Source organism: Halobacillus litoralis, assembly GCF_020524085.2.
GTDB lineage: Bacteria > Bacillota > Bacilli > Bacillales > Halobacillaceae > Halobacillus > Halobacillus litoralis_E.
In genome coordinates, this window is the sequence record NZ_CP129016.1 from 3,314,353 (window position 1) to 3,429,695 (window position 115,343).

The following is a 115,343-nucleotide window of genomic DNA, read 5'->3' on the forward strand; positions in this document are numbered from 1 at the left end:
AAAGCCTATGGATTGTTACTGTTGAGGGAAGGAGAAGGACAATGGTGTCACAAAAGAAAATCCTTTATTTTTGCAGACATTACATGATCTTCATGATTAAAAATAAAAATGAGAACGAAACATCCTGATCTTACCGCGATCGTTCTCCCCCTTCATCCTTTTTCTTTTTTTGCTCTGGTAAAGTTAAGTATTGATATTATTAGCAAAAGTAGAGGAACGGCCAAATTTTATTGTATTTCTTCTTTTTTTATATGAGCTTATTCAACTAACGCTCCCGATTGCTGAAGACTCAGTTTCTAGACTTTTGTTGAGTGGATGGGGGCAGCGGGGAATAGCTCGCTTTTCGTAAGACATTCTCGAATCTACCTTCCAGTAATAAGAGCTTTTGTAGTTAAGAATCTTATACCGATGCAGATTAAGCAGGATTTCACAACACAACTAGGCAGGTTACTACAAGAGGGATTTCGAGAACCTCCTTTGGTAAAGGGGGCGGAGGGAAACGGTGAGACTCCTGTGGGAAGTGCGTGGTAGATGAGACCCCGCAGAGCGTTAGCTCGAGGAGGCTCATCACTCGCCCACGGAAAGCGAACCTTTTCCCGGAGCCCCTAAACTCCAACAAAAGTCTCGAAATCAGCTCTTACACAATCCTGCCAGTTCTTTGAAGACTCAGTTTCTAGATAATAAAATATCAACCAATAACTTTAACAGAGCCTTCTTATTTAAAAAGGATTATATGATTCCTTATTCATCAAGCATAGATGCGGCTTTTTCAAACTCACGTTGGCTTTCTTGAACCTTTTTTTCTTTTGGAGGAAACGATTGATCAAATGCAGTGACTTCCTCATCATCAACTTCCAGTGCATCAGAAAAAACGACATAACCGGAAATGTCCTCAAGCGCCCCTTCGTAGAGCGGCAGGACCAACAAGCCTTTATAAAACTTTCCATCAGGCATGGAGATGTTGTATTGTTTTCCACCTACAAATCCATAGGGTTCATAATGATAGGGAAACCCCAGGGTAAGGATGGCACGATATCCCTTTTCTTTCGCAGCTTGAATAGAATGAGTGATTAACTTTCTTCCAAGCCCTTTTCTATGAAATTCAGGAGAGATGAAAACAGGCCCAAAACTAATCGTTCTATATTCTTTCTGATTTTTTGAGACTATTTTTGAATGTGTATAGAAAATGGCACCGACAACCTCACCATCAACTTCGATCACAAATGAGAGGTCCTTGATAAAATCTTCATGCTCTCTCATCTTGTGTATAATGAAATGTTCATGACATCCAGGGAAATATAAATTCCAAAAGGCTTCTCTCGCCATTTCTTCCACTCTTCTGTAATCTTGTGGATTTTCTTTTCTGATGTTCGTTTGCATACAGATCCTCCTCTTAGAAATTCCCAACCTTCCTATGTCCAGGGATGACAATTCTCCCTTGTCTGCTGTCTTTATCTGGATGAGAACGTTTATACCATATACGTTTCATCACTCTCATCAATATAGTGCCCCTTTGTTTAAGTTAAATTTTTTATTCTAGCGATTTGACCTATATTCATACCGATCCACCCGCCAAGCATAGGAAAGACATCCAATGGAAAGTCCAACCTTGCAGAACCAAAATCAATAGTAAACAAGACTACTGTGATGCCAAGGCATAAAACAATAAGGACGGTGAACTCTATAAATTTCCTTTGTTTCCAACGTTCCTTCCCCATATTATCGATATCAAAAGCCAAGACACGTCGATATGTCTTTGAACCTAGCACTTTCCCTGTTATTATCGTGTACAACGTATTCGCAGCAATGCCCCATAATATGACACAGAAAAAGCCAATCACAACGTTGAGCGTACCTTCATTCAGAGCATAAATAATAAAAAGTGCGAAAAACGCCAGCAATACGAGATTGGAGTGAAGCAACTGTTTCTTTTTCAATCGTTTCACTTCTTCTATATTCCATTGTGTTTCCACTAAACTTCCCCCTTTCCCCGGCGGCCGGAGCCATTAAACGTCTTTATTCATGTATCATCGCTTAGTGAAATCTCTTTCCCAATCAAACCACCGTCCGTGGCCATCCGTTTCACCGATCGTCTCCGTCTTCAAACGGCCACTGACAACAGAATCCACATGAAGCTTTCTATCACTCATGTTGTTGTAGATATGGTAGACCTCTCTTCTCTGTCCGATCCCGGCAACTTGACGAAGAAGCTCATCTTTTACACTTTCCGGCATCTGGTTGGCTACATGGGTATGGAAGATACATAGAGTCGTATCCTCTGGAATTTCACCAGCGATTTCAGGAAGCATGGCGACTCCATCCCCTTCTTTTAAAACGGGCGGATAGGTTCTCAGTTGTTGGACGGCTGTTTCAAAATTCTTTCTCCGCTCCTCATGCTCCGGCCATATAAGTGCCTTCAGCCAATGAACATCCTCTTCCTTTGTTAAATCACTGACATGTATATCGATCCCTACCCGCTTCGTTACGGAAGGCGTGTGTTTCAGTACATCAGGAGAAAGTGATCCTCTTCTTACCTTGGACGTGAGATGAACGTACGAATCCAGGTTTCCGTAAATTTGATCGTCTCCATAGGAATAGCTGTACTGATCCCACAATAATTGCAGTCCGGCACTTGTACCGATTTCAATGAGCGATAGAGGCTTTTTTGTTTGCTGATGAATGGAACAAAATACTGGGTAAAGGTAAGCACATCGGCGAACCTCGTTCGTTTGGACTCGTTTTGTTTTTAGCCGTTCAAGGATAGCCTCCTCATTCTCCCGACAAAACGCCTTAAAGATTGGAAAAGGATTTTCCCTCCTGTCTGGTTTATCCGTTACACTTGGATAGAAATTGGCGAGCTCATGATCCGCGCCTCTCAAGAGTAAATCGTGAACAGATGCGAAGAGAAGGTTGGGAACTGGCTGTCCTTCTCTTACTGAAAGACAAAGTTGTAATAAATACTCGTCATCAGCGATTTGTAAAGACAGCCGTTCATAAAGGTCACTGGACCCTGCACACTCTTCCTTTGCAAAAACATTAAATATTCGAGCCATGTTTTTTGTATCCATACGTTTTCCTCCCGTCCTTAACTTCCATTATGTACACGTGCACATCCTAATTATGGAAAACATTCTCTACCAAAACATAACATACCCCTGCTCCCTCTCAAAGAACTACGAGTATGAGAGTCCAAGACCTTCCAATAGTTCTTAAAAAAAAGCCTTGAGGGGATCCTCCAAGCTTTGCGTTCAGCCATATATACTGACGGGTTTTTGCTGTGTTGATTCGTTTTCCTTCCCGATCAAATCATACGTGATCAACGCCGGTCGATGGGTGCGGGGATCCGTGACAATCGCCGCATCAATGTTAAAAACACGTCTCAGGACAGCAGAAGTCATCACTTCATGTGCCGTTCCTTCCTTAATGATCTTCCCGCCATTCAAGGCTACCAAATGGTCAGCGAAACGGGCGGCATGGTTCAAATCGTGTAACACCATGACGATGGTACGGCCTTCTTCTTTGTTCAACTTTTCCAAAAGGGTGAGGACTTCAAGCTGGTGTGCAAGGTCCAGGTAGGTGGTCGGTTCATCCAGCAGCAGGAGGTCCGTCCCCTGAGCTAAGGCCATTGCAATCCACACTTTTTGACGCTGGCCGCCGGATAAGGCATCAATTTGACGTTCTGAAAATTGCTGAACACCCGTTACTTCAAGTGCCCATCCGATGATGTCACGATCTTCATCCGTCAATTTACCGAATCCGCGTTGATGTGGAAAACGTCCATAAGAAACAAGCTCATAGACCGTCAAGCCGCTCGGTGCCTGTGGGGTTTGGGGAAGAACCGCCATTTTCTTGGCGATTTCTTTCGTCGATTCTTTATGAATCGCTTTTCCATCCAAATAGACGACTCCGGACTTCGGTTCAAGCAAGCGCGACATCGTTTTCAAAATCGTCGATTTACCGCAGCCGTTCGGTCCGATGATCGTCGTGATTTCTCCTTCAGGGATATGCAAGTTCAAATCTTCGACAATCTTCACTTCACCATAGGCAATGCCTAAGTCCTGCATGGACATTCTCACCATTGTTGTGCACCTCACCTTTTCGATTTCCAAACATTATATCCGTTCATATGTAGATAGTAATAATCATTCTCAATTAATCGTATACGGAAAACGTTTTTTCGTCAAGGAAGAGTACGTAAAAAAGAAGCCCTTTGAAGTAGGACTTCTATCGGCATAGCTCTTATAGCTGTGTCTCAATAATTTCTTTGAGACACAGAAAAATATTGAAACCAGAATCGAAATTCATCAAAAAATACTTGGGGTGATAATTCGATGTTGTTGAAGAAATTCTCCAACTGCTCTTCCTCCACTTCATCGAACAGCCCTGTTACGTATAATGGCGTTTTAAAACGGGTGTACATCTCTCCATGTCCATAACTTTCAAAAACATCTCTCATTTGCTCATCCGTCATAAGCGCACACTCCTTTTCACTAGGGTGGCACGATTTCTCCATTCATATTCCATTTCCCTTATAAGCTCTTCACCAATATGGCAGTATTGCGGAAGAATCAGTTTCGAGACGTTTATTGAGTGGATGGGGACTTCGGGGAATAGTTCGCTTTCCGTGGGAGCGCGGTGAGCCTCCTATGGGGTGTGCGGGACAGCTGAGACCCCACAGAGCGAAGCTCGAGGAGGCTCAGCGCCCGCCCCATGGAAAGCGAACCTTTTCCCGTAGCCCCTAATCTTCTACAAACACCTCGAAACTAAGTCTTCTACAAAAGGGAGCTTATTTGGGAGATTGGGACGTTATAATGGTAGAAAAGATAGTGGAAAGGAGTGGTGAGGGTGCCTTTGATTATTCATCGGACATATATAGAAGCACCTACGCATGTGTGCTTCGATCTCGCGAGGAATGTGGATGTCCACACACAAACCACCAGCAAAACTAATGAAAAAGCGGTGGCTGGAGTGACGGAAGGTTGGATGGAAGAAGGAGATGAAGTGACTTGGGAAGCGACACACTTCGGCATCCGGCAACGACTGACAGCCCGGATCACAGAAATGGACCGCCCGCATCGTTTTGTCGATGTCATGGTCAAAGGGGCTTCCCATTCCTTTACCCATACTCATGAGTTTTTCGAAAAAGTAGGGGGCACAGTGATGGTGGATACGTTCGCCTATCAATCACCACTCGGTCCCCTCGGTATTATGGCCGACCGCCTTTTTCTGGAGAAGTACATGAAAGGCTTTATCGAACTTCGTGCCAACGAACTAAAGAAGATGGCGGAAAACGAAAAAGACCCAGAGTTAAACTCTGAGCCTTAAGTCATTATGGCGTGAGGGTCAGAACCTCGCCGTCCACTTCATCTGTGGACGTGCGGTGGTACTCCCCTTCCACCCAATCCTCGAGTTGATCATGGTACCAGTCACTTCTGAAATGACCGGATTGTCCAGGTCCGACGACATGATACGCTTCGGTCGTGTCATCCATGTCGATGACAAAACGCCATGATGCTCCGTGATTGACGAGACCTTTGCTATTGAAACCAGCGGCCCTTACTGTCACTCGGCTGCCACTAACGGGACGAGGATCGCCTGGATTCAGGAATCGTTCCAGGAATCCGATGCTTGAAAGCGGATGGGTGAATTCAACTGCATGCGCATCTCCCCACGCCCATTCAGAAGGATTTTCTCCAAACTCCTCCTTCCCCTCATTCATCGTCGCTTGAAAAGCCTCGGTAATCACCGATTCCATACCTCCCGCTTTTTGCATCCAGCGGGACTCCTCTCCCATCCGCAGCAATTCATCCGTCGTTTGTCCGGAGCCTTCGAAAAATTGTTGTATGTCTCCGGACAGATCAACATTGTAAAGTTCATCCTGAATGTTCGCCATCCAGCGGTGGAAGATCAACGGCTGCGCCAGGGCTCGATCATCCTCCTTGTTCCATTCTTCCATCAGCGCGATGGCTTCTTTTTCCATAGAAGTGACGGGGGCAACATAATCAAGCAATAGAGGCAGGAACTCTTCTGCCTGGAGGTTTTTCACATCCATCTGCATCGCTTGGAATTGCTCCGGAGTCAGCTCATTCTCTCCTTCGAGCATCTCACTGATCCGCGCATAACGATAAGGCTGCGCCCAATTGTGGCTGATATGGTAATGGTAGTCCTCGGTCGTAATTTTGTTGTTCGCTGTTGCAATGAATCCTTCCTCCGGGTTGACCACTCGCGGCAGCTCATCAAACGGAACGAATCCCTGCCACTCATCCTCAGACTCCCAACCCCGCATCGGGAGCAGCGCATCATCCGGCTCATTGTAGATTGGCACCTGACCATTTGCCTTATAAGCAATCGTTCCATCTTTACTTGCAAAAACAAAGTTCTGTGCCGGTGCAAGGAATTTTTCCAATCCTTTTTCAAACGAGTTCCAATTATCCGCGCGGTTCATTTCAAGTACCGCTTCCAGTTCAGTCGTCGCATCCAGGGCGGTCCATCGTAAGGAGAGCAGCGTATCTTTTCCGGACTCTCCTGCATAATCGCTGATGACAGGACCGTGGCGGGTCTCCACGACCTCAAGTTCCACAGGATCCCCGTCTTTCACATCAATGGTTTCTGTGAAAACATCCGCCTCTTCCCATTCGTCTTCGTATAAAAATTGATTCGGATTATCGGGATTCCGTTTTTCTAAGTACAGCTGCTGCACGTCGGGGCCAACGTTCGTCACACCCCAGGCAATGTTGTCGTTATGTCCGAGGATGATGCCAGGGATGCCTGCGAAAATCACACCGGAAACGTTGTAACCAGGCGCTTCCAAATGCATCTGATACCAGATCGACGGAGTGGCCATTCCGAGGTGCGGGTCGTCGGCAAGCATAGGAGACCCTGAAGCCGTCCGATCTCCGCTCACGACCCAGTTGTTGCTGCCATTGAACTCGTTCGGAATGATGACATGGGCAAAGCTTTTTTCAATATCGACGGCGTCTGCTTCTGCAAGAACCGTCGGGGCCTCATCAGGATAGGTTGGAAAAAGTTCATACGCTTCTTCCTCGCTGAAATTCTGCAGCAAGTAATAGTTGAACGCCTGACGCTCCCAGTGGCCGCCAAGGTCGAACGCCATGTATTTTCCGATGGTTAATGAATCGAGCGGTGTCCACGGTTCAGGGTCGATATTCATCATCGCAAACTCCGGAGGCAGCGGTTCGCTTTCCATGAACGCATTGACTCCCTCCGCAAAGGCCTCCAGCCGTTCGGTGGCTTCGTCTGAATAAACCGCCAGTGATTTTTCGGCTGCCCGCCTTAAGCCCAGCGTCCGGAAATACCGGTCCTGATCGACCGTCGCTTCCCCGACCACTTCACTCAACCTTCCTGATGCCTGCCTGCGCGCAAGCTCCATCTGAAAAAGCCGGTCCTGTGCCTGGACATAGCCTTGGGCACGGAAGACATCCAGTTCGTTTTCAGCCTGGATGTGAGGCACCCCCTGTTCATCCCTCGTCACGGTCACGGAAGCTTCCAGTCCAGATAGCGATGCCTCGCCGTCGGTCTCAGGCAGGCTCCGTAACGTGTAAGCGTTTACAAAAATCACAGCACTGACTACCAATAAAACGATGATTCCAAGCGTAAGCCAGGTCGCTTTTTTCCACCGTGACCGCTTCTTTTTTTGTGGATCGATTTGTCTAGCTGTCTCCATTCCCCTACCTCCTGAACTTTTCTCCATTATATCTCATTTTCGAGAAAATAGATTAAAGAATTTCCGAAACGGGTATGGAACGAATGTGCTTGACTTTGGAGGTGTAATAATGGAAAAAATCAAAATTAGTGATACATCCATGGAAGCGAGCCGCATCGGCCTTGGCACATGGGCGATTGGCGGCTGGATGTGGGGAGGGACGGATGAAGAACAATCCGTAAAAACCATCCACTCCGCGCTTGACCAGGGCATCAACTTGATCGATACCGCACCTGCTTATGGGTTCGGACGCTCAGAAGAAATCATCGGAAAAGCGGTTGAACAATATGGCCGACGCGAAGACCTTCTGCTTGCGACGAAAGCTGGCATTGACTGGAACGAAGACTCTGTTTTCCGTAATGACAGCAAAGAGCGCATCCATAAAGAAGTCGAAGATTCACTGAAACGCTTAAAAACCGATTACATCGATATTTATCAGGTTCACTGGCCCGACCCGATCACACCGATCCACGAAACAGCGGAAGCTCTGTCCTATCTGTACAAACAAGGAAAAATTCGCGCGATCGGGGTCAGCAACTTTTCACCAAAACAGATGGATACTTTCCGTGAAGCAGCACCGCTACACACGCTGCAACCCCCTTACAATCTGTTCGAAAGGGAAATCGAGTCGAAAACCCTGCCTTATGTCCAGGACCATAACATTACGACCATCTCTTACGGTTCTTTATGCCGTGGACTATTATCTGGGAAAATGTCTACGAAACGTGAGTTTGAAGGCGATGATTTGAGAAACAATGATCCGAAATTCCAACAGCCACGCTTCAAACAATACTTGAATGCCGTCAACGAATTGGAACAGCTCGCTGAAAACCGTTTTGGCAAGAGCGTGCTTCAGCTCGCCATCCGATGGGTACTTGATCAGCTAGGGTCCGGCATCGCCCTTATGGGAGGCCGTCGTCCGGATCAGCTCAATCCGATCAACGGTGTCGACAGCTTTACGATTGATGAAGAAACGAAACGTGACATTGATGAAATTCTGCTGAAACACGTCAGTGATCCGGTTGGACCGGAGTTCATGGCTCCCCCTGACCGTCAAGAATTAGGATTGAAATAAAAAAGATGGGCGGACCCTCTTGTATGAGGGTCCGTTTTTACGTGAGAGGATATGGATGATCAGTTAAAATAGAAAAAACGTTGACCGAATCCACAAAAGTTTAGAAACTTTTATTCTCGTCAATCGTATTAAAGAAAGAATCAGAAACTCAGGAGGTACATGCTTATGGATATTCTAATATGGGTGATCATCATCGCCTGTTTCATCGCTAGTTTTGCGAGCGTCATTTTTCCAATCATTCCGGCACCGCTCGTATTATGGATCGGCTTTCTTGCTTATGCGTTCTTCATCAATGGCAGCGGACTCTCGGTCTTCTTCTGGGTCGGAGCGGTCGTCTTAACCATACTGCTCATCGTCTCTGACATCATCGCCAATAGCTACTTCGTGAAAAAGTACGGCGGAAGTAAATGGGGTGAGCGTTCGGCGGCAATAGGTGTCATCATTGGATCATTCATCATTCCGCCATTCGGCATCATCGTCATTCCATTCGTGCTTGTCATCATAGTGGAACTGGTCCAGAAACGATCGACGGAAGAGGCGTTCAAAGCTGCCATCGGCTCTCTGTTCGGTTTTCTCAGTGGGACGGTTGCGAAAATCATCATTCAAGCGATTCTCATCATCTGGTTTTTCTTTGACATTTAAACACTAAAAAAACCTCAGAGCTTAGGGCTCTGAGATTTTCTTATTTTCACAGCTTCAATTTTCTCTTTGTTGTTCTTTCATTAACACTTTCAGTAACGATTTGATTTCCTGTACGTCTGCCCGCTCCAACACCTTCTCCATATAGCTCACTTGAAAAAAGAGAATACTTATCGGTAGGTTTTAACCTTTTATCCGTGACTTTCAAGTCTGTATTGGCGACTTTCGGGATTTTATCAGTGGGTTTGACACATTTATCGGTGACTTTACTGAATTTATCAGTAGCTTAGTTAATAAAAAGAGGGTGAAGCCATTATGGCTTCACCCTCTACGTCTGTTACCTTCCCATCCCCTTCAAAAAATGGAGGAGCATCGTGATGCTGCGGTTAATTTCCGGATCTTTCAACGCTTTGGCAAGGTCGAAGAACGATGTCTTGTCTGTCGTCCCTTCCCCTTCCATCGCTTCCAGGCCGTGGTTCAGTCGTGAACTCAAGTCACGGATCCCGGTCACGTTGATCTCGCCCAGCAGGAAGACGAGTTCAGGCAGATTGCGCAGCAATGGTTCGTATTGATCCTTATCGATTTCTTTCACCACGTTCGCAAGGGCTTCATCCTTGGCTTTTACAAAAGCGGTCACGGAGTCCAGGGTACCTCCGTTGTCGAGCGCCTTCAACAATTCGATGCCTTTGAGGATGGAATCTTTGTTGTCAGCAACGGCCTCTTTCACTTCCCGAACGTCCTGTTCAACCTGGTCTTCCCTTGATACTTCATACCTTTTGATTTTCGTAATGGCTTTGGCCATCATCGTCCCCCCTTGCCTGGGAATATATAATCTTCACGCTTCCATTTTTCCTGTACTTTGACACCTTTTTGCGGGACAGGATTTCCGCGGCGGTGGTTGTTGTGCGGAATCGGTGACTTGCCTTTCTTCTTCAGCACTTTCATCTTCACCGCGATTTCTTTATACGCCGGTGTATTCGTATCTTTATCGACCCGGTTATCGGTCAGGAAGTTGATCGCTGACTTGCCGTTGTCGTTGAGCGGCAGGAAGATTTCCTTTCCGCGTACACGGTCGGTGACAGTGACGACGCCTGTCGCTTCCCCTGATTCTGAGATCAGTTTCACTTCTGCACCTTCTTCAATGCCGCGTTCTTTCGCAAGCTCTTTCGACACTTCGATAAAGGCGTTCGGCGTTTTACGGCGGATACCTTCCGACTTATACGTCATGTTCCCTTCGTGGAAGTGCTCAAGCAGGCGACCGTTATTGACATGCAGGTCGTATTCTTCATTCGTATCGTACTTCATCTCGTACGTCAGTGGATACAGCTTCGCTTTCTTATCTTCAAAAGGAAAACCTTCCGCGAATAAGAGCGGCTGATCGGATCCATCTTCAGCAACCGGCCATTGTAGGGACTTGTACCCTTCGAGACGATCGTAATGAACACCTGCGAACAACGGTGCTAGACCTGCCGCTTCGTGCATGATTTCAGATGGATGCTGGTAGTTCCAGTCACGGCCGAGTTCTTTGGCGATCAGTTGAATGATCTGCCAGTCCGGCTTCGTCCCTTCGAGCGGCTCGAAGCTCTGATACAAACGCTGGATGCGGCGCTCGGTATTCGTGAACGTTCCTTCTTTTTCAAGACTAGGAGATGCAGGGAGTACAACATCCGCGTATTCAGCCGTCTTCGTTAGGAAAAGGTCCTGAACGATGAAGAGGTCTAATTTTTCAAACGCATCGGTCACATAGTTGATGTTGGCATCAACAATCCCTGTGTCCTCACCCATGACATACATCATGGAAAGCTCACCATCATGGATCGCCTCGACCATTTCGTGGTTATCCATGCCCGGTTCTTTCGGAATCGTCGCATCCCACGCTTTTTCATAGCGGGCACGAACTTCATCATCTGATGTCGCTTCATACCCAGGGAAGAAGTTCGGCATGCTTCCGAAGTCACTGCACCCTTGGACGTTGTTGTGGCCGCGGAGTGGGTAAGCACCTGTGCCCGGCTTGCCGTAGTTTCCTGTAATGAGAAGCAGGTTACTGATCGCTGTACTCGTATCACTTCCGAGCATATGCTGCGTGACACCCATCGCCCAGCAGACAACGACCGATTCCGAATGGGCGATTTCTTTGGCAACATCCTTCAACTCCTGCTCAGGGATTCCGGTCAACTCGGAAGCATACTCCATCGTGAACGGCTCCAGGCTTTCGCGATAGTCATCAAATCCGTTGACCCACTCATCCAGGAAGCTCTGATCTTCCCAGCCTTGGTCAAGAATATACTTCGCTACAGCGGAAAGCCAGACGAGGTCCGTCCCTGTCTTCGGCTGATAAAAGCGGTCGGCGCGCTTCGCCATTTCGTGCTTTCTCAAATCGAAAACAAACAACTTCTGGCCGAACAGCTTTTGAGAACGCTTGATTCTAGAAGCGAGAACCGGATGGGATTCTGCCGTATTCGAGCCGATCGTCAAGACCAGTTTACTTGCGGCGATATCGTCGATGGAACCGGAGTCCCCTCCATATCCGACGGTACGGAACAAGCCTTTCGTTGCCGGTGCCTGACAGTAGCGGGAACAGTTGTCGACGTTGTTCGTCCCGATCACTTGGCGGGCTAATTTCTGCATCACATACGATTCTTCGTTCGTCGCTTTGGAAGAAGAAATGAACGCGAGGTGGTCCGCGCCTTTTTCTTCCTTGATCTGAGTCATGCGATCCGCGACGTGAGCAATCGCTTCGTCCCATTCGACTTCTTCAAAATGGTCGCCACGTCGGATAAGCGGCTTCTGTAGACGCTCTTCACTATTGACATAATCCCAGCCGAATTTCCCTTTCACACAAGTGGAAATGCCGTTCGCCGGAGATTCGGCACTCGGTTCGACTTTGAGGATTTCTCTTCCCTTCGTCCATACATCGAAGGAACAGCCGACCCCACAGTAGGTGCAGACCGTTTTTTCCTTCTCGATGACTTCTTCGCGCATCGCCGCTTCTGTATCCGATACAGCGAAAAGCGGACCGTACCCTGTCTCCACTTTCTTCGTCAAATTGATCATCGACTTCAGGATTCCAGGCTCTGTGTCCGTCAAAAAGCCGGCATCGCCTTCCATCCCTTTTTCCATCATCGCGTTACAAGGACAAACGGTGGAACACTGCCCGCAGTTGACGCACGAGGATTCATCGATCGGAACATCATTGTCCCAGATGACACGGGGTTCTTTGCGATCCCAGTCGATCGTAAGCGTCTCATTCACCTGTACATCCTGACAGACCTCCACACAGCGGCCGCAGAGGATACACTGGTCCGGGTCGTAGCGGTAAAAAGAGCCGGAATCGTCCTTCTCATAACTGGTCGGCTGAAACGGACGGGACTGGTGCTCCAATCCGAACTCTGCCATCGTATTGTGAATCTCACAAGAACCGTTGTTGTAATCACAAACCGTGCAGTACAATTCGTGTTTTTCCAAAATGCGGTCCAACGACTCCTTCTGTGCCTTATGTACATGAGGAAGTTTCGTTTGGACTTTCATACCGGCTTTCACACTCGTGCCACACGCCCGCGTCAATTCACCATCGACCTGGACGATACACGTATCACACGTCTGGATCGGTCCCAGTGATTCGTTGTAGCAGATTTGCGGTACCTGTTCTTCCGCCTCGTTCATCAGTTGAAGCAGATTCTGACCCGGTTCCGCCAGAAATTCTTTTCCATTGATCGTCACTACTGTGTGTTCATTCAATCGTTACTCCTCCTCCACTAGCTGCAGCGATACGCCTCGGATGAGTGTACACATTCATCCGCTCCCCCCGTAAAAATCCGACAGCCGTTATGTTTAAATCATCCGCAAGCTGAAGGGCCAAGTCTGTCGGTGCCGATTTGGACAGCAGGACACCAAACCCCATTTTCGATATTTTTAAAAGGACTTCCGAAGAAATCCTGCCTGTAAATAAAATGATCTTCCCTTTTCTGCTTACGTTTTCTTTCAATAAGTATCCATACAACTTGTCCAGCGCGTTATGACGGCCGATGTCCGCATACGCTTTCAGAATCCCATCTTTCGTAGCAATGGCTGCCTGGTGCACCCCGCCCGTCCGTTGGAATAGGCCTGCCTGGGACTGGAACTCTTCCATCAGTCTGAAGCAAAGGTCCGGGTCAAAGGTACTCTCATCCATGGCTGTCCGAGCCGTCGCCGCGTCGCTTTGAAAATAAAACGCCCGGCTTTTCCCACAGCACGAGCCGAGCCATCTTTTCTGCCCGCTTTGGATCTGTGGAAGACTTTTCGCCGTTTCCACGTAAGCAAACCCGCGGTCTTCATCGATGGTCATCTCTTTGATCTCCTTAATATTACGAACGAGACCTTCGGATGCGAGGAATCCAATGACCATTTCCTCTTTGTCCATCGGAGTACAGACCATCGTCGCGAATTCCTCCCCGTTGACGGTCACCGTGAGTGGATACTCGATAGCGACTTCATCTTCTTCAGAAGACCATTCTCTCTCTCGGAATCTATGAATCTGCCACGATCTCGTCCCCAATTTTTAACCCCCTTACCAATCGTTCCCTAACTTATTCCCGTTCTTTCGACAAAACAAACACCTGCCCTTAGGAATGTTGGACAGGTGTCTCGGTGAATGTTCTCTATTTCATATTCTTCTCTCTTCAAAGCCGTTTCCCTTTTTTCTGGTGTTTACATTTACAATTTATAGGAAATAAACCTTTACATAATCTGACGGAAAGTGGTGAGGTTCATGAATGTATTCGAAACCATCATTCATTTCATACGAAAAGTACGTAGAATCATTTTGTCAATTGTACTTCTGTTTATCGTTCTGTTCGCGCTCTTTGCTGCGGCCGGATACATCACTTCCCTTTTCCATTAGAAATATAGAAGATTAGCAACAAGACACCTCCTGCGATTCCAATTCCTCCTCCCCACAAGCCAAGGGTACGGGCACTGAAAACATCCAAAAACCACCCGGAGGCGAACATCATGAATCCAAGTTGGACGTTGGTCCATGATTCGATCCAACCGAAGACCCTCCCCTGTTCTTCTATTTTCATATGTTTCATGAGAAAAGCATCCAGCAGGGCTCCCCATACCCCACCGATCAAGGCGATGCATACAAACGTCATCCATAACCCAGGAAAAACAGTCATGCGGCTGGCGAGCAGATGGAACATCCCTTCTACGATGAGGAGAGCAAGACATAAAGGCAGGCCATAGGTTTTAATCTTACTGGAAAAAAAAGAAACTGGCCACCAGTCCTGTGCCAAGAGCTCCATATAAGAAACCGACGCCCAGTTCCCCGAGACGGAAGGTATCGGCCCCATACACACTGATCAAGACATTGAACGCCCCATCCATAGCAGCGCCGACAAGCTGGATCGCAAGAACAAACAGCATCCAACTTTGCCAATGGACGCGTTTTCTACTTGCTACTTTTCCAGAACGACGATTCGATGTGGGCCCCTTCAAAGGAAGTATCACTATCGCCGCGGCGATAAAAGAAAGGCTGTTCAGCCAGAAGGCAAAAGAAGTTCCGAAGATGTAAGCCACCACGCCGCCGGTAATGGAGCCTGCAATCAAAACCACGCCCAGCAGAAGCTGCTCCCAGCCATTCACCTTCACCAAATCCTTTTTTTCCACAAGGGCTGCAAGGAAACTTTTCCGCACCGGTTGATAAACCGCCTCTCCGCAAGCTAAGACGAACATCGACGTGAAGACCAGCCACACCATCTCTTTCGTATCCACGAGCAAAAAACTGAGAGCAAACGGAATCCTGAACACGTCGGTCAGCATGAGCATCCACTTTTTGTTCAAGCGATCGGCAAGCCTTCCCCCGAGTGGGGAGAGCAGCAAGTAGGGAACCACCCTTAACCCAAGAGCCGCTCCTACGGCCATCCCTGATCCGGTCAGTTGTAAAAGGAGCGTCAAAACGGCTACCTGACTGAACCGGTCACCAATTCCATTCACGATCCCTGAATAAAACAGATAACGGTACGGGTGATGGCGAATCATACCACCCACAACCAGTTAGATACACATCTAATTAGATTCTCAAAAAAAGAAGCCATGTCGTCACCTTTGGACGACGACCGGCCACATCTCCACAGGGTTCAGCTCATATTGATTGTTTTCCCTGTACATGAACTGCTGCATGATCCATTCCCGTCTGACGGTCGCAAAATCATCGAAGAACGTTTTGATATATTCATTGACCTCTTTCTCATCATAGGTTTTTCCGTGCTCAAACCATTGGACAAAATAAGAAAGAATCACGTTCTTCTTCTTCAGCTGGCTTGGCATCTGTTTCAGTTTTCCTTCCACCGTGACAAAGTTTTTAACAATTTTCGCCTGATCTTTGGCATCCACTTTCAATTCTTCGGCTACCACTCGTTCATCATCTCCAATCCTTAAAATTGCGGTCGTCATGAATTCCAGGTTCTGTTCATTCAAATAAAAATAAATCGTATTTTTATCCCTTCTCGAGTAGACCGCTCCTGTATCTTTCAACTTCTTCAAATGATGGGTAATCGTCGGCGGACGCAGTCCTAACTTTCCGGCAATCGCCTGCCCGTGCAGCGGCCCCTTCCGGAGAAGTGCGATGATCCGCAGTCGTGTCGGATCTCCCACCGCTTTATGAAACGCGACCATTTTTTCTAATTGCATCTTTCCACCCCACTAATTAAATATGTATCTAATTAAACAATAGTCTAATTACATGATAGTGTCAACGACGATTTCTGATTATTTAGAAGAACTCCTTGTCCCCATAAAAAAAGCACCCCATTTCTGAGATGCTTTTGCCGCTTATAAATCTTCGACCAGTAGATAGGTCGCTTTCACAGGCCCATGAACACCGACGATCAAGTTCATTTCAATATCCGCACTGTTGCTCGGTCCTGTAATAAAGCTGACGCATGACGAAACAGGATTCCCTTGCTGCTCCTGTTCATGAATGACACGCGCCGCTTGCGTCATTCTCGGTACGAGCGTACTTTTTGGGATGATGGCGATAAACGTTTCCGGAAGAAGGCTGATGGATCTGCCGTTATGTGTATCGTTAAAAAGGGTCACCGTTCCGGATTCTGCAAGGGTGATATCACTGAAGACGATCCCGACACCTGCCTGTTCAGCGAATGTGACGTCTCCCTCTTGGTCATTCCAGACACGGAGATCGAAGCCTTCTTTCCCAAGCGCTTCATAAATTCCCCGCATACCGAACTCATCCAACCTCGGACCTCCTGCGCTGATGACTTTTCTAGAACCCTCAAAGGAGGCAAGCACATTCTGTAAGGAATCACCTAAATCGGCCAGCACTGTCCGTTCGAAGGAAGTATGGATGACCTGGCATTGGACTTCCAGCTTTTCGATCAGTTCATCCTGGGTGGCTCCTTGGAAAACACGATCCTGCGGTTTGACAGAATACACAGGAGGTTTCACATCTGTCCGCCGCTCTCTCCCAAGATTATCGGCAACACGGTCCAGAAACGATGTTCGGTTATGAACAGTCATGCTTCTCCCCTCCTTTTTTCTCGTTGTTTGTACCATTCCCAGAAGTTCTTCTTGGCGGGAGCAGGAAAGTCTCTACTCTCTGTCCATCCTTTCAACGGACCCGGACCCTTTTCGATCTGCTCGTCTTTCGTCCATGGCTTCATCGCCGTCCTCGCCATTTTCGTACTTAATTTGTAAGCAGCAGGCGTGGAGGCCCATTTGGCGAATCCTTTCATCATCCATTCTTCTGACTTAGCCCCCATGTGTTCCCGCTCGACGATGATCTCACGGTGGCGGATCAAATGTTCATGGAGTGGAATTTTCACAGGACACGCCTCTGTGCAGGCGGCGCACAACGTGGACGCATAAGGCAGGTCTTTATGGTCTTCGTACCCGTCAAGGAGCGGCGTCAAAACCGCACCGATCGGACCTGGATAAATCGACCCGTAAGAGTGACCTCCTACATGACGGTAAACCGGACAGGCGTTGATACAGGCCGCACAACGAATGCAATGCAGCGCAGACTGGAATTCCGTCCCCAGAATTTTCGAACGGCCGTTATCAACAATGACGAGGTGGAAATCTTCCGGCCCGTCCGTTTCGTCTTCTAAACGAGTACCTGTGAGTGCCGTAATGTAGCTCGTCAGTTTTTGACCAACGGCTGCTCTCGTAAGTAAGCTGACGACGACTTCAAGCTCCTCCCACGTTGGGACGACGCGCTCCATGCCCATGACGGCGATGTGGGTATCAGGAAGGGAAGTGACCATGCGCGCATTTCCTTCATTCGTCACAAGCGTGACCGCACCGGATTCCGCAACAGCGAAATTGCAGCCTGTTACACCAAGGTCTGCTTCCGGGAAATCTTTTCGCAGCTGTTCGCGGGCAAAGGCAGCCAGTTCCTTGGGCTGGTCGGTTTTCGTGTACCCTTTTTTGTTCGCAAACGTTTCGCGGATCTGCTCTTTATTTTTGTGAAGGGCCGGGGTGACGATGTGGGACGGTGGATCTTCATCGAGCTGTAAGATCCATTCGCCTAAGTCTGATTCCACCACTTCACAGCCACTTTGTTGCAACGCTTCATTCAAGCCGATCTCTTCTGTGACCATCGACTTTGATTTCACCACTTTGCGTGCCTGCTTCTTTTTCGCGACTTCCTGGACGTAAGCATTCGCTTCCTCAGCGGTTTCTGCAAAAAACACCGTTCCGCCCCGTTTTTCCACCTGCTCGCTGAGTTGGTGCAAGTAGTAGTCCAGGTTTTCCATCGTGTGATGACGAATCTCTTCGCCAAGCGTCCGCCAGTCTTCCCAATCGCCGAGTTCTTCCGCTGCTTTCAGACGTCCACTTCGGAAGCGGCCCTGAGCGGACGATACGGCCTGTCTCATGAAGCTATTGTCAATCCCTGCCTGGATCCGCTCGGCATAAGGCTTATCCCCGATTTTAATTCCCATGTGCTCTCTCCTTTCTTATTGACTGTTCAACACTTGGGCGATATGCAGCACTTGCACGTCCTGTTTATTCCGGCGCATGCATCCACCCATATTCATCAGGCAGCCCATATCGCCCCCGATGAGATATTCTGCCCCGGTCTCATCGATATGCTGGGCTTTTTCTTCCACCATCTGCCCGGACACGGCGGCATTTTTAACCGCGAACGTCCCTCCGAACCCGCAGCAGTCTTCTTTCATCGGAAGCTCGATCAAATTCAATCCTTCCACATTTTCCAGTAAAATTCTCGGCGCATCCTTCACACCTAAGAGACGTGTCATATGACAGGACGGATGATACGTCGCGGTCCCTTGGAACGTCGACTTCACATCTTCTATTTGTAAAACTTCAACTAAAAACTGCGTCAGTTCATAGGTTTTGTCCGCGACCGCCCGGGCACGTTCGCTCCACTCAAGTTCATCCTTCAACACATGCGGATACTCCTTAATCATCTGTACACAGGAACCGGAAGGACCGACCACGTAGTCGGATGCTTCAAAGGCTGTAATCATCTGCTTCATCGCTTTGATCGACTCTTGCTTGTACCCACTGTTGAATGCCGGTTGACCGCAACAGGTCTGGTTCTCTGGAAAATCCACCTGACATCCGAAACGTTCCAGCAGTTGGACGGTATCTTTCCCCACGTCTGGTGTGAACGTATCGCAAAGACAGGTGATAAATAATGATACTTTCACGGTTATGTCCTCCCTTTACACATAAGGTCATCAGATGACTTAACTTTTAAGAAAGGATACTGACAACAGAATCCTTTTCATGATAAATATTCAGCTAAATGTTCTTCCACACTCTGCAAGTGATGGACCATCGCCTCTTGGGCCAACGCTTCATCCTGAGCTTTGACGGCATCGAAAATTTGTTTATGCTGCTCAAGCAAGCGGCTCGTTCCTTCAGGCGTATGCAAAAGTTTGCGGGTTTCCCTCATGGCCTGCACCATAATTTCAGAAACGCTGTTCATCAGATTGATCAAAATCTGATTCTGCGTTGCCTGAACAAGTGCGATATGGAATTCGAGGTCCGCCTTTTCACCGAGCTCGCCATTTCCTTTCGCTTTTTCCATATCCGCCAGGGCCTGCTCCATCGCTCTGAGGTCATCCTCATGCCTCGTCCTGGATGCTGTCCCAGCTGCGCCAACCTCCAGGATATGCCTTACTTCCATCAAATCTTTCATATCCTCTTTTTTCATCAAAAAGGCGACGGATACGGGTAAAGAAAACCGGGAAGGATCGAAGGCCTTCACATACGTCCCTTCTCCCTGGCGCATTTCAAGAATACCCATGGCTCTCAGTGCGCTTAAAGCCTCACGGATCGCCGACCTTCCCACACTGAAACTGCCGGCCAGACTCTCGACACTGTCCAGTTTGTCTCCTGGCTTCAATTCCCCTTTTTTCAATGAATCCAAAAGAGAATCGGCGACTTGTTCGTATATTTTTTTCGTTCGGATCGGTTTATAATTCATGCTGTTTCCTCCAAAGTTTCGCTTGCCTCTTGCTTCTATTCTAATCGAAAACCATACCCTTTAAAAGAGAAAGCGGTTTTAAGTAAAGAAGAGATAAATGAGAGCAGCCGTTCCAACAAGCAGTCCATACAGCAAAGCAGGGCCAATCGTTTTTCTTATGATATCCCCTTCTTTGCCTGCGAGTCCTACGACCGCACCAGCGGCTACAACATTATGCACACAAATCATATTGCCTGCCGCTGAACCAAGGACCTGCAAGGACAACACCGTATCTTTGGCTAGGGCTGTTTCCTCGGCAATGCTGTACTGAACGGGTGAAAACGTCAGAGTGGATACCGTAGCACTTCCGGTAATGAACGCTCCGAGCTGCCCAAGAAATGGCGCCACCATGACCCACATGGAACCGAATCCCCCGGCAAGAGTCTGGGCAATGTACTGAGGCATGCTCACAAGGTCCTGCGCGTTCATCCCTGAATTCGTAAACACTTGGACAAGAGCGAGTGTCGCAACTAAAGCTAAAGCCGCATCCTTCATGGAAAGAACAGATTCTTTCGCCGCCTTTGTAAAGCGGTCAAAGGATTTCCTTTGCACAACGACCGCCATAAGGGCAGCAAAGACGAGTACAGATCCTGGAGAATAAAGCACTTGCCAGGAGGATGTAATGCCTTCTACACCTAAAATATCCGCCCAGGAAAGATCAACCCAGGTCAAAGCGAATGTTTTGACCGCTGGAACGATCCTTGTCACAAGCAGGAGCAGGACAATGATCACATAAGGTGCCCAGGCCGCCCACAAGCTCATAGAGACAGGTTCATCGGCTCCTTTTTCCTCTTGAAGGGCTTCCTGCCATGGTTCATCAGGAAGCAGAAAACCTTTCTTGGCCGTCAAGGTGGCGACGAGCAGGCCGGTCAAAGAAGCTAAAATGGCAACGAACTCATGACCGAACAAACTGGCATAAAGATAAGCGGACAACGTATAGGTGAAACCGATTAAGAGGGTCCAGGGAATCATTTGCGTCATATCCTTGAGCTTACGCTGTCTGCCAAAAAAGACGGTTAGGATGACCACAAGAATAAGAGGAATGAAGCTTCCTGCAAACAGATCAAAAAAAGCGATATGGACTCCGATATCTTTGTAAAAAGAAAGATCCGCCCCCGGAATATTACTCAACCCGACTTGAATCGGTGTTCCGACAGCTCCATAAGAGACCGCTGAACTATCCGCTATAAGCGCAATGGCTGCGGCAGCCAGCGGGGAAAATCCTAAAGCCACCATCAACGGCCCTGTTACAGCAGCCGGTGTCCCAAACCCTGCGGCCCCTTCGATCAAGGCACCGAACAAGAAGGCCACGATGACAATCTGGACTCTCATGTCTTTGGAAATGCTCCGGAATCCCTGATTGATCCGGTCCACAGCTCCGGTCCTTCGCAGCGTGTTCAAAAGGACAATCGCACCGAATAAGATGAACAGGATGGTCAACGTCTTATGTGCCCCCTCAAGGATAGAGGCAGCGATCACCCTTCCCCCCACACCCCAGACAAGGTATGCAAGGCCGATCACAATCAACGCGCTATACAACATCCCTTTTTTTGCCGGCATCCGTAAAAGGACCAAAAAGATAAAAGGAGCGAGTATCGCACTTAATGCCACGAATAAAATCATATAAATCCTCCCCCATCACACTTAATGTCAACGCTTTCAAAACTTGGATAAAAGTAAGGTCATCAGATGACCTGCTTTAATTATATTTTATACCGGGAAGGTCGTTTTTGCAATCGCTTTTATAGATTTCATCGAGAAAGACCAAGAGCATTTAAAGCCCTAGTCTAATCCTTTTTAGAGAAAGGTGACTCCATCCGGTTTCCTTCTGAAAGAATCGGCGTTTCTTCTTCCCCTTCATAAGAATGTATAATCAAAAAGCCGCACATCTTATGTACGGCTTATCACAATTATTGATTTTTCATGTACTCCAGGACTTTCAAGTCGATTTTTCCACGCTCCTGCTCACGGCTTTCGAAATTTTCCGTGTGCAAGTATGTCGTAAATGTATGGTAAAACTCATCAGGAGTTACGTTCTCTGCAGTGAGGTAACCGAGACGACGGAGGTGATGCTCGACCTCCTTCTTTATATTCCCTTCCACTTCCACCACTTCCTCAGGCTTTGACGCCCCAAAATAGAGTTGATGAAGCTTATAGATACGGTCAAGCTCTTCAATCGGTTCCGGATGATCATCCACACGGAGATCAACAGCGACGTCACTGAGCTCCCCATATCCTGCTTTATCTTTAACGACGAGGATGGCTGCCGATTGCTTCCCACGACTGTCTCCCCCCGCACGCTGAGCCGCTTTGATTGCAGTCATCAAACGGTCCGCAAGAGAACCTTCCGCCTGTTCAAAAGCTTCGCCCATATCGGTGACGGTCGCTTCATTCACAAGGATGTTCCCTTGAGCCACATAATGTTTGCCGACTTTGCCGCCAGCCCACTCGTAGCACTCTTTCCCTGTAAATGTAGCCCCGTTTCCTTTCGCGTCGACGATTCCGACTTGGCGGTCTTCCTTTTGAGGATCGTCGGAAGTTAACCGATCGATCACTTCTTCAGCTGAAAGCCCTAGTTCAAGCAGCTTCAGTCCATCCGGTCCGTACTGCGGGTTGCCAAAGGCCTGCGTAGCGACAGCCCCTACACCTGCTTTTGCCCATGGGACAATCGACCCCACACCTAAAAACTTCGACTGCACAGCAACGCCCCACTCCCCTGTTTCAGGATCGTGTGCACAAATAGAAAACGTAGCGATAATCTTTGCATTCATTTTGTTCCCTCCAATCTTGTATGTAATTCGAGATGGTTGGACAAATTCCTGCAACTTTCCGGCTTGCGTTTGACCAATCAGAAGCTTCATAGATCTCTCTCTCAAGTTTAGTTGTTCTATGAATTTTTAATGGATAGATTTACTTTTTGCTGAAGCAACCTCTGCCCATTCACACGTTTCATCCACATCTAACCGGGTACATTTCATACCGTAGCAGCTATAATACCGACCGCATCGCCAAAAACGTCAACGCCAATACGATTGGCCTTTCTAAACAGTAAGCAGAAGAATACGAAGAAGACTTGGATGAAGGGAAAGTTCTTTTGATTGTAAGGAACCCGTCCAAAGCAGAAACCTTATGATAAAAAGAAGGAGCGCACGGTATGTGCGCTCCCTTTTTATTAGTATGTGGTAAACCATGTCCACTTCTGCAAGTAGTAGGTGGCATAACGGATGAATGTTAAATTGTCCTGGTATTCTTTATAATCTGCCGTATAATGTCCCTCTTCGTTGCTCCATATTCGGGTGAAGTAATCATTGACATCATGGAACACTTGCTCTTCCCCATTCCCTTTGATGACAACATCGGCTTCCAGGTTTAAGTTGGAAAGGTTACGACGCGTATAGTTCGCCGACCCGGCGATGATGACATCTTCCTCAGGATGGTCGATATACAGCATCTTCGTATGGTACTGCTCAATATTGACATCATACCACCGCAAATGAATATTTTCGTTACCTAAATTCTGTAACTCGGCAGCCACAGGTAAATTGGGAATGCCGGTTTTTTCATGACCAAACGCCTTTTTGTTTGGATCCATCACAATGTTCACCGTAGCTCCACGGTTGGCTGCTTCATCGATGGAATTCATGATTTTTTTATCGGCTAAGTAATACATACCAAGCCAGACGGTGTCCCCCTTACCAGCTTTGGAGAATTCTTCAAGAATCGATCTGTAGATCTTTCCTTCTGTGACAAACTGTGTAGTGATCGGCCCTTCCTGCTCCTCCCAATCACGATTTTCATAATCAGGAAAATCAGCCTCACCTGAATAGTTAACCACCGCTTCTTCAGCTTCTAAAATATCTTTGATGATCGGCCCCGTCATCTTGAAGGCGACGTTTTCATGATAACCACTGGCATCGTGGGGATTCGCTGTCGAGACAATCGCATTTTTCTCTGTGACGAGAATTTTCCTATGATTCGCTTTGATGTTCAACAATTTCATATAGGACCTGAGCGTTACATCTGGAGCTTCTTTGGCCATAGGGTTACTGATCCATCCGTTGTCTCCAGTACCCATCCATGAAAACAAAAGCCGCCAAACGCTCGAGTATAAAGGATTCGAATCTCTCAACTTATTCAAATTGGTCAAAACTACATCGACCCCGCCATCCTCGAGGCGTTTGATTGTCTCCGACTCATACGATCCATAAACCGTATTGATCCGGTCCGTTATGAAAACGACCTTCAAATCAGGAACTTCCTCTTTTCTTTTTAGAATGGCGTCCACTAAATTTTCGGATATCTTCGGGAACTCGTTTTTTCCGTTCGTGTAGCCATTGAATAAAAACATATCCGCTACAATAAAGTCCTCAGCTTCCGAGATCGTCTGGTTGATCTCTTCAAAAACCTGTAGGTCATGTACTGTCTTGCCTGCTTCATTTTCGTATGTTAAATCACGGAAAAACTCGATGTTTTCCATCTGGTGCGTTTCTCCTTCATAAGAAATCCCCTCAGGCAGAGCTTTCCATGAAGTATGATAAGCAATCATGACACTTAAAATAGCGATAATGATGACGATGATCCAAAACCACTTGCTTTTTCCAATCCGTTTTAAACGGTTCATTATGTAGCCTCCTCAACTTGAGTGCTTATTTTATTTTCACTATAATGGCCCGTTTCAAACCTTGATCGGAGAAAAAAATAAATTCGTGCAGTGTATTGAGATTCTTGAAGACTCAGTTTCGAGATGTTTGAAGGTGGATAGGCCCTCCGGGAAACAGTTCGCTTTCCATGGGGCGGGCGGTGAGCCTCCTCAGGCTACGCCTTCCGGGGTCTCACCTGTCCCGCACACCCCATAGGAGTCTCACCGTTTCCCTCCGCCCCTTTACCTAATGAGTGTCTCGAAACCACTTCTCGAATAAGCAGTCATTCCGTTTGGTGAGGGTATGAATATACCCCCCCTGCCTAAGTGTTTGAATTCTGAGAGCTTGATACCGAGCTCTTTATGCTTCCAACAGTGGGATAGTGGAAAAAATCCAACTTGGTAAAGGGGTTCGTTTCTCACTTACATCGAATGGGGTGGTTGGGAAGCTGCGAGACTCCCGTGGGAGAAAGGAGATCGGCGAGATCCCGCAGGGCGTTAGCCCGAGGAAGCTCGCCACTCCCCCACAGGAAAGCGAGTTGCTTCCCAACCACCCCCGAATTCCTATACGGCAAACGAGCCCCGGTTATCTCGAAGCTGAGTCTTCCACAATCGGTAGAGTTTATGAATTTTAATTAAAAAACCCCCTCTCGATGTCGGAGCATTGAGAGGGGGGTTTTTTGTTAATGGCTTAATAGTTTTGGTCGTTTTACGAATAGGAGACTGACGACGATACTGCTTAAGATGAACGCGGGCAGCATGTATCCACCATTATAGACGAGGGAATACAACCAGACCGGCTGACCTTCCGGGGCGAACTCGCCGTAAAAAACGATGCCTGCAAAAAAGTGTCCAAAAAAGCGCAGCACACTTCCGATCAGGCAGCCGACAATGATCCATCCGACCAATCGACGGGACTCTTTCGCTTTGATCGCATTCCATAGCGGCTTCGCCACTAAACCAGCCCCTCCAATTACAGCAAAGGCAACGACATAGTCCAGAAACGCCTGGAGAGGGGTCATAATATAGGCGCCAGTCATGATTTGATAGATTCCTAGTAGCAGGCCGGTGGTGACGCCCCCTTTCAAGCCCCAGCGAAAGGCCATGATAAACACAGGGACCATCGAAAACGAAACTGATCCTCCCTGCGCCCACAGTTTAAAAGATAAAAACGGGATGATATCCAACAATAATGCGAGTGCTGAAAAGATCGCAACATCTACGAGAAATAAAACGCGACGATTTCTCATTTCAACATTCCTCCTAAAAAAAGACACAAAAAAAGCAACGCCAAATAGGGAAGCTTCCTGATGGAGGAGTCCCAATTTTGCATTGCACCATCAAAAAAGCCGCCATCCCTACGCCAGTGCTAACTGACAGGTTCGAAGGGTCAGAACGAAATGTTCACTCTCAGCCGGAGGCTCCCCTTGAAGGCTTTATACCGTTTACTTTTCTTGATTTGTCTCTATTATAATAAACTTTTTACTAGATTACAAAACCTTTTCTATTTCCCGGGCAATCATTTCGTGTTCGTGTACATTTGGAAAAATTCCAGCGTGCGCTCGATGATCATATCCTTATCATAATCAAGTGTGGCCACATGGTAACTGTTTTCCAGATGGATGATCTCTTTATGTTCAGAAAACACCGATTCGAATATGACTTCTGAATTGTGAGGTGGAACGACGTGATCCTCATCCGATACGAAAATCATGATCGGGCAGTGGATTTCGTCAAGCCTGTCCTTCACTTTACCCATCAACGTGACGAGCTCCCCGATCGATTTCACCGGCGTGCGGTCATACGCCAGTTCAACGGTTTCCGGATCCTTGATATCGGAACCGATCGCATCTATAAATCGTTCGTCCATTCCCTGACTATTTTCAAGTGCTGGTATATCGATAGCTGCATTGATCGGAATGACGCCTTCAATATCCCGGTGTTCACTCGCCATATACAACGCAAGGGTTCCCCCCATCGATAACCCGACGACAAATATTTTCGAACACCTTTCTTTCAACCAGGTGTAAGCTTCTTCTACGGATTGCACCCAGTCCATATGAGAGGTCGATTCCATGTCCTCTGGGGTCGTTCCGTGCCCTTTCAACCGCGGACAGCAGACGGTATAACCTGACCTTGCATACGCTTCGACTAATGGCTTCATGCTCTGTGTTGTCCCGGTAAACCCGTGAGAGACGAGAATGCCGACTTCATTACCCTCGAAGCGCATCTCCTCCGCTCCATGTATCACTTTTTCCATTCAACCCCACTCCTTTGGCTTTCTCTTTTCCTAGAATTTTTTGTAACACCGTTTTTTCCAGCCACTTCCACGGCAGTAAACGTTTGAACCACACATTCGCCCGCACTCCGGCACCGATGGGATAGCGGAGTTTCACGAGCGTTTCTTTTTCCATCAGTCCGGTCATCAGATCAGAAACGTCCTGAGGGTTGCCGTGTGATTCACTGTTCAAAGCATTCCACAACCCTTTTATGTAATCGGCGTAAGGAGATTCAGGGTCCTGGACTTCTTCCGGCATTTCAAGTCCTGTCGACCAAATATTTGTCTGATAAGAGCCTGGCTCGATCAGCGCGACATCAATCCCGAACGGTTTCACTTCGAAACGGAGACTTTCCGATAATCCCTCCAATGCGTGTTTGGATGAAACATAAGCTGATAAGCCCTGGAAAACCGATCAATCCGCTCACACTGCTGACATTTAAAATCTTCCCACTTCCCTGGGCACGCATCAGTGGCAGAACCGCTTTCGTAACGGCAATCACTCCAAAGACATTCGTATCAAACTGCTTACGGTATGTTTCAAGCGGCACCTGTTCAAGAAATCCACCGACCGCATAGCCCGCGTTATTCACGAGGACATCCAGGCGTTCCAGCGTATTCACTTTCTTTGAAAAACGCGCGATGGACTTTTCATCTGTCACATCCAAAGGCCACACTTCGATGCGGTTGCGTACTTCCTCATCAAGTGTTTGGTAGGCGGCTGCCTTTTGTACATTTCTCATCGTGGCGATGACACGAAATCCTTTTTCGGCACATTTCACTGCTGTATGGAAACCGAATCCACTGGATGCGCCTGTAATGAGTACGGTTTGTTTCATAATCTGACTCCCCCTTGTGCTAATCGTTACCCCATATCATTCGCTGTCACACCCTTATTCTCCTCTTTCCCGGAAACCTAAACAGCTCCGTACAGGCAGATCACGGTATTATTCCGATACATAATGTATGGTTTTAGGCATATTAATGATAGAATGGTAAAGGTTATCGACCGAATAAATTTGAATAGAAAGGAAGTTTCATATTTTATGAGTACGAACATGAAGCTTCAGGCGCTTATCCCATCTTATGACCCGTGGGAAGCGTATATGGACGTGGAAGAACACGGAAAAATGACGTTATCGAATATTGAATTTACGACGACGACGCTCTGCAACATGCGTTGTGAGCACTGTGCGGTCGGATATACGCTCGGAGCAAAGGATCCCGAGGCTCTGCCGATGGACCTGCTCAGGAAGCGTCTCGATGAAATCCCTCACCTCAGGACGCTGAGCATCACGGGCGGAGAACCGATGATGTCTAAGAAATCAGTAGAAAATTATGTGGTTCCTCTGCTGAAATACGCCCATGAACGCGGAGTGCGGACACAAATCAACTCGAACTTGACGCTTCCTTATGAGCGTTACATCCCGATCATTCCTTATTTGGACGTTTTACATATTTCCCACAACTGGGGAACGATCGAAGAATTTATCCATACTGGGTTTGCCCGTATGGAACGAAAACCCTCCGAAGAAAACCGTAAGAAATTCTTTGATCGTATGGTGGAAAATTCGCAGCGGCTTTCTGAAGAAGGCGTGATGGTTTCAGCAGAAACGATGCTCAACCGTCGTACGTTCCCTTACCTTGAATCCATCCATGATCATGTCAAAGAAATGAAGTGTGCGCGCCACGAGATTCACCCGATGTATCCCGTGGATTTTGCCAGCAGCTTAGAGACGTTGAGCCTGGAACAAATGCGGGAAGGCATCAACCGGCTTCTTGACCATCGGGATGACAACATGTGGATGTTGTTTGGAACACTGCCGTACTATCCATGCAGTTCTTCCCCAGACGATCTCGATATGCTGAAGCGCCTGTACAGCGAAAAAAATGTGACGGTAAGAAACGATCCGGACGGGCGCTCCCGCCTGAACGTGAACATCTTCTCAGGTGATATTATCGTGACAGACTTCGGCGACGAGCCCGGCCTCGGAAACATTCAAGACACGAAACTTGGCGATGCCTATGAAAACTGGCTGTCTACCAAAACGGCGCAGAGTCTCAACTGCCACTGCCCTGCTGTGAAGTGCCTCGGTCCGAATGTGCTTGTGAAGAACACGTACTATGAAGGGGTCGATTTCCAAAAACGGAAAACGAACATTACGTTATAAAGTAGAAAGGAGACCGCCATGCCGACCCTTACTTTCGGAAACAAAACCATAGCTTATACGGTAGAGAGGCAAGACGTCTCTTTTATTAAGATCTACCTCGATGATTTGAATGGAGTAAAAGTGACCGTATCCCATCATAAAGAGGAAGCGAAAATCCAAGCTTTTGTTGAGAAGAAAGCGGACTGGATCCTGGAAAAATGGCAGCATACGCACGAAGATTTATACGCCGTTGATGCTCTTACTGCTTCCGAAAACGAAAAGATCGCTTACCTTGGCCGCTCCTATCGGCTGAAGATCGACCATCAGGATGAAGTCCGCTTCGCTTTTCAAAAAGGAACCTTCCTTTTTGCTTATCCTGAAAAATGGACAGAGGAAGAAGCGAACGAACACCTTCGATCAGAGGTGAACGATTGGCTATTCCGTAAGGCCAGTGAAAAATTTGCGACGCTGTCCGATTGGCAAATCCACGCAGAAGAAGACCAGTTGAAGCTTGGAATGAAAGAGGATGACCACGTTCATCTCAACTGGCGTCTGATCCAGAGGTCCAAACAGAAGATCCAAGAAACCATCGAAGATCTTATCCATGAAAAAACGTGTTAACAAAAAATGCCCAACAGGCCAATACCTGTTGGGCATTTTTTTATATGAATAAGAGAAGGCTCAAGGCCATGACAGCCATACCGGCAACGACCCCATAAATCGATAAATGCGCTTCTCCATATCTTCTTGATGCAGGAAGCAGTTCATCCAGGGAAATAAACACCATGATCCCTGCCACCCCTGCAAAGAGTATACCGAACATCATATCGTTCAAGAACGGCATCAACAATAGATAAGCTAAAATGGCACCGACCGGCTCAGATAAACCACTGAGGAAAGAGAGCTTGAACGCTTTTTTCTTATCTCCTGTCGCATAGTACACAGGCACAGAAACGGCAATCCCCTCTGGAATGTTATGAATCGCAATCGCTGCAGCAATGGCTAACCCCAAGGCCGGGTCATTGAGGGCTGCCGTAAACGTCGCGATCCCTTCAGGAAAGTTGTGAATGGCGATGGCTAAAGCTGTGAACGTTCCCATTTTCAATAAATCAGGATCTTTCACGGCTGTTTCCCGGTTCGCCATGTCTTCCACTTTTTTCACTTCGTGAGGATTCCCTGACTTCGGTATGAATTTATCGATAAGTGCGATGACGAGCATTCCTCCGAAGAAGGCGCCGACCGTCGTCCACCGACCTGCTTCATTCCCCATCGCATCGACGAGTGAATCCTGTGCTTTAAAAAAGATTTCCACCATAGATACATAGATCATAACCCCTGCCGAAAAACCGAGCGCAAGAGAAAGGAACTTCGTGTTCGTCGTCTTCGCAAAAAAAGCGATCAAACTCCCTACACCTGTGGCTAATCCGGCAAGCAAGGTAAGCCCGAATGCCAATAACAAGTTTTCCATTGTACCTCTCCTTCAGTTCGAACATTTTCAATAAGCCTATTGTATCGAAGGTTTTTCCTTAGAGCAACTTTTTTAGTTTCAGTTATATTTTATGAGCCCATAAAATAAGTGCTACACATTATTCTCAACTTTTATATTCATATTTAGCGCCTTCCGTGCATAATCTATTCTTTTTTGCCCATAAAAAAACCACCCTCCGTTCAGGAAAGTGGTAACTTACGGAAAATATTGAAATTGGGCTTCTACCCTGGCGACGGTTTCAAGCGTCCCCGGTTCAATTGGAGTGGCGGTCGCTCCGAGTACGTCAGCTTTTTGGAAGCTTTGCATGGGAACCGCGGGCGTGGTGCCTAATTCAATGATTTTGACTGGCGTTTGGTCCAAATTCAATCCCATTGTATTCGCGATGGTCTGCGCATTCGCTAACGCGTTCCCGAGGGCGATTTTTAACGCTGCCTGATAATTTTGATAGGGATCGCTCACTGTAAACGCAATACTTGAGATCCGGTTCGCCCCAGCGGCTACTGCTGTATCAATGACATAACCCGTTTGACTCACATCGTCAATCGTCACTTTCAGGGTATGGGTCACTTGATAGCCGCGGAACTCCTGCTTGCCATCCACATAATCATACTCAGGGAAGATGAAGTAGTCCGCTGTCTGAATATTTTCTTCCGCAATGCCGGCAGCCATTAACTGATTGCGGACGTTTTCCATCGTTTGGGCATTTTCCTGCTGTGCTTTTTCCAAGTTTTTGTCCTTTGTTACGACACCGATGTTTACATTGGCAACATCCGGCCGCACTTGAACTTTACCAACGCCATTAACTTTAAGAAGTCTTCTCTCTCCTTCTCTTCCGATCTGTCTCATACCAGGATAATACATCTCGCATCTCCTCCTTTTTTATTTAATGAATAAAGGCAATGGATTATGTCCTTTCTTCAGATAAGGATTTCTCCCTATACTTTTTTTTCCATTTTTTGAATAGATAGTAAAAGGGAGGTGGCGTCGATGCATCGTGCCTATGAAGAAAGTGTGGAAGAATTTAAATCTTATATTCTCGAGGGGTTACGCAAATCCGGGCATAAAAAACGGATTCTGATTTTAGGTGCGGGTATGTCCGGCCTTGTCGCCGGATCTCTTTTAAAGAACGCCGGCCATGACGTCGTTATTTTGGAAGGGAACGACCGAGTCGGCGGGAGGGTACATACCGTCCGGGAACCTTTTTCAAACGGAAACTACATAGACGTGGGTGCGATGAGAATTCCGAAAAATCACCAATACGTCCAAACGTATATTGATAAGTTCGGGCTGTCGACCAATACCTTTATTAACTCTAAACCCAATGACCTTTTGATGATCAATGGTCAACAGGTGTTCCGTTCGCAATATCAAAAAAATCCTGACCTTTTGCAATACCATCTCCTCCCACACGAACGGGGAAAAACCGCCAAGCAATTGTTTCTTGACGCCGTTCAGCCGTTCCTGGACCTTTACCGTAAAAGTTCAGATCAGGAAAAAAAGAAATTGGAGGATCAATTTTCTAATTTTTCGATGGGGGAATATTTGAGAAACAACCCTTACGGACCTTCAATGTCCAATAACGCTGTCCGTTTGATCAAAGTTGTACTCGGCATTGAAGGTTTTCCTGAGTTTTCTTTTCTCGATATTTTAATTGACATCACGTTCCCCATCTTTAATGGCGATACAGAATTTATAGAAATTCAAGGTGGAAATGACCGGCTTCCCCATGCTTTTCTTCCCGATTTGATCGATAATATTTATTTTGAACAAAAAGTGACGAAGATCGTCCACAACCTTGACCGCGTGACCGTTCATACCGAAGACCAGCGCTTTTCAAAACCATCCTGTTGGAGTGGTGATTTTCTGCTGACGACCATTCCTTTCAGTGCTTTTCAATTCATTGATGTCTTCCCCCATGGCTGTTTATCACAAAAGAAATGGCAGGCTATCCGGGAGGTCATTAACGTACCTGCTGTGAAGATCGGCATCGAGTTTAACACCCGTTTTTGGGAAAGGTATCCGGTCGGCAACCTCATTTCCGATTTGCCGCTCCGCTTTGCTTATCAAGCCAGCCATCATCAGGGCATGTCTGGGCCCGGCATTCTCCTGGCCAGTTACACATGGGGGCAGAACGCTCTTCTTTTCAACAGCCTCAGTCAAAAAGAAGCGACGAAACAAGTCCTTGAGAATCTTGCTCGTGTTTATGGGAACGTCGTGTATGAAGAATACATGCAGAGCGTGGTTTACAATTGGAGCCAAAACCCGTTTTCCGCCGGGTGCTTCACCTTGTTCACTCCAGGGCAGAGCCGGGATATTGAAGAAGTGATGCCGCTTCCAGAAGGACGGATCCACTTTGCCGGAGAACAAACGTCCTCCTACCACGGCTGGATTGAAGGAGCTGTAGAATCCGGCATTCGAGCCGCTAAAGAAATCAATAACCGGTGATGGGGGTGCCAGGCACCCCAAGTAACCTCCAAGGTGCCGGACTTACGGTTCATCCTTTCACATCCACCCACAAAAAAATCCCCTACCACCATTTCATGTGGAAGGGGATTTTTCATTCTTATGATGCTTCTTCCGCTTCGGTACTCAGCTCTTCACCAGAGCCGCTCCAAATTTTGACGGATTGGTTCTCTTTTTTGACAGGATAAACGACTTTGTATTTCTTCATCTGGACTTCGCCATCCACCGTTTCTTCGGCGGTGAGGAAAGCGGTGACTTCGACCTTATCTCCCTGCGGATCTGCAACAAGATTATCCACTTTCACACTGAGCGTATTGTTGTATCCGGAGCGAAAGTCCTCAAATGAAATATCTTCCTGCCAGCTGACACTGAGCAGAGAATAGGCCGTAACGAAATCGCCTTGATTGATGCTGTCATAAAAATACTGCACCATATAGCTCGCCTGCTCGGCATCCGTCCCAGTCACAGGTGAGTATACCTCCCCTGTGAGCTCCGGGAATTCCGGAAGGGAGCGCATCGGAGATTCACTCCAGCGCTTCACCATCGGCAGCACATCGGCAACCGGAATGCTGAACCCGATCGATTCGTCATCCATTTTTGCCGAGTTGATGCCGATCACTTCACCGGTTTCCCTGTCAAGAAGGGGGCCGCCACTGTTTCCTGGTGAGATCGGTGCGGATATTTGGTATAAATTTTTATAATGGAAAGGCTCGATGTCGAGGGTCCGTTCAAGCCCGCTGATTTCCCCGCGCGTGACGGTATTTTGCAACCCGAGCGGACTTCCGAGAGCCAGCACTTCATCGAGAAGTTCTGCTGAATTTTCTTCTCTGATCGGCAGCGGCTCTTTCCCTTTCAAGCCGGGCACGCGTACGACGGCGACATCGATATCGCGGCTGAGGCCGATCACGTCGCCGGGCATTTTTTTCCCATCCGATGTAATGACATTGACACTCTCTGTATTCGCAACGACGTGCGCGTTCGTTATGATATCTCCTTGATCATTGTACAAAAATCCTGACCCGACAGAACCATCTTCGAGCTCTAATTGCACAACTAACTTCTGTGATTCAAAAATGATCTCCTGCGTTTCTTTCGGTACTTCTCCCTCTTCGTCATCCTCAGCTGGGGGTTCATTTAAAACAGCCGAAACCGTTACGTCCTTTTGAACGGTATCCATCACGTAGAAAACGCCTGCGATCCCGCCCCCGAGTATCAGAAGAGTGGCGAGAAGGCTGATGATCCAAGAGCGCTTCATCTTCCATCCCCCTATTCTACGAGCCACTCCATCTCTGTCATCTCGACGGAGTAATCTCCTTTTTCTAATTCATAATGTACTTTTTCAAAGGTACCCTGATCTCCTGGGTTCATATAGTTCGGGAAAACTTTCACAGATTCAGAGCGGACGACCTTCCCATCTTTATCGAGGATGTCATACTTCACTGTCACCGTACTGATAATCTGGGTCGCCACACTTTTCAGAGAACCCTCCACTTTAAAATCGCCGAACTCATCTTTTGTTATGGAAAGATCTTCGACTTCCAGTGCCTGGGTCTGGTTGCGCAGTTCATCCTGGGCAGCCTGCTGCATCGCATTTTCCAGCCTCTGCTGTTCCGCTTGTTCGAAGGCCGTTTTCTCCTGTTGGATCCGATCCTTCAACTGAATTAATTTTTCATCATTGGAAACATACTGCAACCCCCCTGGTCGATGATGGCAATCGCTTCGGCATAGCGCTTTTCCCCTGCTGCCGCTTCTGCTTTTTTCGTCGATTGGTTCACGATCTTTTCAAAAATTTTATCCCGGACTTTGGAGGCCTCCTCCAAATTGAGGCCGGATAATGTGTTTAACTTTCCTGCCAGTTCATCCACATTCGTCACCTTGGAGAGCTCCTGATTGATTTCTTTCAATGTCAGTCTGGAATCCATTTCATTCATTTTCGGAATAAGGGTGACAAGCAGACGGCTGTCTTCCTGACGCAAAGACTCCTGGATGGCCGTGAGCTTCTCACTCGCTTTTTTCAATGAACCTTCTTCAATCCATTGGCCGACCGCTTCCAACTCCTTGTCCCAAGTCAATGCTTCCTGCACAGATCCGAGTTCCTGTTGAAGAGCCTCGATCTGTGGCCGGCGGTCAATAGCTCCGACGAGCAGCTTTTCCGCTTTCCGGTATTCTCCGGCAAGGGCTTCCTGCTCCGCTTCTTTTTTCATCGCGACCACTTCGGTATTCACATCTTTCTGATAGTCATAAACAAAATAAAGGGCTACCCCCATTACGACAAGCATGATGAAAGGCGTAATGATTGGCAACCACGATCGTTTAGCCGTGCTATTCTGTTCAGGTGTCCGCTTCAAGTTCTTACCGCATTGAGAACAAAAACGGGCACCGTCATCCATCACATGATTACAATGAGGACATTCAGTCATGGTCCCGTCCTCCTTTTCTATCACTTTCATAATTCTGGAATCTCTAAGAATCCTTATCTATTATAGCATGCCATACACTGGATGAGTAAACGACATAGGTCCCTTTTTTAAAAAAATTTCCGTAAGCAGGATAAGCGCACGGCCCGTTCTTATTTGTCCGCATAAAATGATATATCTTAAACCCGAGAGGAGGGTCCTCATGTCGAATCGCCCTAATGAAAATAAGCCGAGCAGAAAGCCCTCAAAACCGTGTTGCGGACGTAAACGCAAAGGAACGTCCCGCTGAAAATAACCGGAGCCGCAGGAAATGAGCGGCTCTTTTTCAAAAAGGAGTCATTTGTCACAGGAATGTAATCATTTTGTAGGCATTTTGTCTTTGTCTATCTTCCTAGTGGTTGTTACAATGAGCGCAGTGAAACATTGAAAGGGGACATCCACATATGAACAAACGTCTATTTTCCCTTCTTCTTTTGCCTATGATCATCTTTGGTCTTGCCCTTCCGGTTTCTGCCGATGAATTGGACAAGCCCGCTCAAAATATAGAAACGAAATCCCTCTCTTTAGATAAGAAAACAAAAGATCTCGAACGTTTTCCTGAGAAAGAAAAGAAAGCTGTCACAGCATCCGCTGAGAAAGATGATGTGAAACGTACGGTTGCTGTAGAAGCGACTGCCTACACAGCCTTTTGTGAAGGATGCAGCGGTGTCACGTACACAGGCATCGACCTTCGTGCCAACCCGAACCAAAAAGTGATCGCCGTCGACCCGAATGTCATCCCTCTCGGCTCTACAGTCCGCGTACCGGGATATGGCACAGCCATCGCTGGCGACATTGGCGGAGACATTGAAGGTCACCGCATCGACCTCTTTATGGCACAAGAAAAAGACGCCTTCGATTACGGACGCCGTCAAATAAAAGTTGAGATCTTGAATTAAACTCTTCCTTCATGGAAGAGTTTTTTTTTGCTCTGTTAAAGTTTAATGATTCTATTCATAGAAAACAGAACTTCCATTATTACGGAAGTTCTGTTTGGTTTTATTGTCTTATTGAACGAACGCCCCGTTAGTGTAAGTAGGGTAGATCATAATTTTTTATTTAGAGGCTAAGTATTCAAATGATCTTCTGACTTCTTTTTATGAGTAAGTTTTTTAAGACATCCTTTAAAATACAAGTCATAAACCAGCATTTAGTCTGAAGTTGACCCGCAATCAGGACAACGATAGCCATCCTTTTATTTTTACGCTCCGAGATTTCTTGGAGTACAGTTCCTGTTGACGATGATGCGGTGAGAACATCGATTATATATTCTCGTAAACGATGCTTTTCCGAAACATTAAATTTTGAACGGCTTTAAGGACATCACATTGAACGCTAATCCTTTCCTCCAATATACCAACGGCAAACCCTGCCGGGAGGAAATAAATGCTACATAAAAGAGGTTGTCGGTCTGAAATATTTTTGTCATAATGTGTGCCGGGTGATACAACTATGTTGTTTTATGTTTTATTCGCTATTGGAACTTTAGGGTTCATCGCCCTTTTTTCCGGCCAACCGGGAGAAAGTTTCCTATTCACCATGATGGCGGGAACCGTGTCGGGGTTGGCATGGCTGTCTTTCGGTCTTTTCGTCAAGAAAAACTGGCGGGGATTTCGGGGGAAAAACGGAATGCCCATCCGGATATCCTTGGGTATTCTCGGGACCCTCGCGCTCATCATGAGCCATTTCTTCTGGGTCGACTTTCCCCGTTTCGTGACCCAGGATTACCGCACACTGAAGGGCATTCCATCAGAGGTCGAATATCACTCGGGGTCCGGAGAAACGGATGAACCGTTTTTCGTTACGGTCGAAGGTGTCAGACTTGAGTTGCTGCCCGTCCCGGACATATCCAAGGAAAAAGCCGAAGAGAGATATTTTGAAATCAAATATTTCCCTTATTCGAAATGGATTGTCGATTATGAAATAGGAAGCGCTAGGGATTGATACAAGAAAAAGAGACCCGCGGGGTCTCTTTTTTGTCTATTATAGGGTATTTGCACGTCTCGCGTTCGTGCCGGTTACCGATGATGAGGCAGTGCTTTCCTAAATCATTCACGCTTCCCGAGAAATGGGACCTCGCTTCATCTGATCTCCCATTCATGGTAAAAATGAAGTCATCCATTGGGTTCCATGTTTGAATGGCTTTCAGGATATCAGTTGCTCTCACAGTCGTCACAAGAAGTATTTGATAACTCCATCACAGAACACTCGTTCGAATTATTCACAGTGCCATTTTTTTAAACCGGTGTTGGAGAATTCATCATTTACCTTCTTTCAATTCCCGCCTATGATCTGACTGTCCAGTTGCCAACAAGGGTATAAAAAACGCAGCTCCCTTCTTATAGGAAAGCTGCGCATTTGTTAATCTCTGCTGAACCTTGTTTTCTTCGCACACTTATCTAGATAAAAACTTTCAACCCCACTGGTATGAAGCGCGACGCCATCTTCCAAAAACCACCATGTACCTTTGTCCAGCTGTTTGGTGATGAACTCAGAAGCTTCCCGTTCATTCATATCTTCGCTCAATTCCAGGTCATGCGTCACTACACGCTTACTGTCCAGCAAGAAAATCACGTGCCACTCTTTTTTTGATGCCATGTTAACCACTCCTTTTCCTATATGTAACTTACTATTACTTACCCACCTGCTTTTTAGTTTAATCTTAAAATTAAAACTCATACATTTTTTTCAACAGACATAGGTAAAGGCGTCTGTTTATTCCAGTCTTCCATCGATGTTTTTGATGATAAAGTTCTGTGGCTCGATATGTATTAGCAGCTTTCGCAATTATATTAGCAGGTTCAGTGAATATATTAGCAACTTTCATGGGTTTATTAGCACCTTTAGTGTATATATTAGCGACTTTCCTGCATTTATTAGCCGTTGCACCTCCTCCTTTAATAACCGGTGCAACGGCCTGAAACAACAAAAAAGCCACGCCGGAAGCGTCGCTTTCGATCAGTCTTTATGTAGGGGGAGGTGCGCCAGATGTACGCCAAGAAGTTCTTCGATTTGCTTTCCCACAAACAAAGAAAAACCAGCGAGTGACATATGAGCGAGCGACAGGTATAAGACATCCCTCCAATAAGTGTTTTAGGTCGTCCTGTCTACACATTTATTTTACCACTTGTCCTCATTGAATCCTGTTAATTCTACGTAAAGACTGGTCTTTGTTCTCTTTGTACAACCATTGTATGCAGGATGATTTACAAATAGACGAGTCTTCGTTACAATATCAAAAGTTCATTTAATACTAAGTAAACAAATCGGATTTAGGAGGAATAAAACATGCTACAACAAACTGTCCAGCAGACAGCCGAAGAAAACAACCGTTCGACCGTTGTCGCTCCATTAGATCCGGTACAAAAACCATTCGTATGGATCGGAGCGATCCTATCGCTGCTTTTATTTATAACGATTGTATCTGTCACCACCTTCACGCAGGGCGTATTATTCTTGATCGGCCTTGCATTTGGACTCGTGCTTCTGCATGCAAGGTTCGGCTTCACTTCAGCCTTCAGACGGCTGATTTCCGTCGGGAATGTGCAGGGACTTCAAGCACACATGCTTATGCTAGCTGTTGCGACAACACTTTTTGCCATTATATTAGGAACAGGATTCAGCTTTACAGGTAACGCGCCTCAAGGCTATGTGTTCCCTGTCGGCATCAGTGTCGTCTTCGGTTCCTTTATCTTCGGAATGGGCATGCAGCTCGGATCCGGCTGTGCATCCGGTACGCTTTATACCGTCGGAGGAGGTAAATCTTCCATGATCCTCACGCTGCTCGGTTTCATCGGAGGATCCGTACTCGGTGCTTATCATATCGGATTTTGGCGCGAAACGCCGACACTTCCGGCTATTTCATTAGCGGAATCTACAGGCTTCGGTTATTTCGGTGGCTGGATTTTACAATTGGCGATTTTCTTAGGCATCTATGGCATTACGGTTAAAGTGGCCCGGAAAAAGAACCCGCCGAAAATGGCGCCACTCAAAACGACGACCGGTTTGAAAAAACTGTGGCGCGGGGCGTGGCCGCTGCTTCTTGCTGCTGTGATCCTGGGCGTATTGAATGCCATCACCCTTGCGGTACGCGGCAACCCTTGGGGCATCACTTCCGCCTTCGCGCTTTGGGGATCCAAGTTCATCCAGATGTTCGGCGTCGATGTCGCAAGCTGGACGTACTGGTCCAATGATCCCGCACCATTGAATCAAACCGTTCTTGCCGATTCCACAAGTGTCATGAACTTCGGCATCATCCTTGGTTCGTTCATCGCGGCAAGCTTCCAAGGAAACTTCAAGCCTGGAAAAATCAAACCAGGCATTGGAGCGGCATCCATCATCGGTGGTGTGCTCATGGGCTATGGTGCACGCCTTGCGTTCGGATGTAATATCGGCGCATATTTCGGCGGCATCGCTTCCTTCAGCCTGCACGGCTGGGTTTGGATGATCATGGCACTTGCCGGCACGTACCTCGCTCTGTTCCTGCGTCCGATGTTCGGAATGAAAAACCCGAACCCGAAAGATTCCATCTGCTAAATGAAACCCTCCAGCTTCCGGGCTGGAGGGTTTTTATCATTTGTTGATATATAGAATATTCAGCCGAAATGTACCTGCATTTCATTGATATATTGGCGATTTAACCGATATATTTTAAATTCGGCCGATATAACCGAAATTTAATTGATATTCGTCCGAACCACCCACCTGTTTCTTTTTCAAAAAATGTGGTATGATAAGAGCAGATAAAGGATACACATAAGAAAAGGACCACAGCTGGCACTGCGGTCCTCCCGGATCAGCGCTTCAGCCAAAGGGCGCAGCCTTAAAATAGACTCACCCGCATTCACGTCAGAATAGGGAGTCTATTTTTTTTATGCGTAAAATCGCGACAACTAAGCCGAGAACGGAAACGATGAACGAACTGAAAGCGATCATCACCATCAACGATTCATACATACTCAGAGGCATCACCCCCTTTGCTCCGGGGTTAGCCGACACCCTATTCAATTGGCGTAAAGCGTGATCCACTTTAAATTATACCATGTCCTTCCACGGAAGCAGACAGGCTTTTTGAACTAACTGAAATGGAAGAAAAAGTAAGACCTGGTCACCCAAGAAATGGGTGACCAGGTTTTACATATTATACCAATATAAATCAAGATACCGTCCTTGTTTGCTCTTCGGCCGGCATTTGTTTCAGCTGGCGTTTTTTCCTGTTAGCCAGGAAGTATTGTACAGCCATCACGGCTAAGAGGAACGATTGAGCGGCAACCGTTTCCCAAGTCGGATAAATGCCGAGTGCATCCACGTTACTCATCCCCTCAATCCTGTGGACAGGGATGATGTTCGTGATTTGTAAGGCATGCAGGCTCACTCCTGTAAATTTGAAGGCAATGTAATAAATCAGAAGGCTTGCGGCCATGAAGAACGGCCGAACCGGTATCTTAATGCTCAACTTAATTAGTAACACGCCTAGGACCAACAGCAGGACCAGAGCACTTCCCATTCCCAGCAGCAATTGAGACAGGGAGATGGATGGGGCGAGCCCCAAATAGAAGATGATCGTTTCTGCCCCTTCACGAAAGACCGCGATGAACGTAATCAAAGCAAGCATCCACTTGGCTCTTTTATTCATCGCTTGATTCAACTTACGATGGATAAATTGGTTCCGGGCGAGAATATTCGACTGCTTGTGCAGCCATCCTCCTACGAACAACATCATAACGACAGCTACAAGTCCCGTGACACCTTCGATGATTTCACGGTTGGCACCTGCCTCAAGACCAGCGAAGACCATCGTCAATAACACGGCCATTCCGCCACTCACGATAAGACCGCTTCCAAATCCGCTCCAAACCCAAATGCGTTGGTTTTCATTATCCGTTCGTCTCAGGTAAGCAAGCAATGTCGCAATGATCAAAATCGCCTCAAGCCCTTCACGGAGAAGGATAAAGAACGCATCCCATGCAGAATAGCTGCTTTCTCCGGCAAAAGGTTCCAAATCCGCTTTCAGCTTCTCAATCATCTGATTGGATTTCCCGGCATCCGGCTGAGCAGAGCTCAACTCACTCAACACGTTCGTCATGGTGACCTCTGTTTCGTTATAAACTTTTTGAGACTTCGTCAGAACTTTACCTTCAACGATGGGCCAGGACTGTATGAACTGTTCCATATTTCCAGCCGCTTCGCTCATCTGGTTCTGATCGATGTTTTTTTGCGCTTGTTCAAGCAGGCCGATCAATCCGGCCATCGTGACATCTTCTTGAGCTACGGTCTCTCCTGTCGTTTTCCCGTCTAAATAATCATGGATGGCTTGTTTCAATTGTGCCACAGCTTCTGAAGCTTGTTTGCCATCGACAGGATCTTTATTTAAGGAGACCCGGACCATCGCCATCTTTGTTTCTATGTTTCCATACGCTTTGACGCTCGTTTCGCGTATCGGCTTTTCAAGAGCGGTCCAGGAAGTAACGAACGCACGATTCAATTCTTGAGCCTTTTTATACTCTCCTTCAACAATCGCTGTATCCAGGACATCCAACTCAGCGATCAAATTTTGCAGCCCTTGCCGGTCCACCTGTGCCTCTTGCTTTGAGGAAGAACTCACAAAATCATCGGTAGCACGGGCGAGGCTCACAATTTGATCATACAACTGGTCTTGATCCATGGATGAAGACTCGAGCATCTCCATAGATCCTTCCAACTCTTCAGTAATGGTGGCTGTGGTTTTCTTTGATTCGCTTGCTTTTTCTGTCTCTTCCCAAATGTCCTGATAGGTTTCAAGCGACTGCCGCAGCGCGTCATAATCTTCACTTCTCACTTCCACCAGTGCATTACCTACGGTAGGCAGCAGTTCTTCTTTTCCTTCAGCTGCCTGGACAGGATGCAGGAACGCGGATCCTACTATCAGAAAAACGAACGTGACCCAAGCGATTTTTGTTAGATGTCTCGCATACATGCTGGTCATCCTTTCCTACGTGTATCGAATTTTAAAAAATGGAATCGCCAATATAGCCACCTTTGCTTGTCCCCCCCAGGACAGGCGAAGACAGCAGATCCGATATGTCGGATGTACTCATTCATGCGATCAGAACCGGCCATCCGTTTTTGAATAGGGACAAATTGTTTGAATGGATCCTTCTGGTATGAGATGAACAACAGCCCTGCATCCAGCTGGGCGCGAGTCGGGTCCATTTCACTGGAATAGGAATAAGAACGTCGATGAATTTTTTCTGATCCATCCCCACGCGCCAGACTAATATGTGAATCCTTTGGAACGTAAGGCTTTCCATTTTCATCTCTTTTGTCAAAGTCCACGTCATCAAATTCTTCTTTCTGACCTAAAGGTGCGCCTGAGACTTTATCACGCCCGAATGTTTTCTTCTGTTCACTGAGGTGCGTACGATCCCAGACTTCCAGAAGCATACGGATTCTTCTCATGACCATGTAACTTCCATTTTTCATCCAAGGGGCTTCCTGCCCGTTCGACCAGACGATTTCGTCGTACTCTTCTTTTGTACGAGGGTTGACGGTTCCGTCTTTAAATCCGAACAAGTTGCGTGGAGTCGACTGTTTGACATTGGATCCATTGGTTCGTTGAAACCCGGATTGCATCCACTTCAATGTCACAGCCCCACGGCCGATCCGGATCAGATTACGGATGGCATGGAAAGCCACCTGCTTATCATCCGCACACACTTGGACACACAAGTCTCCCCCTGTCCACTGATCTTCGATTTGATCACCTGGGAAAGCAGGAAGCGCTTGGAGACGTTTCGGCTTCTTACTCGCCAACCCGAAACGGTCCGCCCCCCTCTTTATCGAAAAATGTTGGACCAAATCCATAGGTGATCGTAAGATTGGAGGCGGTCAATCCATCCGCTTCTCCTGTATCAGCGGGAGGAACGTAAAGGTTATCCTCATAAGAATCAATCAATTTCGCCTGGGACATCTTCTCAGAAGCAATCGTCCAGTCTTTGAATAACTGACGGACATCTTTTAATGAGTTGGTCGTAATATCCAAGGAAATTAGGTAAACGTAGGTTTGTGGAGGAGTGACGATCCCAGCCTGATGCTTTCCGTAGAAAGGAATCTGGTCATCTTTCAAAGTCGTCTCTTCCCTGTCACTTTTCGTATTTCCGAGTGCCGTAATGGTTCCGAGACCGCTTGCACCGACAAGGAGACCTAGCCCCCCAGCCCCTGTCCGATAAAGCATTTCCCGGCGGGTGATTTTTTTTGATTCATTGTTGTCATTACTCATCGTTTACATCCTTTCAAGAATGAATTGCATAAAGCCACTAGACAGAAAACCTAGTGGCTCGTTGAAAATTCATTTTACGATTTCTCAAGTACCGTTCCGATTTGTGAAAGGGGTTCTGCTAAAGCATCAATGGCCTTACTCAACTTTTGGGTGTCTTCTTCCGTCAAGTCCGTGTATGAGACATACCCTTCCCCTTTTTCGTAGTCTTCTAAGGCCGTATAGACATCAGCAAAACGCGTCTCCAGCGTAGTACTAAGCTCTTGATTTTTCTCTTTCAACACAGGATTCAGTAACTCTACGATCCGTTTCGCGCCATCGACGTTGGCTGCGAAATCATATAAGTCGGTATGAGAATAGCGTTCTTCTTCGCCTGTAATCTTGGATGAAGATACTTCATTGAGAAGGTCGACGGAACCAGTGACCAGCGTTTGTGGGGCTACTTCAGCAAGTTCCACTTTCGCTCGTAAAGCTTTTACATCATTCAGCAACTGTTCCGCATACGTTTCAGCGCCTTCGGTCGTGTTCTCTTCCCATAGGATTTTCTCGATGCGGTGGTATCCTGTCCATTCTTCCTCAGGGACATCGCCTTCACGGGCATCGATTTTCGGGTCAAGCTCGCCCATAGATTCAGCAATCGGTTCGATCCGCTCGAATGGCATTCTAGCTACAGGATAGAGTGCCTTCGCCTCTTCAAGATTGCCTGCTTGGACGGCTTCGACGAATTTCTGTGTCTGTTGTACAAAAACGTCCGTTTGCTCAAGACCATACTGGCGGTACTCAGCTACCGCCTCTTCCAGCTTTTTCTGTGCTTCTCCATCTACTTGTTCGGTCTGCTTCGTTTCTTCTTCCTTGATCTCTTTTCCTTCTGCTTCTTGATCCGTGCTGCATCCGGTAAATAACAAGGTCGGTACGAGCAGGGATGTATAAATTAAGTTCGACATTTTCATATGTATGTACGCCTCCGTCATTGATAATGATTTTCAATATCTATTAATCTATTATACTGATAATCATTATCATGTAAAGAGTTTGTTCAATATTTTGTCATATTCATACAAAAAGCCCCTGCCTCCTATCAAACAGGGTGTAGATATAGGTATTTCTTTAAGATATTTTGGAGGAAATTTTTTATATTGAAAACACTCCAAATAAAAAAAGGAGGGGAGCCCCTCCTTTTTTATAACAACTTCGCGACATACTTACGGCTTCTCGGTCCATCAAACTCACAGAAATAAAGTCCCTGCCACGTGCCAAGCACAAGCCGTCCATCTTCCACAAGAAGTGTCTGAGCATGTCCGACCGTGCTCGTCTTCATATGGGCAGCTGTGTTTCCTTCCGCGTGGCGATCTTCCGGGTGGTCCCATGGATACACTTCACGGAAGCGGCGCAGCATGTCTGTCTTTACGTCAGGGTCGGCGTTCTCATTCACCGTCAGGCCTGCCGTCGTGTGCATCGACTGTACAACGACAACACCGTCCTTGACGCCCTCTTCTCTAATCCAGTCCTGAACTTGGCTGGTTACATCAATCATTTGATCGTGGTGATCGGTTTTAACATGAAACGTCTTCAACATATCCTCAACCTCCGATTTCTGAAGCGGCGAACGCTTCTAGTTTTTCATAGGTCGCATTTTCTTCTTCAAAAAATTCCTTCTCTGAAACTTCAAAGGTGCGGGCTTCTAAATCGATGTCGACCTCGGCTACATAGACATTGGTTCCATTCCCGCGCAGCTGGATGGAGAAACGTCCGTCGTCCTTTTCTACGACACAGTTGACGAGTCCCCCTTTATTGATGACAACGATCGGTGTATCCAGCTCATTCGGACCTAGAATCGTCGATACGAGCGAAGACGCACTCATCGCGGTTCCACAGGCATTCGTCAAGCCAACCCCGCGCTCGAACGTCCGGACGAAGATTTTGTTTTTCTCTAACACCTGGACGTAGCTCACATTCACGCCGTTTGGAAAAACATCCGGAAGATTGTTCGCCTTTTTCCCAACCGCAAGCAACTCCTCCTGATCGACGGAATCGACGATGCTCACGATATGTGGGTTGGGTACGCTTAAGGCTGTGAATGTGCGTGTATCGGACAACTCTGGAATTTTCACATCCACGGCTTCTTTCCCGACCGCATTCATCGGCAGGGACTCGACCTCGAAACTGACAGGCTCAATCATGACAGAAAACGTATCGATCTCTGGGAAGATTTCCTCCACTTGTGAAACGGGAAGGACCGCTTTTTCTGTTTCAATCGCGATTTCCTTTTTGCCGAGTTTCTCAATCATATGGCGTGCCACACAGCGCAGACCGTTGCCGCACATTTCCGCTTCTGTGCCGTCTGAGTTGAACATCCGCATCCGGCCTTCTGCTTTTTCACTCGGCATCACAAAAAGAATGCCATCCGAACCGATCCCCTTTTTCCGGTCACACAATAATAATGAGAGCTCCTCACGCTCTTTTTCTGAAAAACTCATGTCGTTTTCAATCTCATCGATCAGGATGAAATCGTTCCCCGATCCGTGGCATTTGATGTATGGAATCTTCATAGTCAACCTCTCCCCTGGCGTTCATTTTTTCATTATCATAGCATACATACGCGTAAAAAAAGAAGCGTGTGACCGTTAAGTCGCACGCTTTTTCATCAACCATAAAAAGTAGGGGGCTCCGATCAGGGCGACAAGGATCCCTGATGGAATTTCGTTCGGCGCGAGCAGTGTCCGGCTGAACAAATCAGCGACCACCAACAGCGCACCGCCAATCAGCATCGTAACAGGCAGAAGCTTCTGATTGACGCTCCCTACAAGCAGCCGTGCCAGGTGCGGTGCGATCAGGCCGACGAAGCCGATTGAACCGACAGCAGCGACACTGCAGGCGGCAAGCAGTGTGGCAATCAACGCCATTTGGAACCGGACGTTCACGACACGCAGTCCGAGCCCTTTGGCCGTATCGTCTCCAAGGGACAGGACGTCGAGCGTTTTAATGTAAAACGCAAGGAGCGGGATGAACAACAATACAGGCCAAATCAAATATTGTAAAAGCTCACTCCACCCTTTGGCATACGTCGTTCCGGAAAGCCAGGTCAACGCAGAAGCTACGCTGATGTCGGCCTGAACGACCATGATTTGAATCAATGCCGAACCGAACGCCGACATGCCGATTCCGAGTAAGGCAAGCACGGTGGGCTGAAACTCCGCTTTTGCTCCTAAGGCCATAACGACAATGAAGAACACCAAGGCCCCAGCCATCGCCCCGACCGGAATCCAAACGGCCGACACACTGAACCAGTAAATCGTCATCAATGCACCGACCCCGGCGCCGGAAGTAATCCCGATCACGGATGGGTCAGCAAGCGGGTTTCGTAACACCCCTTGGAAAATGAGCCCACTGACTGCGAGAACCGCTCCGCTGAACAAAGCAACCAGCGCGCGAGGCAGCCTCAAGTCTACGATCAAACCTTGAAGGAAGGTGTTCGCTTCCCCGAAGAACGCGTTGTAGGTAACCAACGGTTCAAATCCGTAGTTTCCAGAAGCAAGGCTGACGAGCAGCGTAATCGTAATAAGCACCAGCAAAACAGGCAGCAGTTTTTTCATGGACAAGGCAGCTGAATTCTTCCCTGCCATAATCGCCCCGCTGTCCTGGCTTCCTGTCCGCTTCATCCGCATCACAAGCCAGATGAGCCACGGCGAACCGACAAGTGCCGTAATGGCTCCGACCGGCAGTTCATTGAAGGAAGGATCAATAACTCGGGCAAGAACGTCCGCTAAAAGAAGCACGTTTCCTCCCCATAAAAACGACCCTAAGATAAGCGGCAAGTGTGCTCTGTACCCGATGAGCTTGATTAAGTGCGGCGCAACAAGTCCGACAAAGCCGATCGGTCCGACGATACTGACCGTAATACTTGTTAAAAGAACCGCAGCGATAATCGTCACTACCTTAACGCTGCGCACATTTTGCCCGAGCGCCGTCGCAACATCGTCACCGAGGGTCAGTGTGTCGAGCTTACTCGAGTAAACCATCGTCACGACTACACCGACGATGATTACCGGCAGCGAAAACGTGACGCCATCCCAGTCATTCTGAATCAGTGTTCCAGATCCCCATAAAAACAGCCCCTGCGTTTCATTTTCATAAAAAATCTGCAGAACGGATGTGAGCGCTGAGAATAGGAAGGTGACAATCATCCCGGCTAGCACCATCCGGACAGGTGAGGCATCAGAACCACCGGAAAGAACGTAAACAAACAGGAACGTCAGAATCCCTCCGATAAAAGCGGTCATGATTCCATTGCCAACCATAGCAGCCGGTAGGAAGATCGTTGTGACAACGACCGCAAAATACGTTCCGGAATGGATGCCGAGTGTACTGGCAGAAGACAACGGATTTTTCGTAACGGTCTGCAATATCACACCGGAAACGGCAAGTGCCCCACCGGCGATGATTCCCATCACCGCCCGCGGCATCCGGAGTGTACGGACCGTATGGTGCTGCAGCGTATCCTGAGGATTGAAGATCGATTCAACCACGACCCCCAGCGGGATCTCTACATTGCCTTGATTGATATGTATAAATGTTAAAAGACACAACAACGCGGTCCCACCTCCGAAGGTGAGAACCGCAATCATTGTGTTCTTAAGTGTAGAATTCATAACATCCACTCACTTTATTTTTCTTCAAGTGCTGCGTTGACCACTTGTTCAGCTAAGACTTCTGCGGATAGTGGGCCACCGAAGGTCCAGGCATCCCCCGGCATTTGATACGTACGGTCTTCTTTTACGAACGCAAGATTTTCCCAAACCGGGTTTCCAGCCAGTTGATTTTCAAAAATGTTGTCTTCTTCCTGAACGATGTAGAAAAAGTTAGAGTCCTGATAGTTTTGCAGCGCTTCGACGGTTGTTTCGGTGTAGCCGTACACTTCAAGCTTTTCAGACTCATAATCATTCTTCATACCCATGCTGTTCATGATCTGTGCGACCATTGAGTTGTCTGTGAACAAACGAAGCGTCGGCGTGTCCTGCATCGTGAACGCTTGAGTGATTACATAGTTCATACCATCTTTCCCTGCCTCTTCAAGGCGGGCTTGCTGCTCTTTGAATGTCTTCTCCATATCAGAAAGGACTTGTTTAGCTTTGTCCTTTTTATCGACGATTTTCGCCATCGTATTGAACTCTTCTTTCATATTCTTGAACTGATCCTGTGCTGCTTCTTCAGAGTATGGTGCAAACATGACAGTTGGTGCGATGCTTTCCAAATCTTCTTTGATCGCATTGTGACGGAAATCAACACCGATGATCAAATCAGGGTTCAAACGGGAGATCGCTTCCAAGTTCGGCTCCTGACGCGTTCCGACGTCTTCCACTTCTTCACTGAACGGAATACCGACGTTGACCCAGTCACCATAGTTTTCAAGACCAGCGACACCGACCGGCTCCATGCCAAGCGCCTGAAGGTTTTCCGCATACGTCCACTCTAAAACAACGACTTTCTTCGGTGTACCTTCAATCGTCTGCTCTCCGTTCGCATCTTCAATCGTGACCGAACGCGTTTCCTCTTCTGTTGTTTCTTCTTCCTGCTTTTCTGTCCCTTCGCTCTCTGATCCTTCCTCAGATCCGCCTCCACAGGCAGCTAAAACGACAAGCCCTAGCATAAGGGCAAATAACCAAACCTTCTTCATGATCGACATCCTTTCACTCGTTTCTATTATGTAGAATCCTTGATCAATTGCTTCATCTTTATACCCTTGTAAGAAAAACACTGATTGATAAAGATTCTCATTATCATTACGATTAATATGCTACCTCAAGCTCAAATTTCTGTCAATGAAAACTTTTCTCAATTAAGAGACTGCGAAATGTTAAGACGCTAGCCGCAGGATTACGAATCCATCTCCTCCAGCCAGTCATAAAAAACCAATCCTTTTCGAGACTCAAAGCCTTCCTTCCGCACCACCTGTTTAAACACTTCCATTAATCCGCCATAAAAATAGCGCAGCAATTCTGTACGCACCATCCCTTTTTTATATGCAAAAACCGCCTGCTTGAACGTCTCGTTGATCTTATCCAAATAATGCTCGACCGGCTGATTCAGCTTCCATTGTTTACACGCACTCTGGACCGTCCGCCAAGCCGGTAACACCTGCTCCACGCCTACGAATGGCTGAGTGGTTTCAATGAAGGAAACTGGTATGAACGATGGAAGAAACGTCGCATCAAACGGTACAACTTTACTAATAGAAGATTTCCACTGTTTTTTCTCTGTTTCGGTTGTGGATTTGAGCGGTTGAGGGTTGTCCTGTTGGGGAATTTCCGTTTCTTGTGGGGTGTCACGATGGATGTCATGAGGGGTGTCATCCGAGGGTAAAAAAAGATCCAGCTGGGGTAAGAACACGAGCAGGTTGCCACCCTGCCGCCCGTTCGGTTTGGTTGTTTTCACTTTTTCAATGAGCTTTTCTTTCACTAAGCATCTTAATGCACGAATCACTGTACTCTCGCTCAATCCAGTCCCTTTCACGATCGTTGCTCTTTTCGGAAAAGCAACACCGGGAAATTTGACGGCATGTCGCCAGATGAACGTGAGTACCTTGAGTGTGCCTTCTGACAGATAAGCCTTTCTTTTGTATAAAAAACTGCGCACATGCAGATCGAGCTCTTTTTTATCTTTGAAGCGCTGATGGTCCTTTAAGCTGTTACAATCCATATCTCTCCACTCCCCATTCATGGTCTCAAACTATAATCGATAGAAGTGAGAGTTTGGTGTCTAAGTAAATGAATGTTTTCATAAAATGTAGAGTTCGGACACTTTGGATTGGCAATCGGTCACTTTCGAACTGTGTTAAGTCACTTTCCCGCGACGTTAAGTCATTTTGACCACCCACCCGGGCACTTTCATACAGTACGAGCCGTGTGAAACTTCCGAAAAACCTGTTTAAACAAGCATCAAAAAGGTAATTCTAAAATTGTCGGCCCAATTTATGAACATTTTGTGTCCAAAGTGCGAATTTTTTGTTACAATAATATCAAAGAAAACGTTTACATTAAGGAAACATCAATAAGGAGATGATTTTCATGGGTGCGATCGTAATGTTCTTGATTTTGGCGACAGTGGCTCCATTTCTATTCTTACAAGCGAAAAAGATGGCTTTCGCCGTCGCGCAATCGATTCTGCTCATCGGCATGTGGTTGTACTTCTTCCAAGTGACGATGTACGCAGATCCAGGAGTATTCTCCATCACATGGTCTATGTTCTACCTCGGTTTGATCGGCGCGCACGTGGCCTGGGTGATGTTTATCGTAGCGACGGTGAAATCAAGCCCTGGATACAAAGAAAGCTTAACCAAAGAAAAAGAAACGCTCCTTTCCTGATTTCAGGAAAGAAGCGTTTCTTTTTTTAATCTCTTGGCTGAAGTTTGTACAGTTGGATCATCGCCTGTACAAAACTGAAACCAGTGAGAATATATAAAACAAATTTAGGGTCATAGGAGGAATAAAGCGCTCCGCCTAAGGAAAATGCCGTCAGCAGTATGCAAAGAACGAATCCCACTAAATCTTTCCACGGCCATCCGGCCTCCATCGGCATGTTTTGTTTTTGTTCCATCCTGATAACCCCCATTTGTTTTAGTGACCGCTATGGTCTTCTGATTGCTGCTCTTCGTGCTGTTGGTTGTCGCCCATATCCCCGTTGTCTCCATGGTCATGCCCGAAGGACATAACGAAAAGGGAGCCTGCGACAAGGATACCAGCGAGTGCGAAGCCGTGGAACATCATGTTCCATGGCACATGCCCATTTCCGCTTGAAGCTTCTGTGACGTGCATGAACATGAACAATTGAACGCCTGCCTGCAAGAGAGCCAAAATCATGATGCCGATGATGACCCATGTGACAGGCAGATTGGATTGAATTGCTGCCCATGCGGCCACCAGCGTCATGACGAGTGACAAGATGAATCCAATGACGTGATTCATCGGTACGCGTTTTTTAGAATCGGCCATATTAAATCACCATCCCAATCAGATAGACACTCGTGAAGATGAAGATCCAAATGACATCAAGGAAGTGCCAGTATAAGCTGATGATAAAGAATTTACGGCTGGTGACGTTCGTCAGTCCGCGCTTCTTGATTTGGATCAAGAGCAGAGTCGCCCAGCCGACACCGAGCGTGACGTGCAGTCCGTGTGTTCCGGCAAGGATGAAGAACGCCGACCAGAAAGCAGCGGACTGGACCGTTGCTCCTTCGTGCGTGTAGTGGACGAATTCAAAAATCTCAAAGCCAAGGAATCCAAGACCAAGAGCTAACGTAATGATCATCCAAAGGATCAGCCCTTTGACCGATCCCCTTCTCATTTCATGAATCGCAAGTCCACATGTAAAACTACTCGTCAATAGCAGGAAGGTCATGACAAGAACGATGCCCGGTTCGAACAATTCACCCGGAGTCGGTGCATCAGCTGTACGTCCAAACAATACCGCATACGTGGCAAAAAGGGTCGCGAAGAGGACGACTTCGGCTCCAAGGAAAATCCAGAAGCCCATGATGGTCATCTGACCTTCTTGGGTGCGATATTCTAGTGGACCTGTTTTCAGTTCTTCCGCAGCCATATCATAACCCCCTCGCTTTTTTCTCTGTACGTTTGATTTCTTCTACCGGTACATAATACCCGTCGTCATAATCGAAGGAACGGCGGATCATCATGAACACGGCACCGATTAATCCGAAGACCGCGACATACATCCATTCGAAGACGAGACCGAAACTCGCAAGTCCAAGGAGTGCCATCATGATGAACGGCTGTCCTGTGTAACTTGGCATGTGGATCGGCTTCACTTTGTCTTCTTCAAACGTCGTCTTGCCTTCTTCTTTCATACGGATATATGGATCGATTTCGTCCACATATGGAACCGTTGCAAAGTTGTAGTAAGGTACTGGTGTCGTTGTCGCCCATTCAAGCGTACGACCGTTTCCGTTCCAAGAGTCGCCTGTTGTTTCGCGCTCACTGTAACGGAAGCTGTAGTACACGTTGTAAACGAACACGATGAAACCAAGTCCCATTCCGAAAGCACCGATGGTTGAGATGACGTTCAATGGAAGCCACTCAGCGACGTTCGTAATGAACAAACGACGCGGCATGCCGTCAAGGCCTAGGAAGTATTGTGGGAAGAAGCACACATGGAAGCCGAAGAAGAACAACCAGAATGCCCATTTACCCAAACGCTCGTTCATCTTGTGACCGAACATTTTCGGATACCAGAACACAAGACCTGCGAAACAGGCGAATACAGTACCTGCGATCAGCACGTAGTGGAAGTGCGCGATCAGGAAGTACGAGTTGTGGAACTGAAAGTCCGCTGCCGCCATACCGAGCATGACACCTGTGACACCACCAAGGATGAAACTTGGGATGAAGGCCAGTGACCAAAGCATCGGTACAGTGAACTCGATTTTCGATTTATACAAGGTCGCAAGCCAGTTGAAGATCTTCACTCCGGTCGGTACGGCGATCAACATCGTCGATACAGAAAAGACGGAGTTGACGAATGCGCCGGCACCCATCGTGAAGAAGTGGTGGACCCAAACTAAGAAACTAAGCAATGCGATGACGATCATGGACCAGACCATCACATGGTAGCCAAACAGACGTTTTTTCGCGAATGTGGCGATGACTTCGGAGAAAATACCGAAGGCAGGAAGAATAACGATGTACACTTCCGGGTGTCCCCACATCCAGAACAGGTTCGCCCACATCATCGGCAGGCCTTCCCCTGTCAAAGTAAAGAATTGTGCACCGAAAACACGGTCAATCGTAAGTAGCGCAAGAGCTACGGTCAAAATCGGGAACGCGAATACGATGATGAAACATGTCACCAATGTCGACCATGTGAAGATCGGCATATGGAAAAGCTTCATGCTAGGAGCACGCATTTTCAAAATCGTGACCATCAAGTTGATCCCTGTAGCAAGGGTACCAATTCCTGATAGCTGCAGTCCCATAAGGTAAAAGTTTTGTCCAGGTCCAGGGCTCATCGCTGCACCGGAAAGCGGCGTGTAACTTGTCCACCCGGCATCCGGAGATCCTCCGATGACGAAGGAAATGTTGAAGAGCGCCATTCCGAAGAAGAAGGACCAGAAACTTAGCGCGTTCAAATATGGAAACGCGAAGTCACGCGCTCCGATCTGAAGGGGAACGATGATGTTCATGAGTCCGATCAAGAACGGCATCGCCATGAAAATGATCATGATCGTTCCGTGTGTTGTGAAAATTTCGTTATAGTGTTGGGAGTTCAAGAATCCCAAATCAGGAAATGCCAGCTGCACCCTCATCATCATGGCGTCCACGCCACCACGGAATAACATGAGAAGGGCGCTTAAAATATACATGACACCGATTTTCTTGTGGTCAACGGTCGTCAACCATTCGCTCCAAAGCCATTTCCATTTTTTGAAATACGTCAGAATGAAAAGGAGGGCGAGCCCAACTAAGGCCATCGATACCATGGCACCATAGATGATCGGTTCACCGGTGACTAGAATATCTGTAATGTGCATGTCTTCACCTGCTTTCTTTACGTTCTATTGGAAGCTTTCTTGTTTGTCGATTTCATATAAATGAAGCTTCTCTTTGAATTGTTCACGGTACTTTTCAACGACGTAACCCATACCTTCTCTCGTATGGTGCTTCACATAATCCAAGTGTGTGTTTGAATAAGATTGTACGTCGGTCATTCCAGGTGCAAGCAGCTCATCGTAACGATCTGCTGTCAGCTCTGGAGCTTCATTTTTAATTTCATCTGCCCATGTATTGAACTCTTCTTCGTTCTCGGCATAGACCTTGAACGTTTGAGCAGCAAAACCTTCCCCATTGAAGTTCGAGTTACGTCCATCGTAGACCCCTTCTTCATCGGCCTGCAGATATAATTTCGTCATCATACCTGCCATGTTGTACTTTTGACCGCCGAGTGCCGGAATCCATAAAGCTGACATCGAATCTGCGGATGACAGTCTGAATTCAATCGGACGATCGGTCGGGATGTGTAAGTAGTTCACGGTTTCAATATCCTGCTCCGGATAACTGAAGAACCATTTCCAATCCGCGGTTGTCGCATAAACAACAAGCGGCTCTTTCACCTCTTCACCGGCAGCGGGCTCCGGAGGCTTTTCCAAATCGAAAAGTGTCGTAACCGTCGGTATGGATAATAGGACAACAATAATAATAGGAATAATCGTCCAGATGACCTCGATGGTCGTATTTCCATGCAGATTCGGGTCATAGTCACTTTCTTTACGTCCCGGTCGGTTCTCTCGGTACTTGATGAGCATGTAGGCAAATAGAGCAAACACGACAACAATGATTCCAAGCATGAACCAAAGGGAGTATACAATCAGGTCATATTGACTTTGAGCGACCGGCCCTTTGGGATCGAGCACAGTCATTTCCAACTGCCCGCACCCGCTTAAGAAAAGAATCAAGCCGAGCGGCAGCAAACCTAACCATCTATTTCGGAGATGTTTAGCTTTCATGAATCTTAACCCTCCTATCAATCTGTTAAATTATAAGTATAAAACTCGGAAACTAGGAGCTGTTATACGTATCAGGGCTTGACTGATTATATCAGATTTTGCGGAATTTGAAGTACATGTTCACAACTTTGTCATACATCGTTCACGAACTTTTAATAAATCCGCCACATGATAGACGCTTTCAAGGAAATTACTAACAATTTAATAAAAAATAGGATGTTTGTTCAGAAAGGGATTGGTATTTTTAAAACGTCGACATAGCAAGAACAACCGGGGATGATGAGCTCTCCCATCTCCGTTCCCTTCCAGCAGGTGAACCAAAACCTTTTCCATACATTCGTGGCTTATAGGAAATTCAACTTTCAGGTAAAAAAATAAGAACCTGATTCACTGTAAAAGTGAAACAGGTTCTCTTTTTTGATGAAACACCTTTTATGGAAGAAGGACGATTTTTCCTTTTTTGCCCGATTCCTTGAAATACTGCTGCGCTTCCTTCGCTTCTTCTAAAGGGAAGGTACGATCGATGACAGGTTGAATTTTTTGTTCAGAGATCGCTTTTAACATCCGTTTGAATTCTTCCCGTGTACCTAAAACAGATCCATACATGGTGATGTGCTTCAAATAAAGGGTACGGAAATCAAGTTCTGTCTTTTGACCGCCGGAAGAACCGGATGTACAGAATTTCCCGCCTTTTTTAAGCACGGTCAAAGCCGTAGAGAACAAGGCATCTCCGACAACGTCAAGCACCGTATCAATCGGACCGCCGTTGGCCTCTAAAATTTCATCCGACAGGTTCTCGGATTTATAAGACAGGACATGTGTCGCTCCGAGTTCCTTCATTCTCTCTTCCATACTCAAATCTCCGACAAGAGCGATGACGTCTGCTCCGAAGACTTTCGATGCGATTTGCACGTTCAGCGAGCCGACACCGCCGTTAGCACCCGTGACCATCACCGTTTCGCCCGGTTTCGGCTGCACTTGTTCTACCATATGCCAGGCTGTCATGCCACTGACGGAAAACACACAGCTTTCTGTGTAATCTTCAAGGGGCATATCAAAGCAAAGCTCTGCCGGCCAAACGACATACTCCGCATACCCTCCATCATACTCGGAGCCGATGAAGGACATGTCTTCCGAAATGTGTTCCTGTCCATCCGGACCACTGGACGTGAATGGAAACAGAACGACGTCTTTCCCCATCATCGTTTCATCCACTTGTTCGCCGATCTGGACCACTTGTCCGGTAATATCAGAACCCGGGGTACGTGGGAATTGAACGCCTTCCGGACGCCAGCCTGATTTGCCGCCTTGTCCATAAGCCCCTTCCCTCATCCAGATTTCTGTATTGTTAATGGCACAGGCTTTCACCTGCACGAGCACTTCGTTTTCTTTCGGTTCCGGAGTCGGGATATCCACCAGCTTTAACTGATCGACATCACCGTATCCAGTCACTTGTACAGCTTTCATCTCAAGGCACCTCTTTCCGATTCGCTTTTCTCAACTAATATGCGACATTTATCATAAGGTTATTCAACGTTTCCATCAAGTAATCGGCTCACAGCATCTATTCAGGAACCCATCACTGGCAGAAACACCTCGACCTCTTCCCCATTTTCCGTCGGGTGATAAGTTTCTACAATATAGGAAAGCCAATTCCGCGTAAGATTTTGATCAGCAGTCCACTGCCCCACTTCCTCATATAGGAGGTCTACGTGTTCGATGGACCCTTTTGCCGACACATAGGTGCCGGAAACCTCCAAATACTCCATCCCTTTGGGAACATGGCTTGGCTTATCTCTTACCAGAATCCCAACATAATAATGACCTTCGAGATGACCTTCCCCCCATTTTGGCTCAAAGAGAGCGATTTCGATATTGGTATGATGTTCGATCTCCCTCGTCCGATGTAACAGCTGTCTCGCAAATTCAGGAACTTCGGTTGCGAAATTTTCAAAAGCACCGTGACCCTTGATACCGACTATTCGAAAGGTGTGAGTGTTTGTTTGCATGGTGAAACTCTCCGTTCTGAAGGAACCGTTTTGTAGTCGCCTAGAGTTCCTTTATTAAATAGTAGTGCTTGAAATCTCTTCCCACGTGTTCCAGTACCCCAAACTCGCGATATCCATGCTTTTTGTAAAAACCATGCGCTTGAAAACTGAGGGTATCGACTTTGATAAAATCGCAGGCCTTTTCCCTCGCGATTCGTTCCGCTTCCATTAATAGCTTTGATCCATGCCCGGACCCGCGAAGCTCTTCATCGATCATGAGGGTATCAATCTCGAGCCAGTTCCAGCAGATTTCACCAAGCAGTCCTCCATGTACATGATCGTCTCTATCCTTTACATAAAGCTGGATTTCCTCATACCTGCCTCTCAAGTCTTCTGGAAAGTGTTTCAGGTTGTATTCGTACAATTTTTGGTCGATCTTGTTTTTGTTATCGCTCTGATGTTCACGCGTTAATTTCAGCTGCATCATTTCTCCATCCCTCGATTCATATTTAGACGAGTTTCTTCTATATTAACGGGAATCCACAAACCGTTCTTCTTCCTTTTTGCTTAACCTTTGTTTAGCTGAAGCTGTATGAGGGAGGACAGGGACATGCTGGTAGGCTTTGGCGAGACCAAACAAGGGCATATTTCCGTATATGACTTCATGCGCCCCGTCCTTCACTTTATACGTTTCATGGTAAATCCCGACGGCCGGGTTATCCTTCACTTTTCGATTGAAGTTTCTCCACGCCTTCAAATGTTTCGGAGCTTTAGCATAAGCATAAAGCTCGTCTTCCGACCGCCAATATTGGATCATCAATGTCGTTCTGAGATTGATGAAGTTTTCTGCGGAGAAGAATCCATTGTCCTTCTGTGAATAGAGTTCCTGAATCATCGGGGGCATCGCAAGCAAAACCGGCAGCCATTTATGGACAGCCCTCCACTTGTTCACCCTCATCCCAATTAAAAACACAATCACTTCGTCATCAGCTTCCGCGGTATATCGTCCCGGAAATACTTTAGCAGCCATCCGCTTCCTCCTTTTATGTAAAACGCGCCATCAATATCGTCGAATAATAATTCCCATCCGAAAGCCGCTTGTCTTTTTTCAGCACCCCTTCCACCTCAAATCCAAAACGCTGATACATCTCCATCGCTTTCTCGTTTGTTTCAAGGACACGGAGGGTTATTTTCAACATTCCATTTCCTTCAGCCCAGCGGATCGACTGCTGCAAAAGCTCTTTACCGACACGGTATCCCCAATAATCTTTTAACACTCCTACACCAAACTCTACTTGGTGGGAGAGCCTAATCAAATCACTACCCGCACATCGGCTGAAGCCGATGATGGCACCTTTTGATTCAGCGACAAGGAATAAACGGTTCGGCTTAGCTCTATCCCTATTGATGAGCTCTTCTAAATCGGCCTCACTTAAGTATCCCTCTCCCGGTTCTCGGTCCAGGTATTCGGTTTCACCGTCAATCTGTAGCCTGACTTGAGAAAGTGCCTGCGCATCCGCTTCTTGAGCGACTCTTACTACATAGGACAGATCACGAACCACACATGTACAGTCTTCCATCTTCTCCACACACCCTACCAACATCATATAATTCTAAATATTCTCTTAATTATAACATGACTCGTAAACAACCATCGGATATAGAAAAAGTAAGACCTGGTCACCCATTTCTTGGGTGACCAGGTCTTACAGATTATCCCATATTCACTTCCTACGAATGCCGATTGTACGGCCGACTTGTTTGGGTGGTTCTTGGTCGGATGTCTTATCATACTCTGCTTTCACATTGGCAGCCACTTCTTCCGGGAATGGCGCCGGGCGGCCTTCATTCTGGTCGATGCCCATCATCATCTCCTCGAGCGTCGCAGCAACTTCCCCTTCAGCATTGTGCATTTCCAAAAACAAATGAATACGCTTCGCATCAAAATCCAAAACGCGGGCTGAGACTTCAAAGGCTTTCCCTTCGTGCATCTCTTTCAAATAACACGTGTGCGTCTCAAGCGTGAACATCGTGTACTGGTACTGCTCACGCCCCTTCTCATCGAGGCCGATCCAATCAATAAACGCATCGGTAGCAAGGCTGAACGCACGATTATATTCAGCATCATTCATATGCCCGTTATAATCGACCCATTCACTTGGAACGCTTTGTTTGTAAGAAAAGGATGACACAAAAACCCCTCCTTTACACGTTGGTTTTTTCTGTTTCCTGTGGCCAGTATTCCTGAACAAGATCATACAAACGGATCAGGAATTCATTACGGTTCTGATCGAGTTCAGACATGCTCATGCCATTCGACTGCTCTTCACATCCGGTCACGACTTTCTCGTAAAGTTCATCGGTTAATTCCGGAGCTTCAAGCTTCGTCCATGGCTTTTTCAAAGCCGGGCCGAACTGTTTCAACATGTGTCGCATGCCGCCTTCTCCACCAGCCAGGTGGAACGTGAGGAACGGTCCGTACTGCGCATAGCGCATGCCTGCCCCGTGGGTGAAAGCTTTGTCGACTTCCTCTGTCGTTGCGATGCCTTCATTGACGATATGCAGGGATTCTCTCCAAATCGCTTCAATGAGACGATCGGCAATGTGGCCTTCAATCTCATGACGCACAAGCAGCACACTCATGTTCAAGCTTTCATAAAAAGCCTTCGCTTTGTCTACGTTCTCCGTCGTTGTCTGTTTTCCTGCCACGACTTCCACGAGCGGCAGAATATACACCGGGTGGAACGGATGCGCGACGACCACGCGTTCCGGATGTTCCAAGTTCGCCTGCAGTTCGGATGGCATGATGCCTGACGTACTGGATCCGATCAAGGCATCAGACTTCGCATGTTGATCGATGTTCTTAAGGACCGTCTGCTTCAACTCTTCCACTTCCGGTACGTTTTCATGGATAAAGTCCGCATCCTTCACGGCATCCGCCAATTCTTTTTCAAACGTCAAGCGGTCTTTGGATGCTCCTTCCGCAAGCCCGAGTGCTTCAACATAAGGCCATGCCTGATCGACCGCACGACGCATGCGCTCTTCTGCTCCTTCTGCTGGATCTGTCGCGACGACGTCATACCCTTGCGCAAGCATACGGGTGATCCAGCCGTTTCCGATGACTCCTGTTCCGACGACGGCTATTTTTTGTACAGTCATGATTACTTCCCTCCGTGTGGATTTCTAAGATTGTAATAGTCACGTGCTTCCTGCGGCGTCATTGGCTCAAGATCAAGGCCACGAAGCATCGTCACCGCTTTGTCGACAAGTTGTTCGTTTCTGGCCACCACACCTTTAGATAGGTAGATGTTATCTTCAAGACCTACACGAACATTTCCGCCAAGCATAGCCGCTTGAGACGCCATCGGCATTTGCATACGGCCGATGCCGAACGCGGACCAGTGCGCATTGTCAGGGATACGGTTCTTCATATAAAGCATCGTTTCCGCATCAGCGGCTGCTCCCCACGGAATGCCAAGACAGAATTGATACATCGGATCGCCATCGATCAATCCTTCTTCCACCAATTGATTAGCAAAACGAATGTGCCCGGTATCAAAGCATTCAAGCTCCGGTTTCACACCACTTTCCTGGATCAATTTCGCCTGATCACGCAGCCAGTCGGTCGGGCTCATGTAAATCATGTTGCCGAAGTTCGTACTTCCACAGTCAAGCGTGCACATTTCTGGTAAAAGTTCTCCAACCGGTTCATGACGCTCCGCCGGCGTTTGGATGTCTGTCCCATCACCACCAGCTGCCGGTGTATTTAAACTTGGAATAAAATCACCGCCGCCTCCGGACGTGATGTTAATGATGACATCCGTTTCTGATTCACGGATGCGATCGACGATTTCACGGTAGTGCTCCAAGTTATGACTGATCCCACCCGTTTTCGGATCACGGGCATGGACGTGAGCAACCGTCGCGCCTGCTTTTGCCGATTCAATCGCAGATTCTGCGATCTCTTTCGGTGTTACAGGTACATGTGGATTTTTCTTCATTGTATCTCCCGCTCCTGTCACGGCAGATGTCAGCAATACTTTATTTTTCATTCCAAAGGTCCTCCTTTGAATTTGTTTGTTTAATCAACCAGCACAAACTATACCATCTGGACTGTTTAGTTTCAAATGCTTTTTATGGATTTTTCATTAAAACCTTTTTTCTTCCCCTGTATGAGGGACATCAACGACTCAGCCATTCAAGCAATTTTTCCTTTTCACAATGGATGAACAATAAACAAAGCACAAAACATACGAAAATCAGTGAAATATAACTTCCCATCCTATCATTCCTTGAATATGGCTTTATATTCTCCCATTTGCACCCTTATACATGTTTTGAAACAAAACCGTCCAGATTGTACAGTTTAAAAAGTCACAGACGAAACAACCGCATTTGAATAAAGGAGGAATAGCCATGAAGAAACAACTCATGGACTGGAAAACGTTCGGAGGCGCACTCGCCTTATTACTATTCGTATCATTGCCTCTGATCATTTTCCCTGAACAAGGAAAAGAGATTGTGCTAGCGGCGAATGAGGTCGTTACACAACGATTAGGATTCTTATTTTTATCTGTCGGATTAATCATGCTGCTCTTCTTACTGTTTGTCGGAGTAAGCCGCTATGGAGATATCAAGCTCGGAGACGCCGAAACGAAAGCGGAATTCAAAACGAGCTCCTGGGCAGCGATGCTGTTCACAAGCGGGATCGGAACGGGGATTCTCTATTGGGGCGTGATTGAGTGGGCCTACTATTACCATAGGGACCTCCCTTCGGCGTCGAAGCAGGTTCCAATGAAGCGATCCAGTGGGCATCCACATATGGGTTCTTCCACTGGGGACCGATCGCGTGGGCGATGTTCGCCATCCCTGCCCTTCCGATCGGCTACATGTTTTTCGTTAAGAAAACCGATGTTTTCAAAATCAGTGAAGCCTGTCGCCCTGTCCTCGGAAAATACACCGATGGCTGGGTCGGACGCCTTGTCGACATTCTGTTCATGTTTGGCCTGTTAGGTGGAGGCGGAACAGGACTTGCGCTTTCCGCACCGATTATTTCAGCTGGTCTGAACAATTTGATTGGCATTCCCGATACGATGACGACGAAATCGATCATTCTGCTTTTCTGTACTATGATTTTCGGGCTAAGTGCTTATTCGGGTCTACAAAAAGGGATCCGCGTCCTCAGTGATATCAACTTGTGGCTCGCGTTCATCCTGTTGATTTTCATTTTCACCGTCGGACCGACGACATTCATTACAGAATCGACGACTTCAGCGCTCGGCCGGATGATGGACAACTTCTTCCTTATGAGTTTATGGTCTGAACCATTCAACGACCTTGCCTCCTTCACCCGGACAGGATTTCCTGAAGGCTGGACGGTCTTCTACTGGGCATGGTGGATTGTCTATGCTCCGTTTGTCGGCCTATTCATCGCCCGGATTTCCAAAGGACGGACGATCCGCCAAGTCGTGTTTGGAACCATCCTATTCGGAAGTTTAGGGACAATCCTTTTCTTCGGAATCTTAGGAAACTACTCCATGTATCTCGAATTGAGTGGTCAATATCCGGTCATCGAAACCTTGAACCAACAAGGAGCACCGGCGGCCATCATCGGCACCTTGACTGAACTGCCGCTCGCAACACTCGCGATCATCGTGTTCATTTTGCTCGCTACGATTTTCTTATCGACGACCTATGATTCCGGATCGTATGTCATTGCATCCGTTGTGCAAAAACACGTCGAAGGTGAACCACTGAAATGGAACCGTCTGTTCTGGGCCTTGGCATTATCTATTCTGCCGATGATTTTCATGAACATGGGCGGACTGACGACCCTGCAGACGATCAGCATCGTGGGCGGTTTTCCATTACTGATCATTCTGCCGATTCTCGGATGGTCGTTCATCAAAATGGTGAACGAAGACCGCGCCAAAGAAGAAAAAGAAAACAGGAAAGCCTCTTAAGAAAGGAAGACACACCATGAAAACACGTTATGAAAAAGGACTGGAAACCCTCCGTTCCTATACAGATGAACAAAAAGGCACCAACCATTTTGAACTTATGAAAGCACTGGAAGATATCGCCCCGGATCTCGGAACGTACATCATTGAGTTTGCCTACGGCGATATCTACAACCGTGATCATTTAAGCAAACAATCCCGAGCACTTACGGTCCTGTCAAGCCTTGTCACCCAGGGCTCCGGAAGCCTGCCGCAGCTTGAGCTTCACATTAACACCGCTCTAAATGCCGGCCTTTCGGAAAAAGAAATCATTGAATCCATGATGCAGCTGATCCCGTATGTTGGTTTCCCATCCGTTATCAATGCGTTAACTCAGGCACGGAAAGTGTTCCAGGAACGCACAGAAAAAGCTTTGGCCTAAATCATCATAAGCTAGACGAAATAAAAATCACCAGCTCTCACAAAGAGCTGGTGATTTTTTATTTCGGTTTATATGTTTGTTCATTCAATCGTTCAAGAACCTGTTTTCTAAGCGTCGGCGGCAGAGTCCCGAGCCCGAAAATCTCAGACAGCCATAACCCATCGACCGCAAGACGCAGGATCGTCGCATCTACTTGATCGAGGCCGTCATGCTCGATATGGTTCTGCCAGTCGGCATATGTATCCTGCAGAGGTTTCAACAACTTAGGATTGATCCCTTGAGCAGCGAGCATCCCGGAACTGAGCGGACGGTTTTCCGTACTTTTATCGTGCATGACGTTAATGAACGACCGTGCCCATTTCCCTGTGTCCTCCTCATCGTTTTCTACTAATTCTTCCACATTCTCCCGGTAGACATCGTTCATGTACTGAACGAGACCTTCTACAAGTGCTTCTTTTGTGGAAAAGTGATACAACAGTCCGCCCTTGCTCACCTCTGCGCGTTTAGCGACAGCGTCCAATGTGAGCGCATCGCTCCCCTGCTCCCGGACGATGAGTGCGGCTGCTTCCAAAATCTTTTGCCGTTTCGACTCTCTTGGCATGTGCTTCCCTCATTTACGTTCATTTTTCTTCATGTTATCAGTATTCAAAAGGGTTTTCAATTTGAGTGAGCCCGATATCGATTCCTTTGCCGCTTCTTTTCGTATGCATTTCCGACGATGTAGCTGACGGTAATCGCCAGGATAAAAGGAACGACGGAACCACCCATGGTAACCCCATTCGCTGTCTCTTCATAAAAGGAGAACATGAACAGTTTGTACTCAAGAGTGTGACCAATCCCTAAAAGAAACGTGCTGCCCCCTACTAAAGTCAAGAAACCAATCATGACCGTTTTCCATATCTACCGTCACTTCCTATACCTTTCCTACAACGACTAAACAGCAGGATTATTGTATCAAACTCTTCTTCATATGAGTATTAGTCCACCCCTCTAATCATGTCGTTAAATTTAGGTCCTTTTTTGGAAAAATGTGAAAAAAACGAGCTTGAAATGATAGGATAAAAGAGCACGCACACAGGGATAGGAGAGGTTTGCATGTTGATGACGTTTAATATCGAAGAAACAGAAGGAGCCAAAAAGAAAATAACCAAAAGCACCGAAGAAATTTCTAAAGTTACATACAAAAAACTGGGATTAACCGAGGAAGCTTTAGAAGACTTCCTTCAAGATCACATCGAAGTGATTACGTTGGAAGAAGATTGGGACTTGAAAGTTATCGGTAAACAAGTCCGTAATGATGCGAACAAGCGGACAGACCTGGTTGGACTCGATAGCAACGGAAGCATTGTCATTATCGAAATCAAGCGGGATGAGCAGGATATGAAAGCCAGAAGAGATAATTTCGAATCACAGGCGATTCGGTATGCTGCTTCTTTTGCCAAAATGGAAACCATCGAAGAACTGGTTGAACAAGTGTATGGCCGTTTTTTACTACAAAATGGGGAGGTTGATGAAAGCAGGATTGTTGAAACGGGAGTAAAAGAAATCACGGATTTTCTTAAAAAGAACGATGCCCTGGACAACTTCAATCAGAACCAGCGGATCATTTTGATTGCGTCCAGTTTCGAACCAAGTGTCCTTTCTGCATCCACCTGGCTTTTGTCCCAGGGCGTGGATATTTCCTGTGTTGAAGTCGCTCCTCATTTAATTGATGGGAGTAACGACAAAGAGTACATCCTGAAGGTGAATAAACTGCTTCCCCTCGGTTCAGAAGATGATTATCTAAGTGAGATTGTGAAAAAAGAGTTCACCTCTGCTCCCGATAAAAAAGCGGGAGGAAAACACCGCAACCTTCCTCGATTACCTCAAATGTTAGAGGACGGGATCGTGGACATTGGTGACGAAATCTACCATGTATCGGATGAAGAAGGGATCGAAACAAAATCCCATATTCACGGCCCTAAAGAAGTCATTTGGAACGGCAAAGTGTACTCCTTGAATGAATGGGGAGCGATGTTCCATCACAAAAAAAAGGTGAATGCCTACACGAGAGCTGTCGTCGTTCGCTATGGAAAAACGTTGGAACAGATTAGAAAAGATTACTACAAGCTTTAATTTTTTTAGGTAAAGCCAAAAAAAAGCCAAAGGTACACATGAGAAGTGTGCACCTTTGGCTTTTAACCCTGAACTCACGCGTGACTCTTCACATTCTCAAGCGCCATAAAATAATTGAGCACAAACTGGCGCACTTCCCATTCTGGCACTTCCTTCACGCCATCCGTAAACACCGACTGATGATAAGAATAATTTCCGAAATGACGGCGTTTGCCTGAAATCAGATCAGCCATCACTTTGTTCGTCTTCTCCATGTATTGCATGCTCATCATCCTTTCTATCACAAGCATAGCCAGAATAAGAGATTCTTATACTAGGAAGATAGAAGACCTTCAACCTTTGCAAGCACGTCGCTGACTTCCCCCTCTTTTTCAATGGTAAAAAAGTGGTCTGCCTCCTCAGCAGACGGGGCTTGGATATGATATGATTCTTCCTGCTGGCGTCGCAGGACCTCACCAAAAGAAGAGGCGGTGCGTAAAACGGATGAATCCCGCTTGCTTTCTCTTATACGTGTTTCAAGGAGGGCGTCCGACACATCAAAATTTACAAGAATCGTAGAAAAGCCTTTCCTTTTAAAGTCTTCCAGCAGCGCTTTCCTTGCCTTTGCACGCCGGTTCGAATTACAGATGATGAGATGCAGATCCGTTTCTACTATCGCATGATCGACAATCATTTTCGTCATGCTGTGTTTGATCGCATTCGGACCATCTCCAGGAACGAGCCGGGAATAATGAGTATTCAAAAATGCCGCATGTTCATCCTGGTCAATTACGACCGTATTCTTCACCGCTTCCTCAAGCAGTCTCGCAAACGTCGACTTTCCGCTGTGCGTCATCCCCACAGTCATCACGACAAATCTATTCATGGCTTCTCCTCCCGACCCATTTTTGGACGAAGGATGTTTTCCACACGAGGAAACCAAGCCAGGCACCGAATAGATTCAGAATAAAATCGTCGATATCAAAACTCCCTCTTTGGGTGAGTAATTGCGCGACTTCAGCCGAGAGGATGATCAAAACAAAGGCGAGCAGGAAGGCACTCATACGCCTCAGTTTTCTAAACAGAGAAGGCAGGAAAATGCCCATCGGGATGAATACCAGCACATTCCCGAGCAGATTCTTCACAGCCGTCCACGTATTCATCGTCCCATTCTCCCAGGCTGTTATATAATTCCCGATTGTTTTGAACGGAACCAGATTGGAACGGTTTTGTATATATTCCACTAGACTCATAGACATCCCCGCCGAACCACGCAATTGAAAAAACATGTAAAACGTGAGAAACAGGAGATAGGCGATAAAACCTATACTCATGATGATGCGTTGAACCTTTGACATAAGAACCTCCACCAACTTTTTTCTTCTGTATATTCCCTATCCATACCCACGAGCGGTAACAAACCAAACCATCCATTATCAAAAACCACGAGCTACACCGCCGCTTCATCCACTTCCTTTTCTTTCCACAGCCGATTAACGAAACCGATCCCTAACGTTACTAAAAGCATCAGCCAGGCTCCTCCTACAACCGCCACTTTGATCGAAACCCATTCAGCAGCCGCTCCAATAGTGATGGTCGCAAGGATGACGAGCACACTTTCGACCAGACCGAACACGCTCGTCACCCTCCCCATCACTTCAACAGGAATATACTCCTGGTAAAAGGTATGAAAGCCCGTATTTGCAAAAGCAAGCGCAAACGATAGCAAAAAGAAGCCGACCGCCGCTCCTGAAAAATTCACGGAAAAGGCATAGATCAAGTAACCGGATGCTACCAACACTCCGCCCCCAGTGAGGAGGGTCTTCGTCGAGAGATGATTTCCGCACCACGTAAGGATTAGAGCCCCTACTGCGATTCCTGCCCCCGCAATACTGACAAGAAAACCATAGGTCGTATCCGTCAGCCCGAGCACTTCTTTTGAAAAAGCCGCTTCCAATGAATCCGGGGCCGCCGCCATCACCATCATCAGACCGAACAGAAAATAAATCGTCATAATCAACATGTGACGCTTTGTAAACCTCCGAACAACGTGCCAATCTTTCTTAAGCAAGGCCACCGACCACGATTCATTCTCCACTCCAACCTCTTTTTCCAAACGGGGAAGCAACAGCGAGATGATCCCTGAAATGAAAAACGTACAGGCATTAAAGTAAATCGCCAACTCCGTCGTTCCGACTATAAAAAGTACGCCCGCAATCGCAGGTCCGATCAGAAACCCTCCCGAATCAATCAAACTTCTCAGTGCATTGAACCGTTTCCGCTGGTCCCTTGGAATCAACTTTGTCACATACGTCATGGATGCAGGTTCGAATACAGACCCAGCCATGTTTACAAACAAAACAAGCACATACATCGCTGAAAGCGAGGTCAAAGCAGGGAGAAAGAAAAGGAAGATGGCCCTGACCACATCAAGGCCAATCATAAGATTCCGCTGATTCACCCTATCCACAAAAGACCCCGCCCATATGTTCGTCAAGAGCGTTGCCGCCGGCTTCAGTAAGTACAAAACAGCGACAGCCAGCGGTGAGCCCGTCATTTCAAGCACGATAAGATTCAACGCAATTAAATAAATCCAGTCTCCGATGTTCGAGAGACCGATCCCTGATAATAATAGAAACGAATACTTCCACGAACGAAACATGTTTCAACCTCCCTACAGACCGTTTTAGAGAAATTAAAAACCCCACCCCCAAGACAGATCAGTCTTGGGGGCGAGGTCTGTTTCATCCGCGGTGCCACCCCAGTTTTATAGATGTGTCGCCACACCCAGCTCATCAGGTACGTTCATACCCTGTCTCTGTAACGGGAGCTCCCGTCCCATGATCCCCATCAGGTTCCCATGAGAAGCTCAGAGGTTTGGTTCAATAAGGGAAGCCCTGCTCCTTTTCAGCACCCGGAGCTCTCTGTGAAGGCTTCTGCTTACCTACTCTTCTCGTCATTGCCGCTTTCATTTCTCTATACTATGCAAGAATCATCCAATTTTGTAAAGGGTTTCTTTTAAACGGCCTCATCTATGTTGATCAATGAGGATAGGATTACCATCTGGATCTTCTATGGTAAAACTATCCGGCCCTTCACCTGATTCATCTGCTTCTGACAGAATGTTTACTCCTTTTTCTTTCAGCTGCTTTTGAAGTTCGCGCACATCGGTAAACGAATCGATATTTTCTGCCTCTTGATTCCAACCCGGATTGAACGTCAACATGTTTTTCTCGAACATTCCTTGAAATAACCCGATGACACAGCTCCCATTCTTCATGATGAGCCACTTTTGCTCAGCATCTCCGCCAAAAGCCTGAAATCCTAAATTTTCATAAAATGTTTTCGATTTGATTATATCTTTCACCGTCAAACTTACGGAAAACGCACCAAGTTCCATAGAAAATCCTCCTCTAATCATTTGCTCTATGGAACATGTTCGCTTTCACAAAGGAAAAACCCTGCTGAAGCAGCAGGGACTTTTACTTTTTAAGGAGAAGCCGATTCTTCTGTTGCACTCTTTGAACTTACCCGCTTCAACATATATTCAAGTAGAAAAAGATAATCCTTCTCATGACCGGTACGTTTAGCGAGCTCGGATAACTGCTCTAACATATACAGGCAGTCATTTTCATACAGACTATCATTGTCAAAACCTAAAATCGTCTGACGGGCAAATTCCCATAAATCATTGTGGTACTTGCCATTCACCGTTTTACTCAGCAGAGCTACCATCGTTAATAGTTCTGTCATGACGGCGGAATTCTGGTTCGCATATTCACGAATGGAGGCAAACCCTTTGTGAAGGTAGTAACGAAAGTCTTTTCGATTCAGAATAATGCGCAGTTCCTCTTCCCCGTCGAACAGATAGGGAGAAAAATTTGTAGACTGACCGATACTCTTCAATAAATCCGCAATCTGGTGCATCGTATTCGTCACCGTAAGCGGGTCATTATGACCTAAAGCTTTAATCGCTACCTCCGCGAGCTTGGTGAGACCATACTCCAGGTCTTGAATCTCCGTCTGCTTCACTCCGATTTCTATAGATTTGTAGTAAATGTCGGGATGGATGGTGTTTCCGTATTCCCAATAGGTAAGCAGCGGTGTTCCTTCCAGGACAAACTCCCCGATTCTAACATCGAAGCGTAGAAGGATGTCGTCACTCTCCGCCTGCTTGATCAATCGCGAAAAGTCCGCGACTTGAAGATACCCGGATTGGCGGGTCTTAATTACCTTCCCGTCTAATTCAGAGGGGAGCGATTCTATCTCCACCTCTTTCTCCAGGTGGTAAGGCTTTAATTCTTTTTCCAAAGATGCCTGCACCTGTTTCGACTTGGCATTCATATTGAAACTGATGTTATGAACCTGCATCCAGGTGGTGGTATGGTTGATGAAATAAATGAACGTCACCGCAGCTGTAATCGCTGTGAGGATGGACAAAACCGGCGTCGCAACAATATACTCCTCTTCTTCATGCGTCACGTACAGGAAGTTCAACAACACATAAATAAAACTTCCGTTAAAAATCCCGAGGACGTGCTGGGTGGCTCGGTCACTGACAAAGTTTACGAGCATCTTTGACGAAAACTGGCCGCTGAACGTCGTCAGTGCAACAAGCAGGGAGTTAATCGTAAAGGCACTCAAGGTCAAGACCCCTCCGACCAGTGCACTCAGAAGCACCTGCAGCGTCTGCCCGCTGAAACCGATCGCCGCAGGTAGATATAAACCGACATCCACCACATAATCAAGGTAAAAGGTGAAGGCGGACAACACGACCGCTCCTACGATATACCAAAAAGGCATAAACCATATCGTTGACTTCAATTCACTTTTCCGCTGGCGTCTCGACATTTTAAAATATTTCTTTATATAGTAGAAGAGCCCCATATGAATCCCCATTCTATTCTTAAGACTTATGAATCCTTCTAATTCCTACCCTGTAAAGAAGGAAGTGAACCTGTTTTTTTGTGTTTCCATCAAAAATAGGGATAAATATCGAAAAAACCTTGGGCTCATCAACCTAGAACTATGAATGCCCGTGATATATGAAGGGAACCCTCAATTTCTCCAGAGTAATCTACCATTGAATATAGACCTCTCCTATTGTCCGTTGCTTACGAACATAGAAAAAAACTTTTTCAATGGAAGCATGGATGTTCGTTTCTGTAAGGGTATTCATCATGATTTCTGACCCTCCAAATCATGATCAACGTTGTTCAACATAATTTTTGAGTAGGGTACCAAGCAAATGGTTCCACCCTTCTTTATGGGACTGCTCCCAATCCTCTTCAATCAAACCAGATGCCGTATGAGTCAACTGGAGAGTCGTCGAGCCGTGTTCCTCTTTAAGACGATACGTATAGGCACTGTTCACTGCTCCTTGCATACCCAAATGACCGATCAGGCGAATTTCTTCTGGTGCATTCACATAATAGACATTTCCCCATACGGCTCCTTCATCATTTCCCCACTTCTCTAAAAACTGCCCTCCAAGTACAGGATCTAAGGAAAGCTTAGATGGTTTCCCTTCAGGAGCTATCCGAAACTCCCACCAATCCTCAACATTTTCAGTCAATGCCTGGAACACTTGTTCACGCGAACCCTCAATCACAACTTCCTGCTCAATTTTAAATACGGTTGCTTGTTCATTAGCCTTCATTCCTTTTTCTCCTCCATTCTGTTCAACTGCCGATTTTACATTCAATAAGGAATGGGCAGTCGAACCCATATATTGTCCTACCCAACGTCTGTGCACTTCCTGTAAAGGAACAGCGTTTAAAAAGTTCAGCCTATATTTTCCTTGCCTTCGTACTAAAACCAAATGGGCTTCCTGTAATGTAGACAGATGTTTCATAATCGCATAACGGGAAACATCAGGAAAGTACTCATCCAAATCCCCAGTGGTTTTGGGGGCATGCTTTAGAAGATCCAGGATCTCCCTTCGAATAGGGTGGCCTAAGGCTTTGAATAAAATTGATAGCTTATCTTCCATAATAAAACCTTTCTATAGAGAAATTGTCGGGAAATCTATCATGTGACCATATGGTAACATGAATAATATATAATAACCAGCGGATTTTCCAAGATCAATGACACCTTAGAGTAAGTGAGTGTCTCAGGATACGTTCGAACGCCTCCACATGTATAAATGGTGCCCCTGACCCATCTATTCTATTCATACTGGCGTAAAGCACAGGCGGTGGTCATGGTTTTGGTTATAAATAAAAGAGGAACTTCCTCTTTTGGAAGTTCCTCTTCTTCTCGTATGACAGCCCCCGACAAATTCGTAGTCAGAAAAAAAACGGTCGGGCTTGGTCCTATTCGTTATTCTTTACATTAGTAATCACCATAGGGATCAGAAGAGTCCTCCGTCTCTATGTTTTCATTATTGGAAAACAAACTTAGTCAGATAGTGTGAATATGTATTCTTCCACTTCTTCCCTACGAGCGTTAGCGAAACCTTTATCCTCCCCCGTCATTTGAAATCCGTTTTTTTCCAAAACGTTGCGGGAAGCAATGTTATCTTTGGCTGTTCTTCCTATAAGCGGTCGAATCGAAACCGTCTGGAGAAATTCGCTTAGGGCGCGGCTCGCGATCCCTTTTCCCCAATACTTCTTATCAATCCAGTAAGTCACTTCCCACTCACCGAACTGTGTAAAGCAGATGACGCTTCCCACTACGTCATGATTTATTGTGATCGTCCTTTTAATAATCCTGTCTTCACGAAGGATTTTGCTCCAATGTTTTATGTAACTCTCCCGATCATATGGATCTTTTGCGGTGAAAGCCGCCATGTGGTTGGCCTCTCGATCCTTTTGAAATTCAAAGAAAAAATCCAGATCATTCCAATGCATTTCTCTTAAACTGATGTCCATGGTTTCATCTCCCTTCGTTAGTAAGACAAAAGAGGCATAAACCTATGAAGTCCTCAAGAACTATACTACTATGTCTTTCAAAATGCCTCCACCTCTGCCTTAACCTGGTTCAACCTTTACATGAATAAAAGAAGCGATTCTCCTGATAAAAGGATCGCTCCTCCTATTTTGGAAGACTTGGAACCCAAACAACGGGAACCAACCTTGTTAAAAGCATGTTTCCTTCTTGCTACGAGATCACCCACCTTAACAACTATAATAACCTTTATTTCGTATTTTCCAGTCCATTCTTTTTCATAAAATCCTTAAAAATATCAACAAGCAGAGGCCCCTCATTAATGATCTCACCTTTTCCAAACCCTGAAAAACCATCTCCACCGTAAGCTAAATAATGACTGACCGCTACCGTGTACTCCTTTTCCGGTTTCAAAAGCTTGCCCTGATCATTTTTGAGATTAGATAAATGAATACCTTCTTTTGTTTCTCTCCAATCATATTCCAGACCGGCTGCCTGCAGGAGGTTGGTCCTCTTATCCGTCCATTGTTCCGCTAACACTTCTTTGATTTCTTCACCTGTCATGGAAAGAGATACCCCGTAATGTTTAAAAGGCAGGACGGTATGAAGGTCGATGGCACGAATCGGTCCCTCCTTAATACTTTTACGAATTCCTCCGTGATGGACAAATGCCACATCTGCGTTCATCTTTTCTTTTAAAGACCGGGCAATGATTTGAGCAAGAGGAGATTCCCCGTTCTTATCTTTCTTTCGAGAGATCCCTTCTTCCGTTTCTGTAAGGACTTCATTGTACCCCTCATGCAGCATCCCTTCATATTTTTTCAACAAGTATTGGGTTTGCGGATCGGGCTCCCTTTCTTCATGATAGGTATGCACGATCTCTGCTTCTTTTTGAATGATGTCTTTCGTCGCCGGGTCGATGGTGAGATCGACTTTGGAGAATGCTTTTCCGTAGGAGTAGGACTGAACGATTAACTTCCCGTCCACGACTTTGTTCGCGTAAGTATGGTTATGACCAGCGAACATCACGTCCACTTCATCATCGATTTCCGAAGCCATGTCTACAAATTCACGATTGGCCTGCGTTCCTTCTTTATTTGATTTCGCCGATACATGGCCAAGGACGACGATCGACTCGACGCCTTTATCTTTCAGTTGTGCGACTGAGTTGTTGATCGCATCGACTTCATCTATGATCTTCACGCCCTGTAAGTTTTCAGGTAAAACGAAGTCGTTCGTATCTGTAGTTACCACACCAATAAAACCTATGTTGACACCATGGACTTTTTTAATAATAAAAGGAGGCAGCAGAGATTTGCCTGTGTTCTCATCGATGACATTAGCGGTTGTATAGGGAGTGGTGGCCCCGGAAAAGTATCCAGTTGCTTCATGGTGGCCCCCATTCAAAAGCCGCTTCATCTCCTGAACGCCTTCATCAAACTCGTGGTTACCGAGCGTACCGATGTCGAAATCCAAATGATTCATGAATTCTACTGTCGGCTCATCTTGAAAAATAGAGGAAACGGGAGGGCTCGCTCCGACCATATCCCCGGCATGGACGAGGAAGGTGTTCGGGTTCTGTTGTTCATAAGACTGCAAATAAGCCGCTAAGTATTCAGCACCCCCGACTTTCTTTCCTTTGTACGTTCCTTCGTAATCCAATTGACCGTGCAGATCATTGACGCCAAGAAGCTGCACTTCGATGTCTTCTTTAGAATAAAGCTTCTCAGACCCCAACATAAAAACAAACGCAATCAAGAGCATGAATGACAAGACCTGCTTTTTATTGAACATTCGGCTATCCCTCCCTATACGTTCACCATAGCAAGGGAAATTGAATGGACCTTTAAGCCTTCATAAATAATTGTTAAGCTCAGACCAATAAATGATAGCGAGTTCTTGTCCATCGAACAAAAAAACACCGCTTCCTTATTTTAGAATAGAAGCGGTGTTTCTCGTTTTCTATTAGGGTTTCCTCAGAATCTTCTCCATCGCTTTCCCCTTGGCCAGCTCATCGATCAGCTTATCCAAATAGCGAACCTCCTGCATCAACGGCTCTTCGATTTCTTCCACCCGTACGCCGCAGATGACACCTTTGATCATCGTCCGTGAAGGGTTCATTTCCGGGGCTTCCGCAAAGAATGTTTCAAAGTCAGTCTTCTTTTCCAATAGCTCCTCTAACTGCCCCTGATCATAGCCTGTCAACCAGCGAATAATTTCATCGACCTCTTCTTTAGTGCGTCCCTTTTTTTCCGCCTTGTTGACATAATGGGGATAGACACTTGCGAAACTCATGGTATAGATTTTATGTTTAGCCACGAGCTCACCTCCTTTTTGAGTTTTTCATCTCTATGATTAAGTATATCACTCCAAGTATCTTTGACTACGCATATAGCTACCTTGTTACAAGAAAAGATCACGCTCACTTTACTGTAGTAAAAATATCTTTCATGATCGGATACGATTTCTTCAACCGTTCCTCATAAAACGGTAAATCCCAGTTGTCCCACTTGTATTGGGCAGGCTTGTCAAAACCGAACGACTCCACGATTTTCCCCTGCTCTGTTACAGCGGCTGTGATATCCAAACCATCTATAGAAATCGATGAATCCAATCCATCCTCGTAAAGATCACCGATAAACTCCTTTTGACTAGGATCCTTTGCATTTAAAAGCATCCACGGGAGGCGGATTTCCAGAATTCCTGTTTCCTCCGAGTAATAATAATCGGCAAGAGAGTCATAGTCTTCCGATTCCGGATCTCCTATCCCATAGCGAAGGACGCCTGTCTCGTAAGAATCGAAAGGAAACTCTTCCCCGGTATCCGGGCGGACAAGTCCTTTGTTGAGTGCCAGTCGGATGGGATGGAAGTCTTCATCCGCATAAGGGTCCTCTGTCATCTTCAATTTTTCAACATAATCATAGTGAAACACATCGTAGTCGCGCGCTACTTCGATCTTCGCGTCTTCTTTCCCTGGAATGGTCACCCGGAAATCTGAAGCGAGTTTTTGATCCTCCAATTGAATCCCTTTGTCAGGTCGCACGCTGATATGGAATTGAACTTCTTTCTCTTTCCAAAAACCTTCCGTGCCGACTTTCGCTTTGAGATAAAGGTACCGTTCATCATGGTCCGCCTCCAAAGACTGTAAATCCCCTTCTCCATCTTCGTAGAGGGTTTCTCCTTCTTCCCAATCGTCCTTCCCATCGACTTTTACTTTCAGACGATCGAAGCTTAAGAGTCCGAACTGCTGTTCATTGGTCTGCGCATTGGACCAGTAAGGTCTGCGGTCAGGATTGTCATAATCCATCGTATTCCACGTCCGTTTGAACCACTCATCCTGCCAGCTGAATACAAGGCCTCCGAGCAGCTCTTCATGTAAGATATCTTCATATAACCGTTTGACGATTCTCCCTTGTTCTTTCTCTGAAATAAAGCCCTGGTTCCAGCCAAACGGATTTTCGTGCGTCTTCCCTCTCGAAGCTGGAATGCCGAATTCCGCAATTAAAATCGGAAGTTCGTGCGAGGCGTGAAGATCCTTCAAATATCCGGCATAGTTGTTCTTTTCCCCTCGGTGATCCTCAAATTCCGTATAGGATTCCTCCATATTGAGAAAATCCGGGTAGTACGGATAAACGTGATAGGAAGCGAACATCCCTACGGCTTCCGCCTTCCCTTTTGGAAAGATATGATTCGGGTCGATACTGGCAAGATCCTCCTGTTCCAACGGCTCCGCCGGCTGATCCAGGTTGTCCGTCGTGACCCAGTTGGTGAAGCTCAACGGACGCATGCTTTGATACTCATCGATTTCATAACTGGTGAGGACATCCATCTGCTCTGCCAGCCAGTATTCCATTGGACTTCCGCCTTCTGTCCTCGTGTAAGTGCCATCATAGTCACCAAGATCTGGGTAATCCTTTTCCATTTGATCGACCATATATGGATACCATTCGATCCCGATGATCCACCCAACCACATAAGGAGAGATGTCCTTTGTGTATAGGCCGGACGCATGCCCGGTTTGTGCCGGGATTTTTGCTTCGCCATGGATGACGTCCACGATCTTTTTCATTTCCTCCTGAAACGCTGCTGTGATGTCTTCATCAAAAGCATCTTCTGTTTCCTCTAAAGGTCCTTCATCGATCCAAACGCCATGAAATACATAAAGCGGCTGTTCCGCCTGTGCATTGTATTCCGCCAAGGCTTCATAAAAGCCGGGCGGGTGAAGCGTGTACACACGGATGGCGTTTGCGTTCATCGCACCGATCTCTTCAAACCAGCGGGCGTATTCTTCTTTCTCAATCGCCGCTTCTCCTGGAAAATACCCAGGCTTACCCATCCCGATATTGACGCCTTTGACTGTCAGTGACTGCCACTCGTTGTCCTGGAAAACTTCGATTTTCTGATCATGGACACGGGACGGATGCTTGGTATCTTCCTTCACCGCTTGAGGGACAGATACAGGAGCCGTCTGCTCTTCCTTTCCAACAGAGGAAAGAATAGTTGCCATCATAGGGTGGTACGTACTCCAAAAGAAACTTTCTTCAGAGTCCGGTTGGAACTTCGCGACCCATTCCCTTACTTTCGCAAAACCTTGGTACTGATAGAAAGATGGGACATCGGCCAAATCAGCGAAATCCCCTGAGAAATAATAACGTTGTGTCCCTTGTTCCTCATAATGAGTGACCGCCGGGAATGTGGAAGGAATTCCGTGAGCCTCAAGCTTTTCTTCCCCCTGTCCACTCGTTTGGATTTCGTACTCTGCCAACACATCCACTCCTTCTCCTGGATCAAGGATATCGAACCAGTAAAGATAAGGGGTACTTTGTTGGAGGTCGAAGTGTTCTTCCCCTTTTTCATTAAAGATGGCGAGGATCTCTGCCTCCAGCAAGTCTCCTTCTTCCACAGACAAGACCACAACCTCCCCTGAGAATTCGTGGATGAGGACCACTCCTTCTCCTTCATACGTCCAAGGCTCTCCCTTTTCTTCAAAACGTGAAACCACCCACTCCGGGACTTCTCCACCTTCGATCAAATCTTGAAAATAACGGCCGATCCAGCCCTGCCAATCCACCTTCAGAAAGTCGGTTACATCGTTCCGTACCGCATCACTTGTGGGAGAGACAAAGCTGTTAAACTCCATGACCAAATCCTTCCCGTTGGACTCGACCTGCTGCTTGATCTGCTGCCATTCATCCATCGCAAGGCCTCCATCAATCAACTCAGGAGGTCCTTCATCAGGTTCCGCCCCCCAGGGCAGATCTTGCTTATAAACTCCGTATGTATCAGCGACATAAATCAGGTCTGTATCCCCGAGATCTTCTGGCAGCGGTTTTTCTTCAATGGTCCGCTCCTCTTCATCGGGAACTAGACCGTAGTATTTCATAGAGTCATAGGTTTTCTTCTCATTGGTCTTGTATTTGTTATAATTCAACAGCCATGTCAGGCTTTTATGTTCACGAGCGCTTTCATCCGGTACCGTTTTATCAAGAATCGTGACATCAAGTGATTTGGATGGTGAAAACAACCAGATGACCGATGGTAAGGCTAAAATAAAAAGTACGCTAACAACAATCCATAGATTTTTTTTCATAAAATACCCCCACTTACAGGAAATTGATGCCAAGTTTATGTTCATTATAATAGATATGTAGAAGGAAGAATATCTTTTACACCTTTTCGTCTGTTTGATTAGGGGATCCTGCCATAAATCTTCCTCGTTCCTTCTAGACGGCTATCTATTTTCATAAAAAAAAAGCCAACATTAACTGTTGACTTTCTCCTCAAGTAATTCCAATGATTCGATGGCCCTGTGAAGGCTGCTGAAAGTGTTGATCCCTTTCATATCAATGCCCAGGCTGACCATTGTCTGTACAATATCCGGACGGATGCCACTCATGATTCCATTCACACCCGTAAGTTTTAACGAATTGATCACTTTAAATAATTGATGAGCCACCATCGTATCAATAATACTCACACCGGATAGATCCAAGATGATCGTCTCAAGCTCGTATTCTTCCCCTTGCTTCAACGCATTCTCCATAAGGAGCTGCGCCCTTTTCGTATCTATTTCTCCAACAATGGGAATGACACCAACCGACTCTGTGACTCGAACGATAGGTACGGAAAGTTCATCCACTGCATAATTAGCCGTTTGTATGGTATTTTCGAAGTCATCCATATACGACTGACTGACGAATTGTACCGCTTGGTCAACCGCATGATTGAACGGAGTAAGGATATCATAAAAATCGTCAAAAGAAAGATTTTGTGTTTTTGCTTCGTCTTTGATAATCGCACCTATGACTTCTCTATATTCACTTATTTCTACCAGGGCTATGTTCAATGGTAATCTTAATTCTACAAGTTCACCTGACACACGATCGCTCCACTTTTCCAGATGCTGAGTTACTTCATTAAAATCCTGGGTTAAAGAAGTGGCATAGGCTTCAATTAATTCCATTCTCCAAGTAATTAATTGTTCTGAGACTCCTTTTCCTATTTCGCTAGGTATAGCAACCGCACGAGCCAACTCCTCTTTCTGTTCAAGTATAGTAGCCGTTACAGGCGTTAATGTTGCTTGTTTTGCAGCCGTCATCTGTTTTCCCCCTCAAAAAATGTCAATAAGTCCTATAAATTTATTTAACTACCGAATGATACCCAATAATATATTACAATAATAAGTGATAAATTTCGAGTGGGAATAAGAATTTTATAGTATAATGATACATCAACGTTTTTATTACTTAGCAATCTTTAATCAAAACTATGGTGTAGAGAGCATAAAACCTATATAGTCTCCGATAGAAAAAGGACGGTCTATTAGGATTTTTATAGTAATCAATCATTTGCTAGTTTGTACCCCTTCCAAAATAGACCGAATCATATGTTTTGAATCATACTCCTTGCTGGAATGATAAACAATCATCGGTACTTTAGGAAATAATTCAACGTTCATTTCATTCACGGTGTAACCTTTTTCATTCAAGTGGTGGACTTGTTCACTCAGCTCTTCTAGATCGTTAAGCTTTTCCCTCATGGCCCGTTTTCCGTCTTTTATGTAACCCGCATGTTGGCAGAACATGTCTTGAAAATCCAATTGAAGTACTTTTCTAAGCGATTGAATCATAACCGGGACAGATTCATCATCCATCATGACCTTAGGCTTTGGATGTAAAAACAGATCCCCTGAAAACAGTCTCCCGTGCTCCTCATCAAATAAACACACATGATTCTTCTCATGTCCTGGAGTATGTATGAGTTTATATAAGTGTTGATTGGACTCAACCGTTTCACCAAATGGGAAAGGTGAGAACGGCAGGCGTTTTCCCCATAATTTCTCCCTGTATAAAGGTAAATTCGCTTCAACCCTACATTCAGGTATCGCTTCTTTCTTAATATATACAGGAAGGTCCCATTCATTTTGCAGCCACTTTGCTGTTCCTGTGTGATCTTCATGAGGATGGGTGAGGCTGACCAATTCAATGGGCGTTTTCTTAAAGAAAGGCTTGAAATCTTCAAGCATCCGTGAAGCCCCCGTATCGATCAACATTCCATCGATGTAAAACATATAAACGGACATGGCAAAGTCTCCATATCTCACTTCTCCTAACACGGAGGTTACTTCTCCATGCTGGTCGATCTTCATTTTAAAGCCCTCCTATAAGTGAAACGTATTCTGTAATAATCCTAAAGCTTTTCCTCTTATTCTCTTTCCCCGTCCTTTTTCTTCAATGTAAATTTCATGCCGGCCTCGCCAGAGAAATCCACAAACAGCTTGGTCGCTCCTCCAGAATCAATGGCCCCTGCGATGTGTAATTCAATCGTATCCAGCTCAAACCCATGAAAAGAATTGACCAGTTCCGTCAGTTCATCCGGGAGAAATTCTAAATACTTGTCGCTTGAGGTATTAGAAATCGACGCCTCTTTTTGTTGATCAGGCAGCATAAACGTTATCTTTTTTTCTTCACTCATCTGCACACCTCCGATTTTTCCCTATCATTAATACAACACAGCGTTACTGTTTGAAATCCCCAAGTGATCCTTGTATGTAGATCTTAAATAAACCTTATGATGATTTCATTTTCTCGTGAGCGCATTCCTCACATATAAAGGTCCCTTCATTTCTTAAATAGGCCTTTATTTCTGTAAAACCTTTTCTCCTAGGGTAGCGCATCTTCACAAAAACCTCTTCATCTTCTTTTATTTCTTTCTCGCAATACTTGCATTGAGGTTTATCCCAGATCATAACCATACATCCTCCTCTTAAATTATTTCTATAGTCTTTACGAAAATCCTTTATAAACAGTTACTGGTTCATCACAAAGAACCCCAGACAACGATCTTTGCCTGGGGTCTTAATAGTAAGCTTTACTAACCAAACGTGTACCCATCAAAAACCTTCAGACCTTCGTCATTTAATACTTGTTCTACTACTATAGGCTTGAGAGGGCTTTTAGCAAATACCTCTTTACAGGAAATCATAATGTTGTCCCCTGCGATCCTTGCTAATTGATCGTGTGTCACACTATATACCATTTTACCAAGATTAGACCAAACCATGGCACCTGAACACATCACACAAGGCTCGCAGCTGGTGTACAGGGTGTATTCATTCAAATCGAACAGCTGGTTCTCTGAACAGAAATCTCGGATCAGCCCTATTTCTGCATGATAGGTAGGGTCTGAGTGGGTATGTACTTTGTTCTCAGCAACTTTTACAATATCCTTGCCTTTAACCAGGATGGCGCCAAACGGTTCGTTTCCTTCTGCTCTCGACTTTGATGCTTGTTCAATCGCTATTTTCATGAAATATTCATCGTTATACGTCATAGAAGCACTCCATTTCCTGTTGCATTCTTCTTCATTATAAGAGATCCTCTTCTCCCTTTCCACCTGGTTTCCACGAGCACAGAACATACGAACCCCTATTTCCATCAGGATTTGTCCTATGTAAAACCAAGATTATCCTATAGTCGGAATGGTCTTCTGTATGTACATTTTGCTGAAAAGAATTTGTATGGTCCTATGAACATATAATGGGACAATATGAACACATTTTGAGATAAAGAGGTGTGACAATGGATCATTTCAAAGGAACGCCCTCTCTTTGTCATGCATTTGCATCAATGATTGGCGGCTACACCATCCTGCCTATTACACCCCAATCCCCCTTCTGCACCGTTGGTCTAGCCCAATGTATTGAAGTAAATATGTTAGGGAGATCGGCAGCTGATTCCACCATGGTAACGGATGCTTATTTTGACTTTGGGAATTTCGATACGCTAGGAAAAGCACTGATTATCGGACGGATCCCTGTTGAGGAGCGGAACATTGCATCCGTCACTGACATTCTGGTAAAGCAGGGGATTGTACACCTTGTTGTCCATGGTTATTCCTATAGTGAACCAAATCTTCCTATTGTTTATGTAGCCAGTATTGAAAACCCAATCGTTTTTGCCTATCGATTGTTACCTGTTTTGAATATATTGCCCGTTGGATCCGCTCATCGGTTTAATAAGCCTTCTGCTGTAAATTTAAAAAATACATGCAAGCAGACGAGCGACATTCTGGGAGGTTTTTTAATTCCCTACCCTCCTCAACAGTCTTTCTGTAGTATCGCAGTTCCTCAACACCATCGATTAAAGATATTAGGAAGGTGTGCCACCCAGTCTCCGACGGTGACAGATGGAATCTTTAGTTTTGTCAGTATGGACTCCCAAGGCTACGCTCTCAACATTGGGCGCATCCCTGTCCCATTTAAAGATGCAGATATTGTCATAGCGAAATTAACACAACTTGGGATCTATTGTGATTTAGTCACCGGATTTCCTTGCAGTACACCTATGCTCCCTTATGTTTATGTTCAACAAATTGAGGAGCCTGCTGTATTTGCTAAGAAAATTCGTCACGTCCTTTATGGCGGATAAATCATCTCCCAGAAATTAAATCTATTATAGGGACGTGATATCGAAACGGTTCCACACAAAAACTCGCCTGTTCCGTGAGCTAGAATACAAGACAACCTCAAAATTAAAGTTTTTGCTCTCTGTCTCCATGGGTCCATTTCAAGTCACTTACAAAATAAAAAACAGCCTCCTTAAAAAGAAGGCTGTCCAATCATCCTTACAATTCCGAACGTACAGGCGGACCATATTCTTTTAACGTGCCATTTTCTAGATCATCGACATGGTTGTAAAGGATGTCATCTATATCACGCAGCTCATCGCTGGTTAACTGGAATCCATCCGTTTCGGTGACACCTTCCAATTGCGAAGGTTTGCGTGCCCCCCATAAAGCAACGTCTGCTCCTGGTTTATGGTCGAGCAGCCATCGGATCGATAGTTGAATAATGTTACGGTCTCGTTTTTCAGCGAAACGCTGAAGTTCCTCCACCGCGTCAATCAAACTAGGGAATCGATCACCTTGGAACAATTCGATATTGCTCCTGAGGTCATCATCCGGGAACGATGCATCTTTGGAATACTTTCCTGTCAGCATGCCGTGCGCAAGGGACCCCCATGACAATGTGGAAATCTCATGGTTTTGACAATATTCAAACCACTCGATTAAGTAACGCTGCAGCATATTCAAATGCATCTGCGAAGTATGAATTGGTGCGTATTTCTGCCACTCATCCATTTGTTCAGGGCTGAAATTACTTACGCCTATCGCACGGATCTTTCCTTGTTCATAAAACTCTTTCATCTTTTTTGCCGTCTTTTCAATGGATTCATCGGTGTCCGGCCAATGAATTTGATATAAGTCAATATAGTGGGTCTGCAGGCGATCCAGGCTTGCCTGCAGTTCTTCTTCCAAATGAGCAGGTCTACTATCACGATAGTTTCCGTCATCCGTGAAATCGATCCCTGCTTTCGTTGCAAGGACAAGATCCTCTCGCTTTACATCTGCCTGTGCAATAGCTCTGCCAATCAATTCTTCCGATAGTCCCTGCCCATAGGCGGGTGCGGTATCGATCGTGGTCACACCTTTATCTATCGCTGTTTTTATCGTTTGAATCGATTGCTCTTCATCTGTACCGCCCCACCCGGTACCGCCGATGGCCCATGTACCGAGGGCAATGCGTGTGGCTTCGACGTCACTGCGTCCTAATTTTACTTTTTTCATGAAAAGTCCCTCCTTGTAATGGACTTTTATCCTTTATGGAAAACAACGAAACTTTTGGATCGTCCCATTACTTTAAAAGCTTCTTTACTGTTTTTCTAAGCTTCATAGAAACAAAAAACAGACGCCCTGACAAAAGGACGCCTGTTCTATCATTAATATAGTTTCTGCAGCGCTTCTTTATCAAAGGCTAACAGATCATCCGCTCTACCTTCACGGACTTTCTTCACCCACTCAGGATCCATCAATAAAGAACGGCCGATGGCAACCAGATCGAACTCCTCACGATCCAGTTTGTCCACTAAACCATCAAGACTTGTTGTCCCTGCACCAGAAAAGTCCGTGAAGACACCATCCAGCCCGACAGATCCTACAGAAATGACCGGTTTGCCTGAAAGTTTCTTCGTCCAGCCGGCAAGGTTCAAGTCGGAACCTTCAAACTCAGGCTCCCAGAACCTGCGGGTCGAGCAGTGGAAAATGTCCACGCCTGCTTCAACAAGCGGCTGAAGAAAACGTTCAAGCTCATCTGGTGTGTTGACCAGTTTCGCTTGGAAGTCGTTCATTTTCCACTGGGAAAAACGGAAAATGATCGGGAAATCTTCTCCAACTTCACGACGGCAAGCTTCTACGATCTCTACGGCAAACTGCGTGCGCTCAACGAAATCGCCGCCATAACGGTCGGTACGTTTGTTGGTGTTTTCCCAGAAGAACTGGTCGATCAAGTACCCATGAGCTCCATGAATTTCAATCGCATCAAAACCGAGGCGCTTCGCATCCGCTGCCGCTTTGGCATAGGATTCCACCAACGCTTCTACTTCTTCCGTGGATAATGGTTCGTTCACTTGCTCTCCATCCAGGCTCAGGCCTGATGGACCCACCGGCATTGCCTCTTCATTTGGAAGGTCGCCTTTGCTGCGAGTCATTCCTACATGCCATAGCTGCGGAGCAATTTTACCGCCGGCCTCATGTACTTCTTTCACTACATTCGTCCAGCCGCTCAACGCCTTCTCTCCATGAAACACAGGAATACTCGAACCAGATACGGAAGCCGGATGGTCGATCCCTGTTCCTTCTGTAATAATCAAACCGACTTCATTTTCAGCACGTCGGCGGTAATACGCAGTCACTTCCTCATTAGGAACGTTCCCAGGGGAGAACCCGCGTGTCATCGGTGCCATCACAGTCCGGTTCGGAAGGTTTAATTTATCACTCGTAAACGTATTAAATAAAGGTTTCGTTGTTGTTTGGTTTGTCATTGATCTGCCTCCTTTTGTAACGGTATCTTTCATTATTACAGATAAAAAAAGGCAGCGAAAGAAATCTGCTTCTATAAAACTTTCATAAGCTTATGATCCCTTCATTACATAAAAGGAATGTCATTCAACCCTACCTTGAGAGTGCCCGCCACCGGAGGGCAGCCCCAAGGAAATCAAGCACTAACAAGATAGGAAAAAATAAACTATAGGGGTGGGGCAACAAACTCTACTTTTATCCTGTCCGGATCCTCAATATAAACGGCATAATATTCATCGCCACCCGCAAAAGGATGCTGGTTTTCATATAAGATGTTGATCCCTCTTTCCTTAAGCATCCTCGTCATTTCATCTACTCTTTCACGTGAAGAAGCGTGAAAAGCTAAATGATTCAAGCCCGTTCTTTTCCTATGGTAAGGAACGTCTACATACTTATTTTCCACTTGGACGAACACCAAGTAAGTTTCTCCCAGCTTCCAACTTTGACCTTCCTCCCATTTTTGATAAGACTGGTAACCGATCTATTCCAGGAACCATCCCCAAAAGGATTCAGACTGCTTTAAATTCGTTACATAGATTTCCACATGATGAAGTAAGCCCTTACGCACACCCATTTCCCCTTTCTCTATTCTCTTTTCAGAAAAATCACAGCTTACTTTTAACTTCTTCTCCACCACATGTTCCCAATCACTACACAGAGTAAAGTGGTAACAACCACCGCCATCGATATGCCTAAACGCTCGATGTGAGTGGAGGATATCCCATCGCTTAAAGTAAGCCCGACGAATATGGAACTGATCATCAAGGAAAAAGCTAACATAATGACACTAAGAACGACACGGTTCACCAATTTTTCCATTCTCTTCAGATGTTTTTCTTCGGGCTTCAAACCAAACTTCAATTGTAAAGAACCTTCATCAACCTTATTTATGATTGAATGAAAATGTTGAGGGGAACGTAAAAACATGCGCCGCACGTCAAACCCCCAGCTCATCACATCTTTTTGTAAGGAAGAATTTCTCATTTCACCTGCCACTAGTTTTTCCCCGATCGGTTGAATTACTTCTTCGAGGTTGAGATCAGGATCTAAGATTTGAATCGTGTATTCAAGTTTTAATAAGGATTGTCCGACCCCAAACATCGCTGAAGGGATCTCAAATTGATAAGTGGCCACCAGTTCAAATAATTCATAAAACATTTCACCTAGGGACAGTTGTTGGACAGGAAGATCGATATAACGCTTTAACCACCGGTCCATATCGTTATGGAGACGGGAGAAGTTCAAATCGCCCTCTCGAGGAAAGTCACTGATCACCTTAGCCAATTGATAGGAATCCTGATGGTATAGACTCAATAAGATCCTTTTTAAGGTGGAATGGACAGATGGTGACAGATCCCCTATACTCCCAAAGTCTATGATGTTCACTTGGTCGTTTTTAGGGTGATACAGTAAATTCCCAGGATGTAAGTCCGCATGGAAGTGCCCGTGAATAAAGATCTGCTGAAAATGATACGTAGATAGAGCATGAGCCATTTCTTTTTTCGTTTCTTGATCTAAATGATTAATATAAGCAGTCGTTAACTTGTTTCCCTCGATATACTCCATGGTAAGGCAATGTTCCGTTGTCCATTCCATAAAAGGATGTGGGATGGTTAAGGTTTCGCCGGTGAGATTTCTTCTTAACCTCCCCATCTCCTCGCCTTCTTTTTTGTAATCCAATTCTTGTCTCAAACTCTCGGAAAACTCTTGAATCACTTCCACCAGGCGAAATTTCGCAGCCATTTGGGAACGTTTCTCTGCTTGTTTGGACAAAAACAATAACACTTCTAAATCCTTCTCCATGGATTCTTTTTTTACATTCTTCACTTTGATGGCTACTTTATGTCCAGTGGCAAGGGTCGCTTGATGCACTTGCCCCAAGGAAGCTGCGCCAAGAGGAATGGGGTCTAAATCACTCAGCCATTGCTGGTGCGGCCTGTTAAATTCCTGTTGCAGCGTTTTTATGACCTCTCCAAATGGTTGAGGTTTGGATTGATCTTGAAGATCCATTAAAGGAATGCGCCAGGACTCGGATAACAAATCTTTCCTCAAACTTAGAAACTGACCTAATTTAATAAATACCGGTCCTAATTCTTCCAAAGCTTCTTTCAACAGGCGTCCCTCTCTGAAATCTTCCAGCGTCCCGGTATGTGTTCTTTTAGAAACACGAAAGCCGAAATTGTTCAAAATATGGGTTAAACCAAATTTAGCAAAGGTGTTGAAAATCTCTCGTAAACGACTCCACATCTCTTTTTCCCCTTTATTCATAACGTTGTACTATTACTCGTCCATGTGGCTGATTACTTCAATTGCCCACTCACACCAGTCCACATACATTTTCGCATAACGAATACCAAACTCCGCTGTAATGAATTCCCCTGTCTTTTCATGAGACGGCGTGTTGGGAAATGTTTCTGCTTTCCATTTTTCAGTCTGGACGTACACTTCCCATTCCCGCTGCTTCACTTCTTGCAATAAATGAATCGCTTCATCTTTAGAAATGATGGAAAAGGAAGAAGCTTTGATTAGAAATTGATCTTTCATTTTAAGCGGTTGATTCTTCTCATGCACAATCCATTCCACCAGCTTTTTTTCTCCTTCATGTGTAATCGTGTACTGCTTTTTATTTGGACTTCCTTCCTGATAAATCCATTGAAAAGCAATCCACCCTTCCTCTTCCATGCGATTCAATTCTTTATAAATTTGTGAGTGGGTGGAACTCCACACATAAATAAGCTGCTGTTTGAATGTCTGGTACAATTCGTAACCGGTCTGCGGTTTTCGGGTCAATAATCCTAACAAGGCATATCGTAAGGTCATCCAATCATCTCCTCATAATGTTCACATTTTGAGCTTTTTCCCTATTGTCAACAGATTCATAACCTATTAGTATTGTATATGTTCAAAGTGACATATGTTCATTTTAACATTCAGGAGGTGATTTGAATATGAAAAAAACCATTGGCTTGCTCACCCTCATCCAATTTTTCGTGTACATCGGTTTTGGGATCATCATTCCCGTCATTCCAGAATTGATTGCCAATATGAATGGAAGTGCCATACACATCGGCTGGCTGCTTGCGGTGTATTCATTAGCATCCTTTCTAACCGCACGTTTGTGGGGAGGGATTGCAGATCGAATAGGAAGAAGGAAAGTCATTTTAATTGGACTTTTAGGATTTACCGTCAGTTTTCTCATGTTCGCCCTATTCATTAACCATTTGGCTGCTCTCTATGTATCAAGAATGATAGGCGGGCTGTTCGCAGGAGCCTTGTATACAGGAAGCATGTCGTATGTTGCAGACATCACATCAAATGAAAACCGAAACAAATATATGGGTTTTGTAGGAATGGCCATCGGATTAGGTTTTATTCTAGGCCCTGCTATAGGTGGACTGCTGAGCGAAGTAAGTATAGCCTTTCCCCTTTTATATCTCTGCAGGTTTCATGGCATTTACCTTTCTTCTAACATTCTTTGTTCTCAAAGAGTCTAAGCCCAAGCAAGCGGCGAGAAGACAGTCAATATCAATCAAATACCAACTTACAGGAAATCTCGTTCCTTTATTTCTATTCACTTTTGTAACGACTCTTCTTTTAGCTGGCCTTGAAGGCACCTTTCAAATCTATCAAATACAGAAAATCGACATTACTCCCTTTGAGGTAGGCTTATTATTTATGGTAAGCGGACTGATCGATGCAGGTATTCAAGGCGGGGTTATGCAAAAGATCAAGGATGGAACAGAGACCCATTGGATCATCATGGGACAGGTGGTGAGTGCCGGAGGATTGCTGCTTATGCCCCTGTCCTATAATCTTTGGTTCGCAGGAATATTTCTTGCGATCTTCACAGCTGGCAATGCTCTGGTCCGAACATGCACCCTTTCTCTCATTACAAAGAAAAGCGATCAGCAAGGAGCGGCTACAGGAGCAATTTATTCTCTCGACAGTCTAGGAAGGGTCCTTGGGCCCGTCGCGTTTACATGGATTTTTGAAATGCATGCACTGGCTACTTTTTTGACGGCGAGTCTACTAGGAGTCTTGAGTATCACTTTAATTATCGCTTATGAAAAAAAGAAACCCATACAGATGAACTCTATATAAAAAGGAGATCCCATATGTTTTACTCTATACATGCCAGTACATGGCTCATTGTCGTTTTACTTTTCGCTTTGTCTATGACATTAAAAAAGAATACGCTTTCAAAAATGTTGTTAAGATTGACGTATCTCGTCATGATTACTACAGGGATCGTGATGCTCGTACAATTCCAATTTCCCGTTATTTATATTGTTAAAGGCTTGTTAGCTCTAGCGATGATCGGAACCATGGAAGCCCTGCTTGCTAGAAAGAGAAAAGGTGAATCTTCTCCTTTCATTTGGGTCTTCTTCGTTCTTTTGCTTCTATTCGTTCTGCTCATCGGTTTTAATTTGATTACATTTTAAGATTTGTTGTGAAATTTAAGATCCTTCCCAAACAAATCTCTCTTTCATATAATAAGAACCCCTGATTCCTTTCATTAGGAATCAGGGGTTCTTTAGATTTGACTTTTACAATGAGCAGGAATGATCTTTAAGTCTTTCAGGCTCAGAATGTTAAGAACCAGCCCAGACATCTTTCGCCAGTCGTCCAGACTTTTCAAGCTCATCCAGCCACGAAACAGCTTCCTGTTCACTGACTTGATTGAGATCACGGTAACACTCCACAAGCGTATCCGTTACTTCAGGAGCCATTTTGCTTCCATCCCCACAAATATAGAGACGGCCCCCTTGATCTAATAGAGAAAGGATCGCTTCTGCATTTTTCTTCATCACATGCTGGACATACACCTTTTCTCCATCCTTTTGTCGTGAAAAAGCCGTGTGCAGGTCAATCAAACCGAGACGTTCCGCTTCTTTCAGTTCCTCTTCGTACAAGAAATCCTGTTCCGGGTGACGGCACCCGAAATAAAGATGGGCTTCACCAAGCGCTGTTCCTTCCTGCTGCATCACTTTACGCGCCTGAACGAACCCTCGGAAGGGAGCGATTCCAGTCCCCGGCCCGACAAGGATCATCGGAGTTTCAGGATCTTCCGGCAGTTGGAAGTCGGATTGAGGGGTACGGACGAAACAGGCGATTTTGTCTCCGATTTCTCTTGATGCCAAATAATTCGAAGCTACACCTTCGTACTCCCCCTTGCCGCTCCACGCCTCTCCTCGAACGACACTGACCGTCACACTCGGTTGATGGGCATCCACACGAGGGGAACTGGAAATCGAATAATAACGGACTTTCAAAGCTGGAAGCAGGGAAATGAATTGTTCGAACTCCATTTCACAGGACGCGAACGCTTCTAACAGCTCCAGCATTGTCTGGCGTTTCTCGAGAATTTCTCTCTTATAATTTTCATCCTCGACGAGTTGTTCGAGTTCGATTTTGTGAGGCGGGCAGGGGTTACTCGCTGCAAGCGCGCGGATTTGTGCCCGCGTCGCAGGCTCCTGCAATTCCACGTAAGACGATAACAATTGCAGCAGTTGAACCGGTTGACCTGTAGGCAGATGGGACGCGCGTCCTGTCCCCTCGCTCAACATCACATACTCTTCTCCTTTGAGCCCAAACCGGTCCAGCACCCTGTTGATTAGGACTTGTGTATTTTCCGGAACGACACCTAAATGATCCCCTTCCTGGAAAGTCACGTCTGAAGGAAGTTCAACCTCCACGTGACGAGTGCTGCGCTCATCAGACTCTAGCAGCTCTTTGTTTTCAAGCACAACAGCAGTGAAAGCATCATACGTGCGGGCCACAGGCGTGTAGCTCGTTCCGCTGACGAATTCCATGGAAACGGGGCTGGAGGCCGTTTGACCTTCTTCCAAGTCCAAGTTGAAATGATCAGCTAACGCCGGCCAAAGCTTTTCTTCCCATTTTTCCAGATCGCCATCAAAATCCTCGTTGGCATCTCCTTCTCCTCGTTCAAGTAGACGGAAGGCTCCTTTCGCATCGAGCTTGCGATCGATCGTTGCCGGAACTCGTTGATACGTGCTCGCCCAATTTCGGTCTCCACAGCCGAAAACAGCGTAGGTCACCCCATCGAGATCCGCTTCCTCATCAGAAGTCAGCCACTGGACAAAAGAGGTCGCGTTGTCTGGCGGATTGCCATTATAGGATGCCGATACAACCAAAGTGGCACCTTCTTTCGGAAGATTCCCCGTCCATTCATCAAGCAGGGCCGTCGTTACGGCGAACCCTTGATGACGGGCGGTGTCAGCAAGCTCGCGGGCCACTCCTTCTGAGGTTCCCATATTCGATCCGTACAAGACAAGGAATGGTGTGCCATGAGACTCGCGCGCAGGCATTTCCTTCGTTTCTTTCTTTTCATCCACATCTGGCGTTTGGATCCCCTGGAATTCTCTTCTCGATTTCACTTTCATCGTCAAACCATCGGGCTTGAACGTCAACGTTTCTTTGATATCCAATTCATAATCCGAATGATCCTCAAGGTCGAAATGCTGTAAAACCATGCCGAGAACGAGCGTCGCTTCATGAAGCGCAAACTGCTGTCCGATACATGCCCTTTGTCCATTTCCAAATGGCTTATAAGCGTGATACGGAATGCTCGCTGGATTTTCAAAACGCTCTGGATTGAATTCCTCTGCATCGTCTCCCCAGACAGTGGTGTCACGGTGAAGCTCCGGGATTAGCAGTGTAAACGTATCCCCTTTTTCCACCTCGTATTCACCATCCAGCGTTGTATCTTCCTTTGCATAAACGGAAAACGCCGGGGCTGTCGGCCATAGGCGTAACGCTTCGTTTAAAATCATCCGCACGTATTTCAGTTGCTTCACCTGTTTAAAGGATGGGGTGTCATCACCGAGCACTTCATCCACTTCCTCATACGCCTTCTGTAACTTATCCGGATGTTTCAATAGATAATACATGGCAAACGAGAGGAGCCCACTCGTCGTTTCGTGTCCCGCAATGAGAAAGGTGATGATTTGAAAACGGATATTTTTATCATCCAGAGATTCTCCTGTTTCAGGATCTTTCCCTTTCAGCATATGCCCAAGCAGGTCATCCTCCCCCTGGTCGCCTGCTTGTTTCCGTTCCTCGATGAGTTGATCGACAAGATTGAACATGTAATCGATATCTTCTTTAAATTGTCTTTTGGAGCGCACCATCAACTTGTCCTGAATACCCAGTCGCTGCGTCTGGCTCATCGATTCATCAAGCGCTCGCACCATTTTTTCGATGAAAGGATGCGCATCTTCCCGGTAGAAACTATTAAAACGATAGTTGAACCCACACAAACCGATCGTGTCGAGCGTCAGGCGTGTCATATCATCAGGTACATCAACTTCTTCATTCGGATTCAGTCTCGCCCATTTTTGGATCAGCTGAGAAGCAAGGTCGAGCATTTTATCATGATAGCCTTTCATCGCCTGCTGACTGAAACTTGGCAGCAGAATGTTATGAGCTTTCTTCCAATTCGGTTCTTCCGTCCCACTTGTGAACAAACCATCTCCACCAAAGGCACGAACCTTTTGGAGGGCTGGCCCTACTTTTTTATCAAAACGCGTCTCGTCACAGATTTCAGCGGCAAAACGGGCACTTGAAATAAATGTACTGACCCGGCCCGGGAATTGGATTTGATAGATCGGACCGAGATCCCGGGCATGCTTCATAAATGACTGGACGGGTTTTTCCTTATCAATGCTCGGTAAATTTCCGAGCGGTCCGTAGGATTTCGGTTGTGGCAGATTTTCTGTATGATTCATGGACAAACACCTCTTTGATCATAATTGAAGATACCGGAATGAATATTCATTCCGCACATAGGAGAAGGAAAAGCTGCCTCATCATCATTCATGATGACGCACAGCATCCCAGCAACTTTCTTCGATACCAGCTAATAATTCATCCGTCGCTTCGATCTCACCTGCACGGATCAATTTAAACAGCTCAAGAAACCCTCCGAAGATAATCGCAATCAACGCTTTCGACGGCAGATCCCTGATTTGTTCTTTTTCTTTCCCTTCATCAAAGAATTCATGGAGAATCATCAGCAAATGATTGAATTGTCCCCGACTTGTTTCATCAAGAAAGTAGGCGGCGTTATGAGTCTTGATAAAATATAGCGCATGCTCATGCTCATTTGTAAAACGCACCATCCCTTGAAACAAATGGTGGAACTGATTACGGATCCCTGCATTCTTCGGGTACCCTTCTTCAAGGGTCTTTGTGAACAAGGCCGTATAGTATTGAAACAATGTATTGACTAGAACTTCTTTGTTCTCAAAATAGCGGTAGATCGTCCCCGCCCCTACTTTTGCATCACTTGCGATCATTGGAATCGTCGTGGCATCGAAGCCGCGTTCTGCGAATAGTGAAAGCGCACTATGGAAGATATGATCCCTCTTACTTGTGGATGTTGGCATATAAACAACCTCCCTCCTATGCGGAATGAACATTCATTCCTGTTTAGCTTAGTATATTTTACTATTCCCTTCAATCAATCGAAGGACTCATAATTTTACTGAATCAACCAAATGGCCCAAGGGGAGTACCGTTTAAAAATAAAACGCTCCCCATACAACCACACCGATGATAAGTGCGGTGACTAAAGACGTACAATCATCCGCTTCATAAAAAAACCCCCTTCCCTCTTTTACGAAGGAAGGGGGTGAAAGTTTCATCAGTAATCACGCCGATGCATGCAGTTTTTTCGTCGTCAATGTGAAAAAGATCACCGCACCAATCGAAGCGGTCGTAAACAAGATCGCCCCCATCGGTACAGCCGTCGTTTCATCAAGGCCGACTAGTGGAGATACGGTCGCGCCAAACAGCAACGGCAGCATTCCAAGTACCGCACTCGCACTTCCTGCCCGGTGGCCTTGATGTTCCATCGCCAACGTGAACGTACTGGTCAACACCATCCCCATCGCTGTCATATAAATGAAGATCGGAACGACAATGGAATACAGAGGCCCCTCTATAATCGTCATGACTAAAAGGAAGCCGGTCGCACTGACCGCAACGAGGACAGCAGTCCGAAGCAGACTTCTCTCATGGAAGATTCCACCGAGACGTCCGACTAAAAAGCTTCCTGTTATGATCGCTAGGCCGTTGATTCCGAATAAGACACTAAAGACCTGAGGCGATACGTTGTAAATGCCCTGGTAAACGAACGGCGTCCCGGAAACATAGGCGAAACTTCCCCCATGGACAAAACCGATCGTCAGGGCGTAACCGATGAACGAGCGGTCCTTCAGCAGTCGCCCGATCGTCAGGATCGATTCTTTCACAGAACTCGGAATCCTTTTTTCTACCGGAAGGGTCTCCGGCAATTTTCCCGCGACTGTCAAAACGATTGCGACCCCTACGATACTTAAAAAGAAGAAGATCGTCTCCCAGGTAGCGAATGGTAATAGCAGAATCGCTCCCCCGGTCATCGGTGCAATCATCGGAGCCGTCGCATTGATCACCATGAGTAAGGCGAAGAATTTCGTCAACTCTCTCCCTGAAAAGACGTCACGCACGACGGCCCGTGAAAGGACGACACCGGCTGAAGCCGTGAAGCCCTGAAGGAATCGGGCGATGACGAGCACAAGAATATTCGGTGCAAGCGCACAAAGTAAGGACGCCAGTGCGAAGAGGGACAGGAAGACGATGAGTGGCTTCTTCCTCCCTTGTGAGTCACTGACCGGGCCGACGACAATCTGCCCGACAGCAAGACCGATCAAACAGGTGGTCAGGCTGAGCTGAACAAGGGATGCGTTTGTCCCTAAATCCGATGCGATTCCCGGGAAGCTTGGCAGATACATATCAATGTTCAATGGACCTAGAATCCCAAGCATTCCGAGTAGGAACGCAAGACCTATTCTTTCTTTCCCTTTTGGATTATGTAACATCGTTAAACACCTTCTTCTATTCAATCTACTATTTAAAAACTCCTTGAATCTAATCCCCTGGTTTTCCAGGCGGTTAAACTTTGATTTTATCTTCATTCACCGTGGAAGTCTATTCATAAGCACAGAAAAACCGTTCCATCATGCATGAATGGAACGATTGGGATCTTATCTTATCCTTTTCCTTCATAATACTCTTTAACAAGCTCCCCCATCACCCTATTGGTTCGAAGCGCGGTTTTCCCTGTGCTTGGACACGTTCCTTTTCCGAGGAGCTCATCCACGATCGTTTGAATATGAGCCTGTTGAATATGTTTCGGACGCTCCATGTAGAAAGATTCCTCCCCAGAATCGGTGATCAGGATAACCGGCTTGTCATCGAAGGTGGAAAACTGTATCTCTCCTTTTGTTCCAACAATACGGTTGTCATCCTCATTCTTATAAGAAGAGAAATTCCATACTCCTGTTCCAACCGCACCGTTCCCAAATTTCCATACCCCGCTCACCGTGTCTTCCGCTGGATAGGAATCAGCAAGGTTTAGCCCAAATCCTCTCACATCTGTCAAAGGCCCAAGTAGGTAATCGAAGAGATCTAACGTATGAGAACCGACATCGTAGAATAACCCTGCCCCGCTTTCTTCCGGAATCACCCTCCATGGCCAATTTCCATTCTCATCTTTGGAAACGATTTTCTGGGTCTGCTGCATAGAAGCGAACCGTACTTCCCCGATGGCCCCTTCTTCGATCAGTTCTTTTACTTTCAAAAACCTCGGCAGGGACCTCCGGTAATAGGCCACAAATAATGGCACACCATGCTCTTCACATACACGGACCATTTCTTCACACTCTTCCACGCTGTTGGACATCGGTTTTTCCACATACACGGGCTTGCCCGCTTTGGCTGCCATGAGCGTATATTCTTTATGAGAAGAAGGTGGCGTAGCAATATACACCGCGTCCACATCGTCATCATGAATTAAATCCTCGGCCTGGTCATACCATTTGGGCACGCCATGACGTTCCGCATAGTCTTTCGCTTTCACGCCATTTCTTCGCATCACCGCTTGAAGAGAACTTTGTTCAATCTTTTGAAAAGCAGGACCACTTTTTACTTCTGTCACGTTCCCGCACCCTATGATTCCCCACCTTATGTTTTTCACTGAATTTCCTCCCCTGATATCTTTTCTTAAAAATTCATTGCCTGACTGCTATTTCGTTACCACCTTAGCACATTAAGGAACATGCACCAAAAAATACAAAATAATCCCGCTTTACTGAATGGATCATAAAAAAACAGTAGAATATCGAAGCCCTTGGGATGAAAGGGAAAACGTTCTTTTCCACCCATCATTTTTCGATTTTTTTCGACATTTTCTATAAAAAGCGTTTTCAAACTTGAAAAGTTGTACTACACTACTTGTATACAAGTATACAGTGAAGAATGAATGAGGTGAATAAATGAAGGATTCTAATGAATTTTTATACCCACGCCAATGGTTATCCAAAGCATCCGCTGGTGAACGCGTCGCCTGCGAACTCCGAATGCGGATCATTTCGGGCACGGTTGAAAGCGGTTCAATCCTATCGGAGAATCAGCTAGCTTCCGAATTTTCCGTAAGCCGTTCCCCTGTACGGGATGCTTTGAAAGCCCTTGCTTCCGAAAATCTCATCCGCCTGGAAAGGATGGGCGCTCGCGTTCTCGATATAACGGAAAAAGAAATCCAGGAAATGTACGATGTCCGGTTACTCGTTGAGAGCTTTGTTTTTGAGCGGCTCGTCCATATGGATACCGAAGAACTGGTCAAAGATCTCAGCAAGATTTTTGAAATGATGAAAATAGCCATTCAATACAAGGATGCCGATGAATTTTCCAAGCAGGACCTGGAATTTCACGATACGATTATCCGTTCGATCGGTCATTCTCATATTCAGATGATTTGGAACAACCTGAAACCTACACTCGAAAGTCTTGTCCTCCTTTCTATGAGGTATAGGTTTGAAGAGATGTACGAGGACTTTGAACGAATCATTGAGAACCACGGATTATACATTGAAGCCATCCAAAAGAAGGATCGCGACCTTATGGTGCAATCCCTCCACCAGAATTTCGATGATGTGGCAAAAGGCCGCGTCGAAGAACTATGGATGGCACAGGAAACCTTTACTAAAGGAGTCGAAAAAGAAGATGACTAACTTCATGCTCGGTATCGACATCGGTACCACCAGTACAAAAGCTGTATTATTCAGTGAAAAAGGCGATGTCATTCAAAAGGAAAGCAAGGGCTATCCCCTGCATACCCCGGACATCTCAACGGCCGAACAGGATCCAGATGAAATTTTCCAGGCGGTTGTCTCGGTCATGACCGCGATTATGGATGATCATAAACACAAGAACATTTCGTTCGTGTCATTCAGTAGTGCAATGCACAGTCTGATAGCTGTCGACAAAGACGGCCATCCTCTGACCTCCTGTATCACCTGGGCAGATAACAGAAGTGAAGCATGGACACAGAAAATCAAAGACGAATGGAACGGTCATGAGATTTACAGACGTACCGGCACACCGATCCATCCCATGTCTCCTTTGAGTAAAGTGACATGGCTGGTTCAGGAGCATCCTGAAATCGATTCCATCACGAACAAGTACATTGGCATCAAAGAATACATTTTCCACAAGTTTTTCAACGAGTATGTCCTTGATCATTCTCTTGCTTCCGCTACTGGAATGATGAATTTAGAAAAAATGGACTGGGATGAAGAAGCGCTTCACATTGCAGGGATTTCCCGGGATAAGTTATCAAGGCTCGTACCAACGACGGAAGCTTTTACTTCCTGCAACCGTTCACTGGCTCAGCAAATCGGATTGGATCCGGAAACTCCCTTTATTATCGGTGCGAGTGATGGGGTTTTATCGAACCTTGGTGTAAACGCTATCGGAAAAGGAGAAATCGCGGTCACGATTGGGACAAGCGGAGCGATTCGGACGATCATCGATCAGCCCAAGACCGATGAAAAAGGAAGAATTTTCTGTTATGCACTGACAGAGGATCACTGGGTCATCGGAGGTCCTGTCAACAATGGCGGGATGATTCTGCGCTGGATCAGAGATGAATTCGCGGCAGCAGAAATTGAAACGGCGAAGCGTCTCGGCATAGATCCTTATGAAGTCCTGACAAAAATCGCCGATGGTGTGAGACCAGGAGCAGAAGGGTTGATTTTCCATCCTTATTTAGCCGGGGAGCGGGCTCCGCTTTGGAACCCGGATGTACGTGGATCATTCTTTGGACTGACCATGTCTCATAAAAAAGAGCATATGATCCGCGCGGCACTCGAAGGAATCATTTACAACTTGTACACCGTCTACCTCGCCCTTGTGGAATGTATGGACACCCCTGTCACACGGATACAGGCGACAGGAGGTTTTGCCCGTTCCGACGTATGGCGTCAGATGATGGCGGATATTTTCGAATCAGAAGTCGCTGTGCCGGAAAGCTATGAAAGCTCTTGTCTCGGCGCTTGTATTCTAGGACTCTATGCCACAGGAAAAGTAGATTCGTTTGAAGTCGTTTCCGAGATGATCGGAAGTACCCATCAACACACACCGGTGGAGGAAGCCTCTCACGAATACCGCCAACTGCTCCCGATCTTCATCGATTTATCCAGGAGACTGAGTAGTGATTATACAAGAATTGCCGAATACCAGAGAGGTTTAATTCACAAGTAAAAAACACAACATGGAGGGATCATCATGCCATTAGTCATGGTTGCTATAGGAATTGTCGCCCTGCTGATCTTAATTATGGGGCTTAAACTGAATACATTTGTTTCCTTGATCATTGTTTCGTTTGGAGTAGCGATCCTGCTCGGAATGCCGCTTGAAGATATTGTCGGAACGATTGAAACTGGATTAGGCGGTACCCTTGGACACCTGGCCCTGATCTTCGGACTTGGTGCCATGCTCGGTAAACTGATTACAGATGCTGGCGGTGCCCAGCGCATTGCCATGACGTTTGTCAACAAATTCGGCGAGAAAAACATTCAATGGGCCGTCGTTTCCGCGTCTTTCGTCATCGGAATTGCCCTGTTCTTTGAAGTAGGACTTGTCCTCCTCATCCCAATCGTCTTTGCGATTTCAAGAGAGTTAAAGGTTTCTATTCTTTATTTAGGCATCCCGATGGCGGCTGCTTTGTCTGTCACCCACGGATTCCTGCCGCCTCACCCGGGTCCAACGGTAATCGCCGGTGAATATGGGGCAGATCTGGGCGAAGTATTGCTTTACGGAATCATCATTTCCATCCCGATCGTTATTGTAGCGGGCCCTATTTTTACGAAGATGGCTCAAAAACTCGTTCCTGATTCGTTTACAAAACAAGGGGACATCACTTCCTTAGGGGAACAGAAGAAATTCGACCTTGAAGATACACCAAAATTCGGTGTCAGTGTTTTCACAGCGATGCTTCCGGTTATTCTTATCGCTATTTCCACGATCATTACATTGATCCAGGAGATGGCAGGGTTTGAAACAAACTTGTTCTTATCAATTATCAATTTAATCGGTAACGCTTCAACGGCCATGATCATTTCCTTGCTTGTAGCGATGTACACCATGGGAATCGCACGGAATATCCCTGTGAAAACCGTCATGGAATCCTGCTCGACGGCGATCTCCCAGATCGGTATGATGCTCCTGATCATCGGGGGTGGCGGTGCGTTTAAACAAGTATTGATCGACGGAGGTGTCGGTGATTACGTCGCAGAACTATTCGAAGGTTCTACCATGTCACCGATCGTCCTCGCATGGTTGATCGCCGCCATTCTACGGATTTCTTTAGGTTCAGCCACGGTTGCCGCTTTGACGACTGTCGGTCTTGTCATTCCACTATTAGGGCAGACCGATGTCAATCTGGCTCTGATGGTTCTTTCTACAGGAGCCGGCAGCTTAGTTGCCTCTCACGTCAACGACGCCGGTTTCTGGATGTTCAAAGAATACTTCGGACTCACGATGAAAGAAACTTTCGCCACATGGACACTATTGGAAACGATCATCTCGGTCCTGGGCCTTGCTTTCATTTTATTACTGAGTCTGTTTGTATAAAATGGAATATGAACAAAACAAAGCCTGTCGAGACTTTCTCGACAGGCTTTTTCTTTTGCAATGGTCAAGAATTCACTCTCTCAAAACCATTTAGCGGATGACTCCGATAATGTGGATCTATCCGGCATCATGAAAGACATCTGTGAAGCCGCTTCTCATACATTCAGTGGAAGAAAAATTATACGTTATAGTTGAAGAACGGAAAGAATTGAACAACAACCTGGAATCCTTAAAAAATACAAATCGCGAACAAATGAGACAGGGGATCAGCTCTGCTGACCTCTTTCCATAAATAAAGAAGCGCCGATCCTCCGTGGGGATGGGCGCTTCTTGTTCATTGCTCAGGAAACCTTCTGTTTAAGGGTAAGGCGGGAATTCACCCGTCTCTTTTTTTACCGCTCGCTCTCTATTAAATCAGCAATCAGAATATATCTTTCTGGTGCAGGGCCGATAAAATCGAAAGGATAACAGGTGGAAACCGTCAACGTGGCCTTCGGTTTGGGAACGATGATCGTACGGTCGTCCTGATCGACGATTCTCACCTTCCGGACCTTGTAAGTGAACACACCCGCTTCAGACTTGACGGTCAACTCATCACCGACACCTACTTCATCCAGGCGGCGGAAGACGGTATCCCGGTGACCGGATAATACTGTATTGTCCTGTTCCCCCGGGAGCACACTTCCAGCAAAGTGCCCCACCCCTTTTTCCAATTCATCCTCATCCGTACCATGATAGATTGGAAGACTTGCATCAAGCTTAGGAATGATGAGCTCCCCCATGTGATCCCCGATATCTGGAACCGATGTGTACAAAGGTTCGCCGGCATCGCTGTCTGTTTCTTTGACAGAAAGGGCTGATTCCTTTTCTTCTGAATCAACGACCGGTGCGGCATTCGTTTTATAAAGAAAGTACCCTTTCACTAAAGGATGGAGGTTGGAACTTGTGTACCACCAACCGAATAGGATCAGTCCGACGCCAACTGACAATAACAAAAAGTTCCTCTTACGGTGCTGCCTTGCTCCCATTTCTATGCACCCTGTCTACGGAAGTAAAGGACGAACCAGGCCCCAATCCCCATGACACTCAAACCGGCGAACACTTTAGAAAGGTACTCGCCGGAAGTTACTGGAAGACGCTCTCCTTTGACCGTTTTTTCAACGCCCTCAGGAGCACTTCCTCCCGTTTTCGCCTCTGGTTTGTCCGCAGCTTGTTGAGCCGTGACTGCCTGTTCGACCGTCGGCAGATCTTTCGCCGTCTCTTGCAGCAGCTCAGAACCAAACATCTCATTCGTCAGAATAAAGTCAGCTAAAAATTCTCCTTGAAGATTGTGTAGAACAATTTTCAAATCATAGCCTCCTCCATCTGTCATCTGAATGAGATCTGCCAAAGTCACAGGCATTTCTTCTCCACTTTTCACGAGAAAGAACGTCGCATCGATCTCGAACAGGTCAAGCATTTCCTGCATGATGGATAACAACTCTGCGATTTGTCCCGCCGACAATTCAGTGGCAGACTCAAATTCTTCAAAGGCCATCAAGCGTTCGTACAACCCACCCAATCTTCCTTCAATGGCTTCATCATCGAGACTTTCCAAGTGAAGAAACAAACGATCCAGTTCTTCATCCGATAGTCCAAAATCGCTGAACATATCTTCATAGTCAATATCTATAGTTTCTTCAATCAAGTAGAATTCAATATCATCAATAAACGTGTAATCTTCTACCGTTTCACCATATTCAGCAAGAATATCATCCAATTGCTGTCGGGTAAGGCCATAGTCATCCAGCAGCTGTTGTAAACTTTCCTCTGTGATCACCGGACCAAGAAAATCTTTTAATTCTTCCAATGAATCAAAATCACGAAGCTTCAAATCATAATACTCCCATAAATAAGTCTCTAACTCCGCTTCTGTCCAACGAAGCTCGGAAAGGTAGACCTCCAAATCACTTTCTTTCACAGCTGCAAAACCAGCACCCGGGAAACTACATACCAACATGACCACCGTGAGAAACAGCAACATCAACCTTTTCAATCGTCATCTTCCTCTACCATTTTATACTTACCAATCTATTATAATCGAGGGGTAGAGAAAAAGGATACAAATATTTTACAGGTCATCATAGATTTGTATTGGCCCCTGAGCAACCGCTCCGCTAAAAAGCACAGGCCATTGATTTGGCCTGTGCTTTTTTTAATTCAAGGATATTGACGTCAGCCGTATGATCCGATTTTTCTGTGAAGGATATCCTTGGATTTGTAGAGGACTTCAATATGTGTTCCCTCGACTGTGTAGTGGTCTCCGTCCAGCAGAAAAACACTTTCTTCAATGGCATCCCCGTCCCCGTCATTCGTATAAGAGCCAGCGGTTACCTTGCCATCCACCCACGCTCCTGTGCCTGTATAAGGAATGACTTCCAAATACTTGATCGATTCTTCTCCCGACCCTGCGATGACCGTTACATCAATGTTCCGTTCATTTATAATGCCCCGTTCAGCATTCAGCGAATCAAGAAAAGCATTGGTCGTCTTCATTTGAGGATAAGGAAGAAGGGTGCGGTTGCCCCGGTCATTCATGATTAAATAATTCTGGTAATCGCTCCCAGGTAAGATATCGTGTAAACCTGGAAAGTGCTGATGGATCACATCCATCCGGTTCCCCTTGTAATGATAGCTCAAATACTCCAAATACCACCGCATATAAAAGTGCACGAAGTTGAGTTTACCCTTTTGCGCTGTCGGCAGCTCTCCACCGGTCCAATAGCTGTAGTTCGGTGCTGATCCGGCATTAGGTGTACAGAGTTGAATCAGCTGATCGACATCATTCTGGTACTCGTCCCCTTGAACATACGCCCTTGCAACTAAGCCTCCCATACTGTGACTGACGAGATTCACCCGTTCCGCCCCTGTCTGCCGCTTAGCGAGAGCAACTGTCTTCAGCAAGTAATGGCTCGCAGAATGCTCTATTTTCTGACTCCAGTCATAAAAACAGACGAACAAGTTCTTACCTCTCCGGTACCCCATCGTCTCCAACATGAGCACAAAAGGTTCATAGACCATCCCGGCAAGACCGAAACTCCACCCGCCCGTTCCGGGAATGATTTCATCACTCATCGAACCGAATAAACCAGGAATCACAATCAATGGGACGTGATCTTTTCTCACGCTCTTCCTCCTCTCCACCACTTCTTAAACTATATGAAAAGAAGAAGGAAAACATTTACCCTCGCACCTATTCCACATCGTCTCTTATCCGATGAATATGGGAACCATTGATTGGATGAAAGATCTTTTATAGATAAGCCAAGACTCACCATCGATTCATGGTGATCGAATTATTTGACCATACGAAATTTTTCTTTGTCCCAAGAAACGTCTACAGGTTCACTCGCTTGTTTCAATCCTTTCGCTCGTTTCGGTTTCCGCTTCGCTTCCAGCCCATAAACAATGACGTTGATGGCAAGTATCGTCAAAGCAAAGGCAGTAACAGGAGCAAGAACCATCCATGGGAAAGGTTTCATATACTGAAAGTTATCACTAATCATACCCGCCCATTCGTTCGACATCGAAAAGGTTTCGGCCCTGGCCTCTCCTGTCATAACGTCGTATTCCATCACTCTCGTTTCAGTTCCTCCTATGAATATATTTAATAATCCGAGATGCGCAAAAATAATTAGAGATTGACCGATTTGCTGCACAAACGTGATGAATATTTTCGGGGTAAGGTAAGGCGCAATATGTTTTCTAAAGATGTGGAATCTACTTGCTCCCATGATTCGTGCACTATCGATGAACTCATTCTCTAAAGCAAGGTCTATTTCTTTTTGTACATATAAAGACAACACAGGCACACTAACAGCAATGATCACTAAACAAGGAAACACAATTTTCGTTGTCACATCATAGCTCCAGCTAAATGTTAAAACGACCGGGGTGATGAGCACATATGTAAAAATCGTGGCAGGAGCATAATGCAACGTATCGGATAAGCCTCGAAACAGACGTTTAATCGAAGCCGGAAGTAAAAACAGCAAATACCCACCAACCACAGATAAAAGAATTCTTCCGAAAGCAATGATTACCGAGAGTCCGATGGTATATTTCGCGCCCTCAATAACTTTAACGAGGTAACTGTTCCCGTCAATATCACTCCCTAATGGATAATGAATGGAAGGTGGAAAGGGTGCCAGAGCAAGGATATTGCCTTTATCGTCAAATAATAACTTCTCCGGTTCAGCCAGTTCAGGTTCTATGAAGAAGCTGAATCCAAAACTTGCGATCATTAAGACAATAAGGTAAGCAGAACCGATAAAAACCAAGCCTTTACTCAAATTAGTCAACCCTTACCCCTCCCTTCAAAAACTTCGCCTCCAACATCCATTGAATGATGGTAAATAGAATGAAGAAGGGAACAAACACGAGGAATAAGCTAATCGTCAAAATTTCAGGATTCAAAACACTATGCTCATAAATGAACGTCATAAACCCATCAATATCAAAGATGATTTCCAACATCAGTAGATTAGCTAAAGCAAAAGTGAAGATACTTTTAAAGTGGTTGAATAAGGTCAGTACAGAATTTCGAAACATGTGAATGAACAATATTCTCCACTTGCTCAGCCCTTTGCTTAAGGCTAACTTCACGTACGGCTGCTCTTCTTCAAACTCAAAGGCTAATAACAGGTACTTCGTTACATAAATGCCAGGAAGAATAGATAATACAAGAACAGGAAGTAACCATGGATCGCTATCCATAGTACTTGTGATAGAAAAGAGTAGGACATTCGTATTCTTGTAGATCCACACAATAAGCAATTGAAGGACCAGGATAATAAAGATATCAGGCAGTGATTCCAGAACAAACAAAACCATTTTAGGGAACGCACGGAATTTGTTGGATAACGACATGATCAGCATGGTTGTTAGAACAGCCACAACCAGACCAAGGGCCAACCCTAAAAGTAGATACATCATAGACTTGCTAAATAACTCCATCAACTCAGGAAAAAGCGGAAAGTACTTCCCCCGATGATAGTACTCCAGCGCCCCACCTGTAAAAATGAGTCGTATGGTATTCCACATGTGCACCCCATATTCATGGACATTTAACACAATCGTATCGTGCAGAAAGAGGTGTATTATTCAACTCTTTTCTTTCAATCATCAACAATACCGACATCTGAGCTTTAATGTTAAAGAATAAATAAGGAAGCGATCCAATTAAGATGATACCCATGGACGTCAGGCTGAATTGGTAGATCGATTTCCGGAAGAATGTGAGAGTCACAGCTGCTCCTCTTTTCTCTTATGTACTATTCGACAATTCCATATTATGTATTTTCCTTTCCTATGATTTCTACATTTTCTCTACCATCTCCTTCTTTTGACTCATCTAAGTTAAGTAGTTAACCGTTACGTTTCTTTCAAATGAATTTTTTCATAAGATCCGCCTGAAATACATACATACTCCCTCTCATTAAACTCCTTTTCCCTGTATGTCGATTGGATGCAATCCTCAACTCAGCTGTTAATAAAAAAGCACCATTCGCAGGAACGAATGGTGCTTTTTTGTCTGATTATTATTGGATATGTTTTACACGTTATTCAAAAAGGGTCCATACTCACTTTCCAATATCGAATACACTTCCGTATCTCTAAATTCACCCTTAATAAACTCATTCTTTCTTAAAGTGCCTTCATATTCCATGCCTAGTTTCTTCATCACCTTTTGAGAACCGATATTATCCGTATCGGATCTCCCCTCAATTCGATTCAGATATAACTTACTAAATCCATAATGAACAAGTTCTTGGAGGGCTTCCGTAGCAATACCTCTTCCCCAATAATCTTCGGATAAAAAATATCCCAATTCTACGCACTTATGTTTATTGTTCCAATCAATAAAAGCGGCCACACCGATCACTTGACCTGTTTCATTCCACTCTATGGCCCATTCACCGGATTCACCTTTTTCGTAACCTGAAATGACCATATGTAAAAACTCGTTGGTTACCTCTCTTGACTCGTTTACTTCCCAAGTCATAGGATGCGCTACTTTAGGGTTGGAGCAGAAACTAAAGACATCTTCTAAATCTGAAGATGCAAGCTTTCTAAGTGTTAACCTTTCCGTTTTAAACTCAGGCATTTCTTTTAAATATTTTTCAACTTCCATACAATCCCACTCCATATATGTTTTAATTTTTTCACAAAAATAAATATTAGGACATCATATCGCTTTTTTACATAATATTCAATACTTTTTAAATCATTAATACCCCTTCATCTATTATTAAGATAAAAAATGGGGACTCTTGCTCTTATTGAACAAACGCCCCTTTTTTATAAGACCTCCCCATTCGCCTGTTTTTTGCTTAAGATAGACTACTCATTAGCAGGTCTTCGTTTATGTTTTTCAATAATTATTTTTTTGTTTAATATTCTAACCTCACCAACCAATAACAACCTCATATCCTCGACAATATACTTTGCTAACTCTTCGTCAGTAATGTCATCTTCAACAATATCAAGCCGGAATTCATGACCTTGTATCCCACCGCCATTAGTAAATTCGATCTCAAAATCGAATTGAACTCTTTTATCCATTTCGAATCCACCTTTAATTAGTTATGGGTCATTATTACATACATATTCTAGTTAAATTTAAACAATGACCTTCCTAAACTAAACCTCCCGTATGTTCAATAAAAAAAAGAGCTACGATTAGCTCCTTGAATGTTCAACAAATGCCCCCGTTTCTGGAAGACTTGATTTCGAGATAATGAAAATTATATTACATTGGCGGTCGTTAACCTATTAGAATGTATCTTATATAATGGTATAAACTATATTTTAGGTGATGTTCATATGCAATTAACCAAAGACTTTTTCCCTTTATTCTTTTTCCTCATAGGTGGGTTCATTTTTCTTTACTTAGTTATAACAAAATACACAGAAGAAGCACATAAAAAAGAAATCAAGAAAAATAAATGGATGCAAAAGGACGATTATAATTATGAAAACTCTATCTTTTATCGTATTATGGGTAGCTCATATTGGATTGCAAAATCTCTTCTCATTATCGCGTCCCTCATTCCAATCGCGATTGGAATATTAATCATGTGGTCAATGTTTTAGAAACTATTAACATCCGAGGATTTCTGAAATCTAATGATTTCTTGTATCTTGTCTCAGTATTGTTCAAATAAACTGTTCGTTAAGGAAAAAGCGGTGAGACATATGGAACAATTGTCCCCGCTTGTTAAAGTGTTCTGATTAACCAAAGATATCCGCAATGGTCTTTGCAATATGAATCGAGAGTAAAATAGCAAATGGGATTAAAACAACAAGAATGATTGTAAAAGTTATCTTGCCCTTATGTGTCTTTATTTCTTTAAGTTGTTTCCTGAAGATATCTTTATCACTTAAATAGATAGCAGAAAATACAATGCTCCCTATTACTAATAAAGGTAGAATAAATTCATAAAATACTGTTAATATTTCTTTCACCACGTTTCAATCCGTTCTTCAAACTCTTGCATTAAAAATTATTTCTTTCCAAAATTGCTTACTACAAAGGTCCATCCAATAGCAGAGGCAGAAGAGATAACTAATGCTCGAACTATTCCACCAACACCTAGATCAAAAGGTTTGAATATTGATCCAAAAATCATTATCAAGATAAAAAACACTACAAAATAAATTAAAAACCTACCTAATGTTCGTCTCAAGTTATATCCCCATCTTCTACTTATTGCAGTAACGTCCCCATTTCTTAAAGACTTGAAACCAAGATATATAGGGGGGAATTTACAGTAATGTACGTGTCTTAGTGTTTCCAAAGTTAAAGATAATTTTTCTTGTTAAGAAATGGAGACTTTCTTCTATATTAAAGCTTCCATTTTTGGTCATAAACGTACACATTCTAATACTTATCAGTGGCCTGTTTCTTAAAAAACTCCACCTTTGTATAATACTCAAGGAAACAGGGCATTACCTCCAAACTCGGCAACTGTTTGTTGATATACATTTTGAGGGGTTTCCCTGCCTATAAGGGGGGCTTTATACGAAAAGTAAAACAACACCAGCTACCAATAAAGTAATTGTTGTTGCAATCGTGGCTTTTTGCTGAGTTTTATTCATTTTATGAAAGAAATAAGCAAACACACCTCCACCTCCTTTCTTTAATCAAAATCACTCTCCTCAAAGATGAATATTTCTTCTATACTTACCTGAAAATTACGCGCAACTTTAATGGCGAGCTTTAGGGAAGGATTATACTCTCCTTTTTCCAAAAAGCTGATCGTTTCTCTTCTTACCCCGACCGTTTTTGCAAGTTCTAATTGAGTTATATTGTATTTTGCTCTGTATTCCTTAATTTTTGTTTTCATTTATTCGAAGCCTCTCCTATTCTTTGTAATAAGCCAGGAGACGAATAATGACACAACCATCCCTAATATCCCCAGCATCAAGGTATCGTCACTATCCAAATACTTTTGGAATGCAAGTAAAGCAATCCAGATATATAAGGAGAAGAAGTATGCCCTACCAGCCGAATAGTATTTCACCTTTTTGGATCGTTCATCATCAGAGGGTAATCCATTTTTAAATTCAGGGAATAACCTTTTCAATATTAACGAAATGTAGCCAACAAAGCTTATTAAACCAATCAGAAATAAAGCTGCTGAAAAATACGCCCTATCACCCAGTAAATTGAAAACTTGAAGAAGCATTCCTATCACAATACCTAATGAAATAACCCCTAATAAGATATACTTAACTTTCAAAGTATCAACCCTCTTCATGTTAGAAATATCTAACTTTATGTTATAAATATACAACATTGTATGTATATAGTCAATGGGCTAACCAATCGTTTTTGACTGGACTTATATAAGGGGTTCAACGTTTAGGATATATAAAAAAGCCTAAATTCCCGGTGTTGATCGAGAATTTAGGCTATAAGCGATAAAACCAATTGTACAATTACATCCCCCACATTTAAACCAGGTTGTTGATAATAAGAACATAAGTGACGCTCCCATATTTAAATTTCAAACTTTGGACTAAACCGACCAGCTTATTAAAGCAGCGCCCCCATTATTTGATAAATTGAATTGAAGATAAATATTAGGTATCTGGCTCTCACCCTTCTAACTTAATTCTTTATACATAATCGCAATATTGATACCTATTTCAATCACCTAATACTCTTCACTAAAATCATATCGCTTGACCCAAAATCTCCCTCCATTTAAACACTCATCTGTTTGTTCATTTTTCTCAGGAGAGCGTAAAAATGCTTATACTATACGAGAATAGTAAGCTACATCGGCAACTCTGCCGTGTAAATGCGATTCAGGCAACACAGCTACCAACGTAAATCCTAGTCTTTCAATTAACTTTTTAGATGGCATATTTTTGTTATCTATAGTAGCAAATAGGCGTTTAAGGTTTAATGTGCTTTTACTATGCTCAATGACCGCGGAAACCGCTTCATACGCAAAACCGCCTCCCCAATGCTCCCTCATGAAGCGATAACCAATTTCGCCAAGATAACCTTCTGCTATTTCTGGAATCATTACATCACCGATGAAGTCATCTGTATCTTTTAATGCGACCGTCCATTTTGTTTCAGTACGATTCCTAACCATTTCTAACATTGAGTGTTCATCACGTGGGGGATTAATTCCAAGAAATTCTCTTACTTCATCATTGTTAAACATTTTAAGCATATTGGGAATGTCTTTTTCCGCTCTCGGACGTAAAACCAATCGTTCTGTTTGGATTTTCGGTGCTTCTTTTTTTGCCATGATTTATTCCAGCCTTTCGTACATGATATAAATAATCTATCAATATGAACGGTATTGAACTTCATCGTTTGTTATCTCCTTATGATATTTATTATATAATTTGATACCGATTATTTGGATTCCTTCTTCAAGTATCCTGCTCCGTCAGTTTCCTTGCTCTTATGTTATAAAGGGCGATTGCTTTATTGAACAATCGCCCCCGTTAGCGTAAGGATCGAAATCGAGATAAATACAATTTTTTAGTACCTCTTCAGGTTATATGTAGTTATTCTTGACACCCTTAAAAGTTTATTTGTATTTCTGCGTCTTCCCCCAATGGTTGACCATTATTATCTGTCACTATCCCACGATTAATTTTATCTCTATTCTGAACCGTACATCTTTAACCAAAGCAGTGAGCCTTTAAGAGGGCTTTTCCAATTAAAATTACGGAACAGTCAAACACACAGATGAATAATAATACAGTAAGAAATAACTTTGCCTAATAATAAAGGAAACAGGAGTTTTATTATGGGAACTATTAATGGAACAGATTTTATTAACCGTTTAAATCAGCTGGATACGGAAATTTGGCTGGATGGAAAAAAGGTTAAGGGAAAAATCTCTGAGCACCCTGCATTCAAAGGAATTATTCAGACAAAGGCTTCTCTATATAATATGCAGCATGATCCTGATATTAAAGAGGAGATGACTTTCCATTCCCAAGAAACCGGGGATTCTGTTGGGCTTTCCTTCTTGCAACCCAAAACTAAGGAGGACTTAATAAAAAAAAGAAAAGCAAGTGAGTATTGGGCTAGACAGACAGGTGGCTTGCTAGGAAGAAGTCCCGATTACCTCAATACCGCTATAATGAGTTTCGCCTCTTCCTCTCCCTTATTAAAAGGAAGAGCTAATTGTTTTCCCAGAAAATATCCAATCCTTATATGAATTGGCGATGAAAAAAGACCTTTCTTTTACCCATACATTTGTCTCACCCCAAGTAAATCGTTCTGAATCCTATTTAGAATCCTCTGAAGAAGAACCCATTGTTGCCCGGGTGGTTGATAGAAATGAAGAAGGTATAGTAATAAAAGGCGCACGTCTCTTAGCTACTCAAGGCGGATTAACCGACGAAGTATTAGTTTTTAGCACACCTGGTTTTTTTGCTAAATGAAGATGAAGCTTTTGCCTTTTCCATTCCATCCGATACTAAGGGTTTAAAATTCATATGCAGAGAGTCATTTGTTGGTGGAGATTCTCCCTTTAATCACCCCTTAAGCTTTCGATTCGAAGAAATGGATACCATTCTTGTTTTCGACAATGTACTAGTTCCGTGGAATCGAGTATTCTATTATGACAATGCTCTTGTAGCAGCAGACTTCTCATCCCAAAGTTCTTTTCATAGTTTTGCGGGCCATCAAGTCGTAACCAGACAAGTGGTCAAAACGGAATTCATTTTAGGTGTGGCTGAGCTTCTTGTACAGACTATTAACGTTAGTCAGTATCAACATATTCAAGAAAAGCTGTCAGAGATTATCATTGGTCTTGAAACAATGAAATCTCTACTAGAAAAGTCTGAAAATGATGCAACATTGGACCAGTGGGGAGCAATGCGTCCGAGTATTGTTCCTCTTCAGGTTGCCAATAACATCTTTCCTAAAATTTATCCCCGCTTCTCCGAAATTATTCAATTAATTGGGGCTAGCGGACTGGTTAGTCTGCCTACTGAAAATGCATTTAATTCCTCTATTCGAGCTGATCTCAATCAGTATCTTCAAGCAGCAACCAAGAACGCAGAGGATCGAGTGAAAATATTCAGGTTAGGCTGGGATCTCACAATGAGTTCATTTGGAACGAGACAAACCCAATATGAGAGGTACTTTTTTGGAGACCCAGTCCGATTATCCAGCCGTCTATACAATGCCTATTCACTTACGGATTATGTAAAAGAAGTTAGCAGTTTCTTAGACCTAAAAACTGAAGAGTGATTTTAAATCAGTTTCTTTTTAAGCGCTATTATAGAATAGACCGCCCTATTGAAAATAAATTCCACCATAGGGGTAGAGTACGGAAAATGCGGATATACAACGTTAAACAAATTAGAGCATGAAAAATCGGTTCCTAAACGTTGTGAAGGAACCGATTTTTCGGTTTACTTTATTACGCTAAAGCCCCCGTTACATGAAGACTTGATTTCGAGATATCTAACATTAAACTTTACCAGAGCCGTTCATTTCAATAATGTCATCCATTTCATATCTATTTGAAGCGAGTACATAATAAGGTAATTCCTTTTTCAAAAATTTGCTGCCGGCCCAAAATAATTGTGAAAAGTGTTAAATAGGCTAATAACCTATCGATCGGCCAATCTATGTTTAATAAAGCGTTTGAGCGGTAACTAGTAGTTTGAAATCGAAGAAATCACTTATTAATTAATAGGAGGCTATATTTTGTCAAATCTACAAGATCAAGTTGTTATTATCACAGGTGCTTCTAGTGGTATCGGAGAAGAAACAGCGAAAGAATTATCTTCTAAAGGAGCAAAGCTTGTGTTGGCTGCTCGACGTGAAGAGCGTTTACAAGAGTTAGCCGATAAAGTGAATAACAACGGAGGCCATGCTATTTATAAATCAACAGATGTGACCTCTTATGAAGAAATGGAAGAGCTGGCAGAGTATGCACAAAAGGAATTCGGTCAAATTGATGCGATTGTGAATAACGCAGGTTTGATGCCTTTGTCCTTCTTGAATAAACAAAAGGTAAAAGAATGGGATCAAATGATTGATGTGAACATAAAAGGTGTGCTATACGGAATATCTGCTGTCCTTCCACATATGCGTGAAAGAAAAAAAGGACACATCATCAATATTTCATCTGTAGCCGGACACGTTGTATTCCCAGGAAGTGCGGTGTACAGCGGTACAAAATTTGCAGTTAGAGCAATTACCGATGGACTTAGAATGGAAGAGTCCGCTGAAAGTAAAATCAGAGCGACGATCATCTCACCTGGAGCGGTATCTACTGAACTAACCTCTACGATCACCGATGAGGATGTCAAAGGCGGAGTGGATGAGCTTTATGAGCAAGCAATAACACCAGACAGCATTGCAAGAACAATCCGTTATGCACTGGAAGAACCTACTGAAGTGACCATCAATGAGATTGTCGTAAGACCAACGGATCAATCCATGTAAACTTTATAGAAGTGCAGCCTATCAGGGCTGCGCTTTTTTTGTGCAAAGAATTAAAAATAGCAAAAGGCTTACTATTTTATCAACGTCATATATAACTGGTACATCTTTTCCGAAGACACTCATCAAAGCATCCTCTAAATTCAAAATCTTTGGTTGGTGAGTACCCACTCGCTCTTCCTATATATCAGTAGTGTGCATTTTTTCCAGCCCCATCATGTTTGAGATTAAACTCAACATTGATTTTACTTATTGTTCCATCACTTTTAAAGAATTCATCTTTATTACTTATACTTTTCCAATACTGGTGCTTCCTGCTATATAATAAATGACTAAAATTGAAGAGATCTGTATTTGTTTCTTGACTTAAATTAAATAGTTGTTGTATGTCTTCTTTTATATATTCTTCAGTTAATTTAGTAACTTCCTCTGTGCCCACAGTTAATTGTTCATTTTGATTTACAACATATCCTTTTAAGGTCAGATAAATTTTAAATGTAGGTTTGCTCTCGGAATTGTTTACTTTAATTTTATACTTACTATCCTCGATTACCACAAGCATCTTAGTGTCCTTATTTTTTTCCTCTATATGAACAGCGGTTCGCTTTAAATTCGGTGTAATCCACCGCAGTCCTTTTAATTTATCCAACTCAAAAAAACCTTTGTAGACTGTGTCTTCTAGAAAGAACCCTCCATCATAGGCGATCTTTGGTTCAGGTTGTTTATTTTTCATCCATTCATTATCATCTATCTTTAGAACAGGTAAAACAGTCGTCATATTCGGTTCGTAAAATTCTCTAGCAAACATATACAACTCTAATGGACTCATTAAAAAGTTCTGTTGGTGTACATTTTCAGGATTATGCAATAGTGTCTCCATTGCTCCTTGGTTGAAAAAACCTGGAGTAGACAAAAGATCATGCATCGGCTCTTTTGTTCCAAACACCCATGGGGTAAGGCGAAATTCATAATATCTTATCATAGCATCAAACACGTTGGTAAAACCTTGTTGTATAGCAGATTCACTAAGTATGATACTGCTAACATGAGACCAAATAATCCTATCTTGCGAAGTATCATATACCTCGAATAAAGCATCACTAAAAGTTGAGGCTGATGTTTCTGAAACCATAACCTCCGGTGAAGAACTTCCACTTCCTTCAGTATTTGCTAAGGTATTTAAGCTGATCATTTGTACATAAGTTACGTATTTTTTATCTTTATAATCAATGCCAATGGCTGTTGCATAATTTAAGTCTTGTATTTCCTTCACGTCACCGCAACCAGTTAATAAAAGTACCGGTATCCACAAAAAAACAATCAGCATTATTTTTTTCATATCCCTACCTCATTTCCGCCTACTAGAAAAGCCTTTGTTTTTTTGTTTTAGTGATTGCTGCAACTTTCTCTTTAACAGGGGTTTAATTTTCAATGAAACAACAGGATCCAAATAAGGTACTGAAAATGATTCCAACCTTGAAAGGTAGAGAAGAATACTAATCATCCCCAACATAAATCCATAAATTCCAAGTACACTTGAAATAAGAATTATGTAAATCCTTAATAGACTAAATGTTCCAATCAGTGACTGATTTCCTATTGTATAAGTTGCAACTGTTGATAAAGCTATCACTACAATGAGAGTCGCGGATGCCATACCAGCTCGAATCAATGCATCTCCAATAATTAAACCACCCACTACAGTAATCGTTTGACCCACCGGTTTTGGCATCCGCACCCCAGCTTCTCTTAAAATTTCAAACAGCAATAACAGAAATAAGAACTCTAAAATAAATGGGAGAGGCATCCCTTGCCTGGCTATAACAACTGTAGCTAGCAAATTAAACGGAAGCAGATCAATATTTACAGTTGCGATAGCTACCCAGAACCCTGGCAGAAATACTGATAAAAAGAGGGCAACAACCCTTAATGTTCTCTGGAAAAATACTATATGATAAGGAAAATGAACATCTTCTGGTGACCCTAAAAGTTCAAATATCTTCACAGGGCCTATGAGAACTAGCGGGGAACCATCAATGACAATTATTAATTTCCCTTTCATTAAAGACTCAACTGCAAAATCTGGACGTCCGATATGATCAAATAGAGGAAACAATGAAAATGTCCGATCTGAAATCCATTGTTCCAATTGCCCACTGCTAATTAAACACTCAACCTGAAGATCTTCTAGACGGTGACGAACTTCATTTAGAGTGTTATTATCTAGTTTATCCTTTAGGTAAACAATAGAGATTTTTGTTTTGCTAATTTCACCTACGGTTAAGGTTTCAGTATATAAATTTTCAGTGTTGAGTCTTTTACGAATTAGTAATAAATTTGTGTACAAGTCTTCATTAAATCCATCTCTTGGACCTTTAACCGAGACTTCAGTGTTCGATTCTTCAAGAGAACGTTGCGGAAACTTTGAAATATCTACACCGTATATACAT

General features: G+C 45.2%; 111 protein-coding genes, 5 pseudogenes, 1 riboswitch and 1 other annotated feature (1 of these 118 running past the window's edge). Of the genes and pseudogenes, 24 read left to right on the forward strand and 92 right to left on the reverse strand.

Features of this window, described 5'->3' with window-relative positions:
- Window positions 1–741: 741 nt before the first annotated feature.
- From LC065_RS16970 to LC065_RS16990, 5 genes are all read right to left on the reverse strand, one after another.
- Window positions 742–1,380, reverse strand: a complete 639-nt coding sequence (locus LC065_RS16970) for a GNAT family N-acetyltransferase (protein ID WP_226588827.1) — start codon at window positions 1,378–1,380, stop codon at window positions 742–744.
- A gap of 137 nt (window positions 1,381–1,517) precedes the next feature.
- A complete protein-coding gene (locus LC065_RS16975) occupies window positions 1,518–1,973 on the reverse strand; it encodes a hypothetical protein (RefSeq protein ID WP_226588824.1) in 456 nt (151 codons plus the stop codon).
- A gap of 54 nt (window positions 1,974–2,027) precedes the next feature.
- Window positions 2,028–3,068 carry a DUF2332 domain-containing protein gene (locus LC065_RS16980; protein WP_226588822.1) on the reverse strand — a complete coding sequence of 347 codons (1,041 nt, stop codon included), beginning with the start codon at window positions 3,066–3,068 and terminating at the stop codon, window positions 2,028–2,030.
- 180 nt (window positions 3,069–3,248) lie between these two features.
- Entirely contained in the window at window positions 3,249–4,079 is an 831-nt protein-coding gene (locus LC065_RS16985; RefSeq protein ID WP_226588819.1) for an ABC transporter ATP-binding protein, read from the reverse strand.
- 173 nt (window positions 4,080–4,252) lie between these two features.
- Window positions 4,253–4,471, reverse strand: a complete 219-nt coding sequence (locus LC065_RS16990) for a hypothetical protein (protein WP_226588817.1) — start codon at window positions 4,469–4,471, stop codon at window positions 4,253–4,255.
- 374 nt (window positions 4,472–4,845) lie between these two features.
- Here LC065_RS16990 and LC065_RS16995 point away from each other — a divergent pair, with 374 nt between their 5' ends.
- Window positions 4,846–5,325 (forward strand): SRPBCC family protein, encoded by a 480-nt coding sequence (locus LC065_RS16995; RefSeq protein WP_226588814.1) that lies wholly within the window; start codon window positions 4,846–4,848, stop codon window positions 5,323–5,325.
- Between the two features lie 4 nt (window positions 5,326–5,329).
- On the opposite strand, the gene LC065_RS17000 is transcribed toward LC065_RS16995, so the two are convergent.
- A complete protein-coding gene (locus LC065_RS17000; protein ID WP_226588812.1) occupies window positions 5,330–7,684 on the reverse strand; it encodes a penicillin acylase family protein in 2,355 nt (784 codons plus the stop codon).
- Between the two features lie 109 nt (window positions 7,685–7,793).
- Between LC065_RS17000 and LC065_RS17005 the strand changes: the two genes are divergently transcribed.
- Both LC065_RS17005 and LC065_RS17010 read left to right on the forward strand, forming a co-directional pair.
- Complete coding sequence (locus tag LC065_RS17005; protein WP_306163581.1) at window positions 7,794–8,798, forward strand: aldo/keto reductase; 1,005 nt, start codon at window positions 7,794–7,796, stop codon at window positions 8,796–8,798.
- A gap of 165 nt (window positions 8,799–8,963) precedes the next feature.
- Window positions 8,964–9,440 carry a DUF456 domain-containing protein gene (locus tag LC065_RS17010; protein WP_226588810.1) on the forward strand — a complete coding sequence of 159 codons (477 nt, stop codon included), beginning with the start codon at window positions 8,964–8,966 and terminating at the stop codon, window positions 9,438–9,440.
- Window positions 9,441–9,774: 334 nt separating this feature from the next.
- On the opposite strand, the gene LC065_RS17015 is transcribed toward LC065_RS17010, so the two are convergent.
- The 16 genes and pseudogenes from LC065_RS17015 to LC065_RS17090 form a co-directional block, all read right to left on the reverse strand.
- A complete protein-coding gene (locus LC065_RS17015; RefSeq protein WP_226588808.1) occupies window positions 9,775–10,239 on the reverse strand; it encodes a helical membrane plugin domain-containing protein in 465 nt (154 codons plus the stop codon).
- Window positions 10,239–13,175 carry a formate dehydrogenase subunit alpha gene (fdhF, locus tag LC065_RS17020; protein ID WP_226588807.1) on the reverse strand — a complete coding sequence of 979 codons (2,937 nt, stop codon included), beginning with the start codon at window positions 13,173–13,175 and terminating at the stop codon, window positions 10,239–10,241. The genes LC065_RS17015 and fdhF overlap by 1 nt, the downstream gene beginning before the upstream one ends.
- Entirely contained in the window at window positions 13,168–13,971 is an 804-nt protein-coding gene (gene fdhD, locus LC065_RS17025; RefSeq protein WP_226588805.1) for a formate dehydrogenase accessory sulfurtransferase FdhD, read from the reverse strand. The genes fdhF and fdhD overlap by 8 nt, the downstream gene beginning before the upstream one ends.
- A gap of 325 nt (window positions 13,972–14,296) precedes the next feature.
- Window positions 14,297–14,710 (reverse strand): hypothetical protein, encoded by a 414-nt coding sequence (locus LC065_RS17030; RefSeq protein ID WP_306163582.1) that lies wholly within the window; start codon window positions 14,708–14,710, stop codon window positions 14,297–14,299.
- On the reverse strand, window positions 14,670–15,455 hold the full coding sequence (locus LC065_RS17035; protein ID WP_306163583.1) for an MFS transporter: 786 nt from the start codon (window positions 15,453–15,455) through the stop codon (window positions 14,670–14,672). The genes LC065_RS17030 and LC065_RS17035 overlap by 41 nt, the downstream gene beginning before the upstream one ends.
- Before the next feature lie 60 nt (window positions 15,456–15,515).
- A complete protein-coding gene (locus LC065_RS17040; protein ID WP_160914558.1) occupies window positions 15,516–16,106 on the reverse strand; it encodes a DUF2087 domain-containing protein in 591 nt (196 codons plus the stop codon).
- A 141-nt stretch (window positions 16,107–16,247) separates the two neighbouring features.
- A complete protein-coding gene (locus tag LC065_RS17045) occupies window positions 16,248–16,952 on the reverse strand; it encodes a LutC/YkgG family protein (RefSeq protein WP_226588801.1) in 705 nt (234 codons plus the stop codon).
- Window positions 16,949–18,376, reverse strand: coding sequence for a LutB/LldF family L-lactate oxidation iron-sulfur protein (locus tag LC065_RS17050; protein WP_306163584.1), 1,428 nt, complete (start codon window positions 18,374–18,376; stop codon window positions 16,949–16,951). The genes LC065_RS17045 and LC065_RS17050 overlap by 4 nt, the downstream gene beginning before the upstream one ends.
- Before the next feature lie 15 nt (window positions 18,377–18,391).
- Window positions 18,392–19,108: a (Fe-S)-binding protein gene (locus tag LC065_RS17055; RefSeq protein ID WP_226588796.1), complete on the reverse strand. Its 717-nt coding sequence runs from the start codon at window positions 19,106–19,108 to the stop codon at window positions 18,392–18,394.
- Between the two features lie 77 nt (window positions 19,109–19,185).
- Window positions 19,186–19,890 carry a FadR/GntR family transcriptional regulator gene (locus LC065_RS17060; protein ID WP_226588793.1) on the reverse strand — a complete coding sequence of 235 codons (705 nt, stop codon included), beginning with the start codon at window positions 19,888–19,890 and terminating at the stop codon, window positions 19,186–19,188.
- Window positions 19,891–19,968: 78 nt separating this feature from the next.
- Window positions 19,969–21,552, reverse strand: a complete 1,584-nt coding sequence (locus LC065_RS17065) for an L-lactate permease (protein WP_226588791.1) — start codon at window positions 21,550–21,552, stop codon at window positions 19,969–19,971.
- Between the two features lie 287 nt (window positions 21,553–21,839).
- Window positions 21,840–22,700 carry a DUF1028 domain-containing protein gene (locus LC065_RS17070; RefSeq protein WP_226588789.1) on the reverse strand — a complete coding sequence of 287 codons (861 nt, stop codon included), beginning with the start codon at window positions 22,698–22,700 and terminating at the stop codon, window positions 21,840–21,842.
- Window positions 22,701–23,101: 401 nt separating this feature from the next.
- Window positions 23,102–24,550, reverse strand: coding sequence for a phospholipase D family protein (locus tag LC065_RS17075; RefSeq protein WP_306163585.1), 1,449 nt, complete (start codon window positions 24,548–24,550; stop codon window positions 23,102–23,104).
- A 701-nt stretch (window positions 24,551–25,251) separates the two neighbouring features.
- Window positions 25,252–25,818: an energy-coupled thiamine transporter ThiT gene (gene thiT, locus LC065_RS17080; protein WP_306163586.1), complete on the reverse strand. Its 567-nt coding sequence runs from the start codon at window positions 25,816–25,818 to the stop codon at window positions 25,252–25,254.
- An 88-nt stretch (window positions 25,819–25,906) separates the two neighbouring features.
- A riboswitch (TPP riboswitch) is annotated at window positions 25,907–26,006 on the reverse strand.
- Between the two features lie 81 nt (window positions 26,007–26,087).
- Complete coding sequence (locus LC065_RS17085) at window positions 26,088–26,828, reverse strand: alpha/beta hydrolase (RefSeq protein WP_226588780.1); 741 nt, start codon at window positions 26,826–26,828, stop codon at window positions 26,088–26,090.
- Window positions 26,782–27,688, reverse strand: a pseudogene (locus LC065_RS17090) (SDR family oxidoreductase). Before LC065_RS17090 ends, LC065_RS17085 begins: the two are co-directional and overlap by 47 nt.
- A 204-nt stretch (window positions 27,689–27,892) precedes the next feature.
- Between LC065_RS17090 and yfkAB the strand changes: the two are divergent.
- Together yfkAB and LC065_RS17100 are read left to right on the forward strand one after the other, a co-directional pair.
- The gene (yfkAB, locus tag LC065_RS17095; protein WP_226588773.1) at window positions 27,893–29,017 is read left to right on the forward strand and encodes a radical SAM/CxCxxxxC motif protein YfkAB; all 1,125 of its coding nucleotides are present in this window, start codon (window positions 27,893–27,895) and stop codon (window positions 29,015–29,017) included.
- A gap of 18 nt (window positions 29,018–29,035) precedes the next feature.
- Window positions 29,036–29,617, forward strand: a complete 582-nt coding sequence (locus tag LC065_RS17100; RefSeq protein ID WP_226588771.1) for a YgjP-like metallopeptidase domain-containing protein — start codon at window positions 29,036–29,038, stop codon at window positions 29,615–29,617.
- A gap of 40 nt (window positions 29,618–29,657) precedes the next feature.
- On the opposite strand, the gene zupT is transcribed toward LC065_RS17100, so the two are convergent.
- Together zupT and LC065_RS17110 are read right to left on the reverse strand one after the other, a co-directional pair.
- Window positions 29,658–30,464 carry a zinc transporter ZupT gene (zupT, locus tag LC065_RS17105; RefSeq protein ID WP_226588769.1) on the reverse strand — a complete coding sequence of 269 codons (807 nt, stop codon included), beginning with the start codon at window positions 30,462–30,464 and terminating at the stop codon, window positions 29,658–29,660.
- Between the two features lie 216 nt (window positions 30,465–30,680).
- Window positions 30,681–31,346 (reverse strand): SIMPL domain-containing protein, encoded by a 666-nt coding sequence (locus LC065_RS17110; protein WP_226588767.1) that lies wholly within the window; start codon window positions 31,344–31,346, stop codon window positions 30,681–30,683.
- Window positions 31,347–31,472: 126 nt separating this feature from the next.
- Between LC065_RS17110 and LC065_RS17115 the strand changes: the two genes are divergently transcribed.
- On the forward strand, window positions 31,473–32,930 hold the full coding sequence (locus tag LC065_RS17115; protein ID WP_226588765.1) for a flavin monoamine oxidase family protein: 1,458 nt from the start codon (window positions 31,473–31,475) through the stop codon (window positions 32,928–32,930).
- 118 nt (window positions 32,931–33,048) lie between these two features.
- On the opposite strand, the gene LC065_RS17120 is transcribed toward LC065_RS17115, so the two are convergent.
- From LC065_RS17120 to LC065_RS17130, 3 genes are read right to left on the reverse strand one after another with little or no spacing between them, the layout of a single operon-like run.
- On the reverse strand, window positions 33,049–34,203 hold the full coding sequence (locus LC065_RS17120) for a S1C family serine protease (RefSeq protein WP_226588763.1): 1,155 nt from the start codon (window positions 34,201–34,203) through the stop codon (window positions 33,049–33,051).
- A gap of 11 nt (window positions 34,204–34,214) precedes the next feature.
- Window positions 34,215–34,640 (reverse strand): FxLYD domain-containing protein, encoded by a 426-nt coding sequence (locus LC065_RS17125; RefSeq protein WP_306163587.1) that lies wholly within the window; start codon window positions 34,638–34,640, stop codon window positions 34,215–34,217.
- Window positions 34,610–35,368 carry a zinc ribbon domain-containing protein gene (locus LC065_RS17130; protein ID WP_306163588.1) on the reverse strand — a complete coding sequence of 253 codons (759 nt, stop codon included), beginning with the start codon at window positions 35,366–35,368 and terminating at the stop codon, window positions 34,610–34,612. The genes LC065_RS17125 and LC065_RS17130 overlap by 31 nt, the downstream gene beginning before the upstream one ends.
- Window positions 35,369–35,808: 440 nt before the next feature.
- Between LC065_RS17130 and LC065_RS20565 the strand changes: the two genes are divergently transcribed.
- Complete coding sequence (locus LC065_RS20565) at window positions 35,809–36,303, forward strand: 3D domain-containing protein (protein ID WP_371933356.1); 495 nt, start codon at window positions 35,809–35,811, stop codon at window positions 36,301–36,303.
- Window positions 36,304–36,566: 263 nt separating this feature from the next.
- Here LC065_RS20565 and LC065_RS17140 read toward each other — a convergent pair.
- A pseudogene (locus LC065_RS17140) lies at window positions 36,567–36,744 on the reverse strand (IS1595 family transposase); the annotation flags it as partial.
- Window positions 36,745–36,856: 112 nt separating this feature from the next.
- Between LC065_RS17140 and LC065_RS17145 the strand changes: the two are divergent.
- Window positions 36,857–37,348 (forward strand): hypothetical protein, encoded by a 492-nt coding sequence (locus LC065_RS17145; protein WP_226588758.1) that lies wholly within the window; start codon window positions 36,857–36,859, stop codon window positions 37,346–37,348.
- Between the two features lie 417 nt (window positions 37,349–37,765).
- Here the strand turns inward: LC065_RS17145 and LC065_RS17150 are convergent, their stop codons facing one another.
- Window positions 37,766–38,002, reverse strand: coding sequence for a hypothetical protein (locus LC065_RS17150; RefSeq protein WP_226588755.1), 237 nt, complete (start codon window positions 38,000–38,002; stop codon window positions 37,766–37,768).
- A 690-nt stretch (window positions 38,003–38,692) separates the two neighbouring features.
- Between LC065_RS17150 and LC065_RS17155 the strand changes: the two genes are divergently transcribed.
- Window positions 38,693–39,940 carry a YeeE/YedE family protein gene (locus tag LC065_RS17155; protein ID WP_226588752.1) on the forward strand — a complete coding sequence of 416 codons (1,248 nt, stop codon included), beginning with the start codon at window positions 38,693–38,695 and terminating at the stop codon, window positions 39,938–39,940.
- 312 nt (window positions 39,941–40,252) lie between these two features.
- On the opposite strand, the gene LC065_RS20570 is transcribed toward LC065_RS17155, so the two are convergent.
- The 10 genes from LC065_RS20570 to LC065_RS17200 form a co-directional block, all read right to left on the reverse strand.
- Complete coding sequence (locus LC065_RS20570; protein WP_371933357.1) at window positions 40,253–40,372, reverse strand: putative holin-like toxin; 120 nt, start codon at window positions 40,370–40,372, stop codon at window positions 40,253–40,255.
- 187 nt (window positions 40,373–40,559) lie between these two features.
- Window positions 40,560–42,359, reverse strand: a complete 1,800-nt coding sequence (locus LC065_RS17165; RefSeq protein WP_306163589.1) for an FTR1 family iron permease — start codon at window positions 42,357–42,359, stop codon at window positions 40,560–40,562.
- Between the two features lie 5 nt (window positions 42,360–42,364).
- Complete coding sequence (locus LC065_RS20575; RefSeq protein WP_371933358.1) at window positions 42,365–43,195, reverse strand: Dyp-type peroxidase; 831 nt, start codon at window positions 43,193–43,195, stop codon at window positions 42,365–42,367.
- Window positions 43,185–43,661, reverse strand: a complete 477-nt coding sequence (locus tag LC065_RS20580; RefSeq protein WP_371933359.1) for a Dyp-type peroxidase domain-containing protein — start codon at window positions 43,659–43,661, stop codon at window positions 43,185–43,187. The genes LC065_RS20575 and LC065_RS20580 overlap by 11 nt, the downstream gene beginning before the upstream one ends.
- Before the next feature lie 74 nt (window positions 43,662–43,735).
- Window positions 43,736–44,608: an iron uptake system protein EfeO gene (efeO, locus tag LC065_RS17175; protein WP_226588743.1), complete on the reverse strand. Its 873-nt coding sequence runs from the start codon at window positions 44,606–44,608 to the stop codon at window positions 43,736–43,738.
- Window positions 44,609–44,838: 230 nt separating this feature from the next.
- Window positions 44,839–45,234, reverse strand: coding sequence for a secondary thiamine-phosphate synthase enzyme YjbQ (locus LC065_RS17180; RefSeq protein ID WP_226588741.1), 396 nt, complete (start codon window positions 45,232–45,234; stop codon window positions 44,839–44,841).
- Window positions 45,235–45,238: 4 nt separating this feature from the next.
- The gene (gene dapF / locus LC065_RS17185; protein WP_226588739.1) at window positions 45,239–46,207 is read right to left on the reverse strand and encodes a diaminopimelate epimerase; all 969 of its coding nucleotides are present in this window, start codon (window positions 46,205–46,207) and stop codon (window positions 45,239–45,241) included.
- Between the two features lie 75 nt (window positions 46,208–46,282).
- Window positions 46,283–48,307, reverse strand: a complete 2,025-nt coding sequence (locus LC065_RS17190; RefSeq protein WP_226588737.1) for an iron ABC transporter permease — start codon at window positions 48,305–48,307, stop codon at window positions 46,283–46,285.
- Between the two features lie 14 nt (window positions 48,308–48,321).
- Window positions 48,322–49,332 (reverse strand): ABC transporter substrate-binding protein, encoded by a 1,011-nt coding sequence (locus LC065_RS17195; protein ID WP_226588735.1) that lies wholly within the window; start codon window positions 49,330–49,332, stop codon window positions 48,322–48,324.
- 200 nt (window positions 49,333–49,532) lie between these two features.
- Window positions 49,533–50,354, reverse strand: coding sequence for a helix-turn-helix domain-containing protein (locus LC065_RS17200; RefSeq protein WP_226588733.1), 822 nt, complete (start codon window positions 50,352–50,354; stop codon window positions 49,533–49,535).
- A gap of 368 nt (window positions 50,355–50,722) precedes the next feature.
- Between LC065_RS17200 and LC065_RS17205 the strand changes: the two genes are divergently transcribed.
- Complete coding sequence (locus LC065_RS17205; RefSeq protein WP_226588731.1) at window positions 50,723–51,019, forward strand: hypothetical protein; 297 nt, start codon at window positions 50,723–50,725, stop codon at window positions 51,017–51,019.
- 25 nt (window positions 51,020–51,044) lie between these two features.
- Here LC065_RS17205 and LC065_RS17210 read toward each other — a convergent pair whose 3' ends face one another.
- The 13 genes from LC065_RS17210 to LC065_RS17270 form a co-directional block, all read right to left on the reverse strand.
- The gene (locus LC065_RS17210) at window positions 51,045–51,251 is read right to left on the reverse strand and encodes a cytochrome C oxidase subunit IV family protein (protein ID WP_146813506.1); all 207 of its coding nucleotides are present in this window, start codon (window positions 51,249–51,251) and stop codon (window positions 51,045–51,047) included.
- A 20-nt stretch (window positions 51,252–51,271) separates the two neighbouring features.
- Window positions 51,272–51,646 (reverse strand): cytochrome aa3 quinol oxidase subunit IV, encoded by a 375-nt coding sequence (qoxD, locus tag LC065_RS17215; RefSeq protein ID WP_226588729.1) that lies wholly within the window; start codon window positions 51,644–51,646, stop codon window positions 51,272–51,274.
- A 1-nt stretch (window position 51,647) separates the two neighbouring features.
- Window positions 51,648–52,253 (reverse strand): cytochrome aa3 quinol oxidase subunit III, encoded by a 606-nt coding sequence (qoxC, locus tag LC065_RS17220; RefSeq protein ID WP_226588726.1) that lies wholly within the window; start codon window positions 52,251–52,253, stop codon window positions 51,648–51,650.
- 1 nt (window position 52,254) lies between these two features.
- A complete protein-coding gene (gene qoxB, locus LC065_RS17225; RefSeq protein WP_306163590.1) occupies window positions 52,255–54,198 on the reverse strand; it encodes a cytochrome aa3 quinol oxidase subunit I in 1,944 nt (647 codons plus the stop codon).
- A gap of 24 nt (window positions 54,199–54,222) precedes the next feature.
- Window positions 54,223–55,170 (reverse strand): cytochrome aa3 quinol oxidase subunit II, encoded by a 948-nt coding sequence (gene qoxA, locus LC065_RS17230; protein WP_226588720.1) that lies wholly within the window; start codon window positions 55,168–55,170, stop codon window positions 54,223–54,225.
- 432 nt (window positions 55,171–55,602) lie between these two features.
- Window positions 55,603–56,637: a zinc-binding dehydrogenase gene (locus LC065_RS17235; protein WP_226588717.1), complete on the reverse strand. Its 1,035-nt coding sequence runs from the start codon at window positions 56,635–56,637 to the stop codon at window positions 55,603–55,605.
- 101 nt (window positions 56,638–56,738) lie between these two features.
- Window positions 56,739–57,179, reverse strand: coding sequence for a GyrI-like domain-containing protein (locus LC065_RS17240; RefSeq protein ID WP_226588714.1), 441 nt, complete (start codon window positions 57,177–57,179; stop codon window positions 56,739–56,741).
- 40 nt (window positions 57,180–57,219) lie between these two features.
- A complete protein-coding gene (locus LC065_RS17245) occupies window positions 57,220–57,642 on the reverse strand; it encodes a GNAT family N-acetyltransferase (protein ID WP_226588712.1) in 423 nt (140 codons plus the stop codon).
- A 45-nt stretch (window positions 57,643–57,687) separates the two neighbouring features.
- Window positions 57,688–58,188 carry a DUF4188 domain-containing protein gene (locus LC065_RS17250; protein WP_226588710.1) on the reverse strand — a complete coding sequence of 167 codons (501 nt, stop codon included), beginning with the start codon at window positions 58,186–58,188 and terminating at the stop codon, window positions 57,688–57,690.
- 13 nt (window positions 58,189–58,201) lie between these two features.
- A complete protein-coding gene (locus tag LC065_RS17255) occupies window positions 58,202–58,738 on the reverse strand; it encodes a GNAT family N-acetyltransferase (RefSeq protein WP_226588707.1) in 537 nt (178 codons plus the stop codon).
- 144 nt (window positions 58,739–58,882) lie between these two features.
- A complete protein-coding gene (locus tag LC065_RS17260; RefSeq protein WP_226588705.1) occupies window positions 58,883–59,350 on the reverse strand; it encodes a thioesterase family protein in 468 nt (155 codons plus the stop codon).
- A gap of 13 nt (window positions 59,351–59,363) precedes the next feature.
- The gene (locus LC065_RS17265; protein WP_306163591.1) at window positions 59,364–60,317 is read right to left on the reverse strand and encodes a 3-hydroxyacyl-CoA dehydrogenase NAD-binding domain-containing protein; all 954 of its coding nucleotides are present in this window, start codon (window positions 60,315–60,317) and stop codon (window positions 59,364–59,366) included.
- A 2-nt stretch (window positions 60,318–60,319) separates the two neighbouring features.
- Window positions 60,320–61,210 (reverse strand): beta-keto acid cleavage family enzyme, encoded by an 891-nt coding sequence (locus LC065_RS17270; RefSeq protein WP_226588701.1) that lies wholly within the window; start codon window positions 61,208–61,210, stop codon window positions 60,320–60,322.
- 379 nt (window positions 61,211–61,589) lie between these two features.
- Here LC065_RS17270 and LC065_RS17275 point away from each other — a divergent pair.
- The 3 genes and pseudogenes from LC065_RS17275 to LC065_RS17285 form a co-directional block, all read left to right on the forward strand.
- Window positions 61,590–61,862: pseudogene (locus LC065_RS17275) on the forward strand (BCCT family transporter); the annotation flags it as partial.
- 98 nt (window positions 61,863–61,960) lie between these two features.
- Window positions 61,961–63,121, forward strand: coding sequence for a BCCT family transporter (locus LC065_RS17280; protein ID WP_306163960.1), 1,161 nt, complete (start codon window positions 61,961–61,963; stop codon window positions 63,119–63,121).
- Window positions 63,122–63,137: 16 nt separating this feature from the next.
- The gene (locus LC065_RS17285; protein WP_226588697.1) at window positions 63,138–63,539 is read left to right on the forward strand and encodes a carboxymuconolactone decarboxylase family protein; all 402 of its coding nucleotides are present in this window, start codon (window positions 63,138–63,140) and stop codon (window positions 63,537–63,539) included.
- 58 nt (window positions 63,540–63,597) lie between these two features.
- Here the strand turns inward: LC065_RS17285 and LC065_RS17290 are convergent, their stop codons facing one another.
- Both LC065_RS17290 and LC065_RS17295 read right to left on the reverse strand, forming a co-directional pair.
- Window positions 63,598–64,140, reverse strand: coding sequence for a TetR/AcrR family transcriptional regulator (locus LC065_RS17290; RefSeq protein WP_226588695.1), 543 nt, complete (start codon window positions 64,138–64,140; stop codon window positions 63,598–63,600).
- A 56-nt stretch (window positions 64,141–64,196) separates the two neighbouring features.
- Window positions 64,197–64,424 carry a hypothetical protein gene (locus LC065_RS17295; protein ID WP_226588692.1) on the reverse strand — a complete coding sequence of 76 codons (228 nt, stop codon included), beginning with the start codon at window positions 64,422–64,424 and terminating at the stop codon, window positions 64,197–64,199.
- 210 nt (window positions 64,425–64,634) lie between these two features.
- Between LC065_RS17295 and LC065_RS17300 the strand changes: the two genes are divergently transcribed.
- A complete protein-coding gene (locus LC065_RS17300) occupies window positions 64,635–65,654 on the forward strand; it encodes a PDDEXK family nuclease (RefSeq protein ID WP_226588690.1) in 1,020 nt (339 codons plus the stop codon).
- Between the two features lie 74 nt (window positions 65,655–65,728).
- On the opposite strand, the gene LC065_RS17305 is transcribed toward LC065_RS17300, so the two are convergent.
- The 16 genes from LC065_RS17305 to LC065_RS17380 form a co-directional block, all read right to left on the reverse strand.
- Complete coding sequence (locus tag LC065_RS17305; protein WP_089651021.1) at window positions 65,729–65,917, reverse strand: hypothetical protein; 189 nt, start codon at window positions 65,915–65,917, stop codon at window positions 65,729–65,731.
- Between the two features lie 50 nt (window positions 65,918–65,967).
- Window positions 65,968–66,519, reverse strand: a complete 552-nt coding sequence (locus LC065_RS17310; RefSeq protein WP_226588688.1) for an AAA family ATPase — start codon at window positions 66,517–66,519, stop codon at window positions 65,968–65,970.
- Window positions 66,512–66,991, reverse strand: coding sequence for a VanZ family protein (locus LC065_RS17315; RefSeq protein ID WP_226588686.1), 480 nt, complete (start codon window positions 66,989–66,991; stop codon window positions 66,512–66,514). The genes LC065_RS17310 and LC065_RS17315 overlap by 8 nt, the downstream gene beginning before the upstream one ends.
- A 92-nt stretch (window positions 66,992–67,083) precedes the next feature.
- Window positions 67,084–68,295 (reverse strand): MFS transporter, encoded by a 1,212-nt coding sequence (locus LC065_RS17320; RefSeq protein ID WP_306163592.1) that lies wholly within the window; start codon window positions 68,293–68,295, stop codon window positions 67,084–67,086.
- Window positions 68,296–68,358: 63 nt separating this feature from the next.
- Window positions 68,359–68,602: a binding site (T-box leader), on the reverse strand.
- A gap of 59 nt (window positions 68,603–68,661) precedes the next feature.
- A complete protein-coding gene (locus tag LC065_RS17325) occupies window positions 68,662–69,033 on the reverse strand; it encodes a VOC family protein (RefSeq protein ID WP_226588683.1) in 372 nt (123 codons plus the stop codon).
- An 89-nt stretch (window positions 69,034–69,122) separates the two neighbouring features.
- Window positions 69,123–70,484: a DUF2254 domain-containing protein gene (locus tag LC065_RS17330; RefSeq protein WP_226588681.1), complete on the reverse strand. Its 1,362-nt coding sequence runs from the start codon at window positions 70,482–70,484 to the stop codon at window positions 69,123–69,125.
- A gap of 355 nt (window positions 70,485–70,839) precedes the next feature.
- A complete protein-coding gene (locus tag LC065_RS17335) occupies window positions 70,840–71,625 on the reverse strand; it encodes an SRPBCC domain-containing protein (RefSeq protein ID WP_226588679.1) in 786 nt (261 codons plus the stop codon).
- A gap of 409 nt (window positions 71,626–72,034) precedes the next feature.
- Window positions 72,035–72,508, reverse strand: coding sequence for a GNAT family N-acetyltransferase (locus tag LC065_RS17340; RefSeq protein ID WP_226588676.1), 474 nt, complete (start codon window positions 72,506–72,508; stop codon window positions 72,035–72,037).
- 265 nt (window positions 72,509–72,773) lie between these two features.
- On the reverse strand, window positions 72,774–74,318 hold the full coding sequence (locus LC065_RS17345; protein ID WP_226588673.1) for a bifunctional metallophosphatase/5'-nucleotidase: 1,545 nt from the start codon (window positions 74,316–74,318) through the stop codon (window positions 72,774–72,776).
- 171 nt (window positions 74,319–74,489) lie between these two features.
- Window positions 74,490–74,843, reverse strand: coding sequence for a DUF2200 domain-containing protein (locus LC065_RS17350; RefSeq protein ID WP_226588670.1), 354 nt, complete (start codon window positions 74,841–74,843; stop codon window positions 74,490–74,492).
- Window positions 74,844–74,946: 103 nt separating this feature from the next.
- Window positions 74,947–78,114: a glycoside hydrolase family 113 protein gene (locus tag LC065_RS17355; RefSeq protein ID WP_226588668.1), complete on the reverse strand. Its 3,168-nt coding sequence runs from the start codon at window positions 78,112–78,114 to the stop codon at window positions 74,947–74,949.
- Between the two features lie 171 nt (window positions 78,115–78,285).
- On the reverse strand, window positions 78,286–79,122 hold the full coding sequence (locus LC065_RS17360) for an STAS domain-containing protein (protein WP_306163593.1): 837 nt from the start codon (window positions 79,120–79,122) through the stop codon (window positions 78,286–78,288).
- Window positions 79,123–79,368: 246 nt separating this feature from the next.
- Window positions 79,369–80,172: an MBL fold metallo-hydrolase gene (locus LC065_RS17365; protein ID WP_226588664.1), complete on the reverse strand. Its 804-nt coding sequence runs from the start codon at window positions 80,170–80,172 to the stop codon at window positions 79,369–79,371.
- A 56-nt stretch (window positions 80,173–80,228) separates the two neighbouring features.
- Entirely contained in the window at window positions 80,229–80,498 is a 270-nt protein-coding gene (locus tag LC065_RS17370; protein WP_226588662.1) for a hypothetical protein, read from the reverse strand.
- 94 nt (window positions 80,499–80,592) lie between these two features.
- On the reverse strand, window positions 80,593–80,772 hold the full coding sequence (locus tag LC065_RS17375) for a Fe3+ hydroxamate ABC transporter substrate-binding protein (protein ID WP_226588660.1): 180 nt from the start codon (window positions 80,770–80,772) through the stop codon (window positions 80,593–80,595).
- A gap of 125 nt (window positions 80,773–80,897) precedes the next feature.
- Entirely contained in the window at window positions 80,898–81,356 is a 459-nt protein-coding gene (locus LC065_RS17380; RefSeq protein ID WP_226591617.1) for a nucleoside deaminase, read from the reverse strand.
- A gap of 248 nt (window positions 81,357–81,604) precedes the next feature.
- On the opposite strand from LC065_RS17380, the gene LC065_RS17385 reads away from it, so the two are divergent.
- Window positions 81,605–82,453 (forward strand): hypothetical protein, encoded by an 849-nt coding sequence (locus LC065_RS17385; protein WP_226588658.1) that lies wholly within the window; start codon window positions 81,605–81,607, stop codon window positions 82,451–82,453.
- A 196-nt stretch (window positions 82,454–82,649) separates the two neighbouring features.
- On the opposite strand, the gene LC065_RS17390 is transcribed toward LC065_RS17385, so the two are convergent.
- From LC065_RS17390 to LC065_RS17410, 5 genes and pseudogenes are all read right to left on the reverse strand, one after another.
- On the reverse strand, window positions 82,650–83,651 hold the full coding sequence (locus LC065_RS17390; RefSeq protein ID WP_226588656.1) for an aldo/keto reductase: 1,002 nt from the start codon (window positions 83,649–83,651) through the stop codon (window positions 82,650–82,652).
- Window positions 83,652–83,803: 152 nt separating this feature from the next.
- Entirely contained in the window at window positions 83,804–84,904 is a 1,101-nt protein-coding gene (locus tag LC065_RS17395) for an NADH:flavin oxidoreductase (protein ID WP_226588653.1), read from the reverse strand.
- 203 nt (window positions 84,905–85,107) lie between these two features.
- A pseudogene (locus tag LC065_RS17400) lies at window positions 85,108–85,509 on the reverse strand (VOC family protein).
- Window positions 85,510–85,559: 50 nt separating this feature from the next.
- Entirely contained in the window at window positions 85,560–87,188 is a 1,629-nt protein-coding gene (locus LC065_RS17405; RefSeq protein ID WP_226588650.1) for an ABC1 kinase family protein, read from the reverse strand.
- 33 nt (window positions 87,189–87,221) lie between these two features.
- Window positions 87,222–87,761: a PadR family transcriptional regulator gene (locus LC065_RS17410; protein ID WP_226588647.1), complete on the reverse strand. Its 540-nt coding sequence runs from the start codon at window positions 87,759–87,761 to the stop codon at window positions 87,222–87,224.
- A gap of 128 nt (window positions 87,762–87,889) precedes the next feature.
- On the opposite strand from LC065_RS17410, the gene LC065_RS20585 reads away from it, so the two are divergent.
- Genes LC065_RS20585 through LC065_RS17420 form a run of 3 tightly spaced genes read left to right on the forward strand, consistent with a single transcriptional unit; the run spans window position 87,890 to window position 89,383 of the window.
- The gene (locus tag LC065_RS20585; protein WP_371933360.1) at window positions 87,890–88,435 is read left to right on the forward strand and encodes an MFS transporter; all 546 of its coding nucleotides are present in this window, start codon (window positions 87,890–87,892) and stop codon (window positions 88,433–88,435) included.
- Entirely contained in the window at window positions 88,389–89,042 is a 654-nt protein-coding gene (locus LC065_RS20590) for an MFS transporter (protein WP_371933361.1), read from the forward strand. The genes LC065_RS20585 and LC065_RS20590 overlap by 47 nt, the downstream gene beginning before the upstream one ends.
- Before the next feature lie 14 nt (window positions 89,043–89,056).
- The gene (locus tag LC065_RS17420) at window positions 89,057–89,383 is read left to right on the forward strand and encodes a DUF1516 family protein (RefSeq protein ID WP_226588640.1); all 327 of its coding nucleotides are present in this window, start codon (window positions 89,057–89,059) and stop codon (window positions 89,381–89,383) included.
- Window positions 89,384–89,533: 150 nt separating this feature from the next.
- Here the strand turns inward: LC065_RS17420 and LC065_RS17425 are convergent, their stop codons facing one another.
- The 4 genes from LC065_RS17425 to LC065_RS17440 form a co-directional block, all read right to left on the reverse strand.
- Entirely contained in the window at window positions 89,534–92,689 is a 3,156-nt protein-coding gene (locus LC065_RS17425; RefSeq protein WP_226588637.1) for a bifunctional cytochrome P450/NADPH--P450 reductase, read from the reverse strand.
- Window positions 92,690–92,773: 84 nt separating this feature from the next.
- Entirely contained in the window at window positions 92,774–93,349 is a 576-nt protein-coding gene (locus tag LC065_RS17430; RefSeq protein WP_306163594.1) for a TetR/AcrR family transcriptional regulator, read from the reverse strand.
- Between the two features lie 264 nt (window positions 93,350–93,613).
- Window positions 93,614–94,822 carry a Bcr/CflA family efflux MFS transporter gene (locus tag LC065_RS17435; protein WP_226588633.1) on the reverse strand — a complete coding sequence of 403 codons (1,209 nt, stop codon included), beginning with the start codon at window positions 94,820–94,822 and terminating at the stop codon, window positions 93,614–93,616.
- Between the two features lie 170 nt (window positions 94,823–94,992).
- Entirely contained in the window at window positions 94,993–95,979 is a 987-nt protein-coding gene (locus LC065_RS17440; protein WP_226588631.1) for a Gfo/Idh/MocA family protein, read from the reverse strand.
- 298 nt (window positions 95,980–96,277) lie between these two features.
- Between LC065_RS17440 and LC065_RS17445 the strand changes: the two genes are divergently transcribed.
- Genes LC065_RS17445 through LC065_RS17455 form a run of 3 tightly spaced genes read left to right on the forward strand, consistent with a single transcriptional unit; the run spans window position 96,278 to window position 99,914 of the window.
- On the forward strand, window positions 96,278–97,012 hold the full coding sequence (locus LC065_RS17445) for a GntR family transcriptional regulator (RefSeq protein WP_226588629.1): 735 nt from the start codon (window positions 96,278–96,280) through the stop codon (window positions 97,010–97,012).
- Window positions 97,005–98,543 carry a gluconokinase gene (gntK, locus tag LC065_RS17450; RefSeq protein ID WP_226588627.1) on the forward strand — a complete coding sequence of 513 codons (1,539 nt, stop codon included), beginning with the start codon at window positions 97,005–97,007 and terminating at the stop codon, window positions 98,541–98,543. The genes LC065_RS17445 and gntK overlap by 8 nt, the downstream gene beginning before the upstream one ends.
- 24 nt (window positions 98,544–98,567) lie before the next feature.
- A complete protein-coding gene (locus tag LC065_RS17455) occupies window positions 98,568–99,914 on the forward strand; it encodes a GntP family permease (RefSeq protein ID WP_226588625.1) in 1,347 nt (448 codons plus the stop codon).
- Between the two features lie 392 nt (window positions 99,915–100,306).
- On the opposite strand, the gene LC065_RS17460 is transcribed toward LC065_RS17455, so the two are convergent.
- The 8 genes from LC065_RS17460 to LC065_RS17495 all read right to left on the reverse strand — a co-directional run bounded on the left by LC065_RS17460 (window position 100,307) and on the right by LC065_RS17495 (window position 106,517).
- Window positions 100,307–100,942 carry a class D sortase gene (locus tag LC065_RS17460; RefSeq protein ID WP_226588623.1) on the reverse strand — a complete coding sequence of 212 codons (636 nt, stop codon included), beginning with the start codon at window positions 100,940–100,942 and terminating at the stop codon, window positions 100,307–100,309.
- A gap of 2 nt (window positions 100,943–100,944) precedes the next feature.
- The gene (locus LC065_RS17465; RefSeq protein WP_226588621.1) at window positions 100,945–101,949 is read right to left on the reverse strand and encodes a processed acidic surface protein; all 1,005 of its coding nucleotides are present in this window, start codon (window positions 101,947–101,949) and stop codon (window positions 100,945–100,947) included.
- Window positions 101,950–102,128: 179 nt separating this feature from the next.
- Complete coding sequence (locus LC065_RS17470) at window positions 102,129–103,079, reverse strand: esterase/lipase family protein (protein WP_226588618.1); 951 nt, start codon at window positions 103,077–103,079, stop codon at window positions 102,129–102,131.
- Between the two features lie 170 nt (window positions 103,080–103,249).
- Complete coding sequence (locus LC065_RS17475; protein ID WP_226588616.1) at window positions 103,250–104,254, reverse strand: ABC transporter permease subunit; 1,005 nt, start codon at window positions 104,252–104,254, stop codon at window positions 103,250–103,252.
- On the reverse strand, window positions 104,247–104,996 hold the full coding sequence (locus LC065_RS17480) for an ABC transporter permease subunit (RefSeq protein WP_226588614.1): 750 nt from the start codon (window positions 104,994–104,996) through the stop codon (window positions 104,247–104,249). The genes LC065_RS17475 and LC065_RS17480 overlap by 8 nt, the downstream gene beginning before the upstream one ends.
- Before the next feature lie 13 nt (window positions 104,997–105,009).
- Window positions 105,010–105,201 carry a hypothetical protein gene (locus LC065_RS17485; RefSeq protein WP_306163595.1) on the reverse strand — a complete coding sequence of 64 codons (192 nt, stop codon included), beginning with the start codon at window positions 105,199–105,201 and terminating at the stop codon, window positions 105,010–105,012.
- Window positions 105,202–105,507: 306 nt separating this feature from the next.
- Window positions 105,508–106,086: a GNAT family N-acetyltransferase gene (locus tag LC065_RS17490; RefSeq protein ID WP_226588612.1), complete on the reverse strand. Its 579-nt coding sequence runs from the start codon at window positions 106,084–106,086 to the stop codon at window positions 105,508–105,510.
- A 209-nt stretch (window positions 106,087–106,295) separates the two neighbouring features.
- Window positions 106,296–106,517, reverse strand: a complete 222-nt coding sequence (locus LC065_RS17495; protein WP_226588610.1) for a cyclase — start codon at window positions 106,515–106,517, stop codon at window positions 106,296–106,298.
- A gap of 261 nt (window positions 106,518–106,778) precedes the next feature.
- Here LC065_RS17495 and LC065_RS17500 point away from each other — a divergent pair, with 261 nt between their 5' ends.
- Window positions 106,779–107,048, forward strand: a complete 270-nt coding sequence (locus LC065_RS17500; protein ID WP_226588608.1) for a hypothetical protein — start codon at window positions 106,779–106,781, stop codon at window positions 107,046–107,048.
- 1,046 nt (window positions 107,049–108,094) lie between these two features.
- Here the strand turns inward: LC065_RS17500 and LC065_RS17505 are convergent.
- The 3 genes from LC065_RS17505 to LC065_RS17515 all read right to left on the reverse strand — a co-directional run bounded on the left by LC065_RS17505 (window position 108,095) and on the right by LC065_RS17515 (window position 109,723).
- Window positions 108,095–108,301, reverse strand: coding sequence for a helix-turn-helix transcriptional regulator (locus LC065_RS17505; RefSeq protein WP_226588606.1), 207 nt, complete (start codon window positions 108,299–108,301; stop codon window positions 108,095–108,097).
- Complete coding sequence (locus LC065_RS17510; protein WP_226588605.1) at window positions 108,302–108,697, reverse strand: hypothetical protein; 396 nt, start codon at window positions 108,695–108,697, stop codon at window positions 108,302–108,304. It lies immediately after the preceding gene.
- A 516-nt stretch (window positions 108,698–109,213) separates the two neighbouring features.
- Window positions 109,214–109,723 (reverse strand): GNAT family N-acetyltransferase, encoded by a 510-nt coding sequence (locus tag LC065_RS17515; RefSeq protein ID WP_226588602.1) that lies wholly within the window; start codon window positions 109,721–109,723, stop codon window positions 109,214–109,216.
- A 510-nt stretch (window positions 109,724–110,233) separates the two neighbouring features.
- Here LC065_RS17515 and hpaB point away from each other — a divergent pair.
- A pseudogene (gene hpaB, locus LC065_RS17520) lies at window positions 110,234–111,690 on the forward strand (4-hydroxyphenylacetate 3-monooxygenase, oxygenase component).
- 462 nt (window positions 111,691–112,152) lie between these two features.
- Window positions 112,153–112,896: an SDR family oxidoreductase gene (locus LC065_RS17525; protein WP_226588596.1), complete on the forward strand. Its 744-nt coding sequence runs from the start codon at window positions 112,153–112,155 to the stop codon at window positions 112,894–112,896.
- 184 nt (window positions 112,897–113,080) lie between these two features.
- Here LC065_RS17525 and LC065_RS17530 read toward each other — a convergent pair whose 3' ends face one another.
- On the reverse strand, window positions 113,081–114,232 hold the full coding sequence (locus LC065_RS17530; RefSeq protein WP_226588594.1) for a Ger(x)C family spore germination protein: 1,152 nt from the start codon (window positions 114,230–114,232) through the stop codon (window positions 113,081–113,083).
- Between the two features lie 9 nt (window positions 114,233–114,241).
- Window positions 114,242–115,343, reverse strand: partial view of a spore germination protein gene (locus LC065_RS17535; RefSeq protein WP_226588592.1) — the 3' portion only. The gene runs 329 nt beyond the window's last position; only the last 1,102 of its 1,431 coding nucleotides appear in the window; its start codon lies off the right edge, out of view; the stop codon is at window positions 114,242–114,244.

What these genes read in the sequence shown, in the direction of transcription:
- LC065_RS17240 (WP_226588714.1), bottom strand. Translation starts at nt 57,179, where the DNA reads ATGCAAACAAACACTCACACCTTTCGAATAGTCGGTATCAAGGGTCAC.
- LC065_RS17265 (WP_306163591.1), bottom strand. Translation starts at nt 60,317, where the DNA reads ATGACTGTACAAAAAATAGCCGTCGTCGGAACAGGAGTCATCGGAAAC.
- LC065_RS17145 (WP_226588758.1), top strand. Translation starts at nt 36,857, where the DNA reads ATGTTGTTTTATGTTTTATTCGCTATTGGAACTTTAGGGTTCATCGCC.
- LC065_RS17370 (WP_226588662.1), bottom strand. Translation starts at nt 80,498, where the DNA reads ATGAGTGAAGAAAAAAAGATAACGTTTATGCTGCCTGATCAACAAAAA.
- LC065_RS17360 (WP_306163593.1), bottom strand. Translation starts at nt 79,122, where the DNA reads ATGACGGCTGCAAAACAAGCAACATTAACGCCTGTAACGGCTACTATA.
- LC065_RS17150 (WP_226588755.1), bottom strand. Translation starts at nt 38,002, where the DNA reads ATGGCATCAAAAAAAGAGTGGCACGTGATTTTCTTGCTGGACAGTAAG.
- LC065_RS17245 (WP_226588712.1), bottom strand. Translation starts at nt 57,642, where the DNA reads ATGCAGCTGAAATTAACGCGTGAACATCAGAGCGATAACAAAAACAAG.
- LC065_RS20585 (WP_371933360.1), top strand. Translation starts at nt 87,890, where the DNA reads ATGAAAAAAACCATTGGCTTGCTCACCCTCATCCAATTTTTCGTGTAC.
- gntK (WP_226588627.1), top strand. Translation starts at nt 97,005, where the DNA reads ATGACTAACTTCATGCTCGGTATCGACATCGGTACCACCAGTACAAAA.
- LC065_RS17420 (WP_226588640.1), top strand. Translation starts at nt 89,057, where the DNA reads ATGTTTTACTCTATACATGCCAGTACATGGCTCATTGTCGTTTTACTT.
- LC065_RS17255 (WP_226588707.1), bottom strand. Translation starts at nt 58,738, where the DNA reads ATGGAAGACTGTACATGTGTGGTTCGTGATCTGTCCTATGTAGTAAGA.
- qoxA (WP_226588720.1), bottom strand. Translation starts at nt 55,170, where the DNA reads ATGAAAGCTAAACATCTCCGAAATAGATGGTTAGGTTTGCTGCCGCTC.
- LC065_RS17320 (WP_306163592.1), bottom strand. Translation starts at nt 68,295, where the DNA reads ATGTTTCGTTCGTGGAAGTATTCGTTTCTATTATTATCAGGGATCGGT.
- LC065_RS17015 (WP_226588808.1), bottom strand. Translation starts at nt 10,239, where the DNA reads ATGGCCAAAGCCATTACGAAAATCAAAAGGTATGAAGTATCAAGGGAA.
- LC065_RS17310 (WP_226588688.1), bottom strand. Translation starts at nt 66,519, where the DNA reads ATGAATAGATTTGTCGTGATGACTGTGGGGATGACGCACAGCGGAAAG.
- LC065_RS17345 (WP_226588673.1), bottom strand. Translation starts at nt 74,318, where the DNA reads ATGTTCAATAAAAAGCAGGTCTTGTCATTCATGCTCTTGATTGCGTTT.
- LC065_RS17270 (WP_226588701.1), bottom strand. Translation starts at nt 61,210, where the DNA reads ATGAAAAATAAAGTATTGCTGACATCTGCCGTGACAGGAGCGGGAGAT.
- LC065_RS17305 (WP_089651021.1), bottom strand. Translation starts at nt 65,917, where the DNA reads ATGCAATACATGGAGAAGACGAACAAAGTGATGGCTGATCTGATTTCA.
- LC065_RS17425 (WP_226588637.1), bottom strand. Translation starts at nt 92,689, where the DNA reads ATGAATCATACAGAAAATCTGCCACAACCGAAATCCTACGGACCGCTC.
- LC065_RS17505 (WP_226588606.1), bottom strand. Translation starts at nt 108,301, where the DNA reads ATGAAAACAAAAATTAAGGAATACAGAGCAAAATACAATATAACTCAA.
- LC065_RS17065 (WP_226588791.1), bottom strand. Translation starts at nt 21,552, where the DNA reads ATGATTTTATTCGTGGCATTAAGTGCGATACTCGCTCCTTTTATCTTT.
- LC065_RS17000 (WP_226588812.1), bottom strand. Translation starts at nt 7,684, where the DNA reads ATGGAGACAGCTAGACAAATCGATCCACAAAAAAAGAAGCGGTCACGG.
- LC065_RS20565 (WP_371933356.1), top strand. Translation starts at nt 35,809, where the DNA reads ATGAACAAACGTCTATTTTCCCTTCTTCTTTTGCCTATGATCATCTTT.
- LC065_RS17315 (WP_226588686.1), bottom strand. Translation starts at nt 66,991, where the DNA reads ATGTCAAAGGTTCAACGCATCATCATGAGTATAGGTTTTATCGCCTAT.
- LC065_RS16985 (WP_226588819.1), bottom strand. Translation starts at nt 4,079, where the DNA reads ATGGTGAGAATGTCCATGCAGGACTTAGGCATTGCCTATGGTGAAGTG.
- LC065_RS17330 (WP_226588681.1), bottom strand. Translation starts at nt 70,484, where the DNA reads ATGTCGAGACGCCAGCGGAAAAGTGAATTGAAGTCAACGATATGGTTT.
- thiT (WP_306163586.1), bottom strand. Translation starts at nt 25,818, where the DNA reads ATGAGAAATCGTCGCGTTTTATTTCTCGTAGATGTTGCGATCTTTTCA.
- LC065_RS17290 (WP_226588695.1), bottom strand. Translation starts at nt 64,140, where the DNA reads ATGCCAAGAGAGTCGAAACGGCAAAAGATTTTGGAAGCAGCCGCACTC.
- LC065_RS17380 (WP_226591617.1), bottom strand. Translation starts at nt 81,356, where the DNA reads ATGACGTATAACGATGAATATTTCATGAAAATAGCGATTGAACAAGCA.
- LC065_RS17430 (WP_306163594.1), bottom strand. Translation starts at nt 93,349, where the DNA reads ATGCCAACATCCACAAGTAAGAGGGATCATATCTTCCATAGTGCGCTT.
- LC065_RS17045 (WP_226588801.1), bottom strand. Translation starts at nt 16,952, where the DNA reads ATGACTGTTCATAACCGAACATCGTTTCTGGACCGTGTTGCCGATAAT.
- LC065_RS17180 (WP_226588741.1), bottom strand. Translation starts at nt 45,234, where the DNA reads ATGTTGAAGACGTTTCATGTTAAAACCGATCACCACGATCAAATGATT.
- LC065_RS17530 (WP_226588594.1), bottom strand. Translation starts at nt 114,232, where the DNA reads ATGAAAAAAATAATGCTGATTGTTTTTTTGTGGATACCGGTACTTTTA.
- yfkAB (WP_226588773.1), top strand. Translation starts at nt 27,893, where the DNA reads ATGAGTACGAACATGAAGCTTCAGGCGCTTATCCCATCTTATGACCCG.
- LC065_RS17250 (WP_226588710.1), bottom strand. Translation starts at nt 58,188, where the DNA reads ATGGCTGCTAAAGTATTTCCGGGACGATATACCGCGGAAGCTGATGAC.
- LC065_RS17340 (WP_226588676.1), bottom strand. Translation starts at nt 72,508, where the DNA reads ATGGACATCAGTTTAAGAGAAATGCATTGGAATGATCTGGATTTTTTC.
- LC065_RS17205 (WP_226588731.1), top strand. Translation starts at nt 50,723, where the DNA reads ATGGGTGCGATCGTAATGTTCTTGATTTTGGCGACAGTGGCTCCATTT.
- LC065_RS17410 (WP_226588647.1), bottom strand. Translation starts at nt 87,761, where the DNA reads ATGACCTTACGATATGCCTTGTTAGGATTATTGACCCGAAAACCGCAG.
- LC065_RS17460 (WP_226588623.1), bottom strand. Translation starts at nt 100,942, where the DNA reads ATGGGAGCAAGGCAGCACCGTAAGAGGAACTTTTTGTTATTGTCAGTT.
- LC065_RS20580 (WP_371933359.1), bottom strand. Translation starts at nt 43,661, where the DNA reads ATGAGTAATGACAACAATGAATCAAAAAAAATCACCCGCCGGGAAATG.
- qoxC (WP_226588726.1), bottom strand. Translation starts at nt 52,253, where the DNA reads ATGGCTGCGGAAGAACTGAAAACAGGTCCACTAGAATATCGCACCCAA.
- LC065_RS17390 (WP_226588656.1), bottom strand. Translation starts at nt 83,651, where the DNA reads ATGAAAAAAGTAAAATTAGGACGCAGTGACGTCGAAGCCACACGCATT.
- LC065_RS17490 (WP_226588612.1), bottom strand. Translation starts at nt 106,086, where the DNA reads ATGGAAGTTGAAAAATATTTAAAAGAAATGCCTGAGTTTAAAACGGAA.
- LC065_RS17355 (WP_226588668.1), bottom strand. Translation starts at nt 78,114, where the DNA reads ATGAAAAAAAATCTATGGATTGTTGTTAGCGTACTTTTTATTTTAGCC.
- LC065_RS17115 (WP_226588765.1), top strand. Translation starts at nt 31,473, where the DNA reads ATGCATCGTGCCTATGAAGAAAGTGTGGAAGAATTTAAATCTTATATT.
- LC065_RS17110 (WP_226588767.1), bottom strand. Translation starts at nt 31,346, where the DNA reads ATGTATTATCCTGGTATGAGACAGATCGGAAGAGAAGGAGAGAGAAGA.
- LC065_RS17500 (WP_226588608.1), top strand. Translation starts at nt 106,779, where the DNA reads ATGCAATTAACCAAAGACTTTTTCCCTTTATTCTTTTTCCTCATAGGT.
- LC065_RS17085 (WP_226588780.1), bottom strand. Translation starts at nt 26,828, where the DNA reads ATGGAAAAAGTGATACATGGAGCGGAGGAGATGCGCTTCGAGGGTAAT.
- LC065_RS17060 (WP_226588793.1), bottom strand. Translation starts at nt 19,890, where the DNA reads ATGAATTATAAACCGATCCGAACGAAAAAAATATACGAACAAGTCGCC.
- LC065_RS17405 (WP_226588650.1), bottom strand. Translation starts at nt 87,188, where the DNA reads ATGTGGAGTCGTTTACGAGAGATTTTCAACACCTTTGCTAAATTTGGT.
- LC065_RS17365 (WP_226588664.1), bottom strand. Translation starts at nt 80,172, where the DNA reads ATGAAGATCGACCAGCATGGAGAAGTAACCTCCGTGTTAGGAGAAGTG.
- LC065_RS17210 (WP_146813506.1), bottom strand. Translation starts at nt 51,251, where the DNA reads ATGGAACAAAAACAAAACATGCCGATGGAGGCCGGATGGCCGTGGAAA.
- LC065_RS16970 (WP_226588827.1), bottom strand. Translation starts at nt 1,380, where the DNA reads ATGCAAACGAACATCAGAAAAGAAAATCCACAAGATTACAGAAGAGTG.
- LC065_RS17300 (WP_226588690.1), top strand. Translation starts at nt 64,635, where the DNA reads ATGTTGATGACGTTTAATATCGAAGAAACAGAAGGAGCCAAAAAGAAA.
- LC065_RS17190 (WP_226588737.1), bottom strand. Translation starts at nt 48,307, where the DNA reads ATGAATTCTACACTTAAGAACACAATGATTGCGGTTCTCACCTTCGGA.
- qoxB (WP_306163590.1), bottom strand. Translation starts at nt 54,198, where the DNA reads ATGCACATTACAGATATTCTAGTCACCGGTGAACCGATCATCTATGGT.
- dapF (WP_226588739.1), bottom strand. Translation starts at nt 46,207, where the DNA reads ATGAAGATTCCATACATCAAATGCCACGGATCGGGGAACGATTTCATC.
- LC065_RS17445 (WP_226588629.1), top strand. Translation starts at nt 96,278, where the DNA reads ATGAAGGATTCTAATGAATTTTTATACCCACGCCAATGGTTATCCAAA.
- qoxD (WP_226588729.1), bottom strand. Translation starts at nt 51,646, where the DNA reads ATGGCCGATTCTAAAAAACGCGTACCGATGAATCACGTCATTGGATTC.
- LC065_RS17070 (WP_226588789.1), bottom strand. Translation starts at nt 22,700, where the DNA reads ATGAATGCAAAGATTATCGCTACGTTTTCTATTTGTGCACACGATCCT.
- LC065_RS17120 (WP_226588763.1), bottom strand. Translation starts at nt 34,203, where the DNA reads ATGAAGCGCTCTTGGATCATCAGCCTTCTCGCCACTCTTCTGATACTC.
- LC065_RS17165 (WP_306163589.1), bottom strand. Translation starts at nt 42,359, where the DNA reads ATGTATGCGAGACATCTAACAAAAATCGCTTGGGTCACGTTCGTTTTT.
- LC065_RS17385 (WP_226588658.1), top strand. Translation starts at nt 81,605, where the DNA reads ATGGATCATTTCAAAGGAACGCCCTCTCTTTGTCATGCATTTGCATCA.
- LC065_RS17295 (WP_226588692.1), bottom strand. Translation starts at nt 64,424, where the DNA reads ATGATTGGTTTCTTGACTTTAGTAGGGGGCAGCACGTTTCTTTTAGGG.
- LC065_RS17455 (WP_226588625.1), top strand. Translation starts at nt 98,568, where the DNA reads ATGCCATTAGTCATGGTTGCTATAGGAATTGTCGCCCTGCTGATCTTA.
- LC065_RS17435 (WP_226588633.1), bottom strand. Translation starts at nt 94,822, where the DNA reads ATGTTACATAATCCAAAAGGGAAAGAAAGAATAGGTCTTGCGTTCCTA.
- LC065_RS16980 (WP_226588822.1), bottom strand. Translation starts at nt 3,068, where the DNA reads ATGGATACAAAAAACATGGCTCGAATATTTAATGTTTTTGCAAAGGAA.
- LC065_RS17100 (WP_226588771.1), top strand. Translation starts at nt 29,036, where the DNA reads ATGCCGACCCTTACTTTCGGAAACAAAACCATAGCTTATACGGTAGAG.
- LC065_RS17035 (WP_306163583.1), bottom strand. Translation starts at nt 15,455, where the DNA reads ATGATTCGCCATCACCCGTACCGTTATCTGTTTTATTCAGGGATCGTG.
- LC065_RS17235 (WP_226588717.1), bottom strand. Translation starts at nt 56,637, where the DNA reads ATGAAAGCTGTACAAGTGACTGGATACGGTGATGTCGATCAGTTAAAG.
- LC065_RS20590 (WP_371933361.1), top strand. Translation starts at nt 88,389, where the DNA reads ATGGCATTTACCTTTCTTCTAACATTCTTTGTTCTCAAAGAGTCTAAG.
- LC065_RS16990 (WP_226588817.1), bottom strand. Translation starts at nt 4,471, where the DNA reads ATGACGGATGAGCAAATGAGAGATGTTTTTGAAAGTTATGGACATGGA.
- LC065_RS17335 (WP_226588679.1), bottom strand. Translation starts at nt 71,625, where the DNA reads ATGGAAGATAAGCTATCAATTTTATTCAAAGCCTTAGGCCACCCTATT.
- LC065_RS17325 (WP_226588683.1), bottom strand. Translation starts at nt 69,033, where the DNA reads ATGGAACTTGGTGCGTTTTCCGTAAGTTTGACGGTGAAAGATATAATC.
- LC065_RS17005 (WP_306163581.1), top strand. Translation starts at nt 7,794, where the DNA reads ATGGAAAAAATCAAAATTAGTGATACATCCATGGAAGCGAGCCGCATC.
- LC065_RS17195 (WP_226588735.1), bottom strand. Translation starts at nt 49,332, where the DNA reads ATGAAGAAGGTTTGGTTATTTGCCCTTATGCTAGGGCTTGTCGTTTTA.
- LC065_RS17395 (WP_226588653.1), bottom strand. Translation starts at nt 84,904, where the DNA reads ATGACAAACCAAACAACAACGAAACCTTTATTTAATACGTTTACGAGT.
- LC065_RS17375 (WP_226588660.1), bottom strand. Translation starts at nt 80,772, where the DNA reads ATGATCTGGGATAAACCTCAATGCAAGTATTGCGAGAAAGAAATAAAA.
- efeO (WP_226588743.1), bottom strand. Translation starts at nt 44,608, where the DNA reads ATGAAAATGTCGAACTTAATTTATACATCCCTGCTCGTACCGACCTTG.
- LC065_RS17075 (WP_306163585.1), bottom strand. Translation starts at nt 24,550, where the DNA reads ATGAACCGTTTAAAACGGATTGGAAAAAGCAAGTGGTTTTGGATCATC.
- zupT (WP_226588769.1), bottom strand. Translation starts at nt 30,464, where the DNA reads ATGGAAAACTTGTTATTGGCATTCGGGCTTACCTTGCTTGCCGGATTA.
- LC065_RS17040 (WP_160914558.1), bottom strand. Translation starts at nt 16,106, where the DNA reads ATGCAATTAGAAAAAATGGTCGCGTTTCATAAAGCGGTGGGAGATCCG.
- LC065_RS17130 (WP_306163588.1), bottom strand. Translation starts at nt 35,368, where the DNA reads ATGACTGAATGTCCTCATTGTAATCATGTGATGGATGACGGTGCCCGT.
- LC065_RS17010 (WP_226588810.1), top strand. Translation starts at nt 8,964, where the DNA reads ATGGATATTCTAATATGGGTGATCATCATCGCCTGTTTCATCGCTAGT.
- LC065_RS17050 (WP_306163584.1), bottom strand. Translation starts at nt 18,376, where the DNA reads ATGGGAATTAAAATCGGGGATAAGCCTTATGCCGAGCGGATCCAGGCA.
- LC065_RS17155 (WP_226588752.1), top strand. Translation starts at nt 38,693, where the DNA reads ATGCTACAACAAACTGTCCAGCAGACAGCCGAAGAAAACAACCGTTCG.
- LC065_RS17285 (WP_226588697.1), top strand. Translation starts at nt 63,138, where the DNA reads ATGAAAACACGTTATGAAAAAGGACTGGAAACCCTCCGTTCCTATACA.
- LC065_RS17200 (WP_226588733.1), bottom strand. Translation starts at nt 50,354, where the DNA reads ATGGATTGTAACAGCTTAAAGGACCATCAGCGCTTCAAAGATAAAAAA.
- LC065_RS17515 (WP_226588602.1), bottom strand. Translation starts at nt 109,723, where the DNA reads ATGGCAAAAAAAGAAGCACCGAAAATCCAAACAGAACGATTGGTTTTA.
- LC065_RS17495 (WP_226588610.1), bottom strand. Translation starts at nt 106,517, where the DNA reads ATGGATAAAAGAGTTCAATTCGATTTTGAGATCGAATTTACTAATGGC.
- LC065_RS20570 (WP_371933357.1), bottom strand. Translation starts at nt 40,372, where the DNA reads ATGCCTCTGAGTATGTATGAATCGTTGATGGTGATGATCGCTTTCAGT.
- LC065_RS17480 (WP_226588614.1), bottom strand. Translation starts at nt 104,996, where the DNA reads ATGTGGAATACCATACGACTCATTTTTACAGGTGGGGCGCTGGAGTAC.